Origin of the sequence: Paenibacillus sp. FSL F4-0236 (assembly GCF_038000135.1) — a bacterium.
Lineage (GTDB): Bacteria > Bacillota > Bacilli > Paenibacillales > Paenibacillaceae > Paenibacillus_AQ.
This window is the reverse complement of sequence record NZ_JBBOBK010000001.1, coordinates 3459501-3574843: the sequence shown is the minus strand read 5'-3', so window position 1 is coordinate 3574843 and position 115343 is coordinate 3459501. Positions and strand designations below refer to the sequence as shown.

Below are 115343 nucleotides of genomic sequence, written 5' to 3'. Positions count from 1 at the left end.
GAAATTGTCACACTGTCAGCCGATACGATGGCCTCTAAAGAACTCTACCAAACGTACACGCTTCGCGGACTTAAATATGGACAGCATAACGTTCAGATAAAGGTATTAAGCGGTACTTTGGTTGTGGACGCGGTGGCCGTTGTTTCCGGTGAAGTAAAAGGTACAGCGGACACAGCTGCTCTTCAATCAGCGGTAATAGCGGCGAAAGAAGTTATCAAACTGGATGAATATTCGGATAGAGACTGGCAGCTTTTTGCAGCCGCACAGAACACCGCCCAAGAAGCACTAGACAATGCTGCTGATTTCAGACTGGATCAGGAAGGAGCTGTGCAACTCGCGGGACGTCTGATTTCTGCCCAGAACCAATTGACAACAGGGGATATACGGGAGCTTGCTGCTCCTCAGGATATTGCCACTTATGTCGGGAAACTGCCGAATCTTCATGATAAGTTGGAGGCTATCCGAGAAGATGGATCCAAATTGCAGGTGTCTGTGAAGTGGAATTTAGACGCGGTCAGCTTCAATACACCCTATGAAAGAGTAGCTGTAACCGGCACTTATGGCAATCTAAAAACCACTGCTAATGTGGAAGTAGTGCCAGAAGGTCTCGTGTACTTTTTGGATGTCGGTGTTTCGGCGGATGTCGTCACACCACCCTATACGGTGATCAAGAATTTCGTGGGCGACAGCCTTCTGAATAGCACCGCGGATCAACTATCAACAGGCGCTGTGTGGGGTCATATCAATACAGGGGCAAATTATAATCTCAAAGGGCTTGGCGGTGCCGTGGTTATCACGGATAAAACTCAGACAGGTGTCTACAGCTCGAATACAAAGAATACACCTCTGATCTACACCCTCCCTCTGAGCGCAGGAAAGTACACGATTACATCGTTCCATCGGGACTGGTGGAATATGAGCAACCGCACGATGGATATCACGCTTAGCTACACTGATTCTGAAGGGAAGACAGTGAACGAAACGGTCAAGACCGGTGTACTCGCAGGTCCTAATGGCGTCACGATCACTAATGACTTTACGCTGCCGGTGAGCGGCGTCGTGAAATATTCGATAAACAATACGAATAGTCAGGCATCTGTGATCAGTTACTTAGCAGTGGCGAAGGACAGGGTCAGCATTGTCAATGAGCAGGCTGTAAACGAGGCTAAAAGTATTATAGAAGGTGCTGCATATAGCGTGCAGAAGGAAACAGCTAACAGCGAAGATGGAGTCCGGACCTGGCTGCTCCAAACGATGAACGGTTTAATCGGGTTCAGTGATACGGGGGTTACGATGGGTGATATCACCCTATCTTCGTTCCAGGAAGCTACTGATGACACAGCCGGCAGCTTCAGCTTCACAGTATTACTGAACAAGGGCGAGGCGAAGGCAGAAGCTGCGGCCAGCGGAACGATTAAGCTACCGGAGCCAGATATGAAGCAGCCGGAGATTACCTTGATAGGTGAAGCCATAGTCAATCTGCAGATGGGTTCTGAATATACGGATGCAGGAGCCACTGCGTATGACGACCAAGACGGTGATATCACAGACCGCATCAATACAACGGTCAGCAGTGAAGTGTATGGTCTGACGGAGTTAGATACAGCGCAAGCGGATATCTACACCTTCCATTACAATGTCAGCGATGCCGCAGGCAACACGGCTGCGGAAGTCACCCGAAAAGTAATCGTATCGGAAGATCCAGATGTACTGAAGCCGGTCATTACACTGCTTGGTGAACCATCTATTCAACTGGACAATGGCGCAAGCTATACAGATGCCGGAGCCACCGCAATGGATAACCGCGATGGCGATATTACAGAACGTATTGTGGCGACGATTACGAAGGATGGGAATCATACGGAGACGTTAGATACCTCATCAGCAGGCACTTATATTTATCATTATAATGTGAGCGATTCCGTGGGCAATACGGCTGTTGAAGTTATAAGAATAGTTACAGTGGGAGAAGCACAGCAACCGCCGACTTCAACACCAACGGTAGAACCAACACCGACAGTTGAACCCACAGCAAATCCTACACCAACACCTGTACCTGAAGTAACCTCAGGGCCGGTGTCGACCACAGCACCGACGGTATCGCCAACACCAACACCGCTGCCGCAGACCACGCGGATTCTTAACAGTGACGATTTCACGGCTCCGGTTGGAGGGGGAATAACAGTTCAGCTCACAGATGCTACTGATTCCGTACTGCTTCCTGTGGGAGTGTCAAATATTATCGGAGTGAACACGCTGCGTCTCGTATGGAATACATTTGCTATCCAACTGACCCCAGAAGCGCTAAAGAGTATCCAGGAGAAAGCTGCAGGAGGTCAAGTGGATGGAGCACGAATCAAACTCTCGGCCGTGAAGGCATCCAGAGTTGCCGTGGAACAGCTTATGAATAACCCAGCTGTCAACGGCTCGGTTCAGTTATCTGCTGCAAGTGATGTAATTAACTTCAGTTTGGAAGTTATTAGTACGAATGGCACTGCCGTACCGGTAACCCGTTTTGATAAGCCACTGACGCTTACCTTCATATTAGATTCAGATTCCAATCCTAATTTGCTGGGCATCTACAATATAGCCGGGAACGGAGCTCTTGAATTTATGGGCGGAACGCTAGCTGATGGAAAATGGAGTACGGAAATACAGCATTTCAGCCAGTTTGCAGTCCTAGAATATGACAAGACATTCTTGGATGTCAGTACGGATAGCTGGGCGAGGGATGTTATTAAGACAATGGCGGCTAAACATATTATCCAAGGTATTTCCGATACTGAGTTTAATCCGCAAGGGAAAGTGACAAGAGCACAATTCGCGACCATGATTGCAAGAGCGCTAGGCTTAGAGGCAGGAAGTCATTCAACGTTTATTGATGTGGACTCCAAAGCTTGGTATGCAGAGTACGTTGCAGCCGTAAGCGAAGCGGGCATAGTGCTCGGACGTAGTTCGGATTCATTCGCACCGGACCGCAGCATTACCCGCGAGGAAATGGCCGTAATGATCGTTAGGGCTTATGAATATTTACAAGGCAGCAAGGTAAATGAAGTTTCCGCAAGCTCGTTCAGTGATTATTCCCTAATTCATGACTGGGCACAGAAATCAGCAAGGTTCGCTGAGCAGGCAGGGCTGATAAAAGGACGCGGCAATATGCAATTCGCACCGCAAGAGATGATGACCCGTGCCGAAAGTGCGCAAGTCATCGCCAATCTGCTGGGATATTTGTAAGCCGCACTTCCATGAACCTGGCAGCTGCATTTAGCGGGTGCCAGGTTTTTTTATAAGTTCAAAGAAGGGTTTATACAATTGCGAGGCGTCGATAAGTGGCAATGTCAGCTTTTTTTGCCGTATTTTCCAGGTGGAATGCCCGTGATGTTCTTGAAAGTACGTATGAAATTGGCATAGTCATTGAAGCCGGATAGATAACAGGTTTCGGATACGGAGTTTCCGGAGGATAGGAGCTGTTTGGATAAAGCGATTTTTTTAAGCAGGACGTACCGGTAGATCGTTCCTCCTGTCTGCTGCTTGAACAGGTGACTAAGATAATATTTATCGATGTTTAATTCACCAGCGATCTGCTCTAGCGACAGATTCAGATGCAGATGGTTATCGATATAGCGCATGGCCGATTGAATATGCGATGAAATAATACTGGGTATGGTGGAACTAGTACGGCTATATAGCTCATTAATGAGGACCAGAATCTGGATCAGATAAGTTAAAGCCAGAACCTCACTGCCGTATTGAGGATTCTCCAAAATTGCAATCAGGCGATAGGCAAGGGTCATGTACTCTGCAAGCAGTGTTTCATCCATTTGAGCGAGATTCTGCTCTCCGGGCTGACGGTTCTGGAAACAGGCGAGCAGATTTGTGGTTGCGGTGCAGAAGGGATATACAAGTGGAGCTTTGAAATGAATTGTTAATCGTTCGTAAGGCTCCGGAGATAGATTAATGATTTTATGAATCTCGTGATTGTTGAATAAGAGCACATTGCCACGTTGAAGCGGATAGCTGTACTGATCCACAAATCCGTTCACCGTGCCCCCTAAAAATAGGAAGATTTCAAAGTGATCATGAATATGAAAATCTTTGGTGGGTGAGATCGGTGAATTGCCGATGCCCGCCAGTATGTCGCCTTCGAACGGCTGATAATACTGGGCATGTTTCATCCGGATATCCCCTTTCAGATTAATAGCAATAAACGCGATAAATAATCATTAATCGCAAAGACATTGCAATAATACAACACTAAACTATAGAAGAAGATTACGCAATAAACCAAGTATATAGCTGGTCTGAACATGAGTAGTAGGGATCTGCATCTGCTGAATAGACGCAATTGAAAGGGTGGATGGTGTATGAATAGTACGAAACACCGCAAATATTGGCTGGATACGATGCTACAGATCGGGAACCCAGTACTTGACGCTTTGTCGCAAAGAAAATTAAAGGAACGGCTGCCCACCGAGTTTCATAGTGACAGGAGCAAGTTTGCGCATTTGGAGGCATTCGCCCGGTTGGCCTGTGGAATGGCCCCATGGCTAGAGCTTGAAGGGCTGGAGGGTGAAGAAGATGAGCTCAGGACTCGTTATGTCATATTGATGCTGGAATGCATCGATGCTGCTGTTGATCCATCATCACCTGACTATATGGATTTTAAGTCCGAAGGCCAACCGTTGGTCGATGCGGCATTTCTCGCTCATGCGTTGGTGCGTGCACCGAAGCAGCTTGCCGGGCGGCTGAATGAGCGGGTCAAAGGTAATTTAATAACAGCCTTGAAGCGTACGCGCCGGACTGCACCCAGCGGGAGCAATTGGCTGCTGTTTAGCGCAATGGTTGAAGCAGCTTTGTATATACTCGGCGATTCAGAATATGACCGGATGCGTGTTGGTTATGCGATCCACATGTTCATGGATTGGTATAAAGGCGATGGTATCTACGGGGATGGCAAGGACTTTCACTGGGATCATTACAATAGCTTTGTCATTCAGCCGATGCTTGTGGATGTGGTTACACTCTTTGAACAGGACTCGGAGCAATACTCCGCATTGAGGCCATTGATTCTGGAGCGGGCACAAAGATACGCCACTGTTCTGGAACGGATGATTGCGCCGGACGGAACGTATCCGTTTATCGGGCGCTCTATCGTTTACCGTTTTGGTGCGTTTCAGCTGCTATCACAAGCGGTGCTACAGCATTTTCTGGAGGATGCGCTATCACCCGCACAGGTACGCTGCGCCTTGACCGCTGTAATCACCCGGACTATGGGATTTCCAGGGACGCTGGATGAGGACGGGTGGCTACGTCCGGGGGTGTATGGTTACCAGCCCGAGCTTGCGGAGAGCTATATCAATACGGGAAGTCTCTATTTATGCGCTTCAGTATTTCTTCCTCTGGGGTTACTTCCTTCAGATCCTTTCTGGGCAGGGACAGAACTGAAATGGACAGCACAAAGAATCGCAGCCGGAGAGGATGTTATGAGAGATCATGCCTTGAGTAGATAGGGGGATCTGATCTAATCGGTCAAAGGGAGGGGAAAAGCATGAACAGACAGGAGCTTTTCGGAATTGTCCAAGAAATGAAGCCAGCAAATCTGAGCTTGTATTATCCTGATGGAGAGTCGGATGCTTTTTGGAAACAAGCCTTATTATCCGAGACATTAAAGGAAGATATCAGCGAAATCCGCGCGGAAGCTCAAAGATTAGACAGCCAGCCTATATCAGAGCTGACGGATAAGCTATTTTCAATTTTTGCGCGCACAGGTTCGAGGTTGGAATATGAACGGGTCTATTTCGAACGGAGAAGAAGGCTGAATACATATGTATTTATGACCTTGCTTGAGCCGGATAATGTCAGACTTCTGGAGAACCTGGAAAATATCCTATGGTCTATATGCGAAGAGTACACATGGTGCCTGCCAGCCCATCTTCCTGCAGATCATAATACAGAGAATATTGATCAGTTTATTGATCTGTTCTCCTCGGAGACCGCTTTTACCCTTGCCGAAATTTCTCTATTACTGGGAGAACGACTTCCGCTGCTCCTTCGATCCCGAATCAGACATGAAGTAGAAAAGAGAATATTTCGACCTTTTATTGAATGTGGTCCTTATGAATGGGAGACTGCACGTCATAACTGGGCAGCAGTGTGCGCAGGGTCCATTGGGGCAGCCGCCTTATTGATGTTGGATGATCCTGCTGCGCTGACGAATATCCTGCTGAAGACAGAGCGCAGCATGAGCTACTATCTGGAAGGCTTCGGGGATGATGGGGCCTGCCTGGAAGGTCTGAGTTACTGGAACTACGGATTTGGCTATTTCACGTATTACAGCGATCTTCTCCGGGTTAGAAGTGAGGGAAGAGTAGACTGGTTTGCAACGGACAAAGTGCGAAGTATCGCTCAGTTCCAACAGAAAATTTTCATCGGTGGCAATTTTGTCGCCAATTTCTCTGACTCAGAGCCTCGAATTCACATACAAATGGGCTTGTCCCATTATTTAGCTGATACCTATCCAGAAGTAGAATGTCTTCCGCCTGTGCTTCGCACTCCTTACGCTAAGGATCACTGCAGCCGCTGGGCTCCGGCTTTTCGAAATCTCATCTGGAGAAGGACCGGCGATGAGAAACAGGATCAGGATTGGGGAGCCGCCAGTTATTATCTTCCTGATGCGGGATGGCTTGTCTCGCGTTATCAGTCCGGAGGAAGTTCGTTCGGCTTCGCGGCTAAGGGAGGGCATAACGCTGAACCTCATAATCATAATGATCTGGGACAGTTCATTCTGTCAGGTGGAGGCGAAATCTATGCAGCTGATCTCGGCTGTGGAGAGTATACGGCTGAATATTTTGGGGCTGGCCGTTATCAATATGATTGTAACGGCTCGCAGGGACATTCGGTTCCGATCATCGGCGGCCAGTATCAACTGGCTGGCAGGAAGCATAGTGCTACAGTTCTGTACGCGTCGGCTGCGGTTGAAAAAGATGAACTGAAGCTGGAGCTGTCTCAGGCATACGAAGTGGAAGAGCTTCAATCCCTGATCCGCTCTATAGTTTGGTATAAGGGGCAGCATCCTCGCTTGGAGTTAATGGACGAGTACCAGTATAACGGTAAGTCAGTGAGCTGGACAGAGCGGTTCGTTACCTGGCGTCGTCCGAAAATGCTGCGTTCTGGTGTTGTGCTGCTGCCCGGAACTGGAGTAGGCGGAGTGGAACTGACTTATGATGTTCAGATCGTTGAGCCAGAGATTACTGCACGTGAGTACCGGGATCATTTTGGCAGGGATACGGTCTGGCATACGCTAGACTTTCATGCTCTTCAGCCCGGTTCTGAAGGAAAATTAGTATTCACCTTTCAATTTAAATAAATGATGAAAGAAATAGTGGACCATTCTAAGAAGGCGGTGTTTGAAATGAATATAACGGAAAACCCAACTTGGCTGGATGAAGCTTGGAACAAGGCACTTGAAAAGACAAGATGTAACAGTGGAAAGATCGGTGCAGAATTTCCACACGCGAGTCAAGGTGGTAAATACTTGCTTGAAGCACCGAACTGGTGGACAGCAGGGTTCTGGCCGGGAATGCTCTGGCAGTTTTATTCTGAAAGTGGGGACGAAAGCCTTAAAATGATCGCAGAGCGCTGCGAAGAGAGACTCGACGAGGTACTGGACGGCTACGTTAAGCTGGATCACGATTTAGGCTTCATGTGGATTCTTACCAGTGTGGCAAATTATAAGTTAACGGGTAGCGAAGCGTCGCGAATTCGGGCATTAAAGGCGGCCAACTATCTGGCAGCCCGCTTCAATCTGAAAGGGCATTATATTCGGGCTTGGAATCCATGGAGTGAAGGGGAGGACAACAGCGGAGTTGCTATTATCGACTGCTGCATGAACACCAGCCTGTTGTTTTGGGCTTCCGAGACAACGGGTGATCCCCGCTATCGTCATATCGCAGAGGCGCATATGGATACTGTGCTGGAGCATTTTATCCGACCGGACGGCTCCGTGTACCACATCGTCAAATTCAACCCGGATACGGGTGAAGTTGTGGAGAAGCTTGGTGGGCAAGGCTTTGCGCCCGAATCGGCTTGGTCACGCGGCATGGCTTGGGCTATTTACGGCCTAGCGCTTGCCTATCATCATACGGGAAAGCAAAGCTACTTGGATGCAGCCAAGCAGGTAGCGCATTTCTTCTTGACCCGACTGCCGGATGATCACGTTCCACATTGGGATTTCCGCGCTCCCGGTGAAGTCGGCGAGATACGTGATAGCTCCGCTGGTTCCTGCGCAGCGAGTGGATTGCTGCTGCTAGCCGACCAGGTGGATGATTCGGAGTCCCATGTGTACCGGAACGGGGCTATAAGAATAGTGGAATCTCTCTACAAGAATTATGGCAGTTGGGACAATGCGGACGAGGAAGGGTTGCTGCTTCATGGTACAAGTAACTACCCTGAGGACCGGAATATAGATGTTCCGCTTATCTACGGTGATTTTTTCTATGTCGAAGCATTAGCCCGCATTAAAGCCGTAGGACCGTTCTTTTGGGAGTAGGGGTGATTATGATGAACAATGAGAAATCATTTTCTCGGATTGGCGGTAATCCGCTGAAGACCCGTGAGGATCTGGTGATCGCTCTTGAGCAGCTTACGGATCCACTTCGGCCGTTCTACAGCAAAGGTGGCTCACGACTTAAAATTGGCAAAACAGGGGCGAGCTATTCGGCAGCAACTGCTGAAATGGAAGGTTTCTCGCGGGTGTTGTGGGGTTTGGTACCCCTGCTCATTGGTGGTGGAGACAGCGAACTCTGGGACATCGTGCTGGATGGCATTCGGCATGGCACCGATCCTTCTCATGAAGAATATTGGGGAGAGGTGAAGGATTACGATCAGCGTTTGGTCGAAATGGCGGTCTTCGGCTTCGCATTGGCAGCCATTCCGGAACAGATTTGGTTGCCGCTTGCTCCGAATGAGCAGGATCAATTATACCGTTGGCTGAATCAAATAAACGCCCATCCTTGCTATGATTGCAATTGGCTGTTCTTTAACGTTCTAGTCAATATCGGATTCCGCAAAATCGGTCGTCCCTACGACGCAGGACAACTGGAGAGCAATTTAAAGCGCATGGATGATTTCTATTTGGGAGAGGGCTGGTACAGCGACGGGATTAATGGTCACAGCGATTATTACGTACCTTTTGCTATTCATTACTATGCACTGCTGTACGCAAAGCTGATGGAACAGGAAGACCCCGAACGTTCCCGTGTGTTCAAAGAACGGGCTCGATTGTTTGCTGCTGAATTCATCGGCTGGTTCGCACCCGACGGCTCCGCACTTCCTTATGGGCGTAGCTTGACTTACCGCTTTGCCCAGTCGGCATTTTGGAGCGCCGTTGCCTATGCAGATGTTGAAGGATTTTCTGCTGGTGTGGTAAAAGGTCTAGTGCTGCGAAATCTGCGTTGGTGGTTCAGTCAGCCGATTGTTGACGCCGATGGCGTACTGACCATCGGATATACTTACCCGAATCTGGTCATGGCGGAGAATTACAATGCCCCCGGATCTCCGTATTGGGCGTTAAAGACTTTCTTGCCGCTGGCTCTAGGGGCGGATCATCCGTTCTGGAAGGAAGAGGAACTGCCGCTACCGTCCATTCCGGCTGTCATGGTTCAGAAGCCTGCACATCTTGTCATCGTCCGCGAGCACGCTTCCGGTCATGTAGCGGCCTTCAATAGCGGACATTTATACACGAATGAACATACCCACACCTCGGCCAAATACGAAAAATTCGTGTATTCAACAGGCTTCGGCTTCAGCGTGCCCCGCTCTGAATGGGGGCTCTCCCAAGGAGCGTTCGACGCTATGCTTGCGATGAGCGAGGTCGGAGACAACTTATACCGGGTACGACGCCAGAATATAGAGTCTGAGATGATAGACAACGTCCTTCGTTCCGTCTGGAAACCGTGGGCCAATGTCGAGGTTCAGACTTGGGTTGTCGCCGGACTTCCTTGGCATATTCGGATTCATCGAGTCGAAACTGGACGGTCGTTGGATACCGCAGAGGGTGGATTCGCACTTGGTCAAGAGAATGAAATGATATCGAAGATCGATGTGGCTGGTGCGATGGCCTCCACTGCTTGGGGAACCAGCGCAATCAAGGATTTGCTAGGTTGTCGGAAGGGTGAGTTGGTCTGGCCGAACGCCAATACGAACCTGCTTCACCCTCGAACGGTGCTGCCGATGCTGACGAGCACCCTTGAGCCGGGAATTCACTGGCTCGCTTCGGCCGTCTATGGTTGTCCCTCAGAGGGGGCTTTGGATATTCAGGCTGATCAAGCTGATGAGGTCCTCAAGCATTCACCTGAGCAAGATTTGAAAGTTAAGTTCAGCGAGGGAACGTTAACCATTGTCACTCATTTTGGGAGAGAAATCGTTCTTAATATATAATGAGTTGGCTGAATACTTCTCACACTAATTGAAAAGTCACAACAATAGCCCAGATGCAGAACTACTGCACTAGGGCTATTGTTTTTATGTGGATTTTTATGATTTTATCTTTTAATTATTGAGTTTTTTATCAAATGTTTTCTTAGATGGACAATTATGCTATAGTACTCTATCTAGTCATTTACAGAAGTATTGATTTATCAGACGATGAATAAACTGACTTTTGGCAAAACTAGAAATACCGACATCTATAGAAAGATAAGAAAGGCAGGAACTCCTTATGGACAACGGCAGTCTGGTCACGTGGATACTTTCATTTGTTATGATTATAAACATATTGCTCTCTGCTGGTTTTTTATTTTTTGAGAGGAGAGATATTGGTTATACGTGGGCGTGGCTTATGGTTTTTTATTTCATTCCCATTTTGGGCTTTATTATTTATCTCTTTCTTGGTCGTAATTTAGCAAAAAAGAATTTCTTTGGCCTTTCAGCTGAAGAAAGTAAATATCTACAATCAACTGTAGATCATCAATTGGCTACATTAAAGGATCAACGCGAGAATCAGAACGCTTTGTTAACGAAATATGCTGATTTAATTCATATGAACCTTGTTTCATCGAATGCGCTAATGACAATAGATAACGAGATAGCTATTTTTAACGATGGTAAACAAAAGTTTGACTCTTTATTCAATGATATTAGAAATGCCAAAAAAGAGGTCAACATTCAATATTATATCATCCAGCCTGATGATTTAGGGACAAAATTAAGAGATGAATTAACTAAAAAAGCCAAAGAAGGCGTAAAAGTGAGGGTTCTCTATGACGAAATCGGCTCCAAGAGACTTTCTCTTAAGTTCTTTAAAGAACTACTTTCTGCTGGTGGAGAAGTAGAGGTATTCTTTCCATCACTGCTTAGACCGATAAATTTTCGAATGAATAATCGAAATCATAGAAAACTATGTATCATCGATGGGGAAATTGCTTATATTGGTGGATTTAATGTGGGAAATGAATACTTAGGGATAGATAAAAAGTTTGGATATTGGCGGGATACACATTTTAGAATGAAGGGTGGTTCCGTTAATCAAATTCAAGGCAGGTTTCTTCTGGATTGGAAACATGCCCGGAAACACGAGCAGGTAAGCTTCGATCAATTTTCCTTTACTACTGGAGGTCATGCCGGATCAAGTCCCGCTCAAATTGTGTCTAGTGGTCCTAACTCGCTAGTTGAGCATCTGAAAAATATGTATATTAAGCTGATCTTGAACGCCAAACGGAGTGTGTATATTCAGACGCCATACTTCATTCCAGATAGTAGTTTTATGGATGCATGTAAAATTGCACTCCTATCCGGTGTGGATGTACGGATTATGATTCCAAATAAGCCTGATCACCCTTTTGTATACTGGGCAACTTGGGCGTATGCAGGTGAATTATTGAATTATGGAGCGAAAATTCTGTTATATGAAAATGGTTTCTTGCATGCCAAGACGATTGTGGTAGATGAAGAAGTAGCGTCCGTAGGGACAATGAATATTGATTCCCGGAGCTTTAGACTCAATTTCGAAGTTAATGCAATTGTTTATGATGAGCAAGTTGCTAAACAGCTTCAAGAATTGTTTCATGAAGATAGCCAGTTAAGTACAGAGCTTACCCCTGAGCGTTATAAAGAAAGGTCCCTTATAATCAAATTTAAAGAGGGGATTTCTCGTCTTTTTTCGTCCATCCTCTGAATACACAGACCCTATACTCCGTACAAAAGGCGAGCTGTGGACTTGTAAATTCACAGTTCGCCGCGGCACATGGATTCTACTATGCTTCACACGACACCCTGTTTTGATTTCATGCACTTAAGATTGTATGTGCGACCGTATACTTTTGCATATCTGACAATTCGGTCAATCATACGGGTGTCTTTCAGCTTAGTAAACGGGCACGGATCAGGAGCGGTATTCACTTCCAAGATCCATGGCTTGAGACGTTGATCTAAGGCAATATCTACACCGATTTCCTGAAGGCCGGGATAGACAGTGCTAAGTTGTCTGGCGGATTTCACTCCAATTTGCTTCAGGGATCGGATCAATATTGTACAATTCTCTGCGCTTGTGTAGGCTTTCAATAATTCCTCAACCGGATAAATCGTTCCTCCTTGACTCCCGTTTGTAACTACTTTGCGAGGATGCGCCACGCGTCCTGCAACCCCTGTTGCTTCCCACCCACCCTTAGAATTCCGCTGCACCATCACCCGGATATCGAATGGGCGGCCATCGTACACCAACAGCCTGATCCCCTTTTGAACTAAATAGGACTTCCCTTGGGCTTCTCGTAAGAGGGCCCGATATGCCGTGTCGTAATTAGAGAATTTGTGTACGTGGGTACCGGACTGATAGCTGTATTGTGCACGAGTAAGTTCAACCCGTATCACGCCCTGTCCTAAAGATCCGCAGCAAGGCTTAATGTACACCATCTTATATTTTTGTAGCATTTCATAGAGAGTGTTCTTATCCATTTTTCTTGTAAGCGGGACATGTTTATTTAACTCTTGATTTCTAACCAGCACCCTTGTCTTCGTCAGCTTATTGGATATACGGCTTATCTGCTTCATCATTTTGTCCCTCCGTCTCAAAAGATCCATAGGCTATATTACGGAAATACCTCAGCTTTTGATTGGGCAACCACCGAATTGTAGAACACACTGAAAGAATTCTACATATGATTATGGTAGGTATTTATCTATGGGCTGCAGCTTGCGGTCAACAGGAGGCGGCCATCATACTGCTCGACAAAGACAAATTGCAGGATAAGTTACTTGAAGTAATTGAGGCATTTCCCTGGTATAAGGGGCTGATCGGCGGCGAAAGAGCGAATTATAGCTTAGAGACGCTTCCGCTTATGACGTCGACAACGCTAGATACCTATTATTATAATCAACCTTTTGATCCTTCTTTGACCGTATATAGGACGTCGGGTACAAGCACTGGCCGTCGAAAAGCCATACTTTACTCTAAGGAAGACGATAAGCACTATATAGATATTAAAACGAAGCTGTACGGTGATCTTATTGCGGGAAGCGGATGTGTTAGCGCTTTGGCGGATATGGGTACTGGGCATGCGGCGAACACTGCGCTGTCCATTTTTGAACGGTTAGGATTGGAACATCATTCAATTCCCTTCGAATTGCCGATTGAGCAGCATATTGAACAGCTTCAAACCTTCAAGCCTGACTTACTCTACACAATGCCTTCCATCCTTGATCATATCGTAAATGCTACTAGTGATCTGCGTGTTTTTGGAATCCGTAAGATTATTTTGGTTGGGGAAATCGCTTCATTAGGGTGGCAGCGGAATATGGCCCGTCTGTTCGGTCTTGAACCGCGCGACATCATTGATACGTATGGCTCTATTGAAATAGGCACGATTGCTTATTATTCACATGATCTTGGCAGGTATATTTTTGCTGATGGGATTTTTGCGGAAGGGGTCGGGGCGCAGGAGATTGGCGAAGAACTAAGTCCGCTTAGTAATGATGAAAGTGTTCTTGTTCTTACCTCCATGGTTCGCAAGATGCTGCCAGCTATTCGTTTCGTTACCTATGACGTTGTAAGGGACTTTAGGTCTGTGATGATAGATGGTGTGGAGAAGCAGAGTTTTAGTTCCATCGTCAAACGGGTGGGTCGGGAGCTGAAGCACGGGGAGAAAATAAGCCTGTACGATATCGAACAGGTCGTATACCGACATCTTGAAGATGCGATCATTCGGGTCAAAGTGAGAAAGAACGCGCTGACCGTTTATATCAAAAGTAAATCTGCGGATAACACCATTGTCCCGAAGATCAAAGAGGAAATTAGGGAATGCATTCCGGAAATCGGCATGATGATTCGAAACCATCTGCTGGATGATATTGAGGTCATTACAGTAGGCAAAGACGAGTCAATGGACAGCGGAAAGGTTAAGAACAAAAAGCTATATTACCAGAAAGATAAAGATCGCGCAGAGATGGACTTCACTGACGGTATTTTGTCGACTATCGGAAATACACCCTTAATCAAGCTGAAGAGCTTGTTCTATAAAAGTGAATTTGACGTCTATGCAAAAATGGAGCTGATGAACCCGGGGGGAAGCGCCAAAGATCGTCCTGCCCTGCGGATGATCCAAGAGGCATGGAAGGAAGGAACAATAGGCCCGGGAACCACCATCATTGAATCGAGCTCTGGTAATATGGCGATCAGCTTGGCCATGATTTGTAAGTATTTGGGGATGCGTTTTATCAGCGTTATTGATCCAAGAACTACGGAAACGAATCTGCAAATTCTGAAGGCGTTGGATGCTAAAATCGAATATGTCGCCAATCCAGATCCCGTAACAGGAGAGTTTCTTCCTGCTAGACTGAAACGTGTGCAGCAGTTATTGGCGGAAATACCGGGCAGCTACTGGACGAATCAGTATGCAAACGCAAATAATTATTTAGCTCACTACCATACGACAATGAAAGAAATCGTGACTGTTCTTGAACGAGTGGATTATTTATTTTGCAGCGTTAGTACATGCGGAACCATACGGGGTCTTGCGGAATACGCAAGAGATCACGGACTTCGGACCAAGATCGTGGCTGTCGATGCAGAGGGAAGCGCGATTTTTGGCGGAAATAAGAGTACGCGGCGCTTCCCGGGACTGGGTGCCGGCATCGTGCCACCTTTCTGCAGAACAGATATAATCGACCATATCGTGCATGTCTCGGATTCGGATATCGTAAAAGGTTGCCGGATGTTGGCACAGAACGAATCCATCCTGGCTGGCGCATCCTCCGGGGGAATCATTGCCGCCGTTAAGCAGATGGAGCCAGAATTGACCCCGGGAGCTGTCTGCGCAGTCATTCTGCATGATAAGGGAGAGCGTTACCTCGATACCGTATATTCTGACTCATGGATTCATAACCAATTCGATCAGGAGCTGTTGGCTGAATGTGATGATCTCACTGAGATGTAAGAAACGATATGTTTCATAAGGAGGTGACGGTATGCTGTACTTAAATGATCGAGATATACGGGCAGTAGGTGTTGATTGGCCTATTCTTGTGGAATCGGTAGAGACTGCTGTAGGTATCATCGATTCAGGTGATTATGTGCAGCCGATAAAGCCTTACCTAAGGTATAAGAGTCCACAAAACCGGATTATTGCAATGCCCGCTTACGTAGGGGGAGAGGTGAACGCGGCAGGGATAAAGTGGATTTCTAGCTTCCCAGATAATATTGAGGCTGATCTACCTCGCGCGCATAGCATCATTGTATTGAATGAACCAAGTACAGGCCAGCCTTCAGCCGTCTTGAACTCTCCGCTTCCCAGTATTATTAGGACGGCTTCCATCAGCGGACTGATGATTCGTTACTTTTTGCTGGCGCGTTCAGTGGAGCGGATTCATCTAGGCATTATCGGCTGGGGACCAATTGGGCAGTATCATTGTCAAATGGTTACGGCTTTGTACGGGGATCGAGTCGAACGTATCCGGATTTTCGATATCAAGGGAGTAGACTTATCAGGAATCTCATCTCTCTTTAGAGATAGGATGGAAGTGGCTAAGACGTGGGCGGACGTTTATCAGCATTCGAATATCTTTATTACTTGTACTGTATCCGAACATCGGTATATCGATCTGTATCCTGAAAAAGGTAGTCTTCTGTTGAATGTTTCACTGCGCGATTATAAGCCGGAGGCGTTAGCTTCGTTAAAAGCCATTATCGTCGACGATTGGGATGAAGTGTGCCGTGAGAATACGGATATTGAGCAGCTTCATTTGGAGCAGGGGCTCACTCGTGCTGACACCCAGATGATTACCGATGTTGTCTTGCGCCACAGCCTAGATGAATTCGGCGAAGATGAACCGATCTTCTTTTGCCCGATGGGGATGGCCGTCTTTGATATCGCTACAGCGGTGTATTACGTGAACAAGGCGAGAGAAAAGGGGATAGGGACCGAGCTGGAGTAAGGAGAGCAAGAATGAGAGCAATTCTGTCCATATAACAGCGATAACCCGCTTATTGAGCGGGTTTTTCATTATGTTATGCACTAGTATATTGGTTTCATATGGATATGTTTGCAACGTGGATTGCAGTCTATTGTGATTGGTTGATTAAAGCGGTATTGTTTATTTGGCGGTATATTAGTGGGAAATGGACAAAATTCCAAGCGATACAATAAAGACAACCCCGATGAAGAATACATCGGGGCTGTCTTGCAACTGATTAAAGGGTATAACCGAAGCCTAGTATAGTAAAACACTTATCCTGATCTTCGGGCACCATTTTGATTTCTATCTGATGCTCACTGCTAGCTTCGTTTTGATATAGAATTACCGGATTGCAATGTGTCCAGTTGTTCACGTGAGGATCAGCAGTAACTGCAAGGTTGCCGTCTACGAAGATATCCGCTTTGCCGAATTCGCTGCTGCCGGAATCCTTGTATATGAGGATGAGATTTTTACTCGTTATTGTCAGCTTGAAGCTTTCTTCTCCAGACGCTCTTGAATGCATCCAATTATGAGGGAATTCCGGAGTACCGTGAGAGTCAGCATCCATTTCTACCCGCTGCAAATCGGTATCGATCCCCGAAAATCCACCTACTTCGATCTTACCTGCGTCAATATAGTTTTTTCGATCCAGCAGGAGGGTTCCTGCAAAATCATTCCCGATAACCGGTCGTTGATCCAATAAGATCTCATCTTCATTCATTAGTGATTTATGGGTTTCGGTGAATAAATAAGCGAGACAATCAGCCATTACCCGGTGACCCTCATTTGTCGGATGATAGATATCATAGAAAAATTGCCGTTTAGAGATGATGTTGCCTTCAGCTTTACTCAGGCGGAACTGCTCGGATACGGCATCCTTTACACTAACCATAGGAAGATTATAATGGCGGCCAATGGGGGAGAGCCGATCCTGCAGGTTCCAGTCATTCATAAACACACTGAACAGAAGGATTACGGCTGGCTGATGATCGGCGGAAAGTATTTTTAAGCATAAGCTTTCAAAACAATTGCCTTTCGTTTCATCCCCTTCGTCGTTTACCGCAAATTCCACTACCACGATATCTGGTGTTACGGAACCGTCTCTAAGAATATCTCTTTCATAGCGGATGACGCCAAGCTCGGAAGGTGTTCCGCCGACCCCAGCCTTCACAAAATGGATGTTCTCGCCACCATTTGTGCCGAATAAGTTTTTAAATCTTAAATACGACTGATAGGCATAACATTCCGTGTGTATCGGCTTAGCACCGGCTCCTTGAGTAATGGAACCTCCAATATAAGCGATCGTGACTTCCTCGCCCTTTATAGCCTTATTCATGGCAGCTTTTAATCTTTTATTATTGCCAGCGTGCAGCAAGGATTGTGTAATGATCTTTTGGTACTCATTCGATTCAAAAGCAACTGGTGGTTCAAGGATTAGCTCTGGAACAGAATAACCGTCATGCAAATAAAAAATAACACTCGCAATCGCAAGTTCGCCTGCGTGATTAAATTCAAAAGCAAATTTTCCGAGCACATCATCTTCTTCAGAACCCGGATTATCTGCTAACTTCAAAATAACCTCTGAACCATCGGCGGGGCAGGGTACACGTAAATAACTGCCGGTTTCATATTTACTAGTTTTGCCCCAGTGCTGCAATAAAAAAGTGACTGGATCTTCCTGCGCGTTAGTCCTTCTCACGGATACTCCAATACTGTGGACTAATTTGCGAAATCCTGCACTGCTCCCCAGAAGCTCCAGAATTGCTTTATCTGTGACGCCGCCTATAAATCTGGTCTTATCGATCAGATAGCTGCCTTCCAGATAAACTTCTTGTGAAGGTTTTCCTTCAGGTCTTGCTGTTGCTTCAATTGCTGTTTCATACAGCACAAAAAAGCCGTTTCTACGATCAGCCGGGTCCTTTGGAGCTTTCGGACCTTCAATCTGTTCGCCTGCAATGAGTTCGTTATTCTTTTCCATATGGATCATCCTCGCTTTATAAGGTTCTCTTGTTATGGATGCGCTTGCAAAGAAATGATTCTGTTACAAGGGAATACCTGTTAACAGTAACACCAATTATCTAGATTGTTCAACCAATAAACAAAGTTTCATTTAATAATTACAAAAACTTGCTAGTTTACACATGGAAGTTGAAATCGCTTACTTATATAATGTGCCTAGTCATACGAAAATAGGATGCTTAAGGGGAGAATAATCATGCCTACGCAGGAATTAATCCTTGTGAAGCAGGGCAAAGCTGCTAAGATTTACGTGGATCCCAAAGGGAAGGATTATGCCGGTTTGCGCCGCGTGGCTCAGTCTTTTGCAGCAGATGTTAAACAGGTAACAGAGGTTGAACCTGAAATACATGCACAATTGAAGGCATTGGATGGAACCGTTATAATCGCTGGATCGATCGGCAGTAATGAGCTTATTGATCGTTTAATTGCGAAGGGGACAGTGGATGTGTCCGCCATCCAAGGGAAAAGGGAATGTTATAAAATTCAGGTAGTTGAAGAACCGACAGCAGGAGTGGACAAGGCGCTCGTCATTGTGGGAAGCGATAAACGCGGGACGATGTACGGGATTTATTCTATCTCTGAAAAAATTGGCGTTAGTCCGTGGAAATATTGGGCAGATGTTATACCAGAGAAAAAAGCAGATTTGATCTTACCTGATAGCCAGCTACATAGGATTTCCAAAGAACCTTCGGTTAAATACAGAGGGATTTTTTTGAATGACGACTGGCCGTCCTTGGGCTCTTGGGTAACTCAAAGATTTGGTGATTTTAATGAAGATTTCTATGACAAGGTGTTTGAACTAATTCTTCGATTAAAGGGGAATTATTTATGGCCAGCGATGTGGAGTGCCGAATTCAGCCTTAACGGTAAAAGCAATCCAATCGCCAACGCCCAGCATGCACAGGAATACGGCATTATAATGGGAACCTCCCATCATGAACCTTTATTTCGGGCAGGCAGTGAATGGCAGAAGGTATACAACCAATATGGAACAAGTAACTTATGGGATTTTGCCCGAAACAAACAAGCTATTACGGATTTCTGGGAAGATGGAATCAAACGGAATCAGGACTTTGACAATTTAATCACACTAGGGATGCGGGGAGAAAGTGATTCTGCGCTGGAGGGCTCCGACCAGGAGAATATTGACCTGCTGAAGGATATCATCCTTACGCAAAAAGAATTATTAAAGAAATATAATCTTGAGCACTCGCCCCAAATTCTAGCCGTATACAAGGAAGTGGAGAAGTATTGGTATGGCACTGCTGAGGTTGAAGGCTTGAAGGACTGGGAAGTCCTGAATGAGGTTTCGATCCTGCTGGCAGATGATAACTATGGCAATCTCCGCAAAATCCCAACGGAACACGAACGCGATCGAAGTGCAGGGTGGGGGATGTACTATCATTTTGACTATCATGGTGGTCCACATTCCTATGAATGGTTAAACACGATTCCGCTGGAGAAGGTTTGGGAGCAAATGTGTATGGCATTCGACTATGGCATCCGTGATGTATGGATTGTGAACGTCGGGGATTTGAAGCCTATGGAATTGCCTATTTCCTACTTTATGGAATTGGCCTATGATTTCGAAGCTTGGGGTACCGGAGCGATTAACCGGACTGAGGAATATACCAAACGATGGGTAGAGCAGCAGTTCGGATATGCACTGGAACATGAGACATGCCTGGGCATCGCGCAATTGCTGAGTGAGTATACCCGAATGAACGGCCGCCGCAAGCCGGAGATTATTTATCCGTCAACCTTCAGTCCAATCCATTACAATGAGGCACAGAGAGTGCTGAAGCAGGCGATTAGGATGGAGAATGCCGCTGACCAATACTATGCTCTTATTCCTGAATCATTAAAAGATGCGTACTACCAGCTTGTATATTTCCCTGCTGCTGCATCAGCCAATGTGCTCAAAATGCAAATATATGCTGGACTTAACGAGCTATATGCTGGACGAGGCAGTGTATTGGCCAATACCTACGCTACCCTGACTCATGAAGCCATCGATAGGGATAAACACCTGGAGCAGGTTTATAATAGCGGAATTACAGAAGGAAAATGGCAGGGAATGATGAGTTCCCCTCATGTCGGGTATGTTCACTGGAATGCAGAGGGGTGGAAATATCCAGAGGTGAGCACTTTGATTCCTGACAAAGGTTCTATAATGATTATTGATGTGGAAGGTACGGAGGAAGCGTATATTTCGGGTACGGCAAAGCTTCCTGTATTTACAAATCTGCAAAAAGAAAACTATTGCATTACTATCAGCAACGGTGGAGAAGCGGGCTTTGAATATCAGACAAGTAGCAGTGCAGCTTGGATCAAGCTTGAGAAAACATCGGGGTGGATCAAGGCTGGGGAGACCTTACAGGTTTCTGTAGATTGGGAAAAGGTTCACGAGATATCGACGGGTGAAATTACACTCTCTGGTGCCGGGGGCATCGTTAAGGTGAATGTAGCTGTGGACTGGACTGACATTCAGGATGTGCCAGCGATGACCTTTATCGAGACGCATAATAGAGTGTCCATTGAAGCGGAGCATACCTCAAGTCGTGTTGCACAATCAGGGGTGGAATGGAAGACCATTGCTAACTATGGGCGTTCTTTATCCTCGGTTAAAATGTTTCCGGATACGGTATCTTTTGAACAGCCGGAGAATGCGCCTTATCTGGAATATCAGGTTTTAGTACAGCAGAATGCAGATTACAGCTTAACCGCGTATATTGCTCCGACAAACAACCTGTCACAGTTCAGTGGATTAAAATATGCGGTAGGCTTCGATGCACAGACGCCAGTGATTACTGATGCTTTACCTACGGATTTTGCGGGCGGCAATCATGATAATGAACCGTGGTGCCGCGCGGTTATGGATAATATTCATACCGTGACCACAAGTCATGCGTTAACAAAGGGGATTCATACCCTCCGCTTTTACGGATTGGATGCAGGCCTGGTCCTGCAAAAGCTTGTGTTGTCCGCTGCGGAGCTGCCTTATTCCTATTTGGGCCCAGAGGAGAGCTTCTATACTAGGGGGACGCACTAATTCATAGTTAGAGCTAATTGAAGGGCTGAATCCCCGAATGGTTCAGGGGCCTCCGTTATTTCAAGGCAGATGACGGAGGATAACCCTTGATATTTTTGAAAACATTACTGAAGTAGGCGACATCTTGATAACCACAGTGCTCTGCTACTTCGGACACATTGAAGCCACCTGCGGACAAAATCATCTCAGCATTGTTCACTCGTACTTTATTTATGAATTCCTTATAGGTGGAACCGATGTTTTGCTTGAACAGCTTGCCAAGATATACAGGATTTAAGGCAACCAAATCAGCTAGTTCCTTGATCGTAACTTCCTCCGAATAATGATCCATAATATAGGTCATTACTTTTTGGATTCTCAGATCGATCAGAGGTGTCTCTTGATGGTGGGTTATGCTTAACAGGCGATACACGATCAGTTGAAAAATGGCTCTGGCCTTCATTTTATAAAAAGGCTGTTTGCCCATCCATACATGCGAGAAATCTTTGATGTCCGCTAGGATCTCTTTAGTTCTCCAGTTTTTGGTTACGGTCTCAAAAGGGAGCTGCACATGATTGTCCTCCCCCTCCCAGAAGAAATTAAACGCAAAAGAACGCATGGGTGCCTCCTTAAAGGTCTGCGCTTCCCGAATACTTCCGGAAGGTGCATAGAGCATATCACCAGCTTCAACCGTAAATTTCTCCCCATTAATAAAATAGTTCGATTTCCCTTCCACAATGAAGGTAAGGTCATGGAAATCAATTTTGCTCCTCGTTATCTCCCAATCCGGGAAGGATCTGCGGTCGACAAACAAAAAAACGTTCGGAACTAGATTCTCATATTTGCCAATGTCCATTTCAGCCATTGCTCCTTCCATATAACTAGAGCCGTACGAATACCGATTGGTATATTATACCGAAATGAAACCTATTACGAAAAGACTCTTTTAATCATCGGGAATGCCGTACGCCATGCATAATGAAATCCTTGAATTGTCGGTCTGTTGCCCGGTCTTCCTCCGTAACCACACCGCTCCGCTGATGCGTAATAATAACGGCTTTTTGTAAATACATGAAATACAGGTGGGTGGACTTCTGCAGAATGTTCAGCCACTTATTTTTTTCCTCCGGATCCACTGCTATTGTGTCAAGCAGTATAAGTCGCGAATACCAGCCTTCCATAGCCTTCTTAAAGTCAGGCAGTTCTGCAGGATTCTTAGAAAGCGTGCTGTAGTAAACTCCAAAAATGGCATCATAGTAGATCAGTGATTCCTGATGATCTCTTAAAGCCAAATATTTATCCAGAATGTTCTCCAGTGATTGTACCGGCTGTTCAAAATCAAAATCAAACAGCAGCTGTCCAAACATCCGCTCTAGGTTAAGGACATAGATTTGAGCGGCTAATTCTTCTTTGTCCTTATAATGATGATACAAAGTGCGCCGGGAGACCCCGGCTTGTTCTGCAATTTGAGCCATATCCGTGCGCTCAATACCTTGAGCACAGAACAAGCTGAGTGCTGTATCCTTAATGATCTCCCTCGTCATTTGCATCTGCTTTTCACGCAAATTCATTAATTTTCTCTCCTGCCTTGTGCGAGTATTTCGCTAATTCTGTGCTATTTCTGAGCTGGCTTCGACGTCATGAGGAACTTGCTCCCAACTGAATAGGGTTTCTGATGGTTGACTGCATCACCTAGCCATTTCAGAAGCTTCACACCATCTTGTTCAGCCTGAAAGAAGGTCTCTCTGGTTGCAAAAGTGTGCGGGGTTGTACCCGTCTTAGCATTTAGCCCATAGTCGGTCAGATAGTAATAATAATTAGGTAAAGTGGCAGCTAAAGAAGATACAGATTGCCGCATTTCCTGTGACCATTCATTAATAATGCGTTGATCTCTGGGCCCCTTGTAATCGTTGATGTTGTTCTGAAAGTGGATCAGAATCTCGTCAAATACCGAGTAGGATTGCAATATTACCGTATTCGCAGGCAGTAGATGACCGTTCGCTTTAAATGCTGCCCCGATGATATCCGCTTCAGGGGTATACCCAAAATTCTTAACGAAGTCTGCCTGCCATTCCTTATTCACAACATTTGGCCACTTGTCTGATTTCAGGAAGGAACTGTCTGAATATTGGAAGATCTCGGAGTCTTTGTAATGAGAGGCGATCTCCGGAGCCCAGAAGGCGGACCCGAATCCACCAGCACTTTCACCTGCAATTAGCAGTTTGCCGGGCTTTTCCACGTTGGCATATATCCAATCAAGGCTGTTTCGCACATTATTGCTGCCGTTATAACGCATTGTAAAGGTACTGCCGTCCTCTTTTTTATATTCAGCCGTACGGTTACCGATATGGAAATCACCCGTCGAATAGGGAAGGTAGACCACATTCCATCCATGAAAAGGATTGGCAGGGTTATCCGTATCCATCATGCCTCTCAGCAATGTCAGCATATAGAAGGGGATGTTCTGGAAATAGTTGCCCGTATCTCCACCTTTAATGAAGTTCATTAGCTTGATTGGGTGCGCGGCGCTTTGGGCATCCCAACTGGCCCCTCCCCCGGAAAAAAAGATAATCCAGTTATTAGTCTCTCCCTTTTTATTCCAGATAAAATACTCTGATCCATCACTTGAAATGACATTTCCGTCCAGCTTGACTTTATTCCACTCATAAGGTTTCACTTCCGTGATTACGGGGGTGGCGGTGGCCGGTCTCTTGATCACAAAAGCGCTAATCGCAAGAATAGCAATCAAAGCAAGGCTCAATAATCCAATGCATGTGAATATCGTAATTTTCCCCATTCTTCTCATATACATCTCTCCCTTAATTGGAGTATACGCTACGTTAACTCATTGCGCAATGTGTATACTTAAATTCAAAATAAACAATCATAATCGAAAAACGGGGTGTCCTCGCAGCCTTTTATACATGGCTACAGGGACACCCCGATTTTGTATGTTACTTCATTTAATTAGATTCTATACTTCGATTTCAAATGTTCTAATTTCGTAAGGTTCAAGTACAAAGGTAATGACAGGTTCAGTGTGAACCTCACCTTCAGGACGTTCCATTAGATTACACTCTTGCCACGAAATAATGTTCAAGTCGCTCGTCATATCAATCTGCTGGCGGCTTCCGGAATAGTCGTGAACACGTACAACTAATTTTTGACCATCTTCAGATTTCTTAAGGGCAGATACCATAACCGTATTCGTAGAAAGACGAATCATGGACTTTGTTTCTACTTCAGCTTGCCCCATGGTGCTCCGCAGTGGATTGTTGATGGACCAGGCTTGACGGACGGTATCACCTTGTAGCCAATCCCCAGTATGAGGCAGGATAGAGTAGGTGAATGAATGTTCGCCTTGATCCGCATCAGGGTCAGGGTGTGTTGCCGATTTGATTAGGGATAGACGCATCACATTATCCTTGATGTCGTAGCCATATTTGCAGTCATTCAACAAGCTAACGCCATAACCACGATCTGATAAATCTGCCCACTGATGACCCACAGTCTCGAATCTAGCGTAATCCCAGCTAGTGTTCCAGTGTGTTGGACGCTTAACATTACCGAACTGGATATCATAAGTGGCTTCGGTAGCTCGTATCGCAACAGGGAAGGCTACTTTCATTAGCTGTTTTTTCTCATGCCAGTCTACGTTCGTCACGAAGTCGATACGACGATGCCCAGCGTGTAAGATCATTTGCTGTTTAATCGTGGAATCCATATAGCTCCATGTGAATTGCACAATACAACGCAATGAACCATTTTCTATGACTTCAATGCTAGTGCAGTCGATTACTTCGCGCATTTTTTGCTGATAGTAGATGTCAATGTCCCAGGCTTCATGTGCTAATGGTTTATCCTCAAACACTTGGAACACATTACCGTGACTTCCATTAGCTAATACTTGACGCTGTTCGTGTTTATCATAGATGGATGACAATTGACCTTGCTCGTTCCACGCTATTTCAAGGTGAGGCGTTGAAATTCCTGATTCATTCAGCTTGAATGGAGTACTTAGTGGCTCAGAATTCACATCTGCTACGAAGGAGATGGTGGTGTATCCGAGAGAAGGAATGTCGGACACTTCAATGATCCAACGGTCACCTTCACGCTGAGCTTGTAATGGTTTACCTTCTGTGTTTATCCAATGTCCTGTTTCCATGCCGGGCTCTATAGTAATTTCTACGAGCTCAGTTAATTCCCAAGAAGCATTGTTCCAGATGGTATATTTACCGGCTTCACTTCCGTTCACTAGTAGGTTCGTAGATTGTTCCCATACAGATTGACCAATGGCTTCGGCTTGAGCATATTCAATCGTACTGTCTTCGTACACTTCACGAATTGAAGAACCAGGAATAATATCATGGAATTGGTTACGCAAAATAATTCTCCAACCCTCGTCTAAATCGGTCTGACGATAGTTCGACCAATCTTCAGACACCACACTTTGCAGTGCGTTTAGCCATTCCGCCTCGCGGTATAGCAGTTCAAGCTTGCGGTTCATCCGCTTATTGTAGGCTTGGCTAGTGTACGTGCCACGGTGATATTCTAAGTAAAGCTCACCATCCCATACATGGACATAACGATCTGTATTAGCAACGGTTTCTTGCAGATTACGGAAGTAATCTCCTGCTGTTCCTGTTTCAATCTTCGGTAGTCCTGGGAGATCGTTGAGTCTGCGGCGCATCTCTAGCATTTCGCGGTTAACCCCGCCGCCGCCATCACCATATCCGTAAGAAAGTAATAAATTGCGATTCACTTCTTTATCCCGGTACGTATCCCAAATTCCTTTTACAGTCTTAGGAATGATGCGGCCATTATAGGTGTAGAACCAAGAATCTTCTTCAGACCAAGGCTCTGGTGTTGTAATGAAGTGTGTTAATACTTCAGTGCCATCAATACCACGCCATTGGAAGGTATCATGTGGCATGCGGTTGTATTGATTCCAGCTAATTTTCGTGGTCATAAACGTATTAATTCCTGATTTTTTTAGAATTTGTGGCAAGGACCAGCTGTAGCCAAATACGTCCGGCAGCCATAAATAATCACATTCAACACCAAATTCATTACGCAAGAAGCGAGTACCATATAGCAATTGACGGACAAGAGACTCACCTGAGGTCAAGTTACAATCTGCCTCGAGCCACATGCCACCGCCAGCTTCCCAGCGTCCTTCAGCAACACGTTCACGAATCTTCTCGTAGATTTCTGGATAATCGTTTTTGATGTATTCATAAAGCTGAGGTTGAGTTTGTAAAAAAGTATAGTCAGGGAACATTTCCATCAGACGGAGTACGGTCGAGAAGGAACGCGCACATTTCTCACGGGTATGCTTCAATTGCCATAACCAAGCTACATCAATATGGGTATGACCAATACAGGTAACAGTAACTGGCGAAGACTTTTCCATTTTATTAATTTCATCACGCAAATAATTACGAGCTTCCTCAATCGAAGCGTAGAAGACCTCTGAACCTGGACGAGACCAGTCAATCAGAAGAAACGAGCGGTCTACTGTACTTAGCAGCTGTGTATATTCTGGTGTTTTTGAATCGAGTACGTTCAGCGTCTCAACTACAGCAAGTGCAGTAAAGTAGAAATCATCCGTTGCATCGTCCAGCCAACAAATTTCTGCCATACGAATGCCATGCGTTTGATCTTTTTTAGGACCGCCACCTTCTAGTCCCGACCATAAACGGAAGGTAAGAGGAAGCTGCGTACCTACCGTTTCATCCGGCAAGAACACTTCTGTATGATTGGAATCTACACCTTGATAGGGTTTACCATTGTAAAAGAATAAAGATTCAAAGCCGGAATTGTTTCCGGCACCCGTCTCGCCAAAATCAAATCGACCCAGTACCCTGCGTCCTGCCCAAGAGGCGGGTACGTCAATCTGTGTCGTTAGCCATAAATACAAATCGCGGCCTTTCCAGGTATCGCCAACTTGTAGCTTAGACCATTCTCCATCCACGGGTGGTTCCGCTGCAATTTCACCTTGTTCGTCAATCATAGAATTGAAAAAAGGAATGTGTATACGATCCCGGTAACGATATTCGGAAATCTCGTTTAGTTGGGAGTTGAGTTTACGTTTGGTTAGAAACATGAGTAATAGCCCTCCATAATCTTAATGGGGGACGAGGAATATAAGACTTATAGGTTATTTACAGGTTTGTTTGGGGGGTAGAAACCAACTATAGACGATTTTAAGCGAGATGTAAACTCATGATAAAGAAAAAGGTTGCAAGGAGGAAAGATTTACATCTAAAAATGAATGCGCTCCCATTGCACAAAAAGAAAGGTGGTGTTAAGCTTCTAATCCTAAAGGCTAGATTTTGAAGGAAGGTGAATTTGTTGAATGTAAAGAAATTTTATCAAAATCATTTACGAAAAAAGCTGTTTAATAAAATTTTAGCTATATATTCATCCATCATCATTATTACGCTTATTGCCTCTTCCATTACCGTTTATAAATACTATGAACAGACGATCACGCGTCAACATGTTGATGCTAATCGAGAGGTACTGGATTACGTGAGTTTATATATGAATCAGCAGTACGAAGGGATTCAATTGGCCATCCAGCAAATTTATAGTGATGCTTCTGTAAGTGAGGATTTGTCCTACTTTTTGCAACATGATTATGGAGATTATCTTAAATATCGTTTAGATCAGTTTGCTGAAATTGGGAGCTTTGTACCCCATACATTCGATACTTACTTCAAAACGTATTTGAATCAGAAAAGTGGTATCTCTGACGTTATCTTATACAGCACTGAGAAAGAATTTTATTATTTATATAAAAATAATACACGACAGCTCTACAAAAGAGATATAGATATTTCGGAGCAAAAATCACCCATACCCAAGAATGGTTGGGTTTCGCATGAGAAAAAATTATTACTTAAGGAAATAAGGGAAGACAATAACAATTTGTATACGATGACTAGGGAGCTTAAAGATCCGATTTCATTGAAAACGATCGGTATGCTCATTATAGATTTTGATGCTGAACTTATTTCAAAATGGCTTGGTACGAAAGGTACAGAGAATAATGGCCAAGTGTTGGTTCTAACACCAAGCGGTGACGTCATATATGATTCCTTAGGAAGGTATATGGGACAGCAGTATCCGCATATCGCTGGTCTTTATTCAGACAACTGGACTGCACTGGATGGATTATCCAAAGTTAACTTAAATACAACGAATAGCTCAGGTCTTATTGTGGCAGGAATCATTCAGAAGTCGCAGGTCAATAAAGAAATGGTGGTAGTACGAAATTGGATTATCGGGATTACGGCAGCACTAATTGTTGCGGCAATGTCCATTACATACGGAATAATTTTACGTTTCTCTAAAAAAGTGAAGATCATTGTCAAATCTATGAAGCGCTTACAGGAAGGCGACTTAAGCACGCGCATTCATCTTAACCGGGAGGATGAATTGCAGCTCATTGCCAACAATTTTAACTATATGTGTGAAAGACTAGAGCTGTATATTAATAAAGTTTACATTTCAGAAATTACGCAAAAAAATGCAGAACTCGTTGCTCTTCAATCGCAGATTAATCCGCATTTTTTATATAATACGCTTGAAGCTATAAGGATGCGGGCTATTTCTCAAGGTGCGAAGGATGTAGGTCAGATGATTTACATTTTATCTACGTTATTCCGAACGATGATTAAGAAAAGTATGGTTGTTACCATCGCTGATGAGATTGAATATTGCAATCTATATCTTGAGCTGTTTCAGATTAGGCATAAAGATAAGCTTCAAATCGAGTCGCGAATAAGTCCAGTGGCTATGAATTGTTCTATCGTTAAACTGCTGATTCAGCCGGTCATTGAAAATTATATTGTTCACGGATTCAGGCCCGAACGCTCCGATAACCTAATCCGCATTGAAGTAACTGAATCAGACGGTAGCATTCAAATTGCTATCAGAGATAACGGAAATGGGATTATTCCCAGCAAGCTAACGGAACTTCAAAAAACACTTCAAGTCAGTATGCGAATGGATGCACCACCTTCCTCGCTTGGACTATGTAATGTGAATGAGCGAATTAAGCTTTATTATGGGATTGAATATGGATTATCGATTGCTAGTGAGATCGGTGTAGGAACAACAGTCATCATGAATATACCAGTGGTAAGGGAGAGTATTAAATAATGCACAACATACTTATTGTGGATGATGAACCTCTTATTCTTGAAGGATTACGTTCAGTGATCGAATGGGAAGATTATGGACTAAGAATCGCAGGGCAAGCGAGTAATGGGGAAGAAGCTTTAGAATTTTTGCGTAGTCATAACGAAGCCATTGACATATTAATTACAGATATTACGATGCCAAAGCTGACGGGACTTGAACTCATTCAACAAATTAAGTCTTTTGATTCAAAAATGAGATTTATTATCTTAAGCGGCTATGAACAATTTGAGTATTTAAAAGCTGGAATGAGTCTAGGCATTGAGAATTATATTCTTAAACCCATTAACATAAAAGAATTGGAATCAACCATTGAGCAAATTGTTGAGGTCCTTAATCAAGAGGATGTTGAACAATTTCATGCGAAGGAGGATCAGCAAGTTTTACGTAACAATATTTTAAATCGTTGGGTCACTGGAAATATAGATCGACAGGAGCTATTGCATCGTTCAAAAGTCTTAAATATTTCTCTGGACTGTTCATGTTTTACGGTGGCTGCGATTCGGCTTATTACGGAACATGAAGAGGATGAGGGTCAACTGCACCCTAATCAACTTATGGAAGAATGTTATCGTATCGCTGTGCAGTCCGTAGCAGAGCGCGGAACAGTTATTGTATTTGTAGATATGGAAGGTGATCTTGTTCTTATTGTTGCGGAGTCGACTGAAGATGAGAACAAAGAAGAAATGTATTGCATGCTGCAACAAGTGCAATGTGAGATTATGCATGAATTAGGAAAGTCTGTCTGGATTACGATAGGAAGTAAGGAATATACTTTTCAAGAAGTACCACAAAGTTATAAAAAAGCGAAAAGTTTATATGTGGATCATCTGATGCTGCCGGGCTACCCGATTATAGATGTGGACCAACTGTCGAAGATGGTGTTACATGAGGAAAAGCTCGAAATTGATTATGAAGCATTTACTAAACTATTATTATCTGGCGAGCGTGAGGCGGCAAATCAATTTATCGCAGAAACATTCCAAAAGCTGTTCGGATGTGGCGTGATTACACGCATTGATAATTACAACGTGGCGATTGAATTAATGTTGATCGCTAAGAATATGGAGAAGAATTGTAATTTCAGTGCTGTGTTTAATCCTTTGCTACGCATCCATACCATTGAGCAGCTGCTTCATCATGTGCAGGAAAGTGTGAATGAAACGCTGGACCAATTATCGCTAGTGAGTGATGAACTCAGTCCAAATATGAGATATATGGTGGATCAAGTGAGCAAACATTATAGAGAAGAACTATCTCTGAAGACGCTCAGTCAGCGAATGAATATGCATCCTACTTACTTGGGACAGCTATTTCAGAAGGAGATGGGGCGAAGCTTCTCTGATTATGTGAATCAATTCCGAATTGAAAAAGCAAGACAACTGCTGCTTCAAACTACGTTATTGACCAATGAAATTGCAGCTGAAGTAGGGTATCTAGATCCGGCGTATTTTTATCGCCAGTTCAAAAAATCAGTAGGCATATCTCCAACAGAACTTCGAAAGATGTATAAAAAAGAAAAGGCGTAGGATTTAGGAAATGTTCCCGGGTATCACGTTCAAGTGGAGGGTTCACGAACGTTGGTCACGAGAATGTTTCCTTTTTTTGTTCAAATCTTAAGGAATTTCAAGCCTCGCAGAGGTCATTTATTCTTGTGATCTTTAATTTTTACATATCATTCTGGAGTTTTTCAACTTTATGAAACCGCTTTTATAGCGCAGAATTAAAGATAGTTAAAGGGGCAAGGAAATAAGATCGAAAGGGTATTACGGGGATTGTTTGGGGATAGAGAAGGGGGATGTGGAATAGTGTCTGCATTTTTCAAAAGCTTAAATAAGGATAAAGTACTGTGGTTTATGGTATTACCAGGGACAATATGGTTCCTAATCTTTTGTTACTTACCGATGTTCGGAACCATTATTGCATTTAAGGATTTCAAGATTCATCGGGACGGATTCTTTGCAAGCGTTTTAAATAGTAAGTGGGTTGGCCTTGAAAATTTCAACTTTTTGTTCTCGACAGAGGACGCCTATATTATTACAAGAAATACGATACTGTATAACGTGGCGTTGATCTCTCTCGGTTTAGTTCTTGCGGTGGGCATAGCAATCACCTTGAACGAACTAGTGAACAAACGGATGGCCAAAGTTTATCAAACGGCGATGTTTATGCCTTATTTTCTTTCTTGGGTTATTATTAGTTTTTTTACATTCAGCTTCCTAAGTGTAGATAAAGGGATCTTGAATCAAGTGATTGTTTACTTCGGAGGCGATCCTGTTTCCTGGTATGGGGATACTCGCTTTTGGCCATATATCCTAATTTTCATGGGAATTTGGAAATCAATTGGTTATTCAAGTGTTGTTTACTTAGCGGCTATAGCGGGTATCGACAAGTCCTATTATGAAGCGGCAATGATTGATGGGGCCAGCAAATGGCAGCAAATTAAGTTTATTACACTTCCTTTGCTTAAACCTTTAATGGTAACGCTAACTATTCTAGCGATTGGTGGTATTTTTAGATCTGACTTCGGTCTATTCTATCAAATTCCTCGGGATTCCGGTGTTCTATACTCCGTAACGAATGTTATCGATACTTATATCTATCGAAGCATGAGTACTACAGGAAACCTAGGGATGAGTACAGCAGCGGGTCTATATCAATCGATCGTTGGATTTATCATGGTAATTGTAACGAATTCTATTGTGAAAAAGATCAGCAAAGAAAACGCGATATTCTAGAAAGGAGTCAATTGACGTTATGGAAGTATTCAAACGTAAGCCGAAAGAAGTCGACAACAACGCCATTACTCCTTTTTGGAATGTGGTACTCAATATTGTGATTGGAGTTTTCGCTTTTACCTGTGTGTTTCCGTTCTTGTTTGTCATAGCCATTTCTTTTACAGATGAGAAAGTACTCGCTTTAAATGGATTTAGCTTAATTCCAGAAAAATTTAGTATGGCGGCGTATCAGTTTATTTTTAACACAGGTGATCAGTTATTTCGTTCCTTTGGAGTTACCTTACTTGTTACTGTACTAGGTACGCTCATTAGCTTATTTCTAATTACAACTTACGCCTATGTTCTTTCTCGAAGATCATTTCGCTATCGTAATTTTTTCAGCTTCTTCGCCTTCTTCACGATGTTATTCTCAGGCGGAATGGTTCCAAACTATATTGTGGCCACACAGTTTTTACATTTGTACAACACGATATGGGCTTTAATATTGCCAATAGCGATGAATGCCTTTTTCATCCTAGTGATGCGGACCTTCTTCCAGACTTCAGTGCCTGATGCACTCATTGAGGCAGCCAAAATCGACGGTTCAGGGGAGTTTCGGACGTTCCTGCAAATTGTACTTCCGATCTCATTACCGGGGATTGCAACGATTGGATTGTTCTGTACGCTGGGCTATTGGAATGATTGGTTTAATGCGCTGCTGTATATAGATGATGCGAGTCTTGTACCGCTCCAAGCGATGCTGATGCGAATTCAGAATAATATGGAGTTTGTTATCCAGAACAGCATGCAGATGGGATCAAGCTTTGAGATTGCTGCGACATTGCCGACAGAAACCGTTCGTATGGCGATGGTTGTACTGGCGACCTTGCCTATAGCACTAGCGTATCCCTTCTTCCAAAAGTATTTTGTAAAAGGCTTAACTGTGGGCTCTTTAAAAGAGTAACACTACTAAGATGTATTTATTCGAATCGCTAGAACAGGAGTCGATATAAATAAAGAGTTAATTAAACTAAAGGGGGAAAATAGAAATGAAAGTGAAAAAAAGTTTAACGCTCGCTCTTGCTGGAACAATGCTTTTCTCTGGCCTTCTTGCTGGATGTGGTTCGAATAATAATACAAATGCTGCTAAAGAAACAAACAATTCAGCGGCAACAGGGAATTCAGCAGGGAGTACATCGGAATTAAAGCCATATGAGCTGAAGATGTATTTAATTGGTGGACCTCAAAAGGACTTGGATCTTGTCTTAAAAGAAGTTAATAAATATACCCAAGAAAAAATTAATGCGACGTTGAACATTACGATGTTCGATTGGGGTGATTACGATAAGAAGATGCAAGTCATTACCGCTTCTGGTGAGCCTTATGATATTGCTTTTACCTCTTCTTGGACAAATGATTTCCGCCGTAACGCAGCTAACGGTACCTTCTTGGGTCTGAACGATCTGTTAGATAAGTATGGAAAGGAAACGAAAGAAGTTTTGGACCCACGTTTCTTAGAAGGAACTAAGATTAAAGGTGAGATCTATGGTGTTCCTGTAAATAAGGAGCTTGGACAGCAATGGGTATGGCGCTTCAATAAGAAATATGTTGATAAATACAACATGGATATTTCCAATATTCGTACATTGGATGATCTAGAGCCACTTCTTAAAACGATTAAAGAGAATGAGCCTGCGGATATTACACCGCTAGCTGTTCCTAAAGGCTTTAAACCATTCATGCCATTTGACTATGTACTAGGTGATGAGTTACCTATTGGGGTCTATATGGATTCCACAGATGGCAAGGTTGTTAATATTCTGGAGACACCTGAACTTGCAACATCGTTAGATACGATGCGCAGACTTTACACAGCAGGTTACTTACGCCCAGACGTTGCAACACTTGAAGGTATTGATAACATTAAGACCGGTAAATGGTTTGCCGATCGCGAAATTACACAGCCTTATGCAGAAAAAGGTTGGTCTCGTTCAGCAGGTTATGAAATTGTAACTTCGCCTATGCATGAGCCTTATGTGTATACACAGTCCGCCGCAGGTTCGATGCACGCTATTTCCGTAACCTCAGGTGATCCTGAACGGGCTATGATGTTCTTGAATCTTTTGAATACAGATAAGTACTTACGCAATTTGCTCAACTATGGTATTGAAGGCACTCATTATAAGAAAATTTCCGACAATGTCATTGAAGATCTGCCAGCTATGCAAGATAGCTATGCAATGCCAGGCTTCACGCTTGGAAATATGTTACTGACTTATCTGCATGCTGATGACCCTGCTGATAAATGGGATGCTTTCAAGAAGTTTAATGATTCGTCAAAAGAAGCCCCTACCTTCGGTTTTGCATTTGATCCTACACCTGTAAAAACAGAAGTAGCGGCCATCAACAACGTAACTAAAGAATTTATGCCAGCTCTATACACAGGTTCTGTTGATCCTAAAACATATCTGCCAAAAGCAACCAAGAAATTTAAAGAAGCTGGACTGGATAAAGTCATTGCAGAAGTTCAAAAGCAGCTTGATGAGTGGAACCAGACAAAGAAATAAGGCTATGAACGTAACAAAACGCCTACGATTAATCTAAAGGTAACGCAAATAGGATTAGTGGAGACGGGCAGCTATGCTGCCCGTCTCTCTATCTATACTCATTTTTATCAAGAGGAGTGGAAATATGGAACAATTCAGACTGCCAACCATCTCAATGCCGAAGCTTCCGCTTCCACAAGCGATTCAAGAAGTAATGAACGAAGCAGAGGAAAAGTTAGCTCATCGGCCTAAACTATTGCAGCTTTTCAAGAACTGCTTTCCGAATACACTTGAGACTACGACTAAGCTCATGGATGATGGAACAACATTCATCATTACTGGTGATATCCCAGCTTCCTGGTTGCGAGATTCTGTGGAGCAGGTTATGCACTATGTGCCGTTTGCGAAGAATGATCCGGATCTTCAACGTATCATTAGCGGTTTAATTAAACGACATATTCAGTATATACATATTGATCCGTATGCCAATGCGTTTAACGAAACAGCGAATGACTGGCATTGGAGCACTAGCGATATCACGGAAATGTCCCCTTGGGTGTGGGAACGTAAATTCGAGATCGATTCTCTCTGTTTTTCTATGCGTCTGGCTTATGCCTATTGGAAAGAAACGGGGAAAACTGATATATTCGACGCCGGATTTAAGGCAGCAATGGTCAAAATATACAACTTATTTAGAACTGAGCAGCGCCATGCTGAATTATCTCCTTACAGCTTTACGCGTAATAATGGAATTCCTGAAGATACGTTACGCAACAACGGCCTTGGTATGCCTGTAAATTACACGGGGATGGTCTGGTCCGGGTTCCGATCAAGCGATGATGCTTGCGACTTCCATTACAATATCCCGGGGAATATGTTCGCCGTTGTTGCATTACGTCATATGCAGGAATTTGCAGAATGGGTATTCCGTGATCTTGAATTTCTAAAAGAGCTTAAAGCATTAGAAGCGGACATTGATCATGGAATCAAGCTGTATGGTATTTATCGTCATCCGAAATTTGGGCCAATCTACGCCTATGAGACCGACGGCTACGGCAACTACTGCTTGATGGATGATGCGGGAACACCGGGACTCATGTCGATTCCTTATCTAGGCTATGTTACAGCAGATGATGAGATTTATCAGAATACACGCCGATTTGCGCTGAGCAAGGAGAATCCTTTTTACTTTGAAGGAACAGCAGCGAAAGGGATTGGCAGTCCACATACTCCGAAAGATTATATCTGGCATATGGCATTGTCTATGCAAGGTTTGACGGCTTCCACGAAGGAAGAGAAGCTGGACATGCTTGCGATGTTAGAGGCAACGGATGCGGGGACTGGTTTTATGCATGAAGGATTTCATGTCGATGACCCGAATATATTCACTAGAAAATGGTTTGCCTGGTCCAATAGTCTGTTCTCCCAACTAGTCTACAAAACTATGAAGGAAGGACTACTATGAGCAGACCTGTAATCATATTCTATGATTCTGATTTCCCAATTTCCAATTCGATTCCTAGTGACGCGATTAAATCCATGCGTGAGTTCGGTATGATCGTGAATGCGAATCAGCTTGCAGCAACGCTTAAGGAAACCGAAGGTGGATGTTTCATTAATCTGCATGCACCCTATTTCCCAAAAGCGGCATGGATAGACATTCTTGGATATTTGCAAAGAGGTGGTGGACTGATCAGCATTGGAGGTGCCCCCTTCAAACAACCCGTTCGCTGGAAAAATGAACAATGGCATGTGGAAGCGGAACAGACCTCTTATCATCAAGAGCTGTCTATTCATGAGGTGCTGCGTGTTGATTGTTCTCGCAACCAGTCCTTGCTTGCATCAGATGTGATTCCTCTGCTTAAGGGGCAAGAAGCTCTTTTTATAGCGAGTGAAGAGACATGGAACCTTGTGCCACATACGACGAAGACGAGTGATTTACCTCATCAAATGGGATCAGCAGGTCCGATGAGCACACGGATTTACCCGCTTTTGAAGGGAATTACGCATGAGGGGCGGGAAACTGCTGCTCCAGTAGTTCTTTGGGAGAATACGATTGGTTTATTTGCAGGCTCCCGCTGGCTGTTCATAAATACGGCTGCAACGGCTTCTTTATGGAAGGAAAAAGGGCTGTCCGCGATGTCTGAGTGGGTTCGTTTCTGTAGTAAGGGTGTAACGGAAATGTGGATTAAGCCAAATTACGCGTCATATGAGTCAGGAGAACGGGCTTCTCTGACACTTCAGATTCAGCAGCTTGAGCGGGTAAAACCTTCTTTGCGAAATGAAGATAAATGGAAGTTTACAATGCATGTTGAGCATGAATCCGATCCCGCCTTCCGTTGGTCCCATAGTTTGGAGATGAAGGCTAATGCTGAGCTTAACATCGTTCGGGTGCCTATTCCTCTGGAAATTAGGAGTGGTCTGTTCCAAGTGGTCTGCGAAGCGGAAGCCAGTGATGGTGAGGTCCGCATTCTACGTCAAGGGTTCTGGGGGCATGCCCCTGAACTTCTGGCAGCAGGTGAACCGGTAACGAGTGGAAGAGATTATTTCATAAAAGATGGGCGTCCGCTACCTGTTGTGGGGATGACTTATATGACGAGTGATGTGGCACGGAAATTTCTATTTCTGCCGAACGTTGGGGTATGGGATCGCGATATGGGTCAAATGCGGAAGGCAGGGATTAACTGGATCCGAACAGGAATCTGGACTGCTTATCGTAACGTGATGCAAGACGATGGTCATGTTTCAGAAGAGGTACTGCGAGCGATTGATGCCTTTATCATGACGGCGAAGAAGCATGATCTTCAGGTGACTTTCACGTTCTTCTCCTTCACACCGGAAACGTGGGGTGGGGTAAATCCTTATTTGGACCCACAAAGTGTTGAGGCTCAGAAGCGGTTCATTCGTTCTATTGTATCTCGTCATAAAGCGTCTTCGAATGTAGATTGGGATCTTATTAATGAACCGTCGATGTTTGATCCGGCACGGATTTTCTCGGATGGTCCGAGTTCATGTCATGATCGCTTCGAGCAACAAGCTTTCATAGAATGGCTTCGACATAGACATGGGGAAATCGAAGTACTACAGGAACGTTGGAATATGACACCCGCACAGCTTCCGGACTTTGCATCGGCAGGGCTGCCAGAAGCGAAAGAGATGAACTTCGATGTACAGGATATGCACATTGCTAAAAGAGGGACGCGTTGGCTTGATTATTGCTTGTTCTCCATGGATATGCATAACCGGTGGGTGAGGCAGTTATATGACACCATTAAGGAGCAATGTCCAGATCAGATGGTTACGGTTGGGCAGGATGAAGGGCTAGGGGCGCAGCGACCTTCACCGTTCTTCTACGAGGAGACGGTGGATTACACCACTGTTCATTCCTGGTGGTTTAATGATTATCTGGTGTGGGATGGCATCTTTGCCAAGACGCCTAATAAGCCAAACCTAATTCAAGAGACTGGCGTCATGTATGTAGAAACTCCTGATGGACGAGCCAAACGTTCGGAGCTAGAGCTGCGAAATCTTCTTGAACGCAAATATGCCTATACGTTTGGAACTGCTGGTGCGGGGGCCATACACTGGATTTGGAATACGAACTTCTATATGGATAATGCGAATGAGTCCCATATCGGAGCATTGAGAGCAGATGGAACCGAAAAGCCAGAGGCGGATGTCTCTTATGACTTTGGGAAATTTATAGAAGGCATTCGTGACGTATTTGGAGATCGAAAACTGGAAGAGATCGCTGTGGTGTTTCCGTATTCGAATGATTTCTCTAACCGGAAGCTGGCTTTCGCTGCTACAACAGAGCTTACCCGTATTCTTTCATATGATCTAAAGATGCCTTTTAGAGGGGCTTCTGAATACCACCTAGATGATTTGGAAAACCATCCTGTGAAGCTTATTATACTGCCAAGCGCGCATAACTTCGATGATGCAGCGATGGAAAGGTTGTTACACATCGTTGAAGAGACAGGTGCGGTATTGCTTGCTACAGGCCCGCTCGACATTGATGCTTACTGGCGTTCTTCAGAGCGCTTAAGTGATATTCTTGGCAAGCGTGAATTGCGTAATGTGCGCCGTGAAGAAGTTCTTAGCCTTCAAGGCCAAGAACTCCCCGTCTCCTTCGGTCACCGGCGGATTGCTGAGGTATCGAAGGAAACGATGATTCACGAATCCGGCGGAAGCGGAAGCTCTACTATAGACTCAGTCATAAACATCCCGCTTGGCAAGGGTCGACTCCTATGGAGTCCACTGCCCGTTGAATTGAGCGACCGAAGTGATACTACATCTGCACTGTATCGCTACGCGCTCCATGCTGCTCATGTGGAGTGTGACTTGGAGTGGATTAGCGGAGGGGACTTAGTAGGTATCTACGGACGGAAATTGAGCTTTGCTACAGGAGCGCTCTTCACCTTCGTATCGGAATATGCTCAGGATGCGAAAATCGAGGTGAAGGATTCAGCCACTGGCCGAACCTACGCGTTCTTGTTGGAACAGGAACGTTCAGTCCTGTTTGCTACGGACTATAAAGGTGATCTTCTTGGCGTGTATCGCCAGCAGGAAGTCGAAATTCATATAACTTATCCACATCTACTACATTAAGCATCTTAGTAGAGAGTACGTATTGCATATAAGGAGGTCTTCACATTGGATCGTTCAGATAAATCTATTAAACCTCAGACTGCCCATATTATTTCTCATACTCACTGGGACCGGGAATGGTATCTTCCATATGAGAAGCATCATGTACGCCTGATTAAACTGGTCGATGAATTGCTGGATCGATTGGATGAGGATGGTGAATTTAAGAGTTTTTATCTTGACGGACAGACAATCATTCTGGAAGATTATCTTCAAGTTCGCCCCGAGAATCAAGATCGTCTACAAAAACATATTACGGAAGGTCGTCTACTGATTGGACCTTGGTATATTCTGCAAGATGCTTTCCTTACCAGCGGAGAGGCAAATGTACGTAATATGCAGATTGGTCATCAGGATTCGAAGCGTTACGGTGAACCTTCTAAGATCGGTTATTTTCCGGACACCTTTGGTCTAGTGGGTCAGACTCCACAATTAATGAAGCAATCAGGCATCAATAATGCCTTTTTTGGAAGAGGTGTAAAGCCGACTGGATTCAACAATACAGTATTGGACGGTGGATATGAATCTTCGTTCTCCGAGCTGATATGGGAAGGTCCGGATGGATCGAAAGTGCTTGGAATTCTATTTGCGAATTGGTATTCGAACGGAAACGAGGTGCCAGTGAATGAAGCAGAGGCAAAAGAGTTCTGGGAGAAGAAGTTAGCAGATGCTCGGAAATTTGCCTCTACAGGCGAGCTACTATTCATGAACGGCTGCGATCATCAACCGGCTCAACTGGATTTGCCGGAGGCTATTGAGACTGCGAAGCGGTTATATCCAGATATGGAGTTTATCCATTCCAACTTCCCTGATTACCTTAAGGCTGTAGAGGATGTAATGGATCACAACAATTTGTCGACCGTAAAGGGCGAACTGCGGAGCCAGCACACTGACGGATGGGGGACGTTAGTGAATACCGCATCTGCTCGTGTCTATTTGAAACAGATGAATCAGGAAGGGCAAGTCTTGCTTGAAAAGGTAGCTGAGCCACTCGCTTCATTCGCACATGTATTGGGCAAAGATTACCCTCATCATCTGTTCACCTATGCCTGGAAGACGCTAATGCAGAATCACCCTCACGACAGCATTTGTGGCTGCAGCGTGGATGAGGTACATCGCGAAATGGTAACCCGGTTTGATAAAAGCCGTCATGTAGCAGAGACCATTGTTGATGATAGTAAGCGCATGATCGCTGAAGCTGTGGATACGTCCGGTTTTGCAGCATTTGGTGAAGAAGTGCTTCCGTTAGTAGTCATGAATATGACAGGGTGGAGACGCACGGGTACAGTGAGCATAGAAATTGATGCGGCACGTCTATATTTGAGAGAGGGTTTCTCTCTAGAAGAAACGGCCAGCCGTATGAAAGATATTGACTTAAACGGTCGTGAATTAGTAGACGATCAAGGGAATGCCATTACATGCCAGATGGAGGATTTGGGTCTTCAGTTTGGTTATGATTTGCCTGACGATAAATTCCGCCAGCCCTATATGTGCCGCCGAGTAAGACTTACCTTTGAAGCTGTGCAAGTTCCGGCGCTGGGTCTTCGTGCATATGCGTGGGTTCGTCGTGCTAACGCAGGGTTGCCTATAGCTCCTGAATCTTTGCTTCAAGGGGATCGGGTGTTGGAGAATGAGGCCATCAAAGTAGTGATCCATGATAATGGTTCATTTACGCTAAGTGACAAAGCCAGTGGCATGACCTACCGGGATCTTGGTGTGTATGAGAACACAGGTGATATCGGGAATGAATACATGTATAAACAGCCAGAGGGTGAACAAGCTTTAACGACCAAGGGACTACAGGCGAATATTTGCGTTCTGGAAAATACACCTTATCGAGCATCTGTGGAAATTAAGCATGACTGGGAGATTCCAGCCTCAGCAGATAATAAGCTGGACGAGGAACAGCGTGCTCTTGTGTACTACCCGGAGCGGAAAGCGCAGCGCAGTAGTGACACAGTCATTCTTAAACTTCGTACCGTAATTAGCTTGGAGCGGGGCGGGAAGGGGCTGCATATCGAAACTACGATAGACAATAAAGCCAAAGATCACCGGATTCGTGCGCTATTTCCGACAGAGTTGAACACCGCCACACATCATGTGGATTCGATGTTTGAGGTTGCGGAGCGGAATATTGAGCCAGCTACAGAATGGATGAATCCGAGTAACACGCAGCATCAGCAGGCCTTTGTTGATATCAGTAATGAAACAGCCGGTCTAACCGTCGCTAACTTTGGATTAAATGAATATGAAGTGTTAAGAGATGGTCGTAACACCATTGCGATTACACTACTCCGTAGCGTGGGTGAATTGGGAGACTGGGGTTTGTTTCCAACTCCAGAAGCGCAATGTCTCGGAGAGCACGTTGTACGTATGGAGCTTATCCCACACACAGGAGATGGTATAACCTCAGGTGCTTTTGCTGAAGCTTATCAATTCCAGATTCCTTGGGTCGTATGTCAGACTGATGTACATGAAGGAGCGATTGCTCCGGTGTATACTCCATTCGAATGGGAGAGTCAGGAGCTCGCATTTTCCTCTCTAAAAATGAACGAGCAGACTGGAGACCTACTGCTTCGCTGGTACAACATGAGTCAGCAGAGTACCGACCTGACCATCCGTTCAACGATACCGCAGCAGTATTTCTATAAGACGTCGATCCTGGAAGAGGAGAGCCATCCACTCTCTAGCGAAGAGAAAGGTAGATCGGCCTTACAGATCGGTCCATGCGAAATTGTAACGATTGGTATTCGGAGATAATATGAATATAAAGACGATAGTTAACCTAGGTATCAGCTTAGGAGCTATCGTCTTTTTTTTGAAAAAAAAGATTGCCAAATATAACTAATAAAATTAAAATTAGTTTGTATAGAAAACTTGGTTTTGTATAATGTTTGAAAGAGGTGCTCACATGGACAAAAAATATTGGGTGCCTGCTTTGGAGAAAGCAGACGGGATTCTACGCCTTGTATCAGAGGAACCCTATAAGCATCGATTAATTGATTTATCCAATCAGCTTGGTATCCATAAGAGTTCTATGTATTCTATTTTGCAGACTATGGAAGTACTTGATTGGGTGAATAGAGATACTAACGATACTTATGCCGTTGGCTCCGCTGCGGGAAGGTGGGGAGATTCCTACTTGCAAGGTCAGGACTTAATCTCATCATTTCACCGAGAAGCTACCGCCACAAGAGATCGTCTGCAAGAGACGGTTCAGTTGGCCAGACTTGAAGGTAATGAAGTGTTGTATCTAGCTAAGGAGGAAGCGCCGACTATGGTCAGGCTAGCATCCGGCCCCGGTATGAAGTTCCCTGCACATGTGACTGCACTTGGAAAATTGCTCCTGTCGTTCATTGATGATAAAGATCTGGATTCATTGTACCCGATTCAAGAATTAACGAGCGCTACAGAATATTCATTGAAAACGAAGGCGGATCTGGTTAAGCAACTGCGAATCATCCGTGATGAGGGGATTGCTTTCGATGAGCAGGAAGTTATCGTTGGGTTCAGCTGTGTTTCAGCCCCGATCCTATCTAAATCAGGTGAGGCTATCGCAGCAGTGAGCTGTACCATGCAGCAGCATATCTGGGAGAAAAAGAAGGATGTTGCGGAGGCTGAAATTCGTCATTTGGCGAATCGGTTATCGCTATACCAAGGAGGCAATCATTAATGAGATTAGCCAATAAAGTCATCTTAATTACGGGATCAGGTTCAGGGATCGGGAGAAGCACGGCATTGCTGTTTGCTCGTGAAGGTGCAACTGTAATTGTGAACGATTTAGATGAAGCTAGAGGTATAGAGACTTTGAAGGATATTCATGCAGATGGAGGAAAAGGTCATTTCATCCATGCGGATGTGACCCATGCTGAATCTGTAGAGCAGATGGTAGATCAAATCATTGAACAATATGGTTATATAGATGTGCTTTTTAACAATGCAGGGATTAGCGGAGTAGGCGCTTTGCATGAAGTTGAACCGGATGCATGGGAACGGGTAATTCAAGTTAATATTCGGGGGGTATATTTGCCCTCCAAATATGTGCTTCCTCATATGATGAAACGAAAATCTGGCAACATCATTAATATGTCCTCTTGCGTCGCAGAAATCGGGCTCGCCAGAAGAGCTTCTTATTCAGCTACCAAAGGAGCGGTATTGGCCCTGACGAAATCCATGCAAGTAGATTACGCAGCATACAATATTCGTGTAAATGCCCTTTTACCAGGTACAATCCTAACACCGTTCGTTGAGAATTACTTAAAAACCTCTTACGATAATCCGGAAACTGCGATTGCGTCAATTAAGAAGCGTCAGCTTAGTGAAGAGCTCGGCTTACCTGAGGATGTTGCCCAAGCCGCCTTATTTCTCGCTTCGGATGAATCAAAATTTATGATGGGTTCTCCTCTCTATATTGATGGAGGTGCAACTTTTGGGAAAAATGCCTGAACAGCATTAAAACGATAAAAGGAAGGGGAATTAATAATGAAGTTATTAACATTCGTTAACAATGGTGATTACCAATTGGGGGTCGTAACAGAAAAAGGGATACTGGATGTTGCAAGCGCTTTAATAGCTTTGCCTACACAGCATGGGTATTCCGTACCTATGACCGTTCACGAAGTCATTGACGGTGGTGAGGCAGCGGCTTCGAGGTTGGATCAATTCACAACTCAAGCACTGGATATGGCTGGAGAAGACTGTTCATACCTATTAGATGAAGCAAAGTTGACGCTCGGTCCATGCGTGACTCATCCAAATAAAATCATCTGCGTCGGTCTTAACTATCGCAAGCATGCGGTGGAAACGAATGCAGCAATTCCTGAGTTCCCGATATTGTTCAATAAATTCAATAACACGTTGACGGGACATGGCGACGATATTCCCCTTCCAAGAGTGACGAAAAAAGTTGATTACGAAGCAGAGCTTGTTATCGTTATCGGTAAATCAGCTAAGTACGTTACGAAAGAGGACGCGCTTAACCACGTATTTGGTTATTGCAACGTAAATGATTTATCCGCACGGGACTTGCAGCTAAGGACTCAGCAATGGCTGTTAGGCAAGTCATGTGATAAATTCTCTCCTCTTGGACCTTATCTAGTTACAGCGGATGAAATCGAAAACCCGAATGATTTAGAGATTAAATGTACAGTCAACGGAGAAATCCGCCAGCACTCCAATACGTCAGATATGATTTTCCAATGCGATGAGATCGTAAGTTATATTTCGCAACATATGACGCTTGTTCCTGGAGACATCATTCTGACTGGAACACCAGAAGGCGTCGTCCTCGGTTATCCGGTAGATCAGCAGATTTACCTGAAGGATGGTGATATCGTCACGATTGAGATTGAGAAGCTCGGCAAGCTGACGAACCGGCTCGTTAAGGAAGACTGACAATGTACTCAATTTGTGAGGTGAAAGCATGAGAATTGATGCGCATCAGCATTATTGGCAATTAAGTCGAGGCGATTACGGATGGCCTACACCAGAAGTTCCATTACTATATCGAGATTTTATGCCTGATGACCTGACAGAATCATTATTACGACATGGAATCACGAAAACCATTGTTGTTCAAGCAGCGGCTACTGTTGAAGAAACTGAATTTCTACTAAGTTTATGCGAGACCCATGATTCAATAGCTGGTGTTGTGAGCTGGTTGGATTTAGAGCAGGACAATTTTGCGGAAACCTTTGAACTTTTGCGTAAATATCCTCATTTTATTGGCCTCCGATTGATGCTTCAAAGTATTGATGCTGATGAATATTTGCAACGTCCTCATGTTATTCATCATTTAAAATGGTTAGAGACGATGGGATTCCCTGTTGATTTATTGATCCATGCTGCACAATTCCCAGCCGTATTGAAATTGCTCAAGCTTGTGCCAAATTTACATGCGGTCATTGACCATATAGGTAAGCCACAAATTTCCCAGCAAGAATCCTCACCTTGGCAAGAGTGGGTTACGGAGGTCGCGCAATATCCGCAAATGTATTGCAAGCTTTCAGGTATGGTTACCGAAGCAAATATGGCGACCTGGGTAGAATCTGACTTTAACTTTTATATAAAACACGTCATACATGCATTTGGATTAACCCGTGTCATTTTCGGCAGTGACTGGCCAGTGTGCCTGCTTGCAGCAAGCTATGATCAAACAGTAAGCATTTTGTTAAATAATTTACCTGAAGCGCTTACAGAGCGAGAATTAGACGATGTTTTTGGCAATAATGCGATCCGCTTTTATCAATTGGAGACATCACATTTTATTGAAACTGGAGTGTAGCCTATGCAATTACAAGGGAAAGTCGTTATTGTTACAGGCGGTGGCTCCGGGATTGGCGAAGCGACTGCCAAATTATTTGCCAGTGAGGGTGCTAAGGTGATCATTGCGGACTGGAATGAAGCTGAAGCTAAAAGAGTAGTTGAGGATATTCATTCAGTTCATTGTGGGGATTCTGTTGCTTATGCTGTGAAAACAGATGTTTCATCGGAGCTAGAGGTTAAACAATTGGTAGAATGGGTCCTAAATAAGTTTGGCAAGATTGACATTCTATTCAATAACGCAGCTGTTGTATTGCCGAAGTGCTTGGAGGATATTTCTGAAACAGAATGGACTCGTACCTTGGATATCAATTTGAAGAGTGTCTATTTGATGATTAAATTCTGCATTCCTTCGATTAGAGAAAACCGTGGCTGCATCGTGAATATGGCTTCATTAAGCGGATTGGTAGGCCAAAAGCAAAATCCGGTATACTCGGCTTCAAAAGGCGCAATTATTGCAATGACTAAAGCATTAGCGTTGGATTATGCGAACGATGGAGTTCGTGTCAATTGCATATGTCCAGCAGGTGTAATGACGCCTTTATTAGAAGAGTGGATCGGTCAACAGCCCAATCCGGCAACTACAATACAAGATTTGATCGATATGCATCCATTGGGAAGATGTGCTTCAACGGAAGAGATAGCTAGAGCCGTGTTGTATTTAGCGAGTGATTTATCCGGATTTGTTACGGGTGTAGCGCTCCCTGTTGATGGTGGAGCAGCCTTAGGTTATTAATGAGTTATTGGAAAGGGAGGGGCGGAATGACTCGATGTGGGAGTGTTATTCATGTCAAGGATGAGAAGCTAGAAGAATACAAATCGTTACATGCATCTGTATGGCCAGAAGTGTTGGATAGATTAAGGAAATGCAACATTAAGAACTATTCCATTTTTTATAGAGACGGCTACTTGTTCAGTTATTTTGAATATACAGGGGATGACTATACGGCTGATATGGCCATCATGGCTGAAGATCCTCGTACACAAGAATGGTGGAGCTTAACAGATCCTTGTCAGTATCCTGTGAAGTCTGCATTAGAGGGTGAATGGTGGGCGAGTATGGATGAGGTTTTCCATTTGGATTGAGTATTCATTTCATTTAAAGCTAGGGAGATGAAAAATATGAAAATTACTAACGTAGAAAGCTTCGTCTTACACGTACCGATTACACCACCAATAACGGATGCAATTAATGTTGCTACGCATTGGGGACTTGCAGGCGTTCGGATTTTTACAGATGAGGGTTTTGTGGGGTATGGGTATACAGGAACTTGTGCACATGGTGATGATATGATCGTTGATACGATTGATCGTTATTACGCTCCTTTATTAATTGGCAAAGATCCGTTTATGGTGAAAGAGATTTGGGATGAGCTGCGTTTTGGAAAAATGCATTGGATTGGGAGAGCGGGAGTTACTCATATGGCGTTGGCAGCAGTAGATATTGCACTTTGGGATATTATGGCGAAGGCTTCCAATAAACCTTTGTGGCAGTATCTTGGAGGACATAAATCCAAGCAAATAAAAGCTTATAATACAAACGGCGGCTGGTTGAACTGGTCCAAAGAACGTTTGATTAAGGACGTTACTGAAATTGTAGAGCAGGGCTTCACTGGAGTCAAAATTAAAGTAGGTAAAGCAGATTCACATGAGGACTATGATCGTTGCAAAGCTGTTCGTAAGGCGATAGGAGATAAAACCATCTTCATGATCGATGTGAACCAACAGTGGAATATCAATACAGCGATGACATGGGGGAAGAAGTTAGAGGAGTTTGATTTGTTCTGGTTAGAAGAACCCTTAAATCCAGATGACATCATGGGACATAAGAAGCTGGCCGATGCATTAAATGTACCTATTGCGTTAGGTGAACATGTCTATACGAAATATGCATTCCGGGATTATATCCATCAAGGGGCACTCGAATATTGCCAAGTAGATGTAACACGTGTTGGTGGGATTACGGAATGGCAACAGGTTGCAGGTTTAGCCGCTTCATACGATATTCCGATTTGTCCGCATGTTGGTGATATGGGGCAAATTCATCAGCATTTGGTTGCAGCAACACCAGGTGCGATCATGCTGGAATACATTCCTTGGATACGCCATATTTTTGTGGAGCCGGCTACTGTAGTTAATGGGCACTACATACTACCTCAAATGCCGGGTGCATCAACGGAGATTATACCAGCTCTGTTTGAGCAGTATCGCGTGAGATAATGAAGTGATGGAAGGGGTTCATAAGATCACTCGCAAGGGTCTCTTCCTGTTAGCGGACTTTCTGTATCCGAACAATCTTGCTTTGATTATCGTCTTTTAAATGATGCTTTAAGCCTACGCTCATAAGTGCTTGATCGCTATACAGTCCTTCCAGTCCGTAAATTCGGAACATGAACAACAAACCCCGCTTTATGCATGTTATATGCAATAAGCGGGATTTGTTGTTTTTAGCATTTGAGTCAAGAAGAAGACTTACTACGTGTTGGGGAACTGAGATGATCAATCTGCTCGTCTAGAACGGTGCTGGCTTTGCCTAAAAATTGTGAAATGAGGGAAAGTTCTTCATCCGTATAGGAAGCAGCCAATTTAACCATAGCGGTATGAAGTGGCATGTACGTGTCAATGACATCTTCTTTATTTTCATACAACGGGACAATAATTACTTTACGGCGATCTTTAGGGTCATTTTGTCTGCGAACGTATCCGTTTTTCTCGAGACGATCTATTAATGCAGTAACGCTACCTGTGGCAAGTCCAGTTAGTTTGGACAGCTCTCCAGCGGTAATGGGGCCTTTTTCACGCAGGATATCCACAGACAAAAAATCATTATTGTATAACCCAAGAGAGGCGGCTACGTTTTGCTGGTATACCACCGTTCGGGTTCCCAGACCACGCATGAGTAAGGTGAATTGTTCTTGCTCTGGTGTAGGTTGTGCTTGTTCATGGCTTGACAAAGGATAACGCCCCTTTTAAAATCTTTATATCTCGTCAATCGAGATATTTGATTATGAAGTTATTTTAAAATGTGTTATTTTACAAATACATTCTATCGAATTAAGCATACTTTTGCAAAAAAAGTAGTATGACAGCATTCGTAAATGGTTATGGATAAGAGATGTATCTAGGTGTGATTGCTTTAATTGAGAGGGGAATCATGGTGAAAGAAGCTATTGTTATTAAAAGTGCACGAGAGAACAATCTGAAGAATGTCTCGCTCACGATTCCTAAGTATAAGCTTGTTGTTCTGACGGGACCTTCGGGATCAGGAAAATCGACGTTAGCTATGGATACACTTCAGCGGGAATGCCAAAGACAGTATTTAGATTCCATGGGCATGACTTCAGATACGATCAGTAAACCAAAGGTCGAGTCCATTGTTGGACTGTCCCCATCCATTAGCGTTGGACAGCATGTTACGAATCGTAATCCACGCTCGACAGTAGGGACTGTAACTGACATTTATACCTTTGTCAGGTTTATTTTTTCTAGATTAGGGGAGCGGATTTGCCCTTCTTGCAAGGGTAGCATACCACCTTCTTTTGAAGCGAGGGGGCTACTAATAGAAGAAGACGAGGAAATGGAAGGTCAGTCGATGGGCTGTCCGCATTGCGGAGCTGAGCTTGAGAAACTTGGCATGTCACATTTTTCCTTCAATAAGCCGGAAGGGGCTTGTGAAGCTTGTGGTGGACTTGGGTCTGTGGCGACTATAAATGAAGCAGCGGTATTTAATCCAGAGCTTAGCATGAAAGAGGGGGGAGTAGCTTCTCTGAATGGCGTTCATCGGGATATACAGATGCGGATATTAGTAGCGGCGGGAAAACATTTTGGATTTGTGTTTGACCCGGATCAACCGTTGAAGGATTACGGTGAGATTCAGCGTGATTTGCTCTACTACGGTGTGGAGAGTGAAGCTTTTAAACGCCATTTCCCTAATATTAAGCCAATCCAAGGGACGAAGTTTGAAGGTGTTATACCCGGTTTGTGGCGGCGGTATAAGGAGAAGGAAGGGGAGGCTGGTGCGCAGGAGAAAGATGGCGGATTTTTTCATGAGCAGCAATGCCCGGAATGCCTAGGAGCTCGCCTGAAAAAAGAAGTTCGTCTAGTTCGAGTAGCTGACGCATCGATCATAGATGTATCCGACTGGTCGCTTAGTGAGGTATATGAGTGGACGAAAGGACTGGAGGCGGCACTGCCTGCCGAAGGTCTACATTTACTTGAGCCGATCCTTCATGATATGCCTACTAGACTAAAGCGGATTATCGATGTTGGCCTAGGTTATCTTTCCATGAACCGGCAGACAGTCTCTTTATCTGGCGGGGAAGCACAGCGCCTGCGTCTAGCATCACTGCTGGGTTCAGGGTTGACCGGTGTTTTATACATTCTGGATGAACCGACGACGGGACTTCATCCTCGGGATACAGTTGGCCTTATTCGTGTGCTTCAGGAGCTGCGTGATCTGGGGAATACCGTGCTCGTTATTGAACATGATATTGAGATGATTCGTGCTGCGGATCATATTATTGATATGGGTCCGGGTGCTGGATTGCATGGTGGAATCGTTGTTGGTGAAGGTAGTTTAGAAGATTTGATGGCAAGCGAGCTTTCGGTTACAGGAGCTTATCTCAGAGAAGAGCGTCTCGAAGTTCCCACACGTATTCGCCGAAAAGGGAACGGAAAGCAGATCACTATCCGGCAGGCACAGTACCGGAATATTGATATTCAAGAAGTCTCCATTCCACTTGGTTGTCTTGTATCTGTAACAGGGGTTTCGGGTTCGGGTAAGTCCACGCTTATATTTGATATCCTTGCGCAAGGAAGCTCTAATGGTCATGAACAAACAGGCTGTAAGGAGATTACGGGTTTAGGTGAAGTCGGGAGCATTGTGATCTTTGACCAATCACCCATGGGTAGAATGCAGCGTTCTAATGTAGCGACCTATACCGATGTATTTACACATCTGCGTCAGTTATTTGCGGCTTTGCCAGAGGCGAAGAAAAGAAAACTGACCTCCAAGCATTTCTCCTTTAACACACCGGGGGGACGGTGCGAAACCTGTCAGGGACTTGGTGTATTGTCCGTAGACATGAACTTTCTGCCTGATCTAGAAGTAAAGTGTCACGCCTGCAAAGGAAGACGGTTTACGGATGAGGTCTTACAGGTGAAGTATGATGGCTTCTCTATCTCAGATCTGTTGGACATGTCTATACAGGAAAGCTTGCCGATTCTTAAGTCGCAGGCCAAAATGGCCGGTATTATTGAGACGTTATGTGAGGTGGGTCTTGGATACCTTAAATGGGGACAATCTGTCAAAACCTTATCAGGCGGCGAAGGACAAAGGATCAGGCTGGCCAAAGAGCTGAGCAAGCCATCTAAAAATCATACGCTCTATTTGCTCGATGAACCAACGACAGGTCTACATCCGTCAGACATCAAGCAACTTCATACCTTATTGAGCAAATTGGTAGATACGGGAAATACGGTTGTTGTTGTGGAGCACAGCTTAGAACTGATTCGGGAGTCTGACTGGGTGATGGACATTGGCCCTGAAGGGGGGACAGTTGGAGGTAGGCTTGTAGCTGAAGGCACACCGGAGCAGGTCGCTGAAGTACAGGAATCTTATACAGGGATGTTCTTAAAACGGATTCTGGCTGAGGGGATTTAATCCATTTTAAATCAGATATCCATTTGGAAAAAAGAGGTGCCCCGAAGCCATACAATTCATGGCTTCGGGGCACCTCTTTGTGTGTTCCGGCGTATTCACCAACCCTAGCATTGAGCGGCAGAAGACGAAGCATCTAAACCTTCAAGAAAAATGAATTGAATTTATTGCTGTCGTCATAGTAACATTAGGTTAAGCGCTTAACTTATGTGAAGGGAGGATGCAAAGACTCCAATCCACTTAATATTTATAATGAGGTTAATGCCATGAAAACGACCACGATATATGATGTTGCCAGGGAAGCGGGCGTATCAATTGCTACCGTCTCCAATGCGATTAACGGTAAAGGAAAAGTAAGCAACAAGAAGCGAGATGAAATCCTTGAGGTGATGAAGCGGCTGCAATATCAGCCCAGTGTCATTGCTTCGGCACTAATGGGGAAGAAGACCTATACCATTGGTCTTCTTATTCCAGATGTCTCGAATCCCTTTTTTTCCGAGATAGCTAGAACCGTAGAGGATCTGGCTCACTCCGAGGGGTATAGTGTTATTGTGTGCAGCACAGATAACAAAGATGAACGCGTAGAGAAATACATTCGGCTGTTGGAGCAAAAAAATGTTGACGGTATTCTGATCGGAACAGGTGTGGGAAATGCGGATATCTTGGCGCTTCATGTAGAGAAATCCTTCCCCATAGTTATGATCGCTCGGGAGACCGTAGGCATAGCTGTTCACCGTGTATTGAACGATGACTTCAAAGGAGGCACTATTGCCGCAGAACATTTGCTTGAAAAAGGTCATCGCAAGATGGCAGTTTTGTCCGAGGATTTCAATGTAAGCAGCAGCTTTGAGCGGGTCAGGGGTTTCCGCTTTGGATTATTTGAGGCTGGCATTTCACTGGACCCGAAGAATATCTTCGCGTGTGAGTCGAATATCAAAGACGGGAAACGGGTAGCATCCGAGATTCTCCGCGGCGCGGAGCGTCCGACAGCATTATTCTGTTGCAACGACTTGCTTGCCATCGGCGCACTCCAGGCTGCGAAGGAAGAGGGAATATCTGTACCGGAACAGCTCTCTATCATTGGTTTTGACGATACCATTCTGTCAACCGTGACGAATCCAACGTTAACAACTATTGCTCAACCGATGAATCAGATGGTGAAGATGGCATTTGATTTGCTGATCGGCAGTCTGGATCATACAGATGATATCAAGCAAAGAATTGTATTGCAGCCTGAACTGGTGATCCGAGAATCCACAGGCAACTCACCCATTAAATAAAGAGGACGGTTATTGAGAACATGGACGAGAAAAGGTTAATTATCTTTTTTGACAGCGGAGATACCATTGTTGATGAATCGACTGAAATTAGGGATGAAGAAGGAATCGTACGGAGTGCGGATCTGATTCCGGGAGCAGATATCACGATTCAAACCCTGCATGAGAGAGGATACACGCTTGCTCTGGTTGCAGACGGTGATGCGCAATCCTTCAAAAATGTATTTAAGCAGCATGGACTAAACGATTATTTCAGCGCCATGATTATTTCCGAGAATATCAAAGCAGTCAAGCCAAGCCCGCGCATGTTCAAGGCAGCTATTGGTGCGCTTGATTTGTCTGAAGCGGATTTCTCCCGTACCGTTATGATTGGCAACAATCTTAGCCGTGACATGAAAGGGGCCAATGCGCTAGGCATCACCAGCATTTTTCAGAGCTGGACGCCCCGTTATTCCCATGAGCCGGCAGATGAGTCTGAGCGTCCGACGTATACAGTTAGTGAGCCGCTGCAATTGCTAGAGTTGATTGAGAGGCTGAACGCTGAGCTCAAGTAAGCCGGAAGTCGTTCATTATGCTATTTTTTCATATTTAAATACAAAAAGAGAAACCCAAGGTCATGAGAATGACTGGGTTTCTCATCTTTTTAATCAATCTGCAAGAGTTACAAAGCAATCTTATGATCTAGCAGCTTAATAATCTAGAAGCCGTCCATGATCATGCCATTGACCGTACATTTTATTTTCTTTAGTGTTTGTTATAAATTTATCTAATTTACGCTTAAATAATTCTGGTTGATTTGTATTGCTTTGTATCGTGTCGATCCTGACTCTTTTATAAAGAGCGGGAAAGGTTAAGAAGTTCTCATATACCTGCTGCTCCTCTTTTAACCTTTGTTCTATAACCCTATCGACTTTAAAAGAAGCGAGATTCATATCCGGAAGTACCTTTCTTCCTTCGTCACTCATTAACCCCAGTTTATCGAGGCGGCGGACACGTTCTTTATTTAATTCTGTCCAAGAGCTTCGTTTGCTTCTGGGAGACAGTCGCTGCGCCAGCTCCGTTTCAGAAACTTTCTTTTTCACTCCATCGATCCATCCAAAGCACAAACATTCCTCAACCACATCCAAATATAGCAATGTTTCTGGGTTTGGTGTCATACTTACGAGTACCCAACAAGATTTTTCAGTCTTACAATTTTCCTGAAGCCAAGCTCTTAAATCTTCTCTCGATTTCACTGTAATTAGATTTTCAATGTGCATAAATTAAATAGCTTCTGCAGGCATCTGATACCAAAAAAGGGAATAGTCATTCATGGTGGAAGCGTGTCCTAACTGACGTAACATAGTAGATATATTACCTCTATGATAAGTCCCGTGATTGGCGGCATGCAGCACAATTTCTGATAGACGTGTTTGCCGGATTCCAGCGAATGGGTTATCAAGTAGAATAGTCTGCTCCAAATCGGTTTGGTTTTGTAACCATTCTTTGTATTGTTCAGATAGCTGGGCAAAAAGATTAGCGTATTCATCAACCGAATTTAGAATGCTCATATTTAGCGGGATACTTTTTTGAAAAGCCTCAGGCATACCAGTGCCTGTTAAAACCAGATACCACATCGTATCCACCGCATAGATATGGCTAAGGGCATGAGCGATGGTGGGAAAAGAGCTATTCACTTCTTGATTTAGCACAGAGGGAGAGAGTTCCTTGATTCTTCCCAAGATCGTTTGGTTCGCCCAAATGTGGTAATTAAACATTTCTACTGGATGATTGGTCATTGTATGATCTCCTTTTGAGTTGTGATAGATTATTTTGTAGCTGTTGTTAATATAAAAGAAGAAGTATGACAGCAGACTGTCATACTTCTTCATAAAGATTTAGGGTATTTTGCAGCTGCTTTTTTAAGATACCTCGCAGTGCAAGAGGCTCGAGGACTTCAGCGCCGCTGCCGAAACTTAGCAGAATTGACCATAGCCAGCGGGCTTCCAATGGTTTATACACAGGAATTCGCATCGTCATGCTCTCATCGGTATGAAATTCCTTATCCACCTGGTGAAATTGGTCCAGCGCTTCTGCCAAAGCCTCAGGTCCCACCCGGATAACGACTTCCTCAACCTGATCGGCCCTGTTTGAACAACCGGCCTCTATGGGTACCTCATGTTGGGAATGAAAGGTATTCTGTGTCAGAAGCAAATTCATCATCCGGGATAGCCGGAACTCTCGATAATCCTGTCGTTCCTGGCAATAACCATAGATATACCAGTTGCTATATTTAAAATGAAGCTTTACTGGTTCCATATTACGGGTTGTGCGTTCGTTTTTTACATTGATGTAATCAAAACGGACAATATTTCGTTCCGTAATAGCCGTACGTAAAAGAGAAAGTGCATCGGGATCCATACGACGAGTTTCAAAATCCACCGCTAGACTAGAAGTCTGTTGTTCTGTTCCAATCGTTTGCAGCCGTTCAATGGTTCCTTGCGCTTGTTCGTCTTCAAACACGGAAGAGAGACTGTTCAGCACGGTAATCAAAGAAGTGACATCATAAGAACGGAGCAGGCTTTTATCCATTTTATATCCGTCCATGATGCCATATCCGCCTTTAGTTCCCTGATACGATACGACCGGGATGCCTGCGGCACAAATGACATCGATATCCCTATAGATAGTTCTCTGGGAAACCTGAAACTCTTCAGCCAGCTTGGAGGCAGATAAAACTTCGTGGTTCAACAGCTTGTAGATCATGGAAATCAAACGTTCCAACTTCATTTATGTATTCCCACCCATTAGTCCATTTCGTGTTACTGCATGATTATAGCATAGATTTTTCATGCTGATTTGGCGCTTACAGAGAAAAAGATTGACAAAATATGGTTGGTGGGTTAACTTGTGAATATAAAATAAAATTATTCACAAAACCATAAAAGCGAGTTGAGATGTATGCCTAAGAAATTCACAGAACAAGAAAGAGAATGGATTAAACATAAATTGTTGACAGAAGGTCGCCGCTGTTTTGAAGTACATGGCATTAAAAAAACTAGTGTTGAAGAATTAACAAAAGCTGCCGGGATTGCGCAAGGCTCGTTTTACATGTTCTTTGGATCGAAAGAGGAATTATTCTATCACATATTGCTTGAAGAGGAACAACGAATTCGTAGTACAATGTTCGATTCATTTAGCGTAGGCGTGCCTGTAAACAAGGAAGAAATCAGATTATTTTTACTGAAATCTTTCCGCATGATGGAAGAGAGTCCGATCGTTCGCCAGATGTTCGTAAGAAGCGAAATGGAGCAGCTATTAAGAAAGTTACCTAATGAGTTGTTGAAACAAAATTTTATAGAGGATAAAGACTTTTTTATTCCTTTCATTCAATCATGGCAAGCCGAAGGTATCATGGTTGGGATTGACCCGGAATTAATCGTAAGCATGATTCGCTCTGTAGTCCTCCTGTCTTTGCATAAGGAAGAGATCGGTGATGAGCGCTATCAGGCAACAATAGAGCTTTTGATTGGGGTTCTGGCTGAGGGGATGACTTCTTTGAAGGATAATAAGACTGGGGGAGTATGAAATGATCGAAGTGAAGGAGCTTCATTTTACCTACCCAAAAATAAAAGAGCCAACCCTTAGTGGACTTAACTTTTCCATACCTCAAGGAGAAGTGTTTGGTTTTCTCGGTCCTTCGGGAGCGGGTAAAAGCACAACACAAAAAATACTAATTGGAGTCTTAAAAAATTATCTCGGCAGCGTTAACGTAATGGGCAAGGAAATAAGAAATACCGGACCGGAGTATTTTGAGCGAATAGGGGTAGCTTTTGAGTTTCCAAATTTCTATTCGAAGTTTACTGCGCTGGAAAATTTGCAGCTATTTCGCTCTCTGTATTCAGGGAGAACAGCGGAACCGAGGTTTCTCCTGGAGCAAGTAAATCTCACTGAAGCTGCAAATTTGAAGGTCTCCCAGTTATCGAAGGGGATGAAGATGCGGCTGAATTTCTGTAGAGCACTCTTAAATAACCCGCAAATTCTATTTCTGGATGAACCCACTTCCGGGCTCGACCCCGTTAATGCGAAACGAATGAAGGATTTAATCCTGGAAAAAAAGGCAAATGGGACAACTGTAATTATTACAACACATAATATGCAAGCCGCTGAGGAGCTCTGCGACAGGGTTGCTTTTATTGTAGATGGTCAGATTAAGTTGATTGATTCTCCTCGGGAGCTTAAGCTTCTAAATGGAAAAAAACGAGTGCGGCTGGAATACCGCCATCATAATGAAGTTAGAAATGAGGAATTCTCACTTGATGATATAGGGGAGAACGAATATTTCTTAAAGCTTGTTCGTGAACATCCAATAGAAACCATTCATTCGCAGGAGGCGTCTTTGGAACAAATATTTATTGACGTAACTGGGAGGCAGTTAACATGAGATTCAGATCTGCGTTTGCCTTTGACATCCGGTTTCAATGGCGGCATGGGTTTTATTGGATCTACGTCATTATCTGTGCGTTTTATTTGGTATTGCTGCATCTTATTCCTGATCATTATCGAGAACAAACGATGTTGTTATTGACCTTTAGCGATCCGAGTGCTTTAGGGCTTATTCTCGCAGGGGGGATTGTGCTGCTGGAAAGAGACCAGGGCATCCATGATCCTTTATTTGTTACTCCGATTCGTGTTAGAGAATATTTACTTTCAAAAGCAGGCTCATTATCTGTACTCTCCCTGTTAGCCGCTTGGGTTATTCATGTAGTAGCAAGCGGGATTCCGCAATCCCCGTTTGGCTTTTCTACTGGAATCATTCTAACGTCAAGCTTTATGACGCTATTGTCGATTGGAGTTGTGGCTCGTTGCCAGACAATTAATGGTTTCATTCTACTATCACAAGTATTCGCATTGCCTTTTATACTTCCTTTGCTTGGTTATTTTAAGGTGTGGAACTCCAAACTTTTTTTGTGGCTTCCTACGGAAGGAACACTTCGCTTGTTGAGTTCGGGAACCTCGGCTATGTCATTTGGCAATTACATCTACTCCATATCGATATTACTGCTATGGAATGTTGTGATATACGTATGGGCAAAAATGTCCTTCGAAAATCATGTAATGATGCGCATAGGTAAGGGAGGAGCAAGAAAATGAAGAAGTATCGTATGCTTTTTAGAAGCGATATCCGGCATACTGGTTTGGACCCAGTGCTTATGGTCGGCATCTTTGCTCCTTTAGCACTTCTAGTCGTCTCAAGATTTGGATTTCCAATTATAGCGGATTGGCTTACGAACGGTTATGCTTTCGATTTATATAAATATAGTAGCTTTGCTGCGATTTTCTTAGTCATGACCTTTCCCATGCTAACCGGTATGATGACAGGTCTTTTAATGCTTGATGAAAGAGATGAGAATGTTATCTCTTATTACGCGGTTACACCATTAATGCGCAGAGGGTACATGGTGTATCGTCTAGTTCTTCCATCTCTACTCTGTACATTTCTTTCATCGCTATTTTTTATAGTCTCCGGCTTATCTAGCTTCCAATTAGAGCATATATACATCCTTATACTATTAGCATTTGAAGCCCCTTGTTTTGCATTATTCCTAGCTTCTTTCGCTGCAAATAAGGTAGAAGGATTAGCTTTATCAAAGATCGGTGGTCTGTTTATAGCAGGACCAATCGTAGCTTATTTTGTTCCATCACCATGGCAATTTATCGGGGCGTGGATTCCTACCTATTGGCCTGCTAAGTTATTTTTTGTTATAGAAGCTTCTAGTGGTTTTATTGTGTTTGCATACTTTATGGTGGGACTTCTATTTCATTTGAGTCTTCTGAGCATCATGGTCAGGATTTTTATTAAAAGAGCTGATTGATTAGCCTCCTCCAAGCAGCTTAGGCAACAGCGTTAGAAGCTTTTCACGTGTTAAAGCATCTCCATAGTTCCATTTGCTTCCGTCAAGCAGATAAGCTTGCCCCTTACGTACAGCGGGTATATTCTTCCATAGTGAGCTGTCTAGTAGTTTCTCCATAGCAACTCGCGAGTCTTGACGTTCCGGAATAAGCATAAAGATATGATCTCCGGCGTAGAAAGGCAGCCTTGCTGGATCGACTTCTGCAAATCCTAACTCTCCATCGAGAATCGCTTTGATCTCATCTGTGGGCTGTAAACCGTTAGGGGCATAGAGAGCAGTAGACAAACCGGACATTCCCATAGCATATAGATGATTTCCATGGTCATAAATCAATGCAGAAGCTGTTTCTCCAGGTCGAAGAGTATTCATATAAAGCTGCTGCCACATGGCAGCATTTTTTGCTGCGAATGAATCCAGCCATGCTTCTGCTTCGTGCTGCTTACCCAACCAGCTTCCAAGTGTCCGCATACGGTGTTCAAGTGGAGCAAATGAATCAAAGGTAAGTGTCGGGGCGATGTCGACGACTGCTCGATAGGCCTTATCATCTGAATTAGCTATAATAATTAGGTCAGGATTTAATGAAGCGGTAAGCTTCGGATCCAGAGGAAAGCCAACGTTAGAGAGCTTTTTAAGTCGATGTTTATAGACTCTGTTCCATGCAAAGACTTCATCTCCTCCGATAGGCTTTATACCTAATGCGAGCAGATCGCCAAGCGTCTCACCATGGTAGACAATGCGCTTTGGACGCTCCGGAATATCCACCTCATGGCCAGTCCAGTCTTTCACAGTAAGCTTCCGACCTTGCTGATGCGCATATTGTCCGGGTGTAATTCCAGTCTTTTGACGAAACCGACGACTAAAATAATATTCATCGGAGAAGCCAACCAGACGAGCAATCTCACGCAGCGGTTCAGAGGATTCCAGAAGGAAACGCTTCGAATGGTTAATGCGCAGTTCGGTCAGGTAATCGAGCGGTCTTTTTCCGGTAAGCTTTTGAAAGATCGGAGTATATTGCCACAATGTTATCCCTGCGAGCTCAGCCAGTTGCTTCACGGTGATACTCTCCGTATAGTGATCTTGCATATATTGGATGGTCTTTTCCACGGAATCCGCGGGACTTGGCACCTGCTCGGAAGGATAATTATGCTCAAAGAGTAAGAGCAGCAATTCTTGGAATTTTAATTGCCGCTTAAAAAAATGTACATCATCGGCATTTTTTTTGCTCATAAGCAGATCTTCAGCAAGGCGGATTACCCTAGTGAACGGGTGGACAATTAGCTCCTGCCTACCTGGAAGGAGTTCCTCTGAATAATATTCGGGAAGCTCGGCGTTATTAATTGCTGTAAAAGTGATGAGATAATAATAAAGAGTCGTCTCTTGATTGTCCGTGCTATAGGAAGTTCCAGGAGATAGGAGATAACATGTATCTGTAATCAGTGTTATGGTTTGATCGCTAAGGATCAGCTGTCCACTACCGCCAGTGAATATTAGAAGTCTATAAAAGTGAGCTGAAAGAGCCTTAGCGCAAGAGCCTGCCGGTTGAATATGTAGTTCCGCATCAGTCAGCTGAAACAGCAACGAGCGGAGCGGTGCAGCGACGGGTAATGTTTGCAGCAAGAGGAAGCCTCCGTTCATTTAGTGAGAATCATTATCAATTAATTCATTGTATATAAAATAAAGAAGCATATCAACAGCTGTTGACATGCTTCTTGCAGTTTTCTATCAGCTAAGTGCCAAACGCTTCATGAAGGTGAAAATTATTTCATATTCAAAAGCTGTGGGAGTTCACCGAGCAGCCATTCTCTTGTTGTTGCATCACTTGAAGTCTTCATAATATCTTGAGTATAGACATATCCGTTCTTGACGGCAGGGAGACCTTTCCAGATCGGACTCTTTAATAGAGTAGCTGTGGATTGCTTGGCTTCATCGGCCACAGGAGTTAGAATGAAAATCCGATCTCCGGCATATTCTTTAAGCACTTCCATGGATACTTCCTGGAATCCCATACCTTCATCAAGGACCTTCTGAATTGCTGGGGTTGGCTTGAAGCCATTCTCTCCATAAAGGACTTGCGAAAGTCCGGTCGTCGCCATAACAAATAGTCTGTCACCAGGATAATAAGTAAAGACCGAAGCTGTTTCTCCTTCTTTTATTCCCGCTGCCTTTAGTTGTTCCCACATGGCATCTTCACTCGTTTTATACTTAGCCAGCCATGCCTCTGCTTCGGTCGTTTTCCCAAGAATTCCACCAATATCAAGCATCCGTTCATTTAGCGGGGCAAAGGTATCAAATATTATCGTGGGTGCGATTTTGGACAGCTGCTCGAAATCAGCTTCATCAGTTCCTGCATAGATAATCAAATCAGGCTGAAGTTCCAGCGTCTTTTCCAGATTGATAGGGAACCCTACATCTTCGACACCTTGTAGCTGATCTTCAAAAACCTGACCCTCACCCATGGAAAGTGGATATCCTACCGCTTGCACACCAAGTGCGAGTAGATCACCATAGGTTTCTCCTGAATAAATCACGCGCTTCGGGTTAGCAGGTATTTCTACGGTATGGCCTATGTAATCCGTGTAGGAGCGAGTAGTTGCCGCAGTTTCATTAGTGCCCTTGTCGGATGTTTCTGGAGAAGGTACAGTGGTAGCTGAAGTATTATTTCCGGCTGCGTTCGACGCATTGTTCTTGGCTGGTTGTTCTCCTGAGTTTCCGCAGGCGAGTAGTAATGTGGTCATCAGAAAGAGTACACATAATACGGTGAACGGTTGTCTTACCTTATTCATATAATATTGCCTCCCTAAAATATGTAGCGATCACCAATAATGATAATCATTCTCGACGAAAACTATCATAAATTAAAGTTTCCTTTTACTCAATGGACAAAACACATTAAGGCTATTTGATTTGTACAAGCCTATTGTTCTGACGTGGTTCAAAAAAGTCCTAATGTAGAGTAACTACATTAGGACTGCTGAGAAAACTATTTTTATCTTAATCTAACTCAATCCGTAAAACAACCGGAGCCTCACTGTGGACAGTGGACGTATAAATGGTTAATGCCTCATCTGTTCTTTCCCAAGTAGGCCGTTCATCAAATCCTAAGATATGGATATCTTTTATTATCCCATGGAAGTGGGTGGACTTTTCTTTAAGAGATTGGATATGAACGATCCCATTCTCTGGATATACAAGAACGGTTGCATAAAGACAACTTCCTTTAACTGTAAAACGGATATCTTCACTAGTGAAAGTCTTTGTGGTTCCATCCGTAAACTGCCCTTCGAGGATCTTAGTAGGACCTTCACCGAAGGTGCGCCAGTAGGTTGTATCATAGATCGCTTCACCATTTACTTTTAGCCAATCTCCAATGGCAAGAAGAATCTCCCGATCCTGAGCGGGGATGCTTCCGTCTGCTTTAGGTCCTATATTGAGTAGGAGATTGCCGTTTTTACTTACGATATCTACTAAATCTCTGATGATCTCCATGGCAGACTTATAATCATTATCCGCTGTATAACACCATGAATTTTTGGCTACAGCTGTATCCGTCTGCCAGAAATAAGGCTTAAGCTCGGAGAAAAGTCCTCTTTCAATATCTGGTACCGCTGAGCCGAACATAAATGCATCATGCTTATAATTAATTGCAACCGGAGTCCCCCATTCATCTCCCTTATTGTAATAATAAGCGGCGAACTTTTTAAGATAGGGTTTGAAGGCAGCTGTATGAATCCACCAATCAAAGTAAAAGACCTTCGGCTTATAATTGTCCACCAGCTCACAGCAGCGAATTAACCAATCCTCCAGAAATTCTTTATTCGGCGGAGAGCCGAATAAATCCTGATGATCGGGTTCCGTCATAGATGGCCAATAGAAATCTCCGCATACAAGCGGTTCTTGAATATCGGAATCAAATTCCTTGCCATGAGACAGGAAGAACCAGTGTTCAGCTCTATGGGAAGATACACAAAACTCTAATCCCTGATGCTCAAAAGCGTCTTTCATTTCCCCAACTAAATCCCGCTGGGGACCCATCTCATATGTGTTATAGTGGGAGTAAGCGCTCTTATACATTTGAAAGCCGTCATGGTGCTCTGCTACAGGCATCACGTATTTGGCACCAGATAATTTGAAGAGATTAGCCCATTCCTCAGCGTTGAACTGCTCAGTCTTGAACAAGGGGATGAAATCTTTATAGCCAAAATCTTTATGTTCACCATAAGTAGCAATGTGATGCTCATATTCGCTTGATCCCTGTATATACATGTTTCGGGAATACCATTCACTAGCGAAGGCCGGAATCGAATAAAGACCCCAATGAATGAAAATGCCAAACTTGGCTTTCTCATACCACGTCGGTACTTGAAATTGACTTAGTGAATCCCAATCGTCTTTGAATCTTCCATTTGAAATGGTATCGTCGATCACTTTTAAATACTTGCTTTTATCCATCATGTTGTGCTCATCCTTTCAAACGCTTATTTCTTACCTTCATTGTAGTGATTAGATGTAGGAAACAAAATGTAGGACATTAACTTTTAGATGTACAAAACTAACCTGATAAGGCGGAGTAAGGGATGGATAACCATGTTTTGCTTACAAATTATTTATCCAATTTAAAGGTTGATTTATTTATGGCTGACTACAATCTTTGTGGCCGTGACTGGAGAGATCTCGACTATACACCAGACTATAGTAAATTTTATTTTATTTGCGATGGGGAGGGTTGGTTAAAGATTGGAGATCGGGAATATTATCCGAAGCCTGGTCAGCTTTTTTTAATGCCTGAGGGAGCTAATCAATCTTATTCTTGCATAAGTGATCAACCCTTTGAGAAGTATTGGTGCCATTTCAGCGCAAAAGTCGGAGATATAAATCTATTCAATATGATAGAGTTAAGTCATGTATGCAGAGAAGTAGATCCTCATGTAATCCAAGAGATATTCAGTAGTCTAACGAGTCATATGAAATCTGATGCGGTGTATGCTCATTTGTTAGCGAAAAGTAAGTTAATGGAGTTATTTTCATATTTTATTATGAACATAGATGTAGACGAAATCACCTTTAAGAATCCAAGCTCGATCGAAAAGTTAACGAAAGTATTAACTTACATAGACGCTCATATCGAGCGTAATATCACCATACATGAGCTTGCAGAGATTGCGTACATGCATCCCAACTATTTTATCCGGCTATTTAAACAGCAAATCGGAGTTCCACCCATTCAGTATATAACCAGAAAAAAGATAACTAAGGCCAAGGAGCTATTGGGGAGCACGCAACGTTCTGTCGGTGAGATTGCCCATGATCTCGGTTTTAGTGATCTTTATTATTTCTCCAAACAGTTCAAAAAAAATGTTGGACTGAGTCCTTCGGAATTCAGACAAGGAACAGTAGTGCTGAAATAAATAGAACAAGGCCGTCTTGTTTGGTAGAAACCAACCAGAGACGGCCTTTTTTTATAGATGAAATTAGAGTAGAGAAAGGGTGAAACGGAATGCATATGGGCGATTAGCCGGGAGAGTGAACTCTTCGTGGGTTGGTGCACCCCAGCTATCGTCACCCCCAACTCCCATTTGCTTGTAGTTGACTCTCAGTACGCTTTTGTTCGAGACTGGCAATTTATATACGTGATCATGTGCTTCCAATTCCTCGGGTTTCCAAGGCAGAGCATTAATCTCCATAGGGATTGCACTATCAAAATAAAGTCCTGATCCGTCGTTGCCATCTGTAATCGAAGCAAATCTGACATCCGTCTTATTGCCGCACTCCTGCGGTCTAAGATAAGGGGTGAACTGGTCACTGACTTTGCCCGTATAGCGGCCAAGTGGTGCTCCAGTCTGTCTATCCCAATAATTCTCATGGGGTCCACGGCCGTACCATGAAAGGGTATCGAGTCTTCCAGCAAGCACGAACATCATTCCGAACTCAGGAATTTCTGGCAGATCGCTACTACCCGGATTCAGTTCTTGCAGGATCTCTAAAGATCCGTCAGGGCGAATCTCATACTGAACAAGAAGGGTGGAATACGGATTCGTTGGCAGAAGGTAAGTGGTGGAAACGAAACAGAGATTTCCTTCAGTTCTATATACCATGCTCAACAGATTCCGCTCATTAGAAGCCTGCTTCCACACTGCACAGCGCTTTGGCAATCCATTGCCAAGATCATTATCCGTGACCGCTCTCCAGAAGTTAGGTCTTACGGGCTCAAGCAGATGTTCTTTACCGGCAGCATGGTATGAGTTTAGCTCACCAGTTGTTGTATTAAAGTTTAGAGTGAAATTCCCACCCTGTACGGTCAATGCACCTTCATGTTCCTGCACATGTAACGTTCCATCTGTTGTCTTTGGAACCTTTGTCACGATACGCGGGGACAGAATGAACTGTTCCCAAGCGATTTCGTGGTCAGCATCAGCCCAAGAAGTTTCTGAACGCTGAATAAAGGAGAGATTCAGAATAGCTTCATGATCACCTCTATGTGAAATCAGTTCATAAGGGATAGTGCATTCAACGATTTCTCCTGGTGCAGCAGAGATTTGCAGCAAACCTTCTTGCGCAGTTACTCCGTCTAAAGCAACTTCCCATTTAAGTTCGTATTGTTCAATGTCGGTAAATAAAAAGTTATTACGAATCTGAAAGAGACCTTCACGGATATTTAAAGCAGTTACTTTAATATTTTGATAGCATTTTTTGACCTCAAATAGCTTTGGAGTAACCGAACGATCGGCAAAAAGTAATCCGTTTCCGCTAAAGTTTCCATCATGTGGCGACTCACCAAAGTCACCTCCATATGCTAAATATGAGACACCTTCGGATGTTTTGGTTCGGATGGCCTGATCCACCCAATCCCAAATAAAAGCACCTTGAAATACATCGTACTTGTCAAACATATCGGTGTATAGGTGTAGTCCACCGCAAGAATTCCCCATAGCATGGCTATATTCGCAGATGATGTAAGGCTTCTGAGGATGACTTAGCGCATATTTTTCAACCTCGTGCGGTTTAGCATACATAGTCGACTCTATATCACTAGCTGCTTCCGACTCTCTGCAATGGAAGATCCCTTCATAATGAACAGGTCGTGTCGGGTCAGCTTCTCTGAGATAGTCATGCATGGCGATAAAATTATCACCACCGTAGGACTCATTCCCCAGTGACCAGATGATAACCGAAGGATGGTTCTTGTCTCTTTGCATCATGGAGTTGCAACGGTCAATCACATTGGCCCGCCATTCCGGTTTGCTAGCAGGTACATTTCCCTCATGTAATCCTTGTTGCCCATATTGCCAAGTACCGTGTGTTTCCAGATTGGTTTCATCGATTACGTAAAGTCCATATTCATCACAAAGCTCATACCAAACAGACTGATTCGGGTAGTGAGAGGTCCGAACCGCATTAATATTATGTGTTTTCATCAGTTTGATATCTCGGATCATGTCGTCTTTGGATAGCGCACGTCCTGTGTCACAAGAGAACTCGTGCCGGTTAACGCCTTTAAGTACAATTCTTTTGCCGTTGATCTTCATAAGTCCGTCTTTGATCTCAAAGGTACGGAATCCGACCTTACAGCTGACCGTTTCAGTAGTGTTTCCTTTATCGTCAATCATGGAGAGAACCAATGTATACAGATACGGTGTCTCAGCACTCCACTTATAAGGGTCTTCTACATGTTCAGAAAGCTTGAAATGCTGAACACCCTCTTGATCAAAGGAAGTAAACGTAGATACTGGAGCCTCCCATACAGGCTGATCCTCTTTATTGTATAGCTGCATTTGGAGTGTATAAGGGTTTAGTTTCTCGTTAAAATAATTCTCTACTTTGATGTCTACGTTTAAATCCGCATGTACGAAAGCTTCATCTAGCTCGGTTTTAACGAAAAAATCAGCAACATGAACAGAAGGGGCCGTGTACAGATAGACCTCCCGAAAAATACCGCTAAGCCGCCAAAAATCTTGATCCTCCAGCCAACTGGCATCACACCAACGATAGACCTCGACAGCTAGTTTATTATCACCAGCAATTAAATAAGGGGTAATATCGAACTCGGAAGGTGTAAAGGTGTCTTCACAGTAACCGACCCGTTCTCCGTTTACCCATACATAGAAAGCGGATTCAACCCCCTGAAAGCTAAGGTATACAGGCTGACCGTTCCAAGATTCAGGTACAGTAAAGGTTCGGATGTACGAGCCTACGGGATTATATTTTGTCGGAGCAAAGGGGGGCTTGAGATCAGGTTCAGATTCCGCCCAAGGATATCGGACATTCGTATATTGCGGGTAATCATACCCATGGATTTGCCAGTGCGAAGGTACAGGAATCGTAGCCCAATTGCTGGAATCGAAATCAGCTTTATAGAAATTCACGACCCGTAGATCCGGTGTTTCGGAAAAAGAGAACTTCCAAATACCATTAAGCGTTTTATAGTATGGTGAGGCTTCTTTATCTCCCACCAGGGCTTGCGTTAGATTGCTATAAGGGATCATGGAAGCATGTGCATCCAAGCGATTTAGTTCGAAGATTTCCGGATTATTATTCCATTCTGGATAACCGTTTGCAGGAGGCTGGTAAACAAATTTTGCTCGCATGAGTAAATCTCCTTTATAATAGTGATGTTATTATATTCATATTATAAATTGGAGTAATGGTAAGAGATATAAAAGATTTTTCATCCAATATAACAAAATATGAAACGAGTGATCAGATGGAGAGTAAAATAATCTTTTGCCAAACGGAAGATACGAATATGCTGCCGCTGTATGCTACAACCATTGGATTTTGGCAGCATCAGGCAGAAACCTTACGTCCTACCGGATTTCCGGATTACCAAATACATCAGATTCACGAAGGCAAAGGCGAACTTGTCATTCAGGAGAAACGATATATTGTGAGTTCAGGGGATGTATTCTTTTTGTTCCCGAATATTACGCATTCGTATGCGCCAATCAGCAGTAAGTGGAAGCTGTCATGGATTTCATTTAATGGTAGAGAGGCCGGTCAAATGCTGCTGTACGCAGGAATCCGCGAATCAGGCCCTGCAAGGTTGAAGGAGGATAAGTGGCTAAATCCTTTAAAAGAAATGCTCAACTTGTCAGATAGTAATGAACTGGAAACGAATCTGGAACGATCCAAACAACTATACGCGCTGCTGCTGGATTTAAAAAGCAACCTAGTTTCTCCTCTAAACGAGGCACTTGAATTGGAGCGAATTAAACCGGTGTTGCGACATATAGAAAGGAATCTTCATAGGACCCTCCCATTAAAGGAACTTGCGGAGGTTATTGCAGTGTCGCCACAGTATTTATGCAGGCTTTTTCAAAAAACAATTCATGATCGACCTGTAACCTATATCAACAAGCAACGTATAAACTTGAGTAAACAGCTAATGTTCAATGAACGAGATAAAAAAATGTATGAAATTGCTCAGTTAGTGGGCTTCGAAAATGCCAGCTACTTTTGTCTAGTGTTTAAGCGGTTGACTGGAATGAGTCCAGAGCAATTTAAACAGCTGCATGGTTTGGACTAGAGTAATAGAATGCCTCTAAGCCCTATGATAAACGCTTACTTGTTAGCGTCTAGCACTCCATGATATAGTTTAATTGAGTTCATATATTGTATTTTTCACGAATTCGCTCATTTTTTTGCAATATGTGTATGTCCAATCTAATTCAATACATAGAACCAAATTTACGATCAGATATCTAGCAAAGCATCAGGAAGGAGTCATCAATTTGAATGAGAAGTTAAAAGAGGCATACGAACGTTTGGACTTGCCTGTAGACATTACCCGGGAGGAATTGAATAAAAAGTTTGATTTGCACTTGAAACGCCGTAAATCAAATTCCTCAGAAACTGAGGCTGCAGCCTATGAAGAAGAATTTCTGGCTTACAAAACGATCTTAGACGGCTTAGATCAGCAGGAAATTCAGGAGGCAGAGGACAAGCGGCTAGAGAAATGGGGAGCATTTTCCGGCATAGCGCGTAAATCGGAGAATTTTTTTAGGCTATACAAAGTCCATACATTTGTATCAATCGTTGTGCTGTTAGTGCTAATCTTTGGAGGTAACGCTCTTTATAATCAATATCAAGCCAAAAAATATGAAGCTTCACTCCCGCCAGTGGATGTAACTATCATGTTCCTAGGAAACTATGAATCTCAAGATCCATCAGGTAAGGATGAAGAGCTTAAACAAGAGATCGTCAATCGTTATCCAGCTTGGAAGCGGGTAAAGACGGAAGTCGTATACCTTCCTTCAACAGGTGGAGAAGGTGGAGGCGCGTTAGACATGACTTATATCCAGCGTGCGATGGCGATGCTGGCGGCGGATCGTCCGAATATTCTTATTTTGGATGATGCTACTTTTGATTGGATTGGACAACAGCAGGGACTTAAGAATCTAGAGCCGTTTGTTAAATCAGCGGGACTTCCTTTAGATGATATTCGTTTGAAACGTATAAAAAATACGGAGAACGGTGAAGAATGGATCACAGGCGTAGATATCACAGATACGAAATTTGCTACAGACCTTCCAATTCATTCACGGAAGATGATCATTGGGGTGTTTGGAGAAGATGAAGATAAGAACAAATCAACTGATTTTGTTGAGTTCTTAGTAGGGCAAATGACTGCCAAATAAATGAGTAGGTATAAATGGACCTGTATTATAAAGGCCGATGTTGTATGGATTCTCATACGATATCGGCTTTTTTGTTGTACATTCAAAGCATCTGAATTGACGAATGTGAAGTGAACTCACTATAATGATTCATATAGATGTGAACTAAATAATATAAACATAAACTAAACTGAATTTTACAAGGGAGTGATGAAAGAATGAAGACAGAAGGAACTCTGACAATACATACACAGAAGCGTGGTGCAGCATTAGGTGATTTATTTGGAATCTTCTTTGAGGATTTAAATCATGCGGCAGATGGTGGACTTTATGCTGAGCTAGTTCAGAATCGATCCTTTGAATTTGATCCGATCGATCGGGCCGATTATCATTCGTTAATGGCTTGGGAGCATATAGAACGTGGAGATGGGAAAACCGTAATCACCGTGGAAGATAGCGAGCCCTTGAATGATCGTAATCCACATTATGTAGCCATTGATATTGTGGCTGAAGGTGACGGCGTTGGGTTGATGAATCTGGGATTCAATAGTGGTATTCCAGTAAAAGAGGGCGAGAATTATAAGTTCTCGGTATATGCTCGTCGGGAGACAAGCTTTGACGTACCCCTTATCGTATCCATTGAAAGTACAAATGGTATCATTCATGGTGAAGCGGAAATCGCTGTGAATCACTCCGAATGGACTCGATACGAAGCAGTTATTAAGTCTAAGGCTACAGATACTAGTTCACGTCTTGTAATCGTTACCAAAGGCAGCGGGAGGGTATATCTGGACATGGTTTCTCTGTTTCCGGAGAAGACCTTTATGAACAGACCTGGGGGCATGCGTGAAGATATTTCACTGTTACTCGCCGACTTAAAGCCTAAATTCATGCGGTTTCCGGGAGGTTGTCTGGTACATGACGGTTCCTTAAATCCAGATGACAGAGATTCTATGTACAGATGGAAGAATACAATAGGGGATGTGGCACAAAGGCCGGCAAGGCGGAATAACTGGTCCTACAATCAGACGCTTGGGTTAGGATACTTTGAATATTTTCAGTTCTGTGAGGATATTGGAGCTAAGCCGATTCCCGTTCTTCCGGGCGCCTACGATCCGCATCATAAACGTATGGTGCCGCTGGGTCAATTAATGCCCTGGGTTGAGGATGCACTGGATTTGATCGAATTTGCCAATGGGGACATTTCATCGAAGTGGGGAAGGATACGTGCGAACCTTGGTCACCCGGAACCTTTTGGGCTAGAGTATATCGGCATCGGCAATGAAGAGGTAGGTGCACCCTTTTTCGAGAGATATCCATACTTTCATCAAGCCATTAAAGAGAAATATCCGGATATTAAGGTCATTAATTCGAGCGGTCCATTCTCTGCTGGTAAGGAATATGAGCGGGGCTGGACATCGGCAAAAGAGAATAAGTCTGATCTTGTAGACGAGCATTATTACTGTACACCTGAATGGTTCCTGGCGAATCATCATCGTTATGATGACTTTAAGGCGGATGAACCGAAAGTATTCTTAGGTGAATATGCTTCATGGGGCAATACCTATTATAACGCATTAGTGGAAGCAGCTTTTATGACGGGACTTCAGAACAACGCTCATGCGGTTGGTTTGGCATGTTATGCTCCTATGCTCTGCAATGTGGATTATATCAACTGGAAGCCGGATCTAATCTGGTTTAATAATCATGAAGTGTACGGAACTGCGAACTACTATGTTCAAAAGCTATTCATGAACCATCAGGGAGATCAGCTACTGGAGATAAAAGCGAACGGCTTCACAGTATCTGAGGAACGCAAAGCTGAAGCGATCACAGGAGCGATTAGCTTGGGTGTGGATGCATCCGCTGCTCGATATTCAGAAATCACACTGGTCAACAATGTTACGGGAGAAGTGAAGACGTATTCTGAGTTGTCAGAAGAAGTATCAAACCTGCCTGATCCTGCTCAGAACGGAACGGCCAAACGAACACTAGAGCTTGGAGAGACGGAGTGGGAGAGCTATACCTTGAATTTTAAGGCTACTAGAACCGCAGGGAATAAAGGGTTTGTGTTCTATTTTGGTAAAGTAGATGATCAGAATCATTTGTATTGGGAACTAGGTGGCTGGCAGAATCAGGATTCCATTGTGGCATCAATTATTAACGGGAGAAACTCTGTGCTTACACATTCTATGTTTACAGTTGAAACAGACGTAGAATACAATCTGATGCTAGAAGTATCAGGCAGACATATTCGTACTTATATTAACGGAGAGCTGATCAATGAGACGGAGGACAAACTTCCGGTCATCGAACCGCTGTATTACACAGCAAGCATGGAGGATTCCACAGGGGATATCATTCTTAAGACAGTGAATGTACAAGAGGACAGCGTTTCTGCTGAGATTATATTAGAAGATATGGCAAAAAAGGACTTGTCCATCGAAGTATATGAACTGTCGGGGTACCAGCTTGAGGATGAAAATAACTTCGAGAATAAAGAGCTTGTCTCTCCTAAGCAAACCAATTTTACGACGATGGGCAGCAGTTTTTCTTATGAGTTCCCTAAACAATCCGTAACGATTTTTAGAATAAAATAAAAACTAAAAACGCCCCTCTGAATCCTTAGTGTTAAAAAGGTTCAAAGGGGCGTTTATGTCCGGTTGTATAGCTGTTCACCCACAGACGATCACATTCTAGGATATTCTCGGTCATGATAGGTGCAATATCATTAATAGCTGGCCGATGCAGACCATCTTTACACGGTTCACATGTTTTAGTAATGTAATGAGACAACAGCCACGACCAGTGTTCTTCTAGTGGGTATACATCTTCGAACTCTAATTTTCTTCTTGCTCTTTTTCTTAGCTTGAATATAATCACAGGTAGTAGCTACACTGCATCCATACTTATCTCGCTTATGTTAAATTAATGATTAATATTATTGTTAACTAAGAAATGTGATTTGTGAATACATAAAAATACTAATCCAAAGGCATAGGAGACAATAAAATGCACTTAACTACAGATACAGAATCGCTTCGAGTCTATGAAGCACTTGCAAGTGAAGTCAGGTTAAGGATTATCGAACTACTAGACCGAAAAGAGATGCATATTAAAGAACTGGCTGCCGAGCTCTATATAAGTAGTGCGATGGTTAGCACCCATGTTGCCAAGCTGCAAAAAGCAGGCCTGATTAACTCTAAAATGAGACGTGTGGATGGAGGGACATATAAGTATTGCTCACTGTCTACGAACTGCCTGCAGATTAAATTATCAGGATCTCGGGGAATCTGCTAATCAGATATTGTGAATGATACGAAATAGAGAATTAATAAAAATAAAAAAAATATATTGTAATGAAAACGTTTTTATGATATTTTAAATTTATAAAAACGTTTTTATTTGTAAAGGAAGATTGAATCGTTATGGAAAAGGTAACTATCAAAGACGTTGCTAGAGAGGCTGGAGTGTCCATTTCTACAGTTTCCAACGCACTAAATGACGTTGATGTATTAAATCCGGAGACCAAATCACATGTGCTTAAGGTCGCGAAGCAATTAAATTATGTTCCAAACCTAAATGGCAAGCTCTTAAGAAACGGAAAAACTAAAATGCTAGGTTTTTTCACGACAAGTGTAGCGGGCCCGTACTTCTATAAGCTGGTGGAGTCCATGTCTCGTGAATGTGATCGGTTAGGTTATGGTTTAAATGTATTTGTTACAAAAGATAAACAAGTAATTATGAGCAATATTCTAGGCCGACGTGTGGATGGTGTCATTATCTACGAAGAGCTGAGAATAGATGAAGAAGAAATTGCCGCAATGGTGAAAGACAAGATCAAGGCTGTGTTTCTGGATCGACCACTTAAGAATGAAACGATGGGAAGCGTAATCTTTAATTCGTTTGAATCTGCTTACGAAGCAACTAAATATTTAATCAGTCTGGGACACAAGAAAATTGCTTACATATCTGGTGTAGATGAGATGTATGACAGTGTTCAGCGGAAAGAAGGATACTTGGCCGCCTTGCGTCAATATCAGCTTCCGACGAACGAAGAGTATATTATACAAGGATATTTTGAGGAAGAGAGCACCTATAACGCTATAAAGTCTCTAGTTCATTTAAGTCCTGAAAAAATGCCTGATGCTTTTTTAGCGGGGAATGATTTGAGCGCCATTGGATGTATTCAAGCTTTGAAATCGAATGGATATGAAGTCCCGTTAGATATAAGCGTTATGGGGTTTGACGATATTGATATCGCGCAGTATTTCTCACCGCCATTAACGACGGTTAGAAATCAAATTGCCAGACAAGGTATTCTATCCATAAATCACCTGGTTCGCATGATTCAGAAGAAGGAACAGGGCGAAATGATGAAATTGCCAGGTGAACTAATTGTACGTGGTTCTACTCAAGTGAAGATTGATCGGTACTAACGCTTTCAAGAAGGGCAACAAGATAGTATCCGATCATTTTTAAATATAAGAAAGTATAAGTTTGCACCTATACTTTATAACTTATATTTCTCGCTTAAACGCATATCGTCCTGATAAGGACACTGAAGGCGTTTATGCTTGATAATTTTATTGCTTTTAGGAGGTTTTTTTTAAAAAGAAATAAAAACGTTTTTATTGTTATGGGGATCATGATTTGGAGGGGAGAAGAAAAACGTGGATAAATTAGCCGTAGTGCCAGTGAACGGGAAGAATCCAATGAACAGTAAGAAACCTATGGGACAGAGGGTCAAAGAATTTGTGATTGATTATAAGAGGCAATGGGAGATTCAGTCCATGGTCATCCCGGGAATCATTTTTATGATTATCTTTTGTTTCATTCCTATTTACGGATTAACGATTGCTTTTAAGAGCTACACCGTAATAGACACGCTCGATTCTGCACCATGGGTGGGGCTTGATAATTTCAGAATTATTTTATCAGACAAATATTTTTGGGATGCTGTAGTCAATACCTTGGGGATCAGCTTTCTGAAATTAGCTATAGGTTTTGTTATTCCAATTATTCTATCCGTCATGATTTATGAATTAAGCGGTGGACGCTTTAAGAAAATAGTACAAACAATCTCTTATTTACCACACTTTTTGTCCTGGATCGTTCTGGGCGGGATGTTGATTGCTTGGTTCTCTTCCTCCGGTATGTTTAATGAAATCCTGCTCAATTTGGGGATCATTTCGAAACCGGTAAATATCTTGCTTGATGCGAACAAGTATTGGTGGATTGCAACGTTATCGGATATTTGGAAAGAGGCAGGTTGGGGAACAATTTTATACTTAGCCATCATGTCCAAAATTGATCCTACTTATTATGAAGCTGCCAAAATAGATGGGGCAAGTCGTATGAGACAAATTTGGAATATTACTCTACCTAATATGAAGCCAATTATCAGTTTAAATCTGATTCTGACTGTAAGCGGTTTATTAGGATCGAATCTGGATCAAACATTGGTCTTGATGAATTCTCAGAACCGTGCCAAAGCAGAGGTAATCAATTCTTATGTGTATCGTATGGGTATGACGCAAGGTGACTTCTCTTATGCTACTGCTGTTGGTTTAGGTGTCTCCATTGTTTCTGTGATCCTACTGATTAGTGCCAACAAAGTGTCCAGCAAATTAAATGATAATCAATCAGTTCTGTAGAAGGAGGCATTTTTGTGAATCGTACGGTAGCTAAAGAAGATCTCGATAGTCGAATCTTTAACACTATAAATATTATTTTACTCTGTATCTGTACAGTAATTATCGTTGTTCCTTTATGGAATGTGGTCATATCCTCCTTAAGCTCAGGTAAGGCGCTCGCGGAAGGTGGATTTATATTCTGGTCTACTGATTTCTCCTTAGAGAATTACCGCGCAGTATTTAATGACGAGACGATAGGATTAGCCTTTCTAGTCTCTATTGCCAAAACGTTCATCGGTGTCATTACCCACGTATTCTTTTGCGCGATGATCGGTTATGGCTTGAGTAAAAAATACATACGTGGCCGCAAGCTATACGTTGCCATGGGTGTAATCACCATGTTCTTCTCAGGTGGTATGATTCCAACGTATTTATTGATTAAATCACTCGGTCTATTGAACAGCTTTTGGGTTTATATTATCCCGGCCTTGTTCAGTTATTATGACGTAGTTATTCTAATGAACTTCTTTAGAAACGTACCGGATTCACTTGAAGAGTCAGCCAAAATCGATGGTGCAGGTGACTGGCGTATATTCCTGAAGATTTTTATCCCTCTTTCCATGCCGGCTATGGCTACGATCGCGTTATTTAACGGGGTTGGGCAGTGGAATGACTTTATGACTACCAAATTATACATTACCGATCAAGCACTCTATCCGCTGCAGATGAAGCTCTATGAAATTATCGTTCAGTCGCAAACGCAATCCATGCAAAATGTCGGCGGATCTGCGATTATCGAAACTACTACTAAAGGGGTTCAACTAGCAACAATTGTCATTACAACTTTGCCGATTGTTGTGATGTATCCAATATTACAGAGGTACTTTATTTCAGGAATGATGATGGGGGCGGTGAAAGAATAGAAAGATTGGAGGGGTTTTATAGCAAACACTTATGTACGAAATGATCCATCGGAAGTGTAGCTTGTACTATCAGATCTACACTTCCGTTACTACCAAAAATTTTTTAGGGGGAAACAAGGGATGAACAAAGCATTTGGGAAAAAAGGACTCAAACTTTGTACTGCGCTTATGGCTGTTGTATTGGTATTTACGGGTTGTGGATCGAAGGGTAGTTCTGATAACTCCAGCAAAGAATTAAGCTCCATTGAAGGGCGATATACAATTGACCCAGAAACACCAGCTTGGAAGCTTGATAAAAAAGAAGAAACTACGGATCTCACTTGGTATGTAAATGCGGATTGGTGGAACACAGACTTTGGTAAGGACCTCGTTACTAAGAAGATTAAAGAGGACCTGAACATCAATATTAAATTCATTACTGGGGACGACACGAAGTTAAATACTATTTTTGCCGGTGGCGAAATGCCGGATATGCTGACTATCTTTGATTCGAACTCACCAGTGGTACAAAAAGCCGCAACTTGGGCATTGCCTTTGAATGACCTGGCAGATAAATATGATCCTTATTTCAATAAAGTAGCAGCAAAAGATACGATGAACTGGTTTCAATTAGCAGACGGTAAGACTTATGGCTATCCTAACTATTCTAATACGCAAAACGATTTTGACAGCGGTAACATTCCTGCTAAAACGGCATTTGTAATCCGCAAGGATGTTTACGAAGCGATTGGAAAACCAACCATTGGAACTCCTGAAGAATTCAAGAGTGTTATGCAGCAAATCAAAAAGCAATTCCCGGCAATGATTCCTTTTGGTTTTAACTCTATTGGCACAGGCACTGGTTCTTTGGGAGATGTTCTTCAGGATTTCATCGGCGTACCGATGGAAACCGAAAATGGTGAATTCTACAACCGTAACCTAGATGAGGATTATCTGACTTGGTTGAAAACATTAAATGAAGTCTACAGAAATGGTGACATCAGCGATGACAGCTTTGCAGATGACGGGACGGCTTTTGAAGAAAAATTGAAATCCGGTAAATATGCAACGCTGATGCTCGATGGAACACCTCAACAAAGTGGTAACCTGCAAATCTTCATGACTGAAAATCCAGACAAAGAATATATCGCTATTGATGGACCGCAAAGCACAGTTGGACATGAGCCAACGTTGAATCAGTCAGGAATTACAGGCTGGATGATCACCTATGTCACTAAAAAGGCTAAGGACCCTGCCAAAGCGATTCAGATCTACACTTATCTATTGAGTGAAGAAGGACAAAAGCTTATGAACTATGGTATTGAAGGGGAGACCTATAAGGTTAACGAAGCGGGTAAAATTGAATTTTTACCTGAAATCAAAGATCTTCAATTGAATAATGCCGATAAATTTAAAAAGGATTACCGGATGGGCGAATTTATGTTCTTTGGACATGACCGCGATAAAGCTCTAAGTAATGACGCATTTGCAGATTCTATTAAACAAATGCAAGAGTGGGGTAAAGGAAAGCTGAAACCACACTTTATTCTTGAAAATATCAACCCGGCTCAAGGAACGCCTGAAGCTCGTAGTCTATCTGCAATCGATACAAATTGGAACACTACGCTTGTGAGTATGATTCGTGCTAAGGATGAAGCAACATTTGATAGCACCTTGGCTGCTTACAAATCATTCTTGAAGGATAACAACTGGGATAAGATCGCAGAAATTCGCACTGAAAAAATGAAGAACAACAAAGAAAAATTAGGTCTTAAATAAGTAAAAGGCTGGATGGGGCCCCTTTACCGGGGCCTTATCATACAGAAACATAGCAAAATATATAGAAAAGTGGAGGGAAACAACATGACAAAACTTAAAATTTATCAATCTACAGGGGAAAACGAATTGTTCGTAGAGCAAACGCTAGAACAATTGACTCCAATGGCTTCAGATGAGCCGGTCACTACTGTAAACCTCGATGAGAATCAAACCTTTCAGGAAATGGATGGCTTTGGGGCATCCTTTACGGATTCATCCGCCTACTTGATTAACCAAGTCCTGAATAATGAACAGAAAAAAGAAGTCATGAGCAAGCTTTTTGATTCCCAAGATGGAATTGGCTTGTCCGTATTAAGAAATCCAATGGGAGCATCGGATTATGCTAGAGATATTTATAGCTATGACGATATGCCTGCTCAGGAAACCGATACAGAATTAACTCATTTCTCCATCGCACATGATGAAGCTGATATTATCCCTTTGTTACAACAAGCACTGGAACTTAACCCTGAGATCAAGCTGATGGCTTCGCCTTGGAGTGCACCAGGCTGGATGAAGACTAGCGGATCGATGATCGCCGGTGAACTTAAACAAGAATATTACCAGGCTTATGCCGATTATTTTGTACGATACATTCAAGAATTTGAAAAGCATGGTCTGCCAACTTATGCGGTAACCCCGCAGAACGAGCCTCTTTTTGAACCAAAGCACTATCCTAGTATGTTAATGTTGCCAGAGGCGCAAAGAGATTTCATTAAAAATTATTTGAAGCCTAGCTTCGTAAAAAACAACATCCATACAAAAATTCTCTGCTATGATCACAACTGGGATCGTCCGGATTATCCACTCACGGTGCTCGATTATGCGAAAGATGAAGTGGACGGTGTTGCCTGGCACTGGTATGGCGGGAATGCGTCAGCACAATCAGAGGTGCTGAGAGCTTTCGCGGATAAAGAAGTGCATTTCACAGAAGGTTCTGGTGGCGAATGGATTCCTCCGTTTGAACAAGCCTTCTCGAATGTCATGAGAACAGGGATTGATATTCTTAGAAACCATAGTAAATCCTTTGTCTTGTGGAATATGGCCTTAGATGAGAAGAACGGTCCAACTGTACCGGGCTTTGGTAAAAGTACTTGTCGCGGTATTGTGACGGTCAACCAAGAGACTAAGGAACTTACGTATACACTGGACTACTATGCACTGGCACACTTCAGCAAATTCATTCGCCCTAAGGCTGTACGTATTGACGCTTCCACTAATCAAGAAGTGATTCGTTCCGTAGCTTTTAAGAATACAGATCACTCTATTGCGGTTGTTCTGTTCAACGATAGTGAAAAGGCTGAGAATGTAGCTGTGAAATTGCAGGGTAAGGATGATTTATCGTTCCGTTTAGGCTCTAAAAGTGCTTTATCTATTTTAATTAAATAATATGAGTATGAAGTACTCGAATTTAGATTCGAGTACTTTTTTTGCCGAAAAATGCATAAAAAATCAGTGTTCGTGAATCTTAAACGCATACCTATAGCGAGGAGATATGAGCATTGAATAGAAGGTTTGTGCTGACGCTGCTAGTTCTGTGTTTGATGATTACTGGTGGCTCTAGTATTTATGCGGTTAAAAGTATGCTACCTGTAAAGAGTGAAACAACCAAATGGGCAGTGGAGCTCCATAAAAGTAAACTGCCTTCGCCACAGCCGGAAAAATATAAGAGCTACGAGCTATTAGTCACAAATTTGAGTGAAGATACGATAGATGTAACCTTTGAGTTGTATCGACCAGTACAAGACGCTAATCAGGAACAAATCATCTTAGCTGATCCATTTAGCTATGATATGAGACCGAATGAGACGGTTAGCTTTAGTCAATTTTTTATAAAGAGTGGGGCAAAAGAACTGGAAGTCGTTCTCTCGTGGAATGATCAGAATAGACGTAAGCATAAGCAAAGTATTAAGTTTGCGAATTTTGAATAATCAATCATAGAAACGCTAAATATTACAGGGTATATTCCTATGGAATATGCCCTTGTTGGTTTGCTCCATCCCTTGTTTTACTCTATAATGTGCTTTATATAATTGCAGTTGAAAGGGGAGATGGGGCATGAGTACAGACGTTTCCGATTATCCTGCTTGGCGTGTTAGCAATTATTGTATTTTTCATCCGTCTTTCCGATCTGGCTGATTTTCCAGGGTTTAAGTAATTATACTCACCCAATAAAAAAATGGCAGTTCAGTGCTGAAATACAGCATCTGGACTGCCATTTTTGTTTCAGGATCTGTAGCTTAGAGGTTCTAACGTTCTAAACGATAACCACCATGAAATACAGGACCCACATATTCATTGAACGCAAAGCCATTGCGAATGGCAGCGGAGACAAAATCTTTAGCTTTTGCTACAGCTTCATGAACGGACAGACCGTTAGCTAAACCGCCTGTAATGGCAGCGGCAAAGGTACATCCAGCACCATGATTGTGAGCAGGCTCGATTTTGGCTGTTTGAAATACGGTGTACTCAGCGCCGTCGAAGAAGACATCAATCGCTTGATCGCCCCCGAGTGCTTTGCCGCCTTTAACCACGACATTACTTGCTCCGAGCTTATGAATCAGACGAGCAGCTTCTTTCATATCCTCTAGGGTAGAAAGTTTGCCAAGACCTGAAAGAACGCCAGCTTCAAACAGATTTGGTGTAACCACAGTGGCAAGTGGCAGCAGTAAATCACGAATAGCCTCCGCGCTGTCTGGGTTCAAGACTTCATCTTCACCCTTGCAGACCATGACCGGATCAATCACTACATTGGTCTGTAGATTTTCTTTGATCGCTTGCTCAGCAACACGCACAATTTCAACACTTCCAAGCATACCTGTCTTCATGGCATTTACTGGACCACCTGCGAAAATAGTTTTTAGCTGCTCAGCAACAATGGAGGCGTCAATTGGATAAACATTATGGTGCCAGCCGTTGTCCGGGTCCATTGTAACGATAGTTGTCAAGGCACTAAAGCCGTAGGTACCATACTCTTCAAATGTTTTTAGATCCGCTTGGATGCCTGCGCCACCACTGGAGTCGCTGCCTGCAATAGTTAGAGTTTTAATAATTTGAGTCATGGTAACGTCCCCTTTATATATGTCTGAATTTATAAACAACGCATTGCATTGATTATAACAAAAAATAGCACCTAAGTCTTTCTAAAAAGCAAGTGTAGGATTCCATTTCACTAACCCTGCATATCAATATAGAAAGAAATTTTAAACAAAACGCTTAGGAGGGCGAGTATGGTCACGATTAGTTTATGTATGATTGTACGAAATGAAGAAAAAAGCCTGCATAAATGTTTGACTAGCGTTGCAAATCTTGTAGATGAAGTGGTTATCGTGGATACAGGCTCGACGGATAAGACGAAAGAGATCGCAATGTCCTACGGAGCTGTGATTTACGATTTTGAATGGATCGATAACTTTAGTGCCGCACGTAATTTTGCCTTCAGTAAAGCTACTCAGGAGTATATTTTGTGGCTGGATGCGGATGACTATATAAAGGAAGCGGATCAGATTCTGTTTAAAAAGCTAAAGGAGATTCTGCCAGGGCATTTTCACAGCGTGAACATGCAGTATAATTTGGCTTTTGACGAGGCGGGGAATGTCACAGCTAGCTTGCGTCGGAATCGGCTAGTTCGCCGGAGCTGCAATTTTCAATGGGTTGGCCCAGTACATGAGTATCTAGAGGTAAGTGGCCCTTCCTTTAGTAGTGATGTCTGTATTACCCATGAGAAGGATAAGGAATATACAGACCGTAATTTGCGGATTTACCAAAAAAGAGTGGCCGAGGGTGAAGCATTCTCTCCAAGGGATCAGTATTATTATGCGAATGAATTAAGGGATCATGCTATAAATGAAGAGGCTTGCAAATACTACGAGCTGTTTTTGGCGGGTGGACAGGGCTGGATAGAAGATAATTTTCAAGCTTGCTTAAGGCTTGCCGAATGCCGGGAACGGCTGGGGGATAAAGACGGTGCATATGAAGCATTATGCAGAACGTTACAGTACGATAAACCACGTTCAGAGTTCTGCTGCCGACTTGGGGCCCTTCTATTGGAAAAGGGTCAATTGCACCCAGCAACATACTGGTATGAGCTTGCGATACAGCTGCCACGGGATAACGATTCGATGGGGATGAAAAATGGGATTTTTTATACCTGGCTGCCGCATCTCCAATTGGCACTCTGTTATGATCGCCTTGGCCAACACGAGTTAGCGAATCATCATAATGAAACGGCGCTGAACTTTTATCCGTCCCATCCTAGCATGTTATATAACCGTACTTATTTTAAAAATTTGCTTGGCGACAAATATATAGCGTTTCAAGCTTAACAAAATTGCCCCCAGTAGTCATGATTTTGACTCTGGGGGTTTTCGTCGTTAAGACACCCTCTTTTTAATATGCTGGATTGTATTGTTGTTCTTTTTTGTAATCGTTGGGAGGGAGTCCAACCTCTTGTTTGAACAGCTTAGAGAAATAGGAGTAGTTGTTATAGCCAACCTTGTTTGCGACAGTATAAACAGACATATTTGTGGTTTCCAATAGATGCTTTGCAGCCGCGATTCTAACTTGGATGACGTAGCTGCCTAATGAAACACCAGTTTCTCGTTTGAATATTCTTGCCAGATAATCAGGATTGAGGTAGACAATTTCGGCCAAATCATTTCGCGATAGATCATCACCGTAATGCGAATGAATGTATTGTTTGATTTCCTCCGCGACGGATTTGGTCTGTGCGGCAAACTCACGGTATTTCATCGCTGTAGTCACTAGATATTTAAGATATTCTTCCATATCCTCGATCGAGTTCAGAGAGTGCAAGGATAATTTATCGTTAGTTTTGCCGGAGTATAGTTTGTGTGACCGTATCCCTTTGAGGTTGAGAAATGAATAGACTAGCTGAACAATATCTAAGCGGAACAAGCTAAGGACAGAGGTCTCCAGAGTTCTATTGTTAAGCATAACCCTTAGAGATTTCGTAACTTCCTCAAGAAAAGTAGTGAATTGATTCTGGTTCAGCAGCTCTTCCAAATAGACAAGATCCGGTGGCGTATAGCCAGTTTTATTTTGATAGAGATAGGCTTCCACTAAAAAAGTCTGATTTCTGCATCTCGTAATTTCCTCATCCATGCGAAGCGATTGTTTCAGAACATTCCCCACATGATTCAGTTTATCGTATAAACCAATATTGCAGCAGACGTCGCATTTTAAATAAGGAATCGCCTTTTGAATAAAGGAAGAGCATAATTCTTCAAGCAAGGGCGTGTCGGGTGTCTGATTCCATTTTAATATGGCGATCCAATTATAATCTTTATATTCCAGAATGCTCTCGATGGTAAAGCAAGGACTCTGTAACAATTCATATAATACGTTCAGCAGAGCAAAATCAAAAAGATCCTTCTCTTCTTTTCCCATACTGCCGTTGTAAGGAAATAGGTTAAAGATTAAAGGCTGCAGAGTGTCACTCATTTGATAGGAGAGGTTCTGTTCCTCAATGGCAAGGGTGATGTCCGCTAATTTAATCGGAAATGATGTGCTTCCACTAACCAACTTACGCCAAAAATGCTCGAGAATCTTCGCCTGGTTTTTTTGCCAAAAGTAACCGCCTTGAATGGCTTTTTCATTTCTTTGCTGCTCTTTTGCCTGTGTGACAGCCTTATGGATAATCAGCATCAGCTTATCAAATTCGATGGGCTTCAGAAAATATTCAAAGCTTTGCAATTCAATAGCTTTCTGGGCATAGTTGAAATCCGCATAATTAGTAAGAAGTATAGTCTGAATACAATAATTCCCTTCGCGAATCCAGGCCAGTAATTCCAATCCGCTGCCCTGAGGCATTTCAATATCCGAAATTAGAATTTGAATAGAATGCTTTTCTATTATTTCACGTGCCTGAGCGACATTATTTGCTGTATAGACAGTATCAATGTGTAACGATTCCCAATCTATTCTCTTTTGCAATGCAGCAATAACATAAAAGTCATCATCAACAAGCAGTACATTCATAGTTAGCTCTCCATTCATTTAGATTTTTTTAGGAAGCTCCGGGAGAGATAAGATTACACTAGCGCCGCCGCTCTCCAAATTGGAAAAGGTGATAGTTGCTCTTTTTAAATAGAGATATTCCAGCCGTTTAAGCGTATTCATAATACCGATCTGCATACCGTTGCTTTGATCCAAGGGCTCACCAAGATTAAGCTTCTCTAGCACTTGCGGTGGAAAACCGGGACCGGTGTCGGTGAGCTGGATAACGAGCATGTCTTCCTCTTCAATCCGTAATCGCTGGACTGTAAGCCTGATCTCTACTTCATGTTCTCGTGAAATCGCATATTTAATAGAATTTTCAATGAAGGTTTGCAGCACTAATGGCGGAATTTCCACACAGCTTGCCTGATCCTCTTGCTCAATATTGTAAATAAATGCATCCTGATATCGTTGCTTTTGAATCTCTAGATAGGTTCGGACATGCTCGATTTCATCCTCCAGCCGGACAAAATTCTCACCATTTTGAAAAATATAACGGAAATATTTCGACGTAGATAACGTCATATTCTCAATTTCTTTATACATTTCAATTTGGGCCATGCTATAGATGCTAGTCAGGCAATTTAAGAAAAAGTGGGGCTTGATCTGTAGCTTCATATAATCCAGTTGTATCCGCTGCTTCTCCAGTTCCTGCTCGTACATAGCGATTTTGAAGGTTTTGATTTGATCAACTAAATCTTTAAACTGTGTGTTTGCTTGTTCCAGCTCTATAATCTCACTGCTTTTGAAATCTGCGGGTTGCCCAGCCTCATTAATGAAAGCAAGGTTCTCAGAGAAGCTTTGAATCGGGCCTAGTACTCTTTTCTTGAAAAACAGCAGAACGATGCATAAAGTGGAAGTTACAATGAAGAAGAGTAACATTATAAGCAGCTGAGCAATGATTATTTTTTCGAATATGCCATATTTAATGACCATTTTAGTGCTGAAGGTGGTGTCCGAGAAGGCACTGTTGATTGTTGTACGCGATTGCAAAAGATTAGAGAAACCTCTCTCTTCCGTTATCAGCTTTCCGCTGTTCGATATGGGACTCGATAAAGGCTGTTCATTCTCATCTACGAGAGAAACATAACCATTGGCACCCAGATTAATTTGGCGTAGAGGACGGATCAGATTATCGGCGGAGATCAGTCCAATTAAATAACGATTGTAATAGGGAACGATATTAATCACGTAGTAGTGGTTGTTAACAAGGATAGGCGTCCATTTGGAATAAAACTTCTCATACATCTCCTTATCATCAATATAAGAAATAATCTTCGTTTTGAGCTGCCTGTAATCCGTATAGGTCACACTGATCGGTGCACAATTTAAAAAGTAGTTCTCATTTTTTAAATAGTAGAAAAAGTTGTACTCATGTCCGTAGTTTTTTTGCAGCTCGGTAAAGCGTTTATGCAGATTATCATTTGCCTTCAAGAACTCGATACTGTTGACCCCGTAAGTATTCATCGCAAGCAAGCTCTCATCGTTCCCAAGCGTCCAGCCCATATAGTGATTAATGTAAGCAAAATCATGATTGATACGATTAATGTAGAGTGCCGCAGTATCCTGTAAATTTCGAGTGGACTGCTGCTTAACGATAGAAATGGAAGTAATGCTGATCGCTAAATCCAGAATGAGGACTGTGAACGAGACCGCCATCATGACTTTTATATAATGACGAATGGGGTAGGTTTTGTGCTTCGCTGTTTTTTTGTTCATAAAATCATTATAAGACCTCTGCAGGAAAAATACAGGAGAACTCGCTAGCGATTTACCGCAAAGTCCGGATAGCACATACAGAAGTCGGGATACTGATACTAAGTCTCTTCAAGCGAAGGCTTTTGATTTTGTATTTTTTGTAAGCGGATTCAAAGGTCTGGATAACCGTCTTAAAGGGTCCGGAATACGAAAAAATAAGACGTTATGATTAAGCTATTCAGATAATCTTTGATTAATTGAAATGGGGGATTAAGAGGATGAGTCAACACAGTAAGAAAAAGACGGCAAAGAAATGGACTGTGGGTCTGCTGGCGGCGGCTATGGTATTTGGTATTGCTGGCTGCGGCGGAAAAGACGGGAATAATGCTGCGACTAGTGAGACGAGCAGTTACAACAAAGAAGGTCTGCCAATTGTTAATGAGCCTTTAACACTTAAGGTGCTGACCGTACGTTGGGGAAGCATGGGAGACACGTTTACGCAGAACCAATGGCTGAAGGATCTAGAAAAAAATACAAATGTCAAAATCGAATGGCAAGTGATGTCCTCCAATGACTGGGCCGAACAGAAGTCCATTCTGCTGGCTAGCGGTACACTTCCAGATATTATCCTCGGAAATCAAACCTTCGGAGATTCCGATATCGTTAATAATCTTAGCTTTTTCCGGCCGTTAGATGATTATATTGAAAAAAATATGCCAAATCTTAAAGCGGCCATGGAAGAAACGCCTGAGTTGAAAAAAATCAGCACTTTTCCTGACGGGAAAATCTATTCACTGCCAACAAGACTTCCATCGCGTCCAAAAAGCTCTCGTCAGCCTGTGATTAACAAAACTTGGCTCGATAAATTGGGCCTGAAGGCTCCTGAAACGATTGATGAGTTATACAACGTACTTAAAGCTTTCAAAGAACAAGATCCAAACGGAAATGGCAAACAAGATGAGATTCCTTTTATTGAAATTGGGAATGACTTGATCAGTCCTTTCGGAATTGCCGACTTGAATAACAACAATATGATCATCAAGGACGGAAAAGCGATCTATTTCCCTGTTTCGGAGGAGTTCAAAGAAGGCCTTAAATGGGAAAATAAATTGTATGCGGAAGGATTGTTAGATAAAGAGGTATTCACTCAGGATGACACGATGAGATCGGCGAAGTTCCAAAATCCGGATGCTCCAATCGTAGGCTTTACGTATCAGTGGACCCCGGACGCTGTGTTTGGTAAATGGAGCGATCAATATGTGACGATTCCACCAATTGCCGGACCGGATGGTAAGCGTTATACAATCGGTAATCCAATTGGGATGAGTCTTAACCGTAATGAACTGCTGATTACTACTTCGAGTAAGTATCCAGAGGTTGCTGCGCGTTGGGCAGATCAGTTCTACACGAACGAAGCGAGCATTCAGAATTTTTGGGGTGCGATTGGAACTGTAATTAAGAAGAATGATGATAGCACCTATACATTGATGGATCCACCTGCTGGAACCAGCGCAGATGCCTGGTACTGGGATCAGTCTCTACGAGATTTCGGACCGAAATATGTGAGCCCGTCCTTTGAACAGAAAATCGTTCTTAATCCTGAAAGTGGAGATGGACTGAAGCTGCAGCTGGATAAGCTGGGTAGTGAATATGTAACAGAGCCTTTCCCTAACGTTATGTACACCTCCGATGAGTTCGAGGAGCTGCCAACCTTGACCACGGATATCGACGGTTATGTGAATACAATGCGCGCTCAATTTATTAGCAAAGGCGGAATTGACGAAGGCTGGGATGATTATGTCAAACAGCTTAATAAAATGGGGCTTGAAAAATTAGTTAAGATTCGCACAGATGCTTACAGTCGTTATATGAGTGTGAAATAACCTATTCGTCTTACGAAAAAGGTGCTGCCCTACATAAATTTGTGGGGTAGCATTCTCTATTTTTAATAAGGAGGGGATGTTATGAAATCTGATCCAATTCATTTGAGTCGGAAACTCGGACAAATCAAACAAAACTGGGGTTTATATACGTTGCTTTTTCCTGCAGTAGTCCTTACGTTATTATTCGCATATAAACCCATGTATGGGGTGCTCATTGCCTTTAAGGATTATAGCCCGGCGTTGGGAATAGGCGGAAGTCCATGGGCCGGATTCAAATACTTCGAGAAGTTTTTTAATTCCTATCAATTTTCTGCAACGATCAAAAATACGCTAATCATCAGTGTGTACAGTCTGATTACGTTTCCGATTCCGATTATACTTGCGCTGATGGTTAACCAGATGAGACCAAACCGTTTTAGACGGTTTTTTCAGACGGTATCCTATATGCCACATTTTATCTCAACCGTAGTTATGGTGGGCTTAATGATGATTCTCTTCTCACCTAGCACCGGACTACTGGGCAATGTATATAGTCTTTTTGGAAAAGAAGCTCCTGATCTAATGGGCTCTGCCGGATTATTCAGCAGTGTGTACGTCTGGTCGGATGTGTGGCAGCATGTCGGCTGGGACAGCATTATCTTTATCGCTGCTCTCTCTGCTGTTGATCCTAGTTTGTATGAGGCTGCAACCGTAGACGGCGCAAGTCGGATGCATAAAATTCGTTACATCGATATTCCGATGCTGATGCCAACAGCGATAACATTGCTTATCCTGAGGGTCGGGGGACTGCTTGGGGTTGGATTTGAAAAGGTGTACTTAATGCAAAATGACTTGAACATTACTTCAAGTGAAATTCTGTCTACTTATGTCTACAAAATTGGTCTGCTCAGCAGTCAGTATAGCTTTTCGTCGGCGATCAACCTGTTCAACACGGTCATTAATTTTATTTTATTGATCATGGTCAATCAGATTTCTAAAAAGTTAAGCGAAAATAGCTTGTGGTAGAAGGGAGGAGCATTGAAATGGGAGGTTTAGAGACAGCGACTAAAGGAAATGTAGGAAAAATAAAGAAGAATCGCTCCTCAGATACTATAATGGAAATTGTGATGTACGTTATATCAGCAATTTTTCTAATCATCCTGATCTATCCGCTGTATTTTATCGTCATTGCTTCGTTTAGTGATCCTTCTGCGGTTGCTGGAGGTCAAGTTTGGCTATTTCCTAAAGGGTTTACTTTTGATGGTTATAAAGAGCTGCTTCGTCATGAGAATATTTGGATTGGGTATTGGAATACCATCCTGTACACGGTGGTTGGGACTGCAATCGGTTTAGTAGTTAATATTTCAGCTGCCTATGCGTTGTCAAGAAAGGACCTTGTGGGGCGGAAATACATTTCGCTGTTTTTCATATTTACAATGTTCTTTAACGGGGGGTTGATTCCTACTTTTTTAACGGTTCGTGATTTCCATCTCTATGATACTTTCTTGGTTATGGTACTGCCTTTCGCAGTTGGAGTTTTTAATATCATAGTGGCACGAACTTTTTTCCAGACTAGTATTCCGGGCGATTTATGGGAAGCAGCGCAAATTGATGGATGTGGCAATCTCCGTTATTTTGCACAGATAGTTCTACCGTTGTCGAAGGCTATTATTGCAGTGTTAGGTTTATGGATCGCTGTAGGTTATTGGAATTCATATTTTAATGCCTTGATTTATTTGAAAAATCCTAATATGTATCCTTTGCAGCTGATCCTGCGAAATATTCTGATTACCAATCAGATGCAGTCTGGTATGGGGACCGGAGAAGCCGCACAAATCGCGTTACGGCTCGCAAATATGATGCGGTATTCGGTTATTATCGTAGCAACTGTTCCAATTATGTGTGTATACCCATTTGTGCAAAAATACTTTAACCAAGGGGTAATGATCGGCGCAGTGAAGGAATAAGCTCTTCTACTTTTCAACTAACATTTGTGAGGGAGCAAGACCGTAATGAAAAAGCAACCCAAAAACAGTATCAATAGAACAATCACCGTCATTCTTCTAGTGACAACGTTGCTTGCTGGCCTTACAGCCTGTAAAGGGGATAAAGGGGTAAACTCTGTTGAATCTGATCCGGGTCAATTTCATAAAGAAGGTTTGCCAATCGTGGATAAGCCCATGACGCTGAAGGTTCTAACGGTTCGGTGGGGAAGCATGGGAGATAACTTTATCCAGAATCAATGGCTGAAGGATTTGGAAAAAAATACGAATGTCAAAATCGAATGGCAGGTGATGTCTGCTAATGATTGGAGTGAGCGGAAGTCCATTATGCTGGCAAGCGGTACACTTCCAGATATCATTTTAGGGAGTGAGACCTTCGGAGATTCGGATATCGTCAATAATTTAAGCTTATTCAGGCCGCTTGATGACTATATCGAAAGCTATATGCCTAACCTCAAAGCAGCCATGCAGGAAGAGCCTGAATTGAAAAAAATCAGTACTTTTCCTGACGGGAAAATCTACTCTTTGCCTGCAAGATTACCTTTACGTCCTAAAAGCTCGCGCCAACCCGTGATTAACAAAACCTGGCTGGATAAATTGGGATTGAAGATTCCCGATACGATTGATGATCTATACAACGTGCTAAAAGCATTTAAAGAACGTGACCCTAATGGGAATGGAAGGCTAGATGAGATACCTGTTATCGAAGTAAGTAATGATCTCATCAGTCCCTTCGGAATCACGGATCTGAACAATAACTTTATGGTCGTTCAGGACGGAAATGCGGTATATTACCCTGTTTCAGAGGCGTACAAAGAAGGGCTCAAATGGGAGCATAAATTATTTGTCGAAGGTTTGCTTGATAAAGAGTTATTCACGCAAGATGAAACGATGAGATCAGCCAAGTTTCTTAATCCGGATGCTCCTATCGTAGGATTCTCGTATCAGTGGACGCCGGATGCCGTGTTTGGCAAATGGAGTGATCAATATATCACGATTCCTCCGATTGCAGGACCGGATGGTAAGCGCTACACCATAGGAAATCCGTATGGAATGAATCTGGAGCGTAACGAGCTGCTAATTTCCACTTCTTGCAAATATCCAGAGATTGCTGCCCGCTGGGCTGACCAGTTCTATACCAATGAAGCAAGCATTCAAAATTTCTGGGGAGCGATAGACACCGTCATTAAGAAAAATATTAACGGTTCTTATACATTGATGGACCCACCGATGGGTACCAGTGCTGATGCCTGGTATTGGGATCAATCACTCCGGGATTTCGGGCCGAAATATGTCAGTCCAGTGTTTGAAAAATCCATCTTTCTAAACCCAAAAACCGGAGATGGACTGAAGCTGCAGCTCGATAAGCTGGGAAGTGATTATACAACGCCACCTTTCCCTGATGTAATGTACACCGCTGAAGAGTTTCAGCTGCTGCCGACTTTGACTACGGACATCGATAGTTATGTCAATACAATGCGTGCTCAGTTTATAATTACAGGTAAAATTGACGAGGGCTGGGCTGATTATGTGAAACAGCTGCGGGGAATGGGACTGGAGAAGCTGGTTAAAATTCGTACCGATGCTTACAGTCGTTATGTGAATGTAGAATAGAGCATGATGTGAAATACTGACGGCTAGGCTGTAACATCCTATTTCACTTATTTAAACAAAGGAGGTTCTCTCTATGCGAGTGGCATAAAGAGAACCTCCTTATTCTTTTTACTTTATTAGCAGGGTTTGAATGGCATGAGCCGGAATCATGTTCTCAGCCAAGTTGTTATGGAAGCGCAGGGTGAAAGGAAGCTCTTGTTCCGTGCGGTTCATAACGATAACAGCAATGGTGCCATCTGGGTTACGGAAAGCCGTTGTTTCAAGCTTATCAGTATATTTAGAGTGCCCAATTCGTTTAGCACCTGGGCGAATGTATTTACTGAAATGCCCGATGTAATAGAAGGAGCTCTCAAATATAATTTCATCGTTTTTCGTATCGCCAATAATTGGAGCATCGCAGTAGTTACCTACATGGTTAGGGCCCCCTTGCTCGTCCAAGACAATATTCCAGTCCGTCCAGCTTGACATCCAGTTGTTCAGGTTACCAATGATATCATGGCCGTAACGTTCGCCTGTGTTCCATGAGCCGAGATGAACGCCACCTTCTTGGCAGCCTTCGCTGAAGAACAGCTTCTTGACTGGGAAGCGATCATGAACGGCCGATAGGGCTTCGAAGTGATCTCCGGAGTACCAGTGGAAGCAAATTCCCCAAATGTATTTGGAAGCTTCTTGATCTTCAAAAGCAACCTTGGCACGATCATACACGCGCTCCTTGTTATGATCCCAAATCATAACCTTCACATGAGCCAAACCGGCTTGTTCCAAGGCAGGTCCCAAGTAATCACGAACAAAATCCTTTTCTTCTTCGGCAGTATAAAGGCAAGAATCCCAGATTTGAACAGCCTTCGCTTCATTCTGAACACTAACAGCCCAAATATCGATGCCTTCAGCTGCGTAAGCCTGAATATATTTTACGAACATGTTGGCCCAAGCCTCACGGTATTCAGGCTTAAGAGCTCCACCACCGTTCATTTGACCGTTCGTTTTCATAAAAGCAGGTGGACTCCAAGGAGAGGAGAACAAACGGAAATCTTCACCAACAGCTATTGCAGCATTTTTGATTAGGGGGATAATTGACTCTTGATCTCTGGAAATATCGAACGAACGGAGCTCAGCATCGCCTTCTTCTACATAAGCATAGTTGCCGAGTGAGAAGTCACAGCTCTGGATATGCGAGCGGCAAAGGGTATACCCAATTCCGTGCTCAGGATCAAAATAAGCGTCGATGATTTCTTTTTGTTTAGCTTCACTTAGTTTAGCGATGGTAACAGCAGAAGCCTCGGTAAGTGCACCACCGAAACCTTCCATTTCCTGATACTCCAGATCATCATAAATATTGATGAGCTCTGATTCGACGCCCGATGTGTCAGGGAGGAAGATCAGAGGGTCTTTTTCTGTCAGACGGTCGGTAGTTTCTTTTGCTGTTTGAATGACGCGAACAATTTTACTCATAGTGGTTGGTAACCTCCTGTACATATAAATTCTGTCTTTATTATAGAAGGAGATTCACTGCTCTTTGAAGAAACAATATGGCTAATAACCTCAACGATCTGGTCATCGATTACTTAGAGAAGAGGAGTGAATGCAATGGAAACTAATCGTGTCCAAATAAGCCTATGCGGATTTATTCGCCATACTCAGCCTTTTCGGCAATTATATCGCAGTGGGCTGGATACCTATATCATCAGGCTGCAAGCAGAAGGGGAGTGTGAAGTACTGATCGATGGGGACATGGTAACCGTGGTGCCTGGTGATCTGTTATTATTTAAGCCTCAAGATATATATGATCTGAGAATCGGCGAAAAGAAGAGTCCGCTGGGACATAGTGTGGACTATTTTGTAATGTGTACAGGGGAATGGGTGGATCAGTGGTGGAACCTGCGCGAAAGACCGAAGAAGGTTAGAATTGCGGATGATGGCAAGCTGCAAAGTATATGGCAACAGCTTGATCTGGAGAATAGAAGACTAGATGGGGGTAGCCCTGAAATACTTGAGGCGCTGTTTAAAGCGCTATGTCTGCTGTTAGATCGGGCTATGGAAGAAGCACCTGCATCATCATCAGCCTCACTACTACACGGGCTTAAGATGAAGAGTTATGTAGAGGAGCATGCTACATCAGAAATCAGGCTAAAGGATGTAGCTGCCCATGCCGGAATTAGTGTAACGAGGGCCGTACATGTATTCAAAATTCAATTCGGCTACTCTATTATGCAATATGCTGGGCAAATTCGGCTTGCTATGGCTCTTCGATTAATGGACAACACCAATTATACCTTAGAGCGAATAGCAGAGGAGACGGGGTTTGGAAGCTACACCTATTTCCACAGGGTATTTCGGGAACGTTATGGCGTCTCACCAGGCAACTATCGTAAGAGAGAGTAGCCTTCACTATTTTTAAGATCGTCTAGTTTTTAACAAGAAGTCCCTAACCGCTTGCTCAAATAACCTGACACTATTTGCCCATGTCCATTTGAGGGAAGATCTTTCACCTTGTACGGCTAATTTAGTTCTTAAGTTTGGGTCTCGAATTAGGCGGATGACATCTTCACCAAGCCGATTCTCGTACCGATAGGAGAGCAGGCAGTTCTTCTCGTGATTTGCGTATTCCATATTTCCACCTGAATAAACACAGACGAGTGCAGCGCCACACCGCATGGCTTCAAGCCCCGGCAAAGAACCCGTATCAAAAATACTAGAACTAACAAAGATATCTGCACCGTTGTAATGGTAACAGAGCTCCTCATCATTAGCAGGTGTGAAGAATCGATATTTGCCAGTAGCTTTCATTCTTTGGAGAACTTCTGAAGTATTGAACTCGTCGGGCGGACTGATAAAGTTAATATTTACATTGGGACATTGATTTTTCACGTGATCCAGCTGCTCTATAAGATAGTCTTGCTCACGGTGCCATGAGAAACCACGTTCTGCTTTTCTTAATATAGCTGTTATGTTTAAAGGCTCCTGAAGACTGTAACGGATATTCATATTCTTGAAGGAGGAGCTAATGCCAATGGGCACGATTTTTCCTGTGATCCCATGATTTAAACGAATCAGCTCCTGCTGCCAATGCGATAAAACAATTAGATGCTCTGTGACATGATAAGAAGGGAACGACAGCGAACTATCTGGTAAAAAGGGGGGTTCATAACATAATGACAATCTTACATGAATTCCTTTTCCTTGATTGCTAGCTGCTTGAGAGGTAGGGACTGTCGTATGAAAATTAGAAACAATAACATCGCCTATGGGATAGTCCTGTTCTTGAAGCTCCATATGTGTGGAACGGATTAAGGTGGAGCGGACATCATAGGAAACAACCCCATCCACAGGCATGAGGATAGTAACCTGATGCCCCATAGCTGTTAGCCCATTGGCGAGTTCTACCAGCATGCGTTGAGCTCCACCATGAGATAAGGTCAGAATAGGGAATGTGAATCTCATCGGTAATCCCGTCCCTTCCAAGTTAGGGCTTAATCGTCAAACGATGTTACTCAATCGTTCTGTTTCTTATTTTATTCAACTCGCATAGAAAGGTACCATTTAGCTAATTTTGAAAAGCGTTATTTTTCCATATGAGCAATATTCTTCAGTAAGGCAACGGTCTCATTAATCTCGAGGTTCGTTATATCTTCTAAAGATACGTCGATCATGGGCTTGAATTTTTGGAGTTTGCTCAGGAAAGTTTCGGTATGGAAATGCCCTCCACCAGCTTTACCGTGGTAAATTCTCTCTCCATCTTGATAGATGTCTTTTAAATGCGCCAAAATGATCCGATCCCCGAACAACCTGAAGGCGTCATCAACAATTTGATCCTGCATATCTACCGCGTCACCAATAAAATTGCATGGATCCAGGACAACCCCAATATTGCCAGAGGGAATTTCATCTAAGATGCGGCGCATCTTGTCAGGTGTAGAAAGAGTATGTGTGCAGACCCCCTCCAATCCGAGAAAAACACCCCATTTTTCAGCTTCCTCTGCAAGCTCTTGTACAGTTGCCTTTAATATATCCCAGCCGATCTCTTCGTAATGGAGCGGATCTTGTGCTTGGAAAGTAGTCAGTGCGCCCGTCTCCGTAGCCACCATAGGGGCGCCGAATTGGCGGGCATACCGTAGATGTTCTTTAAAGCGATCTATTTCAAATCTCCGAATAACAGGATCCGGGTGAATGGGATTGATATAACAGCCTAACACTCCGATACGTATACCTGATCTGTCAAATTGTTCGCCAATATAGTTTGCGAGGCCTGGACTTAATTTACCTGCGGAGGTATCGATGTCCTGAATAGCTTTGGATAAAGCAAGTTGAACAAAATCGATATCATAATTCTGAAGCGTTGCTGTCAACGATTTGAGGGGTAAACAACCAAATGTATGCGCTAATGTTCCGTATCTGATGGAAATCATCTCCTTATCTAGGGTAGGTATGTGTAATTACAAACATAATAGTAGCGCTTTCATCTGGATGCAAGTGATTTATCCTTATCGTCTATCAGGAAATTGATGATCTCAGTGTTTACTCTATTCGGTTGCTCATGATTAATCCCGTGTCCCGCATGGGGGATGACTTGGTAATAGAACGTTCCATCTTCTAAAATATTTATGAAATCCTTCGATTGTTTTAGCGCGTGTTCTCCAACTAGAAAATAGAGCTTGTCTCTAACTGCGACTGCAGCGTTTTTATCGTATGGATGAAGCTTATGCACAAACATAGCTTGCTGATTATGAGTGCGCATTAAAAGGATCAGATGAGCAGCTAATGCTGGATGGTTGTCAAATAAAGGGGAGTGAGGTGCGCTTAACTTCTTCAGAACTTTCAGTAAATTGCGATCCGTTGGAATCAGAATCTCCGGGAACATCATCATTAAAGTTTGGATCATGGATTTAATCGGTGCAGTGACCATCCCGCCCTCCAAACAAACGACACGGTTCACTTTGTCCGGTTGCTTGGTCGCATAATTAAAAGCAATATAGGCGCCATTGGACACACCCGCAATATTAAAGACGTCTATATTCAGATACGTCGCTATTTCATTAATCCATTTTACTTGCTCAAACTTCTGTTTGTTAAACTGCTCGTTAGGTATGCTTTTTCCGGGTCCACCCAAAGTATCAATCGCGATGCAATAAAAATGCTTCGATAACTCCTCGATATTTAAGATCCACATGACCGCCGAGTTATCACCAACACCATGAAACAGTAGTAAAGGTGGATTATTCTTTTGACCAGCAAGGATACAATGCGTCAGTCCATATGTGGTTGGAACATCAATCTCCTCAATTGGAATGGGCCACTGCTCAATCATCTGCTCATAGGAGTGCCACACTCGTTCTTGCGCCTTGGCATTCTTAAAGCTATTTACCATCTCAAACCTCCTTAGCCAAAATAAAACATCTGTATCTTATTCCAACTAGTATACTACGAGAGTTCGCAAGGAAGAGATAGAAATAGAAACATTACTGTGAAAAAGAGGGCGGGAGCAGATAAGTGTATTTAATACAACTAAACAGCTAATGTACTCCGGTTATTGTGATATAGATGTACTTTGTACAACTATATCTCTGGAAATCAGCGGATAAAGCTTAATTGGGGGAATTTAGTTGCACAAAGTACACTTAACGGTAGACAGACGTGCTGAAGTTAATTTTAGTTGTAGAAAGTGCAATTAAATAATGCAAAGGGCTCTTTTTTGCAGTAAAATTTTTTGATATGGTAAGCAATTTTGTGTTCTAGGGGGGATTATGATGTTGATTGAGCTAAAGGAAGCGAGTTTATCAGATGGACGCGATATTTTTGAAATGATTATGGAGATCGGCCCTGGGGAGAATGGATTCGTTAACAATGGGTTTGATTTGGCTTACAGTGAATTTCCTGATTTCATCAGAGATCGGATAGCACTCTCAAGAGGCGATAATCTCCTACCAAACTATGTCCCGCAAACCAACTATTGGTTACTGATTGACTCTTATCCTGTTGGTGTTGAAAAGCTAAGACATTCCTTAAATGATCAATTAAGAAAATCAGGTGGACACATCGGATATAGCATCAGGCCTAGTGAGCGAGGAAAGGGCTTTGGCAAGATTTTTTTAGCAGAGTTGTTAAAAAAAGCTGCGGATCTGGGGATTGATAAGGTCATGCTGACTTGTGAGCCGAACAATGTATCTTCGAGAAAGGTTATTGAAGTGAACAGAGGGATACTTAGCGGTATCGAGGATGGAAAATGTAACTACTGGATTAGTTTATGAGTCGAGTCGTTGCTGAATAGTAGGGGTGAAGGAGTTGCTAATTGGCAACTCTTTTTTTGTTTTTTCGCAATGGAATTTCAGTTCATCCAACGAGGAATTGTCTAACTTGTGAAATAAATTTTAAATTTTGTTGAAAACGCTCTATTCAAACACAAACAAATAGATTAAAATCAAAACAAACAAAAATAAACAAAAAAATAAACATTCAAAAACGGAGGTATTCACAAATGGTACAAAGTTTATGGGATTCTGCACGGGAAAAAGTCTTCAACGGAGGTCTGGATGCACTGGTCTATCGCTCCAATCTGTTGGGTGAAGATCGTAGAGTCTGTAATTTTGGAGGAGGGAATACCTCTAGTAAAACTATAGAATTAGATTTCCGTGGTCGTGAGGTTGAAGTCATGTGGGTGAAGGGTAGCGGCTCTGACCTAGCTACGATGAAAGCAGGCAATTTTACCGGATTGCGGCTTGAGGATATTGCGCCTTTGTTTGATCGGGAGGAAATGCCTGATGAGGAAATGGTGGCTTACCTCGCGAATTGTATGATTGATCCTAAGCATCCGCGTGCTTCAATTGAGACGTTGCTGCATGCTTTTTTACCATTCAAACATGTAGATCATACGCATCCAGATGCGATTATCAGCTTATGCTGTGCTCATAACGGTAAAGATATTGCGCGGGAAATCTATGGGGATCGTTTCGTATGGGTGCCTTACATTCGTCCTGGGTTCACTTTATCCAAAATGATCGCTGAAGGCGTACTTGCTAATCCTCAAGCAGAATTGGTGTTGATGGAGAAGCATGGCCTCGTGACTTGGGGGGATACGCCGGAAGCTTGTTACGCGAAGACGATCTCTATCATTAATGAAGCAGAGCGTTACATCCAAGATAGAATTGAAGATGGGAACCTGTTCGGAGGTCGCAAATCGGAAGCGCTTCCGGAAGAAGAGCGGCGGGCTGTAGCAGCTGCAGTGATGCCATTGATTAGAGGCGCAGTTAGTGATGAGCGCAAAATGATACTGACCTTCGATGATGCAGAGGATGTGCTGCGTTTTGTAGGTGGAGTTAACTCGGAGAAATTATCCAGTGTAGGTGCAGCTTGTCCGGATCATTTGGTACATACCAAAATGCTGCCACTATTTGTGAATTGGGAACCAAATGCCAGTGATATTGATGGTTTGAAAACGAAGCTGAACGAAGCGATTACCGCATACAAAGAGCAGTACAAAGCGTACTTCGATCGCAATAAGCATGAGGGAGATGTAATGTTCGAAGCCGCACCGCGTGTGATTCTAATTCCCGGAGTGGGAATGATCAACACCGGCAAAAGCTGGAGCAACTCTAAAATTAGCGGTGCCTTGTATCACCGGGCGATTGCTGTTATGCGCGGAGCTACCGCATTGGGAGATTTCGTCTCTCTAAGTGAGAACGAATCGTACAATGTGGAATATTGGCCTTTGGAATTATATAAATTGTCGCTTGCACCAGCAGAAGCAGAATTCTCGCGTAAGGTTGCGTTCATTACTGGTGGCGCAGGAGGAATCGGGAGCGAAACCGCTCGTCGACTAGTGTCCGAAGGGGCGCATGTTGTGCTGGCAGATCTCAATCTGGAGGGCGCACAGAAAATTGCCGAGGAGATTAACGATAAATACGGTGAGAATCGTGCGTTCGCTGTTAAAATGGATGTAACGCAGGAGGAGCAAGTTACCGCAGCTTATGCAGATACAGCACTTTTTTATGGCGGAGTAGATATTATTGTGAACAATGCTGGGCTTGCGACTTCCAGTCCTTTTGATGAGACTTCATTAAAAGAGTGGAACTTGAACATTTCCGTGCTAGGAACTGGATATTTCCTCGTTGCACGTGAAGCCTTCAAGATGATGAAGGAGCAAAAGATCGGCGGTAGCATGGTATTTATTGGCTCTAAGAACTCTGTATTTGCTGGAAAAAGCGTATCGGCTTACAGTTCTGCCAAAGCACTCGAAGCACATTTGGCTCGCTGTATTGCAGCTGAGGGTGGAGAGTTCGGTATTCGCGCCAATACAATTTTGCCGGATGCCATTCTACAAGGCTCAGCGATTTGGAACTCGAACTGGCGGAATGAACGGGCTGCTGCTTACGGGATTGAGCCGGATCAACTAGAGGAACATTATCGTAAACGCACAACACTGCTTGTAAATATTTATCCACGTGATATTGCTGAAGGGGTGGCCTTTTTCGCTTCATCCAAGTCAGAGAAGACTACGGGCTGCATGCTGACGATTGACGGTGGAGTGCCGGCAGCTTTTACTAGATAAGTGGAAGATGGAATATAGATAGATATAACGGAGGGAAGCCATGCTGATTGCAGACAGATATGAAAGAATCGTAGAACTAGTGAATGAACGTGGCAGCATTCGTGTCTCGGAACTGAGTACATTATGCCAAGTGACGGAGGAGACCATCCGCCGGGATCTTGATCGCTTGGAAAAGGCGGGGAGGCTGCTACGCTCGCACGGCGGTGCAGTCAGTCTACGTGATCGTCAGCCAGAGACGCCATATGCTGAACGTGAAATTATGAACGCAGCGGAGAAGCAGCAGATTGCTCGTGAAGCAGTGATGATGATAAAGCCGGGAGATCGGATTTTGCTGGATGCTAGCACAACTGCATGGTATATGGCCTCACATTTGCCGGATATGCCACTAACTGTACTGACTAATTCTATTAGGGTAGCTGCGGAGTTAAGTGGGAAGGAACGAATAGATGTGATCTCAACTGGCGGTCAACTGAGCCGCAGATCGATGTCCTTTGTTGGTCATTTAGCCGAGCGTTCGCTTGAGTTGTATCACGTGGATAAGATGTTTTTTTCTTGCAAAGGATTTCATCTCGAACGCGGTGCCAGCGAATCGAATGAGCTGCAAGCGATGGTGAAGCGAAAGATGATTTCTATCGCGGAGCAGGTGATCCTACTTTGTGACTCCAGCAAATTCGGAATTCAAGCGTTCACACATGTTGCCATGACTAGTGAACTGGATGTTGTGATAACGGATTACAGCCCTGCCACAGAACAGCTAAAACAGCTACAGGAGCTGAACATCGCAATAACAACCGTGTAGAAAATAGTGTTGCAGGAGGTGAAGACATGAAGGTATCGATGTTTATTACTTGCATCAGTGATGCTGTGTACCCAAAGGTCGGAGAAGCGATGGCGCGTCTGCTTGCCAGATATGGCGTACAGCTGGATTTTCCCGAAGTGCAGACCTGCTGCGGACAGCCTGCGTACAATAGTGGCTATTGGAATGAGGCACGTCAAGCTGCGCTTACGATTTTGCAGGCGTTCGAAGACAGTGACTTTGTCATTGCTCCTTCCGGGTCTTGCACCGGGATGCTTCATCATTACCCGAAACTGTTTCAGGATGATCCGATTAATTTGGTCAAGGCGCAGAATTTGCAGCGTAAATCCTATGAGTTCAGCCAGTTTATGGTACAGGTGCTTGGCGTAACGGATCTAGGGGCAGTATTTCCGCATAAAGTTACCTATCATCCTTCCTGTCATGGCACTCGGATTCTGGGGATTCGTGACGAGCCTATGTTACTAATGCAGAATGTGAAGGCGATGGAGCTAGTACCACTACCTTTTGCTGAGGACTGTTGTGGGTTTGGCGGCACCTTTGCCGTGAAGATGTCTGATATCTCCGGGGCGATGGTCACCGAGAAGTCAGATCATGTGCTGGAGTCGGAAGCAGAAGTCTTAACGGGTCTGGATATGGGCTGTCTCATGAATATTGCTGGGAATTTGCGTTATCGCCACAAACCGGTCCGAGTCATGCATTTAGCAGAGCTACTGTATGAGGGGGTGAGTGGACAATGAGTCAGAATGCCGCTCAGGCTAAATCGGAATCGATTAATGTGAAGCCAGCTACGGTAAAAGAGCGTGCCGACTTGGCGCTGAATAATGACTTTTTGCGCAAGGCGGTTCGCTTTACTACGGAAAGGTTGCGTGACGGGAAACAGAAAGCGGCGAATGATCATGGACACTGGGAAGAATGGCGCGAACGTGGGCGGCAAATTCGCCTGCATACGATCGCTCATCTGGATTATTACTTAAATCTATTTGCGGACAATGCAAGAGCGAACGGCACGCATATTCATTTTGCGGCAACGGGTGAAGAGGCAGTGAAGATTGCTTTAGAGATTGCACAGCGAAAACAAGCGGCTTCCGTGGTCAAATCAAAATCGATGGTGACTGAGGAGCTGCATTTGAATACTGCTCTTGAATCCATTGACGTGGAGACGATTGAGACAGATCTTGGCGAATATATTATCCAGCTTGCCGGAGAAACTCCGTCTCATATCATTATCCCAGCCATCCATAAGAACCGCTATCAGATTGCTGAGCTGTTGTCCAAGGAGGCAGGGGAGGAGCTTTTGCCTGAGACTACAATCCTTGCAGGATTTGTACGGCGCAAGCTACGGGAGAAATTCCTAGAAGCGGATATTGGGATGACGGGATGCAATTTTGCAATTGCAGAGACAGGTTCCATGGTGCTATTCGAGAATGAGGGCAATGCTCGCATGGTCACCACCTTGCCAAAGACGCAAATCACTTTGATGGGGATGGAGCGGATTATTCCTTCTTGGAGCGACCTTGAGGTGATGGCTACGTTATTACCTCGTTCAGCAACTGGCCAGAAGCTAACAGTGTATATGTCCGGTATTTCAGGACCCCGTAGAAAGGATGATGGGGACGGACCGGAAGAGCAGCATATTATTATCCTTGATAATGGTCGATCTGAGCAGCTCGGCGATCCAGAGTTTCAGGAGCTACTGAACTGCATCCGCTGTGGAGCTTGTCTGAATGCCTGCCCTGTCTATCGTCATATTGGCGGTCATGCCTATGGTGGAACTTATAGCGGACCGATCGGAGCAGTGTTGACCCCAGCACTGAACAAAAATGTAGATCAATGGGATGATATCGCAGGTGCATCGAGTCTATGCGGTGCGTGTTATGAAGCTTGTCCAGTCAAAATCCCTCTGCATGATATGCTTATCTATTTACGGCGACGTAAGGTAGAGAGAGGTTATGGAGACAAAGCGGAAGGTCTTGGCATGAAAGGTTTTGGTGCGATTATGGCGAAGTCCCAGCGATTCAGTAGTGTGATGAAAGTAGGCAGAATCGGACAAAAGCTACTTGTGAGAGACGGCGGAATTCCGTCAAAGCTTGGGCCGCTAAAAGGCTGGAATAACTACCGGATCGCTCCGAAGCTGGCGGATGAATCCTTCCGCGAGAGCTGGAAAGAGCTGCAGGAGGAGTTAGACCAAAATAGTCGCGAGATGGACCCGTCGATACAGAAACGGATGGAAGATTTATTAGCGAAGCGGAAGGCGGAAGAACTGAAAGGAGAGCCCGGATATGACTGAGGAAACGCACAGAGAATGGCTGGAGCGTATGGACCATGATTCTCGTGAGAAACAGCAGGCATTCATGAACGATATCGCTCGTCGCCTGAAGCGGCCAAGAACGACTGCGGCTCCGTTACATCCTTTTCGCGGTGCTCCAGATTATTGGCAAGAATTCCAGTGGAGTCCAGAAGAACGCATCGATCAATTTACTGCGAATTTTCAAAGTGCAGGTGGACATGTGTTTCGCATGGCAACGATGGATGAAGCTAAAGCTTTTATCGTCAATAAAGCGAGTGATATGCTCGCCCGTTATATTCTTCGGCAAAATGTAGCTGAGCTTGCGGCACTTCGGCTAGAAGAAGAACTTGTAGATACGCAGGTATCTGTCTGGAATACGGATATGCAAGAAGCATGGAAAGCTAGGGCGGCGGAAGCCGATATTGGGATTGTGATCGCGGATTATGCAGTTGCTTATACAGGCTCTATTACAGTGTTATCTTCTGCGGATAAAGGGCGCTCTGTCAGCCTGTTGCCAACCGCATTAATTGCCATCGTTCCGCTGGAGCGGCTGAAGACTCGTCTGGGTGAGGTGCTTATTGATTTTGATGAAGCGGGACAATCGGGTCTCCCCGCAGGTATTCACTTTATCTCTGGACCTAGCCGTTCAGCTGATATTGAGAATGATCTGACGATAGGTGTGCATGGCCCTGGAATCGTATTCGCCTTGCTGGTAGGCTGATGAGGAGATAAGGAGTGTTGTTTAAGAATGAATGCTGGGGCACATAAACAGGGTCAGAATCATATTGCTATTGATATTGGAGCCTCTAGTGGGAGAGTCGTTTGCGGAACCTTGCAAGAACCGGAAGGAACCTTATCATTAACAGAAATCCACCGTTTTAGTAATGGGTTCTCTGAGAAGAATGGTAATCTTAATTGGGACGTCGATTATTTATTTGCTGAAATTGTAAAAGGCTTGCAGAAGGCGAAGTCAAAAGGAATTGAGCATTGTACCGTCGGAATTGATACTTGGGCCGTGGATTACGTACTTCTAGATCAGAAGGGTACACGAATTCATGAAGTTTTTTCTTATCGTGATTCACGAACAGATGGAGCGGTACAAAGCCTACATCGCAATATATCAATTGAAAGCGTTTACCGAAAGACGGGGATACAAGTTCTCCCGATTAATACGTTATACCAGCTGTTTGTGCATGATCAGGCAGATCTTGAAGCAGCACATTCAATCCTGTTGGTCCCTGATTATCTCTACTATCGGCTTACGGGACGAAGAATTAGTGAAGTCACGAATGCTTCAACCACGGGTCTGCTTAATCTGCAAACTCGGGATTATGATACTGATTTACTGGCACTGCTTGGTCTTTCAAAAGAGCAGTTTCCTCCCTTAACGGAACCTGGGGAACGAATTGGCGGATTGACTGATGACTTGGTGGCACGCGGTGATCTTCCAGATTGTGAGTTCATAGCAGTTGCCACACATGATACAGCATCAGCTGTACTAGGCGTTCCTGCAAGTAGCGACAAATGGGGATTTCTCAGTAGTGGTACTTGGTCACTCATCGGGGTGGAACGAGCTTCAGCCATTACAAGTCCAGAAGCGATGGAGCGCAATTATACAAACGAATGGGGAGCCTTCGGCTCATTCCGTTTTCTTAAGAACATTATGGGGATGTGGCTGATCCAAAAGGTTCGTGAGGAATATGGTGGTCAATACAGCTTCGGCGAACTGGTAGAATTGGCAGCGCAAGAAATTCCTTTTAGATCCATCATCTACTGCAATGATGAACGATTCATGAATCCATCCAACATGATCAGCGAGATACAGAGCTATTGTGCGGAAGTCCGACAGTTGGTACCAAAGACACCAGGGGAGATAGCCAGATGTGTGTTTGACAGTCTTGCTCTTTCATACTATTTCTATGTTCAGGATCTTCAGCTATTGACCGGCGAGAAGTGGGAGCGGCTGCACATCGTAGGCGGAGGGGCGAACAACGCACTTCTATGTCAGATCGCGGCGGATTTACTAGAGATGGAGATTTACGCTGGTCCAACGGAATCCACTGCATTAGGTAACGTAGTTATGCAAATGATCAGTGTGGGTACGGTCACAGATATTAAAGAAGCAAGAGAAATTATATATCGTTCATTTGATGTAACAATCTACATTCCACAAGTGATGGATTCTTCCCTAAAAACCGCGGCATTGGCTGAGTTTACTCGACTGCAGGTCGTTTAAGAGTAACTAATAAAGTAACCGAGAATATATGGGATAACTATTAGATAGCTATGGATGAGCAAAAGAAGGGTATAAATCCCCCACATTGAGCGTAAATAGCGGAAAACGAGCAAAAGAAGGGTATAAATCCCTCTCATTGAGCGTAAAAAGCGGATAACGAGCAAAAGAAGGGTATAAATCCCCCTCTTTGAGAGTAAATAGCGGAAAACGAGCAAAAGAAGGGTATAAATCCCTCTCATTGAGCGTAAAAAGCGGAAAACGAGCAAAAGAAGGGTATAAATACCCCTAAATGAAATCACTAAGAAAATATCAGGAGGCTCAAGCATGGTGCAGAATACAGAAAGCTTAAAGAACATTCAGACGAGCTATAATGAGGCGAAAAAGCTCTACGCACAGCATGGCATTGACGTAGATAAAGTATTAGAGCAGCTTGCAGCAATCAAAATTTCATTGCACTGCTGGCAAGGAGACGATGTAAAGGGCTTCCTGAATAAGGAAAAGGAACTAAGTGGCGGAATCGCGGTCACGGGCAGTTACCCGGGGCGAGCTAGAAATCCGGAGGAGCTGCGCCGTGATTTGGAGCAAGCACTAGCACTTATCCCTGGACGTCATAAAGTTAATTTACATGCTATTTATGCAGATACGGAAGAAACTGTAGATCTTGATGCGCTAGAGCCTAAGCATTTTGAAAGATGGGTGCACTGGGCTAAGGAGCAGGGGCTTGGATTGGATTTCAATCCCACTTGCTTCTCTCATGAAAAAGCTAATGATGGCTTCACGCTAAGTCACTCGGATCCTGATATCCGCAACTTCTGGATTGCTCATTGCAAGGCTTCACGCCGAATCTCCGAATCTTTCGGTCAGGCACTAGGTCAGCCTTGTGTAACCAACTTCTGGGTTCCAGATGGATATAAAGATACACCGATCGACCGTCTGTCACCGAGAGTGCGACTTCAGCAATCACTGGACGAGATCTTCAGCGAGGAGATCGATGAGCGATATAACATTGATGCTGTAGAAAGCAAGTTGTTCGGAATTGGTTCAGAAAGTTATGTGGTAGGTTCGCATGAATTTTATATGGGTTATGCACTAAGTCGGGGCAAAGCGGTTTGCTTCGATGCTGGGCATTTCCATCCGACCGAGACCATCTCGAATAAACTATCCTCTTGGCTGCTGTTTGGTGATCAATTGTTGCTGCATGTTAGCCGTCCAGTACGCTGGGATAGTGATCATGTGGTGACTATGGATGATGAACTGCTGGAGATTGCTCGTGAACTAGTTAGAGGTCAATTCCTGGAAAGAACTCATATTGGACTCGATTTCTTTGACGGAAGTATTAATCACATTGCCGCTTGGGTGATCGGAACACGTAACACAATCAAAGCTCTGCTACGTGCGATGCTGGAACCGATAGAGCTATTGAAGCAAATTGAACTGGATGGGGATTATACTACTAGACTTGCACTGGTAGAGGAATTGAAATCTTATCCGTTCGGAGCTATTTGGGATTATTATTGTGCGACGAATGGTGTGCCTGTCCGAGAAAGTTGGCTGAGCGATGTGAAGCAATACGAAGTAGATGTTTTATCAAAGCGATAAAGTATTTGTAATGGCGGTTACCACACGGTAGCCGTTTTTTATGTTCATGATTCGTACTTATTTGAAAAGATATGTGATCTCTGCTATGTTTTATCAAAAAGAGAGAGAGGCGTTATTATGGAGAAATATGGACCGAATCCGAATGTGCTCTATCCGAATGAACAGATCAAAAGCATCTGTTATATCAAAAATGTGATTACAAGAAAAAATATTACGGTTGGCGATTATACGTATTATGATGATATAGACGGTGCCGAAAAGTTTGAGGAGCATGTGACTCATCATTATGATTTTATTGGTGACAAGCTTATTATTGGGAAATTCTGCGCGATTGCCAAAGGTATTGAATTTGTCATGAATGGTGCGAACCATCGAATGAATTCTGTTACGACCTACCCTTTTAATATCATGTCTAATGGCTGGGAGCATGCGGTTCCAGAACTATCAGATTTACCCTTAAAAGGAGATACGGTGATTGGCAACGATGTGTGGATTGGGCAGAATGTTACGGTTATGCCGGGTGTACATATTGGTAATGGAGCCGTCATCGCGGCCAATTCAACAGTTGTCAAAGATATCCCGGCTTATAGTGTCGCTGGAGGAAATCCATGTAAAGTAATCAGACAACGTTTTGATGATGAATTGATCGAACATCTAGAAGCGCTTAAGTGGTGGGATTGGGATGCTGAGCGAATCTTTAAGAATCTTGAAGCGTTATGCAGCAGTGATTTGAATAAAATCAAAGAAATTAAATGATATTGTGTAAGTTTCATAGAACGAGCTATAGTTTATCTTAAAGATATAAATAATAGCTGAGGGTATACTGACTGTATGTACTTCATTTGAACCTTGCGGAGGGAAAATCTAATGAAGAAAGATGATGATAAGATCACTGCGGAACTCACAGCAGAGAAGTTTCCATACAGTAAAGAGAACGAGGAGATGGTGACGCGGAATTTTTGGACTAAAACTAAAAAGTTCGCAGGCAAGATCCCATTTACTAAAGATGCTATTGCGATGTATTATTGCGCAGTCGATGCAAAGACCCCTTTATGGGCAAAAGGAATTGCCTTCGGAGCGTTGGCTTATTTCATCTCCCCGATTGATGCGATACCCGATGCGATTCTCGGCCTTGGATTTACAGATGATGCAGCGATCATTGCAGCAGGCATTAAAGCGATATCTGGTCAGGTAACCAACGAACATAAGGAAAAGGCCGAAGCATTTTTTGAAAAATAAAAGGTGCAGCTTTGAGCTACACCGTAATATTTGTACCTTCTGGACAGCTTTCTGCGGAAAGCTGTTTTGTTTTGTAAACCTCACCCCAGTCTTTCATGAGTTTAATAATAGGGGTCAGTGTCTTGCCAAATTCAGTTAACGAGTATTCGACTTTCGGGGGAACCTGATGGTAGACCTCGCGGTGAACAACTCCATCTTCTTCCAGCTCTCTAAGCTGCAAGGTTAACATGCGTTGAGTGATTCCTGGGCATATCCGGCGAAATTCGTTAAAGCGTTTCGTTCCATCCATCAAGTGATAGATGAGAATCCCCTTCCATTTTCCTCCTATAACATCGAGCGTAAATTCCACAGGGCAAGCTTCCTTATTGCCTCCTGGGAAATCTCCGAATCCACCTTTTCGATCACGCATAGCCGTTCAACTCCCATAGTATCATTTTGTATACTACATAACATTAATGTGCGTACTTTTAAAGAAGTGATATATATTCTAATATTAAGCATGAGAACGGCAAACAGTCAAATGGGCCGTTGATTCTAAGCAAATAAAAGGAGTGTTAAATATGGATACTTTATCATTAAACAAGAATGAAATCCTGTCTGCTTACCAGTTCAGACATGCAACTAAAGAATTTGATAGTCATAAAAAAATTAGTGAGTCAGACTTTCAGTTTATTCTGGAAACAGGACGTCTGTCACCAAGTTCGTTCGGATTCGAGCCTTGGCGTTTTGTCGTAGTACAAAGTCCGGAAATACGAGAGAAATTACGTGCTCATGCCTGGGGAGCACAAAAGCAATTGTCAACCGCAAGTCATTTTGTATTGATTCTCTCACGTCTTCCTAAAGATATGGCTGCTGATTCAGATTATATTAAAGGGATCATGGAGCATGTGCAGGAGCTACCTCCAGAAGTGATGGAGGGGAAAGGTAATATGTTCGATAAGTTTTTAAAGGTTGATTTCGGATTGATGGAGAATGAGCGTGCAATGTTCGAATGGAGCTGCCGTCAGACTTATATAGCCCTTGGTAATATGATGACATCAGCCGCTTTAATCGGAATCGATTCTTGCCCAATGGAAGGTTTCGATAAGGCGAAGATAGAGCAAGTTCTTGCCGAAGAGGGGATTATGGATGCCGAACATTTTGGAATCTCCTGCATGGTAGCCTTTGGGTATCGTTTGAATGAACCACGTGGAAAAACAAGACAAAGCGCAGAGCAAGTCGTTCAGTGGGTTTAACTAAGCTGGAATCTCATTTTTGAGCTGCATAACGAAAATAATGAAACCTGCAAAGTCTCCAGTGTCTTGGAGATCATGCAGGTTATTTTTGTTTAATTCTTACAAGATTCGAAAAGTAATTGAAATTTTCATGAAAACTCTGATACTCTTATTGAGGTGACCCATTTTAAGCTTTATCGAGTTAATTTAATAATGAAGGGATCCTGCATCATGAAAATCATTCGCATAATTATCCAAGTGTTCCTGCTTTATGTGTTCTACTTGGCTGGAGACTTCCTGCAAAAGCAGCTGCATCTTCCCGTTTCTGGGAGTATCGTCGGATTACTTTTGCTCTTTGTTTTGTTGCTATTCAAGGTTGTACCAGTGAAGTGGATTGAAGATGGTGCAACAACAATATTAGCTTATCTTCCGTTATTTTTTATTCCAGCGACGGCTGGGATCGTGAAGCATATGGATATTTTTAGTGGAAGAGGTTTGCTCTTAATCTTGATTCTTATCGTTAGCAGCGTCCTCACAATTGCAGCAGCAGCACATACGAGTCAATGGCTTTCAACCTTGAAAGGAAAGAGCAAGGCGGGCTGGAGCAGCAAGAGCTTAAGCGAAAAGGGGAAGGAATTATAATGTTTTTTATCGCGACAGGAATTGTCCTGCTTAATGTTGCTATTTATTTGATGATGTCCGTAATTTATAGACGTTTTCGGTTTCCTGTACTGATTCCCGCGTTAACAGCAACAGTCCTTGTTGTAGCAATACTTCTATATTTTCATATTCCGTATGATACATATATGATAGGCGGTCAGTGGATCAATCAGTTACTCGGTCCTGCTGTAGTGGCGCTAGCCTACCCATTGTATAAACAACGTAATGTGTTAGTTGAGAATCTTCCGGCCATCCTGGGGGGAGCGATTGCAGGTCTGTTATTAGGGATGTTTAGTGGTCTGCTTTTGGCGGCTGGTCTAGGATTCTCTAAATTGTATGTTCTGTCCATTTTGCCAAAATCGATCACAACACCTGTGGCGATACAAATCTCAAATGGTTTAGGTGGGGACTCCTCGCTAACCTCCGTATTTGTAATGATTGCCGGATTTACAGGTGCGATTGGCGGTCCTCTCATTATTAAACTGTTTAAGATTCGAAGCGAAGTTGGGATTGGGATCGGGTTAGGAACGGGTTCTCATGCACTTGGGACTGCAAAGGCACTGGAATACGGTGAACAGTCAGTTTCAATGAGCTCCGTAGCGATGACCGTTTGTGCTATTGTCGGTTCATGTATCGGTCCGGTTGTAGCTTGGATCATGTACCCTTAAATTCATTCATCGTAACTATGTTTGCAAAACACTCCATCGGGTAACTATAACTAAGGAACAAATAAAGCAAAGCACCTGAGGAGGATTTCACATGTCAGATTATTCTCAAGATGAAGCGGAAATCCGCAACAAGGAAAATAAAGACGGCGATTCATTAGCTGAAATTAAGAAGATGGAGAATGGTGTGGACATCGAGCCAGAAGCAGACGATTGGGTAGCCAAGCCTGCAGAGTCCTCGCATCCTGATCCGCTTCCTAACGATTTGGACTAAATGATTCGGAAGACAGGCTGTCCTTCATTGGGCAGTCTGTTTTTGCTTGAGATGATTTTAACAATTATTGTATAATGAATTCAGGTACAACCTCATCAGAGAGTTTTCTCCAAATTCTTAGTAGCTTTTCGCAAATTTCACAGATCTCAGCCATTCTTGTAGCAGGGAGGAAATGAAATGCGTAGTCGGAATGAGAACAGCCGATATCGGCAAAAACGTGGTGAGGCTCTTGTAGGCAACTTTGAGAAAAAGTATGGTTCAAACTTTGGCGTACGTAGTGAACTTACAACGGATACGTTAAAGAAACAAGACGACGATCAGTCGCTAATATCGGCTCAGAATCACGAAGAACGGCTAAAACCATAAGCGTGGATGGATAGAGAATCCGCTTCACTTTTTATAATTTGTAATGAAGACATAACCTTTGGGTTATGTCTTTTTTGTTGCGCATATCTCCTGAAGGATTAAGGCATAATAGGGCCGGATGGATATTTAAGAAAATAATGACAACTAGGAGCGGTGTTTAAACATGATGACTTCTATATTTTCTTCAAGCGGAGATTCTGCGATGGCAGTGGCGGGCCAATATTTCTTTTATTTTATGATCTACTCTTTTTTAGGCTGGGTATTGGAAGGTACATATAACTTATATAGTAATGGAAGCTTTCGCAAAGAAGGCTTTCTAAAAGGCCCTTTTAAACCAATGTATGGATTTGCACCACTGCTTCTATTGATTGCCAGAGACTTAACCCTGCCTTTCCCAATTTTCCTCCTGCTTGCGTTAGTCGTTCCTTCAGCTGTTGAATACGTAAGTGGTTGGCTGCTAAAAACTGTGTTTCAAAAGCAATGGTGGGATTACTCAGGGATGTCTTATCAACTGCAAGGGCATATTTGCCTTCGATTCTCCCTATATTGGTGGGTGCTATCGGTAGCTTGTGTATATGGGATTCAGCCGTTTATGGAGCGTTTGTATTCACAAGTCCATAATGTTTGGGGAATTATATTTCCTTTCGTGGGACTCTATCTTATGGCTGATTTATTGTGGACTTGCTGGAGTCGGTATAGAAGTGAGAAGACCCCCCAATATCAAGATTAATGATGCCTATATGGACATAATAAGCATTCTTTTGTATATGAAGCACAAACATTTCAGTGACAAGCATTTCGATCTTGCATATCAGTTTTGTGTCGTAAATAATATAGCCATATATTAAATACTAGACGGACTGGTGGAGATAACGATGACAGGAAAGATTCTAGTAAGCGCATGTCTGTTAGGACATAAAGTGCGTTATGATAATGGTGATGTACCGTGTCTCGATGCTCGTTTCTTGAAGTGGTATGAGGAAGGGCGTTTTGTCCACATTTGTCCTGAGGTAGTCGGAGGGTTATCAACGCCTCGTCCTGATGCCCAGCGGCAAGGTGAGCGGGTAGTAACAGGTGCAGGGGTGGATGTTACGGAACCTTTTATGAAAGGTGCTCAAGCAACGCTGAAGCTGGCTACAGAACATCAAGTTACATTAGCGATATTAAAACAGGATAGTCCTTCTTGTGGTAGTCTTTATATTTATGATGGTACTTTTAGGGATACGAAGATGTCAGGAGAAGGTACAACTACGGAGTTATTACGGCAAAATGGCTTTAAAGTGTTCGGCGAAGATCAACTAGATGAAGTGGAGAAAGAACTTACTCGTATGGAGGGGTAAGTCATTCTTAAAGTAATAATTGGAACTCATGTTACATAGTGTGTATAAGGGGAACGAAGCAGTGTCCTTGGGAGAGGAAATGCCGTCCGAAGAGCCATCCTTCATTTGGGATTGGAGGCGGACGCAGATGAGTATTGACCAGCTCATTTCATTGCTTGTTCTTGTCATCATGATCGTACAGCTTGCCGGCTACAAAGGGAAACATTAAGCTCAAAGTCTCACCTCATTGTAACTGCTTCCGGACCTCAGAAAGTATTGAGCCGTTCGGAAGCTTTTTTTGTTCCACGCTAAGCATATTACCGAATCTAAAGGATTCCATCACAGTGATGTCTAATATATACATAATGTGGGTTTTTGGGAAGCCGGAGGAAAATAGGATGATGTTCTACAAAACGGTGTGAGAGGATGGATGAATAGCGTGCCGATGTCTGAGTATTATCAGGAGATCCGAGGGAAAGTGGGTTCAGAGTTATTAATGATGCCTTCCGTAGCTGCAGTAATAAGAAATAAAGAAGATGAAATTCTATTTATTCGAAAACCTGAAGAGTCCTTGTGGGGATTGCCAGCAGGCGCCATCGAGCCAGGGGAACGGCCGGGAAGAACTTTGCGCAGAGAAGTATATGAAGAGACTGGATTAATGGTGCATCCTACTTCCATTCTTGGGGTTTTTGGTGGAGGGAAATATAGATACGAATATAACAATGGAGACCAGGTGGAATATACAGTCATCGTATTTGAGTGTTCTATCATCCGTGGAACGCTGAGAGCAATGGATGGAGAAGTCGAAGAATTTAAGTTCTTTAAAGAGAGTGAGCTGCCCGAGATGGCCATTCCCTATCCAGTGGAGATTTTCAAGAAAGACCGTGAAGTGGCAAAAACGATATTTGAATGAGCTGGAGAGGAGTAACTCATGAAGACTTTTATTTATATGATTAGGCACGCAGTGTCACCTTTTGTGCTTGGAGATGAGAGGGAACGAGGATTATCTGATAAAGGGCATGAGGACGCATATAGAATTAAAGAACTATTGGCGGAGGAAGAGATCACACATTTTGTCTCCAGTCCTTATAGACGAGCCATAGATACGATTAAATATTTAGCTGAGGCATCGGATCAAGAAGTTGAGCTGTATGAGGAACTTAGAGAAAGAGCCATCGCAAGCGTTGAAATCGAGATCAGTGAACAAGAATTTCTTCAAGGTATCCGGGCATCATTCACAGACTTACAATATAAAATGCCAAATGGTGAGAGTACTCAGGAAGCGCAAGAGCGTGCGATCCCCATCATGAAGCAATTGATCCAGCAAAATAAAGGCGGCAAAATTGCACTAGGTACCCACGGGAATATCATGACCATTATCCTGAATTACTTCAATAAAAAGTATGGTTATGAGTTCTTTGAACAGACTTCGAAACCAGATATTTATAGGCTGGAATTTGATGAATTAGAGCTTACTAGTGTGGAACGAATGTGGAACCCTGAAGTACTTAGGGTTTGTTTGGATGACAAAAAAATATTTGAGCGGTAAAAAATCCATGTATTTCACTACAATCCTGTGGTTTCCCTATTTGGTTCTGTTTATTAATTTATTCGCAGCATGGTTCCCAATTACAGAAGCTGCGGATAAACCAGTCCCGGTAACGGGGTTACTCATAATAGGGGCCATGATTATTTATCCGTTTTATATCGTGATGATTAATATTATATCAAGCATAAATTTCAAGTCAGACGCAGGATAGAGGATGGAAATGAGAGTCAATGCTTTAAAAGAAAGAGTTATTTATGGATGCATCTGCTTAATTGTTATTGTACTGGGGTTATGCTCTAGAGCATTCTCGGAACAGCTACCTTTGTTTGTAACGAGACATTTTGGAGATGCGCTTTGGGGCAGCATGGTTTACTTTATGTTTCGTGTACTGCTAGTGAACCGGAAGCTGTGGATCGCTTTTATGTGGAGCCAGATGTTTAGCTTCGGCATAGAATTTAGCCAACTGTATCAAGCAGAGTGGATCAACAGCATCCGTGCTACCGTACTCGGTGGGTTGATTCTCGGAAAGGGATTCCTATGGATTGACCTTGTTCGATATACCGTTGGAATTACGCTTTCTTACGGACTGGATCAATACTTTCGCCCAAAACTGCACCGAATAGATAAATAGCTTTTAATGGAGATGAACCTAAAAATGGTAAATAGCTTGATTGTAGTATGCTTACTTACAATGATTATTCATACAGCAGAAACCTTATCTTATTCGGTAAGATACGCCGGGGTGAAGCTGAACAAGATAGCTATTGCTTTGTCTCTGACAGGCATTATTGTTCTCGTGTCAAGAACTGCAAACATGATTCAAGCTCCACTGACGGCTAAATTCGTAGATTATGCCAAAATACATTCTGATTTCCCACTTCTTAATTACTTGAGAATTATATTGTTAGCTTCTTCATTAGGGACATTAATTGCCATTGCTATTTTCCCTACTTTTGTAGGCTTGTTTGGGAGAATCATCGCAAAGCTTGAAATCGAAGGTTCTATTCCCAAGCTGCTTACGAGCGTAACGATCGGGCAGTTAAAAAATACTAGAAAATACATAAGAAAACCAAAAGTGAATCTATATAACTTCAGATACCTGGGGATTCCTAAACGTTTTATTGTTATGAATGTTTTTGTTACAGCCTTTTACACCGTAGGGGTCATATCATCTTTGTATGCTGCTCATCTGATGCCTCAATATAGCACGACTGCTTCTCAAGCCTCAGGATTGATTAACGGAATGGCGACTATACTGCTGACTATATTTATCGACCCACAGCTTGGTCTTATTACCCATAAAGCCACTGAAAATGTAGAATACCGTGATCAGCTAGGAAAAATATATGTGGTATTGATGGGTTCACGATTTCTAGGTACTATATTTGCTCAGCTCCTAATTGTGCCCGCAGCCCAACTAATTAGTATGTTAGTGAAGCTGATATGAACCGGTGGGAGCGAATCCTTATGGAAGCTTAGACTCTGCAGATCGTAGAGCTAGGGAGATCTTCTGCTCCCAGCTGTAAATATTCTGATGCATGTCATGAATTCGTTTCATTTGCTCATAGGATATTCTCATTTCTGATACTGCCTTAATCGCATCCCCTTGTTTTACAGCCGACTTATATTGTTTATCTGCTTCTGAACGAA

General features: G+C 43.3%; 94 protein-coding genes and 1 pseudogene (2 of these 95 cut by a window edge). 70 read left to right on the top strand and 25 right to left on the bottom strand.

The window, feature by feature from the left end:
- Positions 1-3234, top strand: the 3' end of a protein-coding gene (locus NSQ29_RS16275) for an S-layer homology domain-containing protein (RefSeq protein ID WP_341125592.1). It extends 3429 nt beyond the left edge of the window; the window shows 3234 of its 6663 coding nt (coding positions 3430-6663); its start codon lies beyond the left edge, outside the window; the stop codon is at positions 3232-3234.
- Between the two features lie 104 nt (positions 3235-3338).
- Here NSQ29_RS16275 and NSQ29_RS16270 read toward each other — a convergent pair whose 3' ends face one another.
- Positions 3339-4175, bottom strand: a complete 837-nt coding sequence (locus NSQ29_RS16270) for a helix-turn-helix domain-containing protein (RefSeq protein WP_052404241.1) — start codon at positions 4173-4175, stop codon at positions 3339-3341.
- 189 nt (positions 4176-4364) lie between these two features.
- Between NSQ29_RS16270 and NSQ29_RS16265 the strand changes: the two genes are divergently transcribed.
- From NSQ29_RS16265 to cls, 5 genes are all read left to right on the top strand, one after another.
- Positions 4365-5510 carry a DUF2264 domain-containing protein gene (locus NSQ29_RS16265; RefSeq protein ID WP_341125591.1) on the top strand — a complete coding sequence of 382 codons (1146 nt, stop codon included), beginning with the start codon at positions 4365-4367 and terminating at the stop codon, positions 5508-5510.
- A 38-nt stretch (positions 5511-5548) separates the two neighbouring features.
- Entirely contained in the window at positions 5549-7366 is a 1818-nt protein-coding gene (locus tag NSQ29_RS16260) for a heparinase II/III family protein (protein WP_341125590.1), read from the top strand.
- A 45-nt stretch (positions 7367-7411) separates the two neighbouring features.
- Positions 7412-8548 carry a glycoside hydrolase family 88 protein gene (locus NSQ29_RS16255; protein WP_341125589.1) on the top strand — a complete coding sequence of 379 codons (1137 nt, stop codon included), beginning with the start codon at positions 7412-7414 and terminating at the stop codon, positions 8546-8548.
- 8 nt (positions 8549-8556) lie between these two features.
- Positions 8557-10437: a DUF2264 domain-containing protein gene (locus NSQ29_RS16250; RefSeq protein ID WP_341125588.1), complete on the top strand. Its 1881-nt coding sequence runs from the start codon at positions 8557-8559 to the stop codon at positions 10435-10437.
- A gap of 280 nt (positions 10438-10717) precedes the next feature.
- A complete protein-coding gene (cls, locus tag NSQ29_RS16245) occupies positions 10718-12172 on the top strand; it encodes a cardiolipin synthase (RefSeq protein ID WP_341125587.1) in 1455 nt (484 codons plus the stop codon).
- An 86-nt stretch (positions 12173-12258) separates the two neighbouring features.
- Here cls and NSQ29_RS16240 read toward each other — a convergent pair whose 3' ends face one another.
- Positions 12259-13047: a YheC/YheD family protein gene (locus tag NSQ29_RS16240; RefSeq protein WP_081382736.1), complete on the bottom strand. Its 789-nt coding sequence runs from the start codon at positions 13045-13047 to the stop codon at positions 12259-12261.
- 104 nt (positions 13048-13151) lie between these two features.
- Between NSQ29_RS16240 and sbnA the strand changes: the two genes are divergently transcribed.
- Complete coding sequence (sbnA, locus tag NSQ29_RS16235; RefSeq protein WP_341125586.1) at positions 13152-15425, top strand: 2,3-diaminopropionate biosynthesis protein SbnA; 2274 nt, start codon at positions 13152-13154, stop codon at positions 15423-15425.
- Positions 15426-15456: 31 nt separating this feature from the next.
- The gene (locus NSQ29_RS16230) at positions 15457-16422 is read left to right on the top strand and encodes a 2,3-diaminopropionate biosynthesis protein SbnB (protein WP_341125585.1); all 966 of its coding nucleotides are present in this window, start codon (positions 15457-15459) and stop codon (positions 16420-16422) included.
- 256 nt (positions 16423-16678) lie between these two features.
- Here NSQ29_RS16230 and NSQ29_RS16225 read toward each other — a convergent pair whose 3' ends face one another.
- Complete coding sequence (locus tag NSQ29_RS16225; RefSeq protein WP_341125584.1) at positions 16679-18421, bottom strand: SGNH/GDSL hydrolase family protein; 1743 nt, start codon at positions 18419-18421, stop codon at positions 16679-16681.
- 237 nt (positions 18422-18658) lie between these two features.
- Between NSQ29_RS16225 and NSQ29_RS16220 the strand changes: the two genes are divergently transcribed.
- Positions 18659-21514, top strand: coding sequence for a glycosyl hydrolase 115 family protein (locus tag NSQ29_RS16220; protein WP_341125583.1), 2856 nt, complete (start codon positions 18659-18661; stop codon positions 21512-21514).
- Positions 21515-21569: 55 nt separating this feature from the next.
- On the opposite strand, the gene NSQ29_RS16215 is transcribed toward NSQ29_RS16220, so the two are convergent.
- The 4 genes from NSQ29_RS16215 to NSQ29_RS16200 form a co-directional block, all read right to left on the bottom strand.
- Positions 21570-22349, bottom strand: coding sequence for a helix-turn-helix domain-containing protein (locus tag NSQ29_RS16215; protein WP_339802577.1), 780 nt, complete (start codon positions 22347-22349; stop codon positions 21570-21572).
- Positions 22350-22443: 94 nt separating this feature from the next.
- Positions 22444-23064: a TetR/AcrR family transcriptional regulator gene (locus tag NSQ29_RS16210; RefSeq protein ID WP_076298488.1), complete on the bottom strand. Its 621-nt coding sequence runs from the start codon at positions 23062-23064 to the stop codon at positions 22444-22446.
- Positions 23065-23108: 44 nt separating this feature from the next.
- Complete coding sequence (locus NSQ29_RS16205; protein WP_341125582.1) at positions 23109-24299, bottom strand: pectin acetylesterase-family hydrolase; 1191 nt, start codon at positions 24297-24299, stop codon at positions 23109-23111.
- A 168-nt stretch (positions 24300-24467) separates the two neighbouring features.
- Entirely contained in the window at positions 24468-27599 is a 3132-nt protein-coding gene (locus NSQ29_RS16200) for an alpha-mannosidase (protein ID WP_076283090.1), read from the bottom strand.
- A gap of 248 nt (positions 27600-27847) precedes the next feature.
- Here NSQ29_RS16200 and NSQ29_RS16195 point away from each other — a divergent pair, with 248 nt between their 5' ends.
- The 15 genes from NSQ29_RS16195 to NSQ29_RS16125 all read left to right on the top strand — a co-directional run bounded on the left by NSQ29_RS16195 (position 27848) and on the right by NSQ29_RS16125 (position 48155).
- Positions 27848-29662, top strand: a complete 1815-nt coding sequence (locus NSQ29_RS16195; RefSeq protein ID WP_341125581.1) for a sensor histidine kinase — start codon at positions 27848-27850, stop codon at positions 29660-29662.
- Positions 29662-31230, top strand: coding sequence for a response regulator transcription factor (locus tag NSQ29_RS16190; RefSeq protein ID WP_341125580.1), 1569 nt, complete (start codon positions 29662-29664; stop codon positions 31228-31230). Before NSQ29_RS16195 ends, NSQ29_RS16190 begins: the two co-directional genes overlap by 1 nt.
- Before the next feature lie 327 nt (positions 31231-31557).
- Entirely contained in the window at positions 31558-32439 is an 882-nt protein-coding gene (locus NSQ29_RS16185; protein ID WP_042193664.1) for an ABC transporter permease, read from the top strand.
- Between the two features lie 19 nt (positions 32440-32458).
- Positions 32459-33382 (top strand): carbohydrate ABC transporter permease, encoded by a 924-nt coding sequence (locus NSQ29_RS16180; protein ID WP_076283087.1) that lies wholly within the window; start codon positions 32459-32461, stop codon positions 33380-33382.
- A gap of 85 nt (positions 33383-33467) precedes the next feature.
- The gene (locus tag NSQ29_RS16175; protein ID WP_341125579.1) at positions 33468-34985 is read left to right on the top strand and encodes an ABC transporter substrate-binding protein; all 1518 of its coding nucleotides are present in this window, start codon (positions 33468-33470) and stop codon (positions 34983-34985) included.
- A 124-nt stretch (positions 34986-35109) separates the two neighbouring features.
- The gene (locus NSQ29_RS16170; protein ID WP_341125578.1) at positions 35110-36429 is read left to right on the top strand and encodes a glycoside hydrolase family 125 protein; all 1320 of its coding nucleotides are present in this window, start codon (positions 35110-35112) and stop codon (positions 36427-36429) included.
- Complete coding sequence (locus tag NSQ29_RS16165; protein ID WP_341125577.1) at positions 36426-39575, top strand: beta-galactosidase; 3150 nt, start codon at positions 36426-36428, stop codon at positions 39573-39575. Before NSQ29_RS16170 ends, NSQ29_RS16165 begins: the two co-directional genes overlap by 4 nt.
- A 45-nt stretch (positions 39576-39620) precedes the next feature.
- Positions 39621-42374, top strand: a complete 2754-nt coding sequence (locus tag NSQ29_RS16160) for an alpha-mannosidase (protein WP_341125576.1) — start codon at positions 39621-39623, stop codon at positions 42372-42374.
- Positions 42375-42525: 151 nt separating this feature from the next.
- Positions 42526-43287: an IclR family transcriptional regulator gene (locus NSQ29_RS16155; protein WP_149644031.1), complete on the top strand. Its 762-nt coding sequence runs from the start codon at positions 42526-42528 to the stop codon at positions 43285-43287.
- Positions 43287-44060 (top strand): SDR family NAD(P)-dependent oxidoreductase, encoded by a 774-nt coding sequence (locus tag NSQ29_RS16150; RefSeq protein ID WP_341125575.1) that lies wholly within the window; start codon positions 43287-43289, stop codon positions 44058-44060. Before NSQ29_RS16155 ends, NSQ29_RS16150 begins: the two co-directional genes overlap by 1 nt.
- Positions 44061-44096: 36 nt before the next feature.
- On the top strand, positions 44097-45008 hold the full coding sequence (locus tag NSQ29_RS16145; RefSeq protein ID WP_340968827.1) for a fumarylacetoacetate hydrolase family protein: 912 nt from the start codon (positions 44097-44099) through the stop codon (positions 45006-45008).
- Between the two features lie 28 nt (positions 45009-45036).
- Positions 45037-45897, top strand: coding sequence for an amidohydrolase family protein (locus NSQ29_RS16140; protein WP_341125574.1), 861 nt, complete (start codon positions 45037-45039; stop codon positions 45895-45897).
- A gap of 3 nt (positions 45898-45900) precedes the next feature.
- The gene (locus NSQ29_RS16135) at positions 45901-46671 is read left to right on the top strand and encodes an SDR family NAD(P)-dependent oxidoreductase (RefSeq protein ID WP_341125573.1); all 771 of its coding nucleotides are present in this window, start codon (positions 45901-45903) and stop codon (positions 46669-46671) included.
- 26 nt (positions 46672-46697) lie between these two features.
- Positions 46698-47021 carry an L-rhamnose mutarotase gene (locus NSQ29_RS16130; protein WP_341125572.1) on the top strand — a complete coding sequence of 108 codons (324 nt, stop codon included), beginning with the start codon at positions 46698-46700 and terminating at the stop codon, positions 47019-47021.
- A 36-nt stretch (positions 47022-47057) separates the two neighbouring features.
- Complete coding sequence (locus NSQ29_RS16125) at positions 47058-48155, top strand: mandelate racemase/muconate lactonizing enzyme family protein (protein WP_341125571.1); 1098 nt, start codon at positions 47058-47060, stop codon at positions 48153-48155.
- 239 nt (positions 48156-48394) lie between these two features.
- Here the strand turns inward: NSQ29_RS16125 and NSQ29_RS16120 are convergent, their stop codons facing one another.
- Positions 48395-48832, bottom strand: coding sequence for a MarR family transcriptional regulator (locus NSQ29_RS16120; RefSeq protein WP_340974810.1), 438 nt, complete (start codon positions 48830-48832; stop codon positions 48395-48397).
- Positions 48833-49092: 260 nt separating this feature from the next.
- Between NSQ29_RS16120 and uvrA the strand changes: the two genes are divergently transcribed.
- The 3 genes from uvrA to NSQ29_RS16105 all read left to right on the top strand — a co-directional run bounded on the left by uvrA (position 49093) and on the right by NSQ29_RS16105 (position 53425).
- The gene (uvrA, locus tag NSQ29_RS16115) at positions 49093-51597 is read left to right on the top strand and encodes an excinuclease ABC subunit UvrA (protein ID WP_341126777.1); all 2505 of its coding nucleotides are present in this window, start codon (positions 49093-49095) and stop codon (positions 51595-51597) included.
- Between the two features lie 263 nt (positions 51598-51860).
- On the top strand, positions 51861-52874 hold the full coding sequence (locus NSQ29_RS16110) for a LacI family DNA-binding transcriptional regulator (protein WP_339802607.1): 1014 nt from the start codon (positions 51861-51863) through the stop codon (positions 52872-52874).
- Positions 52875-52894: 20 nt separating this feature from the next.
- On the top strand, positions 52895-53425 hold the full coding sequence (locus NSQ29_RS16105) for an HAD family hydrolase (RefSeq protein ID WP_076283074.1): 531 nt from the start codon (positions 52895-52897) through the stop codon (positions 53423-53425).
- A 135-nt stretch (positions 53426-53560) separates the two neighbouring features.
- On the opposite strand, the gene NSQ29_RS16100 is transcribed toward NSQ29_RS16105, so the two are convergent.
- The 3 genes from NSQ29_RS16100 to NSQ29_RS16090 form a co-directional block, all read right to left on the bottom strand.
- On the bottom strand, positions 53561-54130 hold the full coding sequence (locus NSQ29_RS16100) for a YdeI/OmpD-associated family protein (RefSeq protein WP_341125570.1): 570 nt from the start codon (positions 54128-54130) through the stop codon (positions 53561-53563).
- Positions 54131-54133: 3 nt separating this feature from the next.
- On the bottom strand, positions 54134-54649 hold the full coding sequence (locus NSQ29_RS16095; protein ID WP_341125569.1) for a DinB family protein: 516 nt from the start codon (positions 54647-54649) through the stop codon (positions 54134-54136).
- Between the two features lie 79 nt (positions 54650-54728).
- Positions 54729-55640 carry a helix-turn-helix transcriptional regulator gene (locus tag NSQ29_RS16090; RefSeq protein ID WP_339270400.1) on the bottom strand — a complete coding sequence of 304 codons (912 nt, stop codon included), beginning with the start codon at positions 55638-55640 and terminating at the stop codon, positions 54729-54731.
- 171 nt (positions 55641-55811) lie between these two features.
- Here NSQ29_RS16090 and NSQ29_RS16085 point away from each other — a divergent pair, with 171 nt between their 5' ends.
- From NSQ29_RS16085 to NSQ29_RS16070, 4 genes are read left to right on the top strand one after another with little or no spacing between them, the layout of a single operon-like run.
- Complete coding sequence (locus tag NSQ29_RS16085; RefSeq protein ID WP_341125568.1) at positions 55812-56438, top strand: TetR/AcrR family transcriptional regulator; 627 nt, start codon at positions 55812-55814, stop codon at positions 56436-56438.
- A gap of 1 nt (position 56439) precedes the next feature.
- Positions 56440-57294: an ABC transporter ATP-binding protein gene (locus NSQ29_RS16080; protein WP_042187029.1), complete on the top strand. Its 855-nt coding sequence runs from the start codon at positions 56440-56442 to the stop codon at positions 57292-57294.
- On the top strand, positions 57291-58004 hold the full coding sequence (locus tag NSQ29_RS16075) for a fluoroquinolone export ABC transporter permease subunit (RefSeq protein WP_042187031.1): 714 nt from the start codon (positions 57291-57293) through the stop codon (positions 58002-58004). Before NSQ29_RS16080 ends, NSQ29_RS16075 begins: the two co-directional genes overlap by 4 nt.
- Complete coding sequence (locus tag NSQ29_RS16070) at positions 58001-58726, top strand: hypothetical protein (RefSeq protein WP_341125567.1); 726 nt, start codon at positions 58001-58003, stop codon at positions 58724-58726. Before NSQ29_RS16075 ends, NSQ29_RS16070 begins: the two co-directional genes overlap by 4 nt.
- On the opposite strand, the gene NSQ29_RS16065 is transcribed toward NSQ29_RS16070, so the two are convergent.
- The 3 genes from NSQ29_RS16065 to NSQ29_RS16055 form a co-directional block, all read right to left on the bottom strand.
- On the bottom strand, positions 58727-60382 hold the full coding sequence (locus NSQ29_RS16065; RefSeq protein ID WP_341125566.1) for an AraC family transcriptional regulator: 1656 nt from the start codon (positions 60380-60382) through the stop codon (positions 58727-58729).
- A gap of 140 nt (positions 60383-60522) precedes the next feature.
- Positions 60523-61548, bottom strand: coding sequence for an ABC transporter substrate-binding protein (locus NSQ29_RS16060; RefSeq protein WP_341125565.1), 1026 nt, complete (start codon positions 61546-61548; stop codon positions 60523-60525).
- A gap of 208 nt (positions 61549-61756) precedes the next feature.
- A complete protein-coding gene (locus tag NSQ29_RS16055; protein ID WP_341125564.1) occupies positions 61757-63217 on the bottom strand; it encodes an alpha-L-fucosidase in 1461 nt (486 codons plus the stop codon).
- A 122-nt stretch (positions 63218-63339) separates the two neighbouring features.
- Between NSQ29_RS16055 and NSQ29_RS16050 the strand changes: the two genes are divergently transcribed.
- Positions 63340-64170 (top strand): AraC family transcriptional regulator, encoded by an 831-nt coding sequence (locus tag NSQ29_RS16050; protein WP_341125563.1) that lies wholly within the window; start codon positions 63340-63342, stop codon positions 64168-64170.
- A gap of 63 nt (positions 64171-64233) precedes the next feature.
- On the opposite strand, the gene NSQ29_RS16045 is transcribed toward NSQ29_RS16050, so the two are convergent.
- Positions 64234-67347, bottom strand: coding sequence for a glycoside hydrolase family 2 TIM barrel-domain containing protein (locus NSQ29_RS16045; RefSeq protein WP_341125562.1), 3114 nt, complete (start codon positions 67345-67347; stop codon positions 64234-64236).
- 116 nt (positions 67348-67463) lie between these two features.
- Between NSQ29_RS16045 and NSQ29_RS16040 the strand changes: the two genes are divergently transcribed.
- The 3 genes from NSQ29_RS16040 to NSQ29_RS16030 all read left to right on the top strand — a co-directional run bounded on the left by NSQ29_RS16040 (position 67464) and on the right by NSQ29_RS16030 (position 71975).
- Positions 67464-68285 (top strand): AraC family transcriptional regulator, encoded by an 822-nt coding sequence (locus NSQ29_RS16040; RefSeq protein WP_341125561.1) that lies wholly within the window; start codon positions 67464-67466, stop codon positions 68283-68285.
- Positions 68286-68490: 205 nt separating this feature from the next.
- Positions 68491-69396 carry a hypothetical protein gene (locus NSQ29_RS16035; protein ID WP_042187039.1) on the top strand — a complete coding sequence of 302 codons (906 nt, stop codon included), beginning with the start codon at positions 68491-68493 and terminating at the stop codon, positions 69394-69396.
- Positions 69397-69593: 197 nt separating this feature from the next.
- Positions 69594-71975, top strand: a complete 2382-nt coding sequence (locus NSQ29_RS16030; RefSeq protein ID WP_341125560.1) for an alpha-L-arabinofuranosidase C-terminal domain-containing protein — start codon at positions 69594-69596, stop codon at positions 71973-71975.
- A 106-nt stretch (positions 71976-72081) separates the two neighbouring features.
- Here the strand turns inward: NSQ29_RS16030 and NSQ29_RS31555 are convergent.
- A pseudogene (locus NSQ29_RS31555) lies at positions 72082-72176 on the bottom strand (alpha-L-arabinofuranosidase C-terminal domain-containing protein); the annotation flags it as partial.
- A 211-nt stretch (positions 72177-72387) separates the two neighbouring features.
- Between NSQ29_RS31555 and NSQ29_RS16020 the strand changes: the two are divergent.
- The 7 genes from NSQ29_RS16020 to NSQ29_RS15990 all read left to right on the top strand — a co-directional run bounded on the left by NSQ29_RS16020 (position 72388) and on the right by NSQ29_RS15990 (position 79662).
- Positions 72388-72675, top strand: coding sequence for an ArsR/SmtB family transcription factor (locus NSQ29_RS16020; protein ID WP_081382732.1), 288 nt, complete (start codon positions 72388-72390; stop codon positions 72673-72675).
- Between the two features lie 128 nt (positions 72676-72803).
- On the top strand, positions 72804-73814 hold the full coding sequence (locus NSQ29_RS16015) for a LacI family DNA-binding transcriptional regulator (RefSeq protein WP_042187045.1): 1011 nt from the start codon (positions 72804-72806) through the stop codon (positions 73812-73814).
- Positions 73815-74090: 276 nt separating this feature from the next.
- A complete protein-coding gene (locus tag NSQ29_RS16010; RefSeq protein WP_042193674.1) occupies positions 74091-75032 on the top strand; it encodes an ABC transporter permease in 942 nt (313 codons plus the stop codon).
- A 14-nt stretch (positions 75033-75046) separates the two neighbouring features.
- Positions 75047-75934, top strand: a complete 888-nt coding sequence (locus tag NSQ29_RS16005; protein WP_042187049.1) for a carbohydrate ABC transporter permease — start codon at positions 75047-75049, stop codon at positions 75932-75934.
- Between the two features lie 120 nt (positions 75935-76054).
- Entirely contained in the window at positions 76055-77692 is a 1638-nt protein-coding gene (locus NSQ29_RS16000; protein WP_149644054.1) for a sugar ABC transporter substrate-binding protein, read from the top strand.
- Positions 77693-77776: 84 nt separating this feature from the next.
- The gene (locus NSQ29_RS15995; RefSeq protein WP_341125558.1) at positions 77777-79120 is read left to right on the top strand and encodes a glycoside hydrolase family 30 protein; all 1344 of its coding nucleotides are present in this window, start codon (positions 77777-77779) and stop codon (positions 79118-79120) included.
- 113 nt (positions 79121-79233) lie between these two features.
- Complete coding sequence (locus NSQ29_RS15990; RefSeq protein ID WP_076283059.1) at positions 79234-79662, top strand: hypothetical protein; 429 nt, start codon at positions 79234-79236, stop codon at positions 79660-79662.
- A 318-nt stretch (positions 79663-79980) separates the two neighbouring features.
- Here NSQ29_RS15990 and thiD read toward each other — a convergent pair whose 3' ends face one another.
- Positions 79981-80793 carry a bifunctional hydroxymethylpyrimidine kinase/phosphomethylpyrimidine kinase gene (gene thiD, locus NSQ29_RS15985; RefSeq protein ID WP_042187061.1) on the bottom strand — a complete coding sequence of 271 codons (813 nt, stop codon included), beginning with the start codon at positions 80791-80793 and terminating at the stop codon, positions 79981-79983.
- A gap of 168 nt (positions 80794-80961) precedes the next feature.
- Between thiD and NSQ29_RS15980 the strand changes: the two genes are divergently transcribed.
- Positions 80962-82056 carry a glycosyltransferase family 2 protein gene (locus NSQ29_RS15980; RefSeq protein WP_341125557.1) on the top strand — a complete coding sequence of 365 codons (1095 nt, stop codon included), beginning with the start codon at positions 80962-80964 and terminating at the stop codon, positions 82054-82056.
- 64 nt (positions 82057-82120) lie between these two features.
- Here the strand turns inward: NSQ29_RS15980 and NSQ29_RS15975 are convergent, their stop codons facing one another.
- Together NSQ29_RS15975 and NSQ29_RS15970 are read right to left on the bottom strand one after the other, a co-directional pair.
- Complete coding sequence (locus NSQ29_RS15975) at positions 82121-83731, bottom strand: response regulator transcription factor (RefSeq protein WP_341125556.1); 1611 nt, start codon at positions 83729-83731, stop codon at positions 82121-82123.
- A gap of 18 nt (positions 83732-83749) precedes the next feature.
- The gene (locus NSQ29_RS15970; RefSeq protein ID WP_076283056.1) at positions 83750-85468 is read right to left on the bottom strand and encodes a sensor histidine kinase; all 1719 of its coding nucleotides are present in this window, start codon (positions 85466-85468) and stop codon (positions 83750-83752) included.
- A gap of 257 nt (positions 85469-85725) precedes the next feature.
- Between NSQ29_RS15970 and NSQ29_RS15965 the strand changes: the two genes are divergently transcribed.
- The 4 genes from NSQ29_RS15965 (at position 85726) to NSQ29_RS15950 (ending at position 90926) form a co-directional block, all read left to right on the top strand.
- Positions 85726-87330 carry an extracellular solute-binding protein gene (locus tag NSQ29_RS15965; RefSeq protein ID WP_341125555.1) on the top strand — a complete coding sequence of 535 codons (1605 nt, stop codon included), beginning with the start codon at positions 85726-85728 and terminating at the stop codon, positions 87328-87330.
- Positions 87331-87411: 81 nt separating this feature from the next.
- A complete protein-coding gene (locus tag NSQ29_RS15960) occupies positions 87412-88335 on the top strand; it encodes an ABC transporter permease (RefSeq protein WP_042187071.1) in 924 nt (307 codons plus the stop codon).
- A 17-nt stretch (positions 88336-88352) separates the two neighbouring features.
- Positions 88353-89276 carry a carbohydrate ABC transporter permease gene (locus NSQ29_RS15955; RefSeq protein ID WP_042187073.1) on the top strand — a complete coding sequence of 308 codons (924 nt, stop codon included), beginning with the start codon at positions 88353-88355 and terminating at the stop codon, positions 89274-89276.
- Between the two features lie 45 nt (positions 89277-89321).
- On the top strand, positions 89322-90926 hold the full coding sequence (locus tag NSQ29_RS15950) for an extracellular solute-binding protein (RefSeq protein WP_341060423.1): 1605 nt from the start codon (positions 89322-89324) through the stop codon (positions 90924-90926).
- 108 nt (positions 90927-91034) lie between these two features.
- Here NSQ29_RS15950 and NSQ29_RS15945 read toward each other — a convergent pair whose 3' ends face one another.
- Positions 91035-92378 carry a glycoside hydrolase family 30 protein gene (locus tag NSQ29_RS15945; RefSeq protein WP_341125554.1) on the bottom strand — a complete coding sequence of 448 codons (1344 nt, stop codon included), beginning with the start codon at positions 92376-92378 and terminating at the stop codon, positions 91035-91037.
- Between the two features lie 135 nt (positions 92379-92513).
- Here NSQ29_RS15945 and NSQ29_RS15940 point away from each other — a divergent pair, with 135 nt between their 5' ends.
- The gene (locus tag NSQ29_RS15940) at positions 92514-93308 is read left to right on the top strand and encodes an AraC family transcriptional regulator (protein WP_341125553.1); all 795 of its coding nucleotides are present in this window, start codon (positions 92514-92516) and stop codon (positions 93306-93308) included.
- 12 nt (positions 93309-93320) lie between these two features.
- On the opposite strand, the gene NSQ29_RS15935 is transcribed toward NSQ29_RS15940, so the two are convergent.
- The 3 genes from NSQ29_RS15935 to NSQ29_RS15925 all read right to left on the bottom strand — a co-directional run bounded on the left by NSQ29_RS15935 (position 93321) and on the right by NSQ29_RS15925 (position 96291).
- Entirely contained in the window at positions 93321-94367 is a 1047-nt protein-coding gene (locus tag NSQ29_RS15935) for a glycosyltransferase family 4 protein (RefSeq protein WP_042187080.1), read from the bottom strand.
- A 119-nt stretch (positions 94368-94486) separates the two neighbouring features.
- Positions 94487-95272 carry a sugar phosphate isomerase/epimerase family protein gene (locus NSQ29_RS15930; protein ID WP_341125552.1) on the bottom strand — a complete coding sequence of 262 codons (786 nt, stop codon included), beginning with the start codon at positions 95270-95272 and terminating at the stop codon, positions 94487-94489.
- Positions 95273-95382: 110 nt separating this feature from the next.
- Positions 95383-96291: an alpha/beta fold hydrolase gene (locus tag NSQ29_RS15925; RefSeq protein WP_341125551.1), complete on the bottom strand. Its 909-nt coding sequence runs from the start codon at positions 96289-96291 to the stop codon at positions 95383-95385.
- Positions 96292-96667: 376 nt separating this feature from the next.
- On the opposite strand from NSQ29_RS15925, the gene NSQ29_RS15920 reads away from it, so the two are divergent.
- The 10 genes from NSQ29_RS15920 to NSQ29_RS15875 all read left to right on the top strand — a co-directional run bounded on the left by NSQ29_RS15920 (position 96668) and on the right by NSQ29_RS15875 (position 107646).
- Entirely contained in the window at positions 96668-97171 is a 504-nt protein-coding gene (locus tag NSQ29_RS15920; RefSeq protein ID WP_341125550.1) for a GNAT family N-acetyltransferase, read from the top strand.
- A 227-nt stretch (positions 97172-97398) separates the two neighbouring features.
- Positions 97399-99468, top strand: a complete 2070-nt coding sequence (locus NSQ29_RS15915) for a bifunctional aldolase/short-chain dehydrogenase (protein ID WP_341125549.1) — start codon at positions 97399-97401, stop codon at positions 99466-99468.
- Between the two features lie 40 nt (positions 99469-99508).
- Positions 99509-100267 (top strand): DeoR/GlpR family DNA-binding transcription regulator, encoded by a 759-nt coding sequence (locus NSQ29_RS15910; protein WP_339802682.1) that lies wholly within the window; start codon positions 99509-99511, stop codon positions 100265-100267.
- Positions 100268-100293: 26 nt separating this feature from the next.
- The gene (locus NSQ29_RS15905; protein ID WP_042187093.1) at positions 100294-101022 is read left to right on the top strand and encodes a (Fe-S)-binding protein; all 729 of its coding nucleotides are present in this window, start codon (positions 100294-100296) and stop codon (positions 101020-101022) included.
- Positions 101019-102572 (top strand): LutB/LldF family L-lactate oxidation iron-sulfur protein, encoded by a 1554-nt coding sequence (locus tag NSQ29_RS15900; RefSeq protein ID WP_341125548.1) that lies wholly within the window; start codon positions 101019-101021, stop codon positions 102570-102572. Before NSQ29_RS15905 ends, NSQ29_RS15900 begins: the two co-directional genes overlap by 4 nt.
- Positions 102565-103293: a LutC/YkgG family protein gene (locus NSQ29_RS15895; protein WP_341125547.1), complete on the top strand. Its 729-nt coding sequence runs from the start codon at positions 102565-102567 to the stop codon at positions 103291-103293. The genes NSQ29_RS15900 and NSQ29_RS15895 overlap by 8 nt, the downstream gene beginning before the upstream one ends.
- A 27-nt stretch (positions 103294-103320) precedes the next feature.
- Entirely contained in the window at positions 103321-104808 is a 1488-nt protein-coding gene (gene rhaB, locus NSQ29_RS15890; RefSeq protein WP_341125546.1) for a rhamnulokinase, read from the top strand.
- A 324-nt stretch (positions 104809-105132) separates the two neighbouring features.
- A complete protein-coding gene (gene rhaA, locus NSQ29_RS15885; protein WP_341125545.1) occupies positions 105133-106407 on the top strand; it encodes an L-rhamnose isomerase in 1275 nt (424 codons plus the stop codon).
- A 117-nt stretch (positions 106408-106524) separates the two neighbouring features.
- On the top strand, positions 106525-107163 hold the full coding sequence (locus tag NSQ29_RS15880; protein WP_149644074.1) for a Vat family streptogramin A O-acetyltransferase: 639 nt from the start codon (positions 106525-106527) through the stop codon (positions 107161-107163).
- A 111-nt stretch (positions 107164-107274) separates the two neighbouring features.
- Positions 107275-107646, top strand: a complete 372-nt coding sequence (locus tag NSQ29_RS15875; protein WP_042187107.1) for a YkvA family protein — start codon at positions 107275-107277, stop codon at positions 107644-107646.
- 16 nt (positions 107647-107662) lie between these two features.
- Here the strand turns inward: NSQ29_RS15875 and NSQ29_RS15870 are convergent, their stop codons facing one another.
- Positions 107663-108055, bottom strand: coding sequence for a winged helix-turn-helix transcriptional regulator (locus NSQ29_RS15870; protein ID WP_060622450.1), 393 nt, complete (start codon positions 108053-108055; stop codon positions 107663-107665).
- Positions 108056-108206: 151 nt separating this feature from the next.
- Here NSQ29_RS15870 and NSQ29_RS15865 point away from each other — a divergent pair, with 151 nt between their 5' ends.
- From NSQ29_RS15865 to NSQ29_RS15810, 12 genes are all read left to right on the top strand, one after another.
- Entirely contained in the window at positions 108207-108881 is a 675-nt protein-coding gene (locus NSQ29_RS15865) for an NAD(P)H-dependent oxidoreductase (protein WP_076298448.1), read from the top strand.
- Positions 108882-109091: 210 nt separating this feature from the next.
- Positions 109092-109502: a CidA/LrgA family holin-like protein gene (locus tag NSQ29_RS15860; protein ID WP_341125544.1), complete on the top strand. Its 411-nt coding sequence runs from the start codon at positions 109092-109094 to the stop codon at positions 109500-109502.
- Positions 109502-110188: an LrgB family protein gene (locus NSQ29_RS15855; RefSeq protein WP_042187114.1), complete on the top strand. Its 687-nt coding sequence runs from the start codon at positions 109502-109504 to the stop codon at positions 110186-110188. Before NSQ29_RS15860 ends, NSQ29_RS15855 begins: the two co-directional genes overlap by 1 nt.
- A 91-nt stretch (positions 110189-110279) precedes the next feature.
- Complete coding sequence (locus NSQ29_RS15850; protein WP_042126589.1) at positions 110280-110459, top strand: hypothetical protein; 180 nt, start codon at positions 110280-110282, stop codon at positions 110457-110459.
- A 177-nt stretch (positions 110460-110636) separates the two neighbouring features.
- Complete coding sequence (locus tag NSQ29_RS15845) at positions 110637-110825, top strand: hypothetical protein (protein ID WP_076283037.1); 189 nt, start codon at positions 110637-110639, stop codon at positions 110823-110825.
- Between the two features lie 163 nt (positions 110826-110988).
- On the top strand, positions 110989-111555 hold the full coding sequence (locus NSQ29_RS15840) for a putative ABC transporter permease (RefSeq protein WP_341125543.1): 567 nt from the start codon (positions 110989-110991) through the stop codon (positions 111553-111555).
- Positions 111556-111700: 145 nt separating this feature from the next.
- Positions 111701-112165: a DUF523 domain-containing protein gene (locus tag NSQ29_RS15835; protein ID WP_341125542.1), complete on the top strand. Its 465-nt coding sequence runs from the start codon at positions 111701-111703 to the stop codon at positions 112163-112165.
- 61 nt (positions 112166-112226) lie between these two features.
- The gene (locus NSQ29_RS15830; RefSeq protein WP_156113097.1) at positions 112227-112373 is read left to right on the top strand and encodes a hypothetical protein; all 147 of its coding nucleotides are present in this window, start codon (positions 112227-112229) and stop codon (positions 112371-112373) included.
- Positions 112374-112583: 210 nt separating this feature from the next.
- The gene (locus NSQ29_RS15825) at positions 112584-113057 is read left to right on the top strand and encodes an NUDIX domain-containing protein (protein ID WP_042193681.1); all 474 of its coding nucleotides are present in this window, start codon (positions 112584-112586) and stop codon (positions 113055-113057) included.
- 18 nt (positions 113058-113075) lie between these two features.
- The gene (locus tag NSQ29_RS15820) at positions 113076-113693 is read left to right on the top strand and encodes a histidine phosphatase family protein (protein WP_341125541.1); all 618 of its coding nucleotides are present in this window, start codon (positions 113076-113078) and stop codon (positions 113691-113693) included.
- A 220-nt stretch (positions 113694-113913) separates the two neighbouring features.
- Positions 113914-114324 (top strand): ribosomal maturation YjgA family protein, encoded by a 411-nt coding sequence (locus NSQ29_RS15815; RefSeq protein WP_341125540.1) that lies wholly within the window; start codon positions 113914-113916, stop codon positions 114322-114324.
- A gap of 24 nt (positions 114325-114348) precedes the next feature.
- Positions 114349-115140 carry a lipid II flippase Amj family protein gene (locus NSQ29_RS15810; RefSeq protein ID WP_341125539.1) on the top strand — a complete coding sequence of 264 codons (792 nt, stop codon included), beginning with the start codon at positions 114349-114351 and terminating at the stop codon, positions 115138-115140.
- Between the two features lie 18 nt (positions 115141-115158).
- On the opposite strand, the gene NSQ29_RS15805 is transcribed toward NSQ29_RS15810, so the two are convergent.
- Positions 115159-115343: the 3' portion of a hypothetical protein gene (locus NSQ29_RS15805; RefSeq protein ID WP_341125538.1), read on the bottom strand. 592 nt of this gene lie beyond the right edge of the window; the window shows 185 of its 777 coding nt (coding positions 593-777); its start codon lies off the right edge, out of view; its stop codon occupies positions 115159-115161.

Coding starts and splice junctions, on each gene's coding strand:
- NSQ29_RS15810 (WP_341125539.1), top strand. CDS start 114,349: ATGGTAAATAGCTTGATTGTAGTATGCTTACTTACAATGATTATTCAT.
- NSQ29_RS16095 (WP_341125569.1), bottom strand. CDS start 54,649: ATGACCAATCATCCAGTAGAAATGTTTAATTACCACATTTGGGCGAAC.
- NSQ29_RS16070 (WP_341125567.1), top strand. CDS start 58,001: ATGAAGAAGTATCGTATGCTTTTTAGAAGCGATATCCGGCATACTGGT.
- NSQ29_RS15905 (WP_042187093.1), top strand. CDS start 100,294: ATGAAGGTATCGATGTTTATTACTTGCATCAGTGATGCTGTGTACCCA.
- NSQ29_RS15880 (WP_149644074.1), top strand. CDS start 106,525: ATGGAGAAATATGGACCGAATCCGAATGTGCTCTATCCGAATGAACAG.
- NSQ29_RS16100 (WP_341125570.1), bottom strand. CDS start 54,130: ATGCACATTGAAAATCTAATTACAGTGAAATCGAGAGAAGATTTAAGA.
- NSQ29_RS16020 (WP_081382732.1), top strand. CDS start 72,388: ATGCACTTAACTACAGATACAGAATCGCTTCGAGTCTATGAAGCACTT.
- NSQ29_RS15970 (WP_076283056.1), bottom strand. CDS start 85,468: ATGAACAAAAAAACAGCGAAGCACAAAACCTACCCCATTCGTCATTAT.
- NSQ29_RS15940 (WP_341125553.1), top strand. CDS start 92,514: ATGGAAACTAATCGTGTCCAAATAAGCCTATGCGGATTTATTCGCCAT.
- NSQ29_RS16175 (WP_341125579.1), top strand. CDS start 33,468: ATGAAAGTGAAAAAAAGTTTAACGCTCGCTCTTGCTGGAACAATGCTT.
- NSQ29_RS15955 (WP_042187073.1), top strand. CDS start 88,353: ATGGGAGGTTTAGAGACAGCGACTAAAGGAAATGTAGGAAAAATAAAG.
- NSQ29_RS16185 (WP_042193664.1), top strand. CDS start 31,558: ATGGTATTACCAGGGACAATATGGTTCCTAATCTTTTGTTACTTACCG.
- NSQ29_RS16230 (WP_341125585.1), top strand. CDS start 15,457: ATGCTGTACTTAAATGATCGAGATATACGGGCAGTAGGTGTTGATTGG.
- NSQ29_RS16010 (WP_042193674.1), top strand. CDS start 74,091: ATGAACAGTAAGAAACCTATGGGACAGAGGGTCAAAGAATTTGTGATT.
- NSQ29_RS15820 (WP_341125541.1), top strand. CDS start 113,076: ATGAAGACTTTTATTTATATGATTAGGCACGCAGTGTCACCTTTTGTG.
- NSQ29_RS15960 (WP_042187071.1), top strand. CDS start 87,412: ATGAAATCTGATCCAATTCATTTGAGTCGGAAACTCGGACAAATCAAA.
- NSQ29_RS15910 (WP_339802682.1), top strand. CDS start 99,509: ATGCTGATTGCAGACAGATATGAAAGAATCGTAGAACTAGTGAATGAA.
- NSQ29_RS16150 (WP_341125575.1), top strand. CDS start 43,287: ATGAGATTAGCCAATAAAGTCATCTTAATTACGGGATCAGGTTCAGGG.
- NSQ29_RS16135 (WP_341125573.1), top strand. CDS start 45,901: ATGCAATTACAAGGGAAAGTCGTTATTGTTACAGGCGGTGGCTCCGGG.
- NSQ29_RS16215 (WP_339802577.1), bottom strand. CDS start 22,349: ATGGACATTGGCAAATATGAGAATCTAGTTCCGAACGTTTTTTTGTTT.
- NSQ29_RS16260 (WP_341125590.1), top strand. CDS start 5,549: ATGAACAGACAGGAGCTTTTCGGAATTGTCCAAGAAATGAAGCCAGCA.
- NSQ29_RS15860 (WP_341125544.1), top strand. CDS start 109,092: ATGAAAATCATTCGCATAATTATCCAAGTGTTCCTGCTTTATGTGTTC.
- NSQ29_RS16120 (WP_340974810.1), bottom strand. CDS start 48,832: ATGCGTGGTCTGGGAACCCGAACGGTGGTATACCAGCAAAACGTAGCC.
- NSQ29_RS16130 (WP_341125572.1), top strand. CDS start 46,698: ATGACTCGATGTGGGAGTGTTATTCATGTCAAGGATGAGAAGCTAGAA.
- NSQ29_RS15965 (WP_341125555.1), top strand. CDS start 85,726: ATGAGTCAACACAGTAAGAAAAAGACGGCAAAGAAATGGACTGTGGGT.
- NSQ29_RS15980 (WP_341125557.1), top strand. CDS start 80,962: ATGGTCACGATTAGTTTATGTATGATTGTACGAAATGAAGAAAAAAGC.
- NSQ29_RS16205 (WP_341125582.1), bottom strand. CDS start 24,299: ATGAGAAGAATGGGGAAAATTACGATATTCACATGCATTGGATTATTG.
- NSQ29_RS15915 (WP_341125549.1), top strand. CDS start 97,399: ATGGTACAAAGTTTATGGGATTCTGCACGGGAAAAAGTCTTCAACGGA.
- NSQ29_RS16090 (WP_339270400.1), bottom strand. CDS start 55,640: ATGAAGTTGGAACGTTTGATTTCCATGATCTACAAGCTGTTGAACCAC.
- NSQ29_RS16155 (WP_149644031.1), top strand. CDS start 42,526: ATGGACAAAAAATATTGGGTGCCTGCTTTGGAGAAAGCAGACGGGATT.
- NSQ29_RS16045 (WP_341125562.1), bottom strand. CDS start 67,347: ATGCGAGCAAAATTTGTTTACCAGCCTCCTGCAAACGGTTATCCAGAA.
- NSQ29_RS16180 (WP_076283087.1), top strand. CDS start 32,459: ATGGAAGTATTCAAACGTAAGCCGAAAGAAGTCGACAACAACGCCATT.
- NSQ29_RS16125 (WP_341125571.1), top strand. CDS start 47,058: ATGAAAATTACTAACGTAGAAAGCTTCGTCTTACACGTACCGATTACA.
- NSQ29_RS15975 (WP_341125556.1), bottom strand. CDS start 83,731: ATGAATGTACTGCTTGTTGATGATGACTTTTATGTTATTGCTGCATTG.
- NSQ29_RS15995 (WP_341125558.1), top strand. CDS start 77,777: ATGACAAAACTTAAAATTTATCAATCTACAGGGGAAAACGAATTGTTC.
- NSQ29_RS16105 (WP_076283074.1), top strand. CDS start 52,895: ATGGACGAGAAAAGGTTAATTATCTTTTTTGACAGCGGAGATACCATT.
- NSQ29_RS15840 (WP_341125543.1), top strand. CDS start 110,989: ATGATGACTTCTATATTTTCTTCAAGCGGAGATTCTGCGATGGCAGTG.
- NSQ29_RS15815 (WP_341125540.1), top strand. CDS start 113,914: ATGAGAGTCAATGCTTTAAAAGAAAGAGTTATTTATGGATGCATCTGC.
- NSQ29_RS16255 (WP_341125589.1), top strand. CDS start 7,412: ATGAATATAACGGAAAACCCAACTTGGCTGGATGAAGCTTGGAACAAG.
- NSQ29_RS16015 (WP_042187045.1), top strand. CDS start 72,804: ATGGAAAAGGTAACTATCAAAGACGTTGCTAGAGAGGCTGGAGTGTCC.
- NSQ29_RS16240 (WP_081382736.1), bottom strand. CDS start 13,047: ATGATGAAGCAGATAAGCCGTATATCCAATAAGCTGACGAAGACAAGG.
- NSQ29_RS16060 (WP_341125565.1), bottom strand. CDS start 61,548: ATGAATAAGGTAAGACAACCGTTCACCGTATTATGTGTACTCTTTCTG.
- NSQ29_RS16055 (WP_341125564.1), bottom strand. CDS start 63,217: ATGATGGATAAAAGCAAGTATTTAAAAGTGATCGACGATACCATTTCA.
- NSQ29_RS16085 (WP_341125568.1), top strand. CDS start 55,812: ATGCCTAAGAAATTCACAGAACAAGAAAGAGAATGGATTAAACATAAA.
- NSQ29_RS15870 (WP_060622450.1), bottom strand. CDS start 108,055: ATGCGTGATCGAAAAGGTGGATTCGGAGATTTCCCAGGAGGCAATAAG.
- NSQ29_RS15900 (WP_341125548.1), top strand. CDS start 101,019: ATGAGTCAGAATGCCGCTCAGGCTAAATCGGAATCGATTAATGTGAAG.
- NSQ29_RS16265 (WP_341125591.1), top strand. CDS start 4,365: ATGAATAGTACGAAACACCGCAAATATTGGCTGGATACGATGCTACAG.
- NSQ29_RS16270 (WP_052404241.1), bottom strand. CDS start 4,175: ATGAAACATGCCCAGTATTATCAGCCGTTCGAAGGCGACATACTGGCG.
- NSQ29_RS15875 (WP_042187107.1), top strand. CDS start 107,275: ATGAAGAAAGATGATGATAAGATCACTGCGGAACTCACAGCAGAGAAG.
- NSQ29_RS16170 (WP_341125578.1), top strand. CDS start 35,110: ATGGAACAATTCAGACTGCCAACCATCTCAATGCCGAAGCTTCCGCTT.
- cls (WP_341125587.1), top strand. CDS start 10,718: ATGGACAACGGCAGTCTGGTCACGTGGATACTTTCATTTGTTATGATT.
- NSQ29_RS16080 (WP_042187029.1), top strand. CDS start 56,440: ATGATCGAAGTGAAGGAGCTTCATTTTACCTACCCAAAAATAAAAGAG.
- NSQ29_RS16075 (WP_042187031.1), top strand. CDS start 57,291: ATGAGATTCAGATCTGCGTTTGCCTTTGACATCCGGTTTCAATGGCGG.
- NSQ29_RS16220 (WP_341125583.1), top strand. CDS start 18,659: ATGCCTACGCAGGAATTAATCCTTGTGAAGCAGGGCAAAGCTGCTAAG.
- NSQ29_RS15895 (WP_341125547.1), top strand. CDS start 102,565: ATGACTGAGGAAACGCACAGAGAATGGCTGGAGCGTATGGACCATGAT.
- NSQ29_RS16040 (WP_341125561.1), top strand. CDS start 67,464: ATGGAGAGTAAAATAATCTTTTGCCAAACGGAAGATACGAATATGCTG.
- NSQ29_RS15855 (WP_042187114.1), top strand. CDS start 109,502: ATGTTTTTTATCGCGACAGGAATTGTCCTGCTTAATGTTGCTATTTAT.
- NSQ29_RS16190 (WP_341125580.1), top strand. CDS start 29,662: ATGCACAACATACTTATTGTGGATGATGAACCTCTTATTCTTGAAGGA.
- NSQ29_RS15920 (WP_341125550.1), top strand. CDS start 96,668: ATGATGTTGATTGAGCTAAAGGAAGCGAGTTTATCAGATGGACGCGAT.
- NSQ29_RS15845 (WP_076283037.1), top strand. CDS start 110,637: ATGCGTAGTCGGAATGAGAACAGCCGATATCGGCAAAAACGTGGTGAG.
- NSQ29_RS16110 (WP_339802607.1), top strand. CDS start 51,861: ATGAAAACGACCACGATATATGATGTTGCCAGGGAAGCGGGCGTATCA.
- NSQ29_RS15865 (WP_076298448.1), top strand. CDS start 108,207: ATGGATACTTTATCATTAAACAAGAATGAAATCCTGTCTGCTTACCAG.
- NSQ29_RS16000 (WP_149644054.1), top strand. CDS start 76,055: ATGAACAAAGCATTTGGGAAAAAAGGACTCAAACTTTGTACTGCGCTT.
- NSQ29_RS16250 (WP_341125588.1), top strand. CDS start 8,557: ATGATGAACAATGAGAAATCATTTTCTCGGATTGGCGGTAATCCGCTG.
- NSQ29_RS15935 (WP_042187080.1), bottom strand. CDS start 94,367: ATGAGATTCACATTCCCTATTCTGACCTTATCTCATGGTGGAGCTCAA.
- rhaA (WP_341125545.1), top strand. CDS start 105,133: ATGGTGCAGAATACAGAAAGCTTAAAGAACATTCAGACGAGCTATAAT.
- NSQ29_RS15945 (WP_341125554.1), bottom strand. CDS start 92,378: ATGAGTAAAATTGTTCGCGTCATTCAAACAGCAAAAGAAACTACCGAC.
- NSQ29_RS15850 (WP_042126589.1), top strand. CDS start 110,280: ATGTCAGATTATTCTCAAGATGAAGCGGAAATCCGCAACAAGGAAAAT.
- NSQ29_RS16210 (WP_076298488.1), bottom strand. CDS start 23,064: ATGAATTTGCGTGAAAAGCAGATGCAAATGACGAGGGAGATCATTAAG.
- NSQ29_RS15925 (WP_341125551.1), bottom strand. CDS start 96,291: ATGGTAAATAGCTTTAAGAATGCCAAGGCGCAAGAACGAGTGTGGCAC.
- NSQ29_RS16140 (WP_341125574.1), top strand. CDS start 45,037: ATGAGAATTGATGCGCATCAGCATTATTGGCAATTAAGTCGAGGCGAT.
- NSQ29_RS16165 (WP_341125577.1), top strand. CDS start 36,426: ATGAGCAGACCTGTAATCATATTCTATGATTCTGATTTCCCAATTTCC.
- NSQ29_RS16225 (WP_341125584.1), bottom strand. CDS start 18,421: ATGGAAAAGAATAACGAACTCATTGCAGGCGAACAGATTGAAGGTCCG.
- NSQ29_RS16200 (WP_076283090.1), bottom strand. CDS start 27,599: ATGTTTCTAACCAAACGTAAACTCAACTCCCAACTAAACGAGATTTCC.
- rhaB (WP_341125546.1), top strand. CDS start 103,321: ATGAATGCTGGGGCACATAAACAGGGTCAGAATCATATTGCTATTGAT.
- thiD (WP_042187061.1), bottom strand. CDS start 80,793: ATGACTCAAATTATTAAAACTCTAACTATTGCAGGCAGCGACTCCAGT.
- NSQ29_RS15950 (WP_341060423.1), top strand. CDS start 89,322: ATGAAAAAGCAACCCAAAAACAGTATCAATAGAACAATCACCGTCATT.
- NSQ29_RS16030 (WP_341125560.1), top strand. CDS start 69,594: ATGAAGACAGAAGGAACTCTGACAATACATACACAGAAGCGTGGTGCA.
- NSQ29_RS16145 (WP_340968827.1), top strand. CDS start 44,097: ATGAAGTTATTAACATTCGTTAACAATGGTGATTACCAATTGGGGGTC.
- NSQ29_RS16050 (WP_341125563.1), top strand. CDS start 63,340: ATGGATAACCATGTTTTGCTTACAAATTATTTATCCAATTTAAAGGTT.
- sbnA (WP_341125586.1), top strand. CDS start 13,152: ATGATTATGGTAGGTATTTATCTATGGGCTGCAGCTTGCGGTCAACAG.
- NSQ29_RS15835 (WP_341125542.1), top strand. CDS start 111,701: ATGACAGGAAAGATTCTAGTAAGCGCATGTCTGTTAGGACATAAAGTG.